We start from the raw sequence: 114172 nt of genomic DNA on the forward strand, positions 1-114172 counted from the left end.
GGCAGCAGCACCCACAGGGTGATGCGGGTCAAATCGACCCAGGCGTTGCCAAGCGTAGTGACATTCTGACGAGCAAAGGCGCGGATCAGGGCGAAGATCACCGCAATGCCGCTCGCCGCTGAGAGGAAGTTTTGTACCGTCAGTCCCACCATCTGGCTGAAATAGCTCAGGGTGGTTTCACCGGCATAAGACTGCCAGTTGGTATTGCTGACAAAGCTGACGGCGGTATTGAGCGCCAGATGCCAGGAGAGCCCCGGAAGCTGCTGCGGATTGAGCGGCAGCCAGCCCTGAAGCATCAGCATGGCGAAAAGCACCACCAGGCCCACCCCGTTCAGCAGCAGGATAGCGAGCAGATAGTGCCGCCAGCCCATTTCATCGGCACCTATTCCGAGCAGGCTCAATAAACCTGCGTCAATGGCCTGCACGCCGGGCAGCGGCAGGCCGTTAATCATCCGTGCCAGCCACATCCCCAGCGGTCGGGCGAGCGCCAACAGCACCAGCAGGAAGCTGGCAATAAGCAGAAATCCCTGAGCGGCCATCAGAATGCCTCCGCATTAAGCAGGGCATAGATCAGATACCCCAGTAACAGAAACACCAGCACGATGCCCGCAATGATACCTGCACTCACAATTCACCTCCGGGTGACATTAGTTGTGGTGCAAACGGTAAATTTTCTGGCGCAAAGATTTCGCAAAAATCAGGCGGGGAGGTGTAAAAAAAGTATAAAAATGGCTAAGACCATAATTTAACTAATGGTTAGTATTAATTTAACTTTTATGTAACTAAATTACGGTGTGAATTGTAAATATTCACTAAATGGATGAAAAAGAGTGGTCGGATGAGTAGTAAAATTACAGCCAAAGCGTTACTATTTTCATCAGTTAATCAGTTTTACTTTTCCGGAGAAGGTTTCCGGCCAGAGAAAGGGGAGAAAATGATGGAATTTTACAAAGCGTATCCGGCACATATCGTTTTTATTCGCCGCACTTTCGCTGTGTTAGCGGGTGTTCTGGCGTTACCAGTTATGCTTTTCTGGAAAGATCGTGCCCGTTTTTACAGCTATCTGCATCGCGTCTGGGCTAAAACCAGCGATAAGCCGGTGTGGATGGATCAGGCTGAAAAAGCCGTTTGTGACTTTTACTAAGAAAGACTACACACAGCAATTGCAGTAATAAAAAAACCGCCACAGCAATGTGGCGGTTTTTTTTATCCCTCGGGATTCGCGGTCCGTAGGGAGGATTCAAACAAGCACTACCAGAGAAGTTAATCTTAACCTTAACCGCCCTCAGGCGAAATTTGCGTTATCTAAATGAATTCTGAAAGGGCTGCCACAGCCGGTCCATAGTCTCGTTAAGGCCGCCATCAGGGCGGCCTTTTTTATGTGCGCCCAGCATGGGCGCAATCTTGTGGGTGAAAGTCCCGCCGTAAGCTGACCACAGCGAACGAAGTGAAGCGCAACTGCATGAGGGCGACCGAGTGTGGGGAGGAAGCGTGAATCGAAACCGCGAGCCGATGTACAAGAACCGGATACAAGGCGAAGCCGACCAGGGCGAGCGGGCATAAAACCGCGAAGCTCTTGTGGTCAAGGGTCAGGCAGCGTAAATCCGGCGGTTGTGCGGTGAAGGATTGCGTTCTTACCTGGGGAGATCTCGCCTTGTGCCTGAAAGGGCGACGGCGCGAGTCGGAGCGAGAAGTCAGCAGAGGCCGTAGTAGTCTTTTTTTTTTGACGAAGGGCCGAACGAGAGAAAGCGTCATAGGCCATGTTGATGCGAAAGACCGGAAGTCAGATGCCTGCCAAACGCGGGGCGGACGGAGATAACGAGCGGTGAAACCGTGAGAAATCCTGTCAGCGACGAGGTCAATCGCCCGCAAAATGAACCCGATAACGCAGGACAAGGGCTGCTGGAACGGGCCTTTGCGAGAGAAAACCTGAAACGGGCGTGGAAACGGGTCAAGGCCAACAAAGGTGCAGCGGGAGTCGACGGTCTGGATATTGATCAGACGGCCGAGTACCTGCTGACCCAATGGGCGGGGATTCGTGAACAGCTTCTTTCAGGAGTCTACCGGCCCAGTCCGGTACGGCGTGTGGTCATTCCCAAACCTGACGGCGGTCAACGCGAGTTGGGTATCCCAACGGTCACCGACCGTTTGATCCAACAAGCGTTGCTGCAAGCCTTGCAGCCATTACTCGATCCGACCTTCAGTGAACACAGCTACGGCTTCCGTCCGGGACGCTGTGCGCAGGACGCCGTTTTAGCGGCTCAGCGCTATGCCTCTTCAGGACGTAAAGTGGTGGTGGATGTTGATCTGGAGAAGTTCTTCGACCGGGTCGATCACGACATCTTGATGGATCGTTTGCGCAAACGGATTACGGATCAGGCGGTTATCCGGCTGATTCGCGCCTATCTGGATGCGGGAACGCTGATCAATGGCGTGGTCGAGAAAAGCCGCTGCGGGGCGCCGCAAGGCGGCCCACTGTCGCCGTTGTTGGCGAACGTGCTGCTGGACGAAGTGGATCGGGAGCTTGAACGCCGAGGCCATTGTTTCGTGCGCTATGCCGACGATGCGAACGTGTATGTGCGCAGTCAGAAGGCGGGGCAGCGGGTAATGGCCCTGCTGAGGCGGCTGTACGAAAAGCTGCACTTGAGCGTCAACGAGAGCAAGAGTGCAGTGACGAGCGCGTTTGGTCGCAAGTTTCTGGGCTATGAGTTGTGGTCAGCCCGAAGTGAAGTCAAGCGCGCGGTCTCTTATAAGGCGCAGAAACAGTTCAAGCAGCGTATCCGCTGGCTTACCCGGCGCTCCTGCGGGCGTAGCTTGCAACAGGTCGCAGATAATCTTCGGCCTTATCTTTTGGGCTGGAAAGCCTACTTCACGTTGTCGCAAACACCGGCAGTCTGGCGCAAGCTGGACGAATGGATACGACATCGACTGAGAGCGATCCAGCTCAGGCAGTGGAAGCGTGGCCCTACGATCTATCGAGAGCTGCGGACACTGGGGGCGAGCCAGCAGGTGGCGCAGAGGGTGGCCAGTAACTCTCATCGCTGGTGGCGTAATAGCCGTTTTGAGTTGAATCGTGTGCTGAATATTGCGTGGTTCGACAGGCTGGGATTGGCGCGCCTCTCATAACCTCAATCTCTCGAACCGCCCGGTGCGGACCCGCATGCCGGGTGGTGTGGCAGGGGAGCGGCCTATGAAGGCCGTCCCCTATGCCGATTTCAGTATGGCTACACTTGTTAAAGGGAAGTATCCTCGGTGACTTGTAGATGTTACAGACGATAATACTGGAGTGTTATGGCCACCCATCTGGTCTGGTTTCGCGCCGATCTGCGCATCCACGATAACCTGGCGCTTGCCGCCGCCTGTCGCGACAAAAAAGCCCGCGTGCTGGCGCTATTTATCGCCACGCCACAACAGTGGCAGCAGCACGCCATGGCCCCACGTCAGGCCGCGTTTCTTCATGCCCATCTCAAGGGTTTGCAACGGCAACTGGCCGACAAAGGCATTCCGCTGCTGTATGAGGAGGTTGCTGATTTCGCTGCCCAGGGCGAAAAAGTCGCCCAGCTTTGCGACAAGCATGATGTCACCCATCTTTTTTATAACTACCAGTATGAACTCAACGAGCAGCAGCGCGACCTCCAGCTGGAGCGCGCATTGCAGGACGTCACCTGTCAGGGATTTGATGACAGCGTGATCCTGCCGCCGGGCAGCGTGATGACCGGCAATCACGAGATGTACAAGGTCTTTACGCCGTTCAAAAATGCCTGGCTACGGCGGCTGAAAGAGGGGCTGCCCGAGTGTGCGGCGGCGCCTGCCGCCCGTGAAGGTGAAAAGGTTACTCCGGCAGAGCTGGATTTCGACTATCCAAAACAGCCATTCGATACCGACCTCTTTCCGGCGAGCGAGAAAGAGGCGATTGCCCGCCTGCGTCAGTTCTGCCAGCAAGGGGCAGGGGAGTATGAGGCGCAGCGTGATTTCCCGGCCATCGAAGGCACCAGCCGACTCTCAGCCTGTCTGGCGCTGGGGGTACTTTCTCCCCGTCAGTGCCTGCACCGATTGCTGGCAGAACAGCCGCAGGCGCTGGAGGGCGGGCCGGGTTCCGTATGGCTTAACGAGCTCATCTGGCGAGAGTTTTACCGTCACCTGATGACGTATCACCCTGATTTATGTAAATATCGGCCATTCATCCGCTGGACGGATAACGTCAAATGGCAGTCTGAGGACGCCCAGCTGAAGGCGTGGCAATATGGACAGACCGGCTATCCCATCGTCGATGCCGCCATGCGCCAGCTGAATGAAACCGGCTGGATGCACAACCGCCTGCGCATGATCACCGCCAGCTTTCTGGTCAAAGATCTGCTTATCGACTGGCGCGCCGGGGAACGGTACTTTATTTCGCAGCTGATCGATGGCGACCTGGCCGCCAACAACGGCGGCTGGCAGTGGGCGGCGTCGACCGGAACCGATGCGGCCCCCTATTTTCGTATTTTTAACCCGACAACCCAGGGGCAGAAGTTTGATGCCGACGGCGTGTTTATCCGCCGCTGGCTGCCGGAACTGGCTACCGTACCGGACAAGGCCATCCACGATCCCTGGACCTGGGCGGACAAGCAGGGCGTCACCCTCGATTATCCGCGCCCGGTTGTCGACCATAAACAGGCGCGCGTTGCCACGCTGGCCGCGTATGAAGCCGCCCGTAAAGCATAAGGGAGTAATAATGAAAAACAGTGAACTGGAACGCCTGATTAACGACAAACTCAACAGCACCAGCTTCAGCGACTACGCGCCGAACGGCCTGCAGGTGGAAGGGCGTGAGCAGGTGCAGAAAATTGTCACCGGCGTAACGGCAAGCCAGGCGCTGATCGATGAAGCGGTGCGTCAGAATGCCGATGCGGTAATTGTTCACCACGGCTATTTCTGGAAAGGTGAATCGCCGGTTATCCGCGGCATGAAGCGTAATCGCCTGAAGACCCTGCTGGAAAACGACATCAACCTCTACGGCTGGCATCTGCCGCTGGACGCGCACCCGGAACTGGGGAATAACGCCCAGCTGGCGGCGCTGCTCGGCATTACCATCATGGGTGAAATTGAGCCGCTGGTGCCCTGGGGTGAACTCTCCATGCCGGTACCGGGTCTGGAGCTGGCGTCGTGGATCGAAGCCCGGCTGGGGCGTCGTCCGCTGTGGAGCGGCGACACCGGGCCCGATACCGTACAGCGCGTCGCCTGGTGTACCGGCGGCGGGCAGGGCTTTATTGACAGCGCGGCGCGTTTTGGCGTCGATGCGTTCATTACGGGCGAAGTGTCGGAGCAAACCATTCACTCCGCCCGCGAGCAGGGGCTCCATTTTTATGCAGCAGGCCACCACGCCACGGAACGCGGCGGTATTCGCGCCCTCAGCGAATGGCTGACAGAAAATACCGACCTGGATGTCACCTTTGTGGATATCCCTAATCCAGCCTGATGAGAGGTATATAAGTGCAGCGAGCACGTTGTTATCTGCTAGGCGAAACCGCCGTGGTACTGGAGCTGGAACCGCCAGTGACCCTGGCGACGCAAAAACGGATCTGGCGCTTGACCCAGCGGCTGGGTGAACTCCCTGAAGTGGTGGAAGCCATTCCGGGGATGAATAACATTACCGTGGTGCTGCGCAATCCCCACTCGGTGGCGCTGGATGCGATTGAGCGTCTGCAGCGCTGGTGGGAAGAGAGCGAGGCGCTGGAGCCGGATTCCCGCGCCATCGAAATCCCCGTGGTGTACGGCACCGCCGCGGGCCCTGACCTTGGCGAAGTGGCCCGGCATGCCGGGCTTTCGGAGAAACAGGTCGTGGAGCTCCATTCATCCGTTGACTATGTAGTCTGGTTCTTAGGTTTTCAGCCGGGGTTCCCTTATCTGGGCGGGCTGCCCGAGCAGCTGGCTACCCCACGTCGCGCCGAACCCCGCTTGCAGGTGCCGGCGGGTTCAGTGGGGATTGGCGGGGCGCAAACCGGGATTTACCCCTTAGCCACACCCGGCGGCTGGCAGCTGATAGGACACACCTCTCTGCCGCTGTTCGATCCCAGCCGTGACGAGCCGGTGCTGCTGCGCCCGGGCGATACCGTGCGGTTTATCCCGCAGAAGGAGGGGGTATGCTAAAAATAGTTCGTGCCGGGCTCTATACCTCGGTGCAGGACGGCGGGCGCATCGGTTTTCGCCAGTCGGGGATCAGCTACTGTGGTGCGCTGGATAAACCAGCATTGCAGATTGGTAATCTGCTGGTGGGCAATGACCCGGATGATGCCGCGCTGGAGATCACGCTCGGGCAATGTACCTTCGAGTTTGAACAAGACGGCTGGTTTGCCCTGACCGGGGCAGGCTGTGATGCCCGGCTTGACGGCGCGGCGGTCTGGACCGGCTGGCGTCTGCCGATAAAAGCCGGGCAGCAGCTCACCCTTAATCGTCCCCGTCGCGGCATGCGTAGCTATCTGGCGATCGCGGGCGGCATTGAGGTGCCGTCGGTCATGGACTCCCTGAGTACCGATCTGAAAGTGGGCCTGGGCGGACACGAAGGGCGTCTGCTGAAAGATGGCGATCGCCTGAAGATCCGTGCCGGTGGACGCGAATTCCGCGAAGCGCAGGGCGTGAAACAGCTGCTATGGGATAACCGCGTGCGCGCCCTGCCGGGGCCGGAATACCATGAGTTTGATCAGGCTTCGCAGGATGCGCTCTGGCGTCTGCCCTGGCAGCTCAGCCCGCAAAGTAACCGCATGGGCTATCGCCTGCAGGGACAAAAACTGCAGCGCACCACCGAGCGCGAACTGCTCTCCCACGGCCTGCTGCCGGGCGTTATTCAGGTGCCGCATAACGGGCAGCCGATTATTCTGATGAACGATGCCCAGACCACCGGGGGCTATCCGCGGATCGCCTGCATCATTGAAGCCGATATGTACCACCTGGCCCAGGCGCCGCTCGGACAGCCGATCCACTTTGTCCCCTGTACCCTGGAAGAGGCTCTGGAAGCACGACGCATCCAGAAGCAATACATCGAACAGCTGGCGTGGAGGTTGCATGATCGCGGTTGATTTAAATGCAGATTTGGGTGAAGGGTGCGGCAGCGATGCCGCGCTGCTACAGCTGGTGTCGTCAGCCAACATCGCCTGCGGTTTTCATGCCGGTGATGCCGAAACCATGCTGGCCTGCGTGCGCGAGGCGCTGAAAAACGGGGTGGCCATCGGGGCGCACCCCAGCTTCCCGGATCGGGAGAACTTAGGCCGCACGGCCATGACCCTGCCGCCGGAGACGGTGTATGCGCAAATGCTGTATCAGATTGGGGCCCTGGCGGCGATCGTTCGCGCCGAAGGCGGGCAGCTGCGTCACGTGAAACCCCACGGCATGCTCTATAACCAGGCGGCAAAGGATCGCAATCTTGCCGATGCGATCGCCCGCGCTGTGGCGACCGTCGACCCGGATCTGATCCTGGTTGGGCTGGCCGGGAGCGAGCTGATCCGCGCCGGAATGCGCTATGGCCTGATCACCCGGGAAGAGGTGTTTGCCGATCGCGGGTATCAGCCGGATGGTAGCCTGGTGCCGCGGACTCAGGCCGGGGCATTGATTGCCGATGAAGAGCAGTCCCTGGCGCAAACCCTGGAGATGATCCAGCGCGGCCGGGTGAAAAGTATTACCGGTGAATGGGCAACCGTACACGCACAGACGGTCTGCATTCACGGTGACGGTGAACACGCCCTGGCCTTTGCCCGTCGCCTGCGTCAGGAATTTGAAGCAAATAATATAAAAATCAGTGCATAACGCACATTTGCAAACACAACAACAGGAAAGAGAACATGGCAGAGACGCTGTCCCTCTGGCCACTCATCGGTATCGCGGTGATTGTGGTCGGGTTTCTTTTACGCTTTAACCCGGTGCTGGTGGTCATTGTCGCCGGGATCGTCACCGGCCTGGCGGCGCATATGCCGGTCGCCACCATTCTGGAAAAACTGGGTGAAGGGTTCCTGAACACCCGCAACCTGCCCTATATCCTCCTGATCCCGCTGGCGGTTATCGGCCTGCTGGAGCGCCACGGCCTGAAAGAGCGGGCTCAGGCGTGGATCGCGAAGATCCACAGCGCCACCGCCGGTCGTCTGCTGATCGTCTACCTGTTCGTTCGTGAAGCTTCGGCAGCGATGGGGCTGACCAGCCTCGGCGGGCATCCGCAGATGGTGCGTCCGCTGCTGGCACCGATGGCAGAAGGGGCGGCAGAGAAGAAGTATGGCGAGCTGCCGGGGGCGGTGCGCTATCGCCTGCGGGCCATGTCGGCGGCCACCGACAACGTCGGGCTGTTCTTTGGCGAAGACATCTTCGTTGCCTTTGGCGCCATCATCTTTATGCATAATTTCATGCTGGAATCCGGCGGCATCCAGACCGAGCCGCTGCATATTGCCCTGTGGGGGATCCCGACCGCGCTCTGCGCCTTTGCGATCCACGCCACCCGACTGTACCGCCTGGATAAGCATCTGGAGCGCGAACTGGCGAAAGTGCAGGGAGAGGTGAAATGAATTTCCAGCAAAGCTATCTCTACTGGCTGGCAGGCCTGATCCTGCTGATCGTGGCGCTGATGTCGTTTCGCGATAAAGCCAACCCACGACGCATCACCACCGGTCTGTTCTGGGGCATTTACGGCCTGCTGTTCCTGCTCGGCAACTGGACCTACGATCTGGTGGGCGACAAGCGCACCGTCCATATCGCGGTGGGTCTGGCGGTGGTCGTCCTGGCGCTGATCGCCGGTTTTGGCGGCGTGCGCCTCGGCAGCTATCACCAGCGCACGGCAGAAGAGCGCGAGGGCAGCGCGAAGCGACTGGGCAATCGCCTCTTCTTACCGGCGCTGGCCATTCCGGTGGTGACGGTGGTGGGCGTGCTGATGTTTAACCACATCCCGGGCCTGCAGGAGACGCTGTTCGGGCCGGGCAACCACTCGACGCTGGTCACGCTGTTCTCGATGACCATCGGCTCGCTCATTGGCCTGGCGATGGCGGTCAAAATGACCCATGAGAAAGTGCATCAGCCTCTGCAGGAGGCGCGCCGACTGCTCGACTCCATCGGCTGGGCCTTTATTCTGCCGCAAATACTTGCCACCCTTGGCCTGCTGTTTACCGCCGCTGGCGTCGGGGAGGGGATTTCTTACCTAACCCAGACGTATCTGGCGGTGGACAGCCGGTTTATCGCGGTGGCGGTTTATGCCGTGGGCATGGCGCTGCTGACGATGGTGATGGGCAACGCCTTCGCTGCCTTCCCGATTGTCACTGCGGGGATCGGCATCCCGATCCTGGTCCTGCAACACGGCGGCAACCCGGCGGTGATGGCGGCGATTGGCATGTTCTCCGGCTACTGTGGCACGTTGATGACGCCGATGGCGGCCAACTTCAACATCGTGCCCGCCGCGCTGCTGGAGCTGCCCGATAAAAATGCGGTCATCAAAGCGCAGGTGCCTACCGGGGTGCTGCTGCTGATCGCCAACGTATTCCTGCTCTACTTCCTGATGTTCCTGTAAGGAGAAATGATGCGAACAGTTTTAATCACCGGTTTTGAGCCTTTTGGCGGCGAGCGCGTTAACCCGTCGTGGGAAGTGGTGAAACAGCTTGATGGCGCGATTATTGACGACTGTCGCGTGGTAGCGCGGCAGTTGCCCTGCGTGTTTGGCGAGTCGTTATCGGTGCTGAACGCGGCCATTGACGCGCTGCAGCCCTCCGTCGTGCTGGCGATAGGCCAGGCCGGGGGCCGGGTGGATGTGACCGTTGAGCGGGTGGCGATCAACGTCGATGACGCCCGCATTCCCGATAACCGGGGGCAACAGCCGGTGGATGTCGCCATTGTCGACGGCGGTCCGGCCGCCTGGTTCAGCACCCTGCCGATTAAAGCGATGGTGGCGGCCCTGCGGGAGTCAGGCATTCCTGCTTCTGTTTCCCAGACGGCTGGCACATTCGTCTGCAACCACGTGATGTACGGCGTGCTGCACAAGCTGGCCCACAGCCCGGACGTGAAGGGCGGGTTCATCCATATTCCTTACCTCCCCGAGCAGGCGGCAGCGCACCCCGGTGCCCCGAGCATGGCGACGCACACCGTGAAGCAGGCCCTGGAGATCGCCATTGCGGTGGCGCTGCGTCAGGAGCACGACATCAAAGTGGTGGGCGGTGCGACGCACTAGAAAGGAGACATCATGCCAGAAGGACCAGAGATCCGCCGCGCGGCGGATAGCCTGGAGGCGGAGATAAAAGGCAAACCGCTCACCGACGTGTGGTTTGCTTTTCCTCAGTTAAAAACCTTTGAATCCCGGCTTATCGGCGAGACGGTCACGCATCTGGAGACGCGCGGCAAAGCGCTGCTCACCCACTTCTCCAACCAGCTTACGCTCTACAGCCATAACCAGCTGTATGGCGTCTGGCGGGTGGTGGATACTGGTAAACTGCCGGAGACGACCCGGGTGCTGCGCGTCAAACTGGAGACGGCGGACAAAACCATTCTGCTCTACAGCGCCTCGGATATTGAGATGCTGCTGCCGGAGCAGCTTACCACCCATCCCTTCCTGCAGCGGGTGGGGCCGGATGTGCTGGATTTACGCCTGACGGCAGAGGATGTGAAAGCGCGGCTATTGTCGGCAAAATTCCGCAATCGCCAGTTTTCCGGGCTGCTGCTGGACCAGTCGTTTCTTGCCGGTCTGGGCAACTATCTGCGGGTAGAAATTCTGTGGGAGGTGGGGCTGGCGGCGAGCCACAAAGCCTCGCAGCTCAGCGACGCGCAGCTGGATGCGTTATCCCACGCGGTGCTGGATATCCCGCGTCTGTCGTATAACACGCGCGGAGTGGTGAATGAGAAGAAGCATCACGGGGCGTTGTTCCGGTTTAAGGTGTTTCATCGCGCGGGGAAAAAGTGTGAGCGCTGCGGTGGGGTGATTGAGAAAACGACGCTCTCTTCGCGACCGTTTTACTGGTGTCCACATTGTCAGACATAAAAAAACGCCGGGTGGCGCTGACGCTTACCCGGCCTACGTAGGCCCGGCAAGCGTAGCGCCGCCGGGCATCGCTGTTAGCGTTTGGTCACGTCAGACTCGAAATTACGCTGCTCGTAGCCGGTATACAGCTGGCGAGGACGCGCAATTTTCATGCCTTCGGTGTGCATTTCGTTCCAGTGTGCAATCCAGCCCACGGTACGCGCCATCGCGAAGATAACGGTAAACATGGAAGACGGAATGCCCATCGCTTTCAGGATGATACCGGAGTAGAAATCGACGTTCGGATAGAGTTTCTTCTCGATGAAGTACGGGTCGTTCAGCGCGATGTGTTCCAGCTCCATCGCCACCTGCAGCAGGTCATCTTTGGTGCCCAGCTCTTTCAGAACTTCATGGCAGGTTTCACGCATTACGGTTGCGCGCGGATCGTAGTTTTTGTAAACACGATGACCGAAGCCCATCAGACGGAAGGAGTCATTCTTGTCCTTCGCACGACGTACGAATTCAGGAATGTGCTCAACGGAGCTGATCTCTTCCAGCATCTTCAGTGCCGCTTCGTTCGCGCCGCCGTGTGCCGGTCCCCACAGGGAGGCAATACCTGCTGCGATACAGGCGAACGGGTTCGCGCCGGAGGAGCCAGCGGTACGCACGGTAGAGGTAGATGCGTTCTGCTCGTGGTCAGCGTGCAGGATCAGGATACGATCCATTGCGCGTTCCAGCACCGGGTTCACTTCATACTCTTCGCACGGCGTGGCGAACATCATACGCAGGAAGTTACCTGAGTAGGAGAGGTCGTTGCGTGGATAAACAAACGGCTGTCCGATGGAATATTTGTAGCACATCGCTGCCATGGTTGGCATTTTGGACAGCAGACGGAACGCGGCGATATCACGGTGACGCTGGTTATTCACGTCCAGCGAGTCATGGTAGAACGCAGCCAGCGCGCCGGTGATCCCGCACATGACCGCCATTGGATGTGAATCGCGGCGGAATGCATGGAACAGACGGGTAATCTGCTCGTGGATCATGGTGTGACGGGTGACGGTGGTTTTGAACTCATCGTACTGTTCCTGCGTCGGCTTTTCGCCGTTCAGCAGGATGTAGCACACTTCCAGGTAATTGGAGTGGGTCGCTAACTGGTCGATGGGGAAACCGCGGTGCAGCAGGATACCTTCGTCACCGTCGATGTAGGTGATTTTGGACTCGCAAGATGCGGTGGAGGTAAAACCAGGGTCAAAGGTAAACATACCTTTAGAACCAAGACTACGGATATCAATAACATCCTGACCGAGCGTGCCTTTTAGCACATCCAGTTCGATAGCAGCGTCACCATTTAGGGTGAGTTTTGCCTTAGTATCAGCCATTTACGGTCTCCTTAGCGCCTTATTGCTTAAGACTGCCCATAACCGGATTTGCATTCAGCTGATTTATCATTGTTACCAGTTTGTTATTTGGCTCGCCGCTCAGCTCACGAGGAGAAACCAGGGTACAGAGCAATGGCGCTAGCAGGTAAACAAATGAGAAATCAGAGAAATAACAGCAAATCAGTGTTTGTGCAGTCCGAATTATTCAAACCTGTATATCACTAATAACTGTCCTGATAACTTCGGTCAATACCATCACACTGTTACATAACTTATTCTCAGGTGAAAGAGAGACCTCATAACTTTTGCGCATTATATGCCTTTTCTGGTGATGTTTGTAACAATAATGTTTAACATTTGTCAAATCAGATGATTAAAAATTAAAAAGATGTTGTTATCGTGACCCTGATCACTGTTCCGTATAAAACCCGACAAACTGTATGTAGGTTAATTGTAATGATTTTGTGAACGGCCTATACTGCCGCCAGGTCTCCGGAAAACCCTGCAATCCCGAGCCAACCAGCGTTGTAACGTGTCATTTGAGCATCTGGAAGCAATGTTTTGCATGACGCACAGTTATATAAAAGGCACGCTGTCTGACCCGCATCGCAGTCCGGAGGAAGGAAACTATAAGAACAGCATGTGGGCGTTATTCATGATAAGAAATGTGAAAAAACAAAGACCTGTCAATCTGGATCTAAAAACGATCCGATTCCCCGTAACGGCAATAGCGTCCATCCTTCATCGTGTATCCGGTGTGATCACGTTTGTCGCGGTGGGTATCCTGTTATGGTTGCTGGGTACCAGTCTCTCGTCTCCGGAAGGATTCCAGCAGGCCTCTGACATCATGAACGGTTTCTTCGTGAAATTTATCATGTGGGGCATCCTGACCGCGCTGGCTTATCACGTTGTCGGCGGCGTTCGTCATATGCTGATGGACTTCGGCTATCTGGAAGAGACCTTCGAAACCGGCAAGCGTACCGCTAACATCTCCTTTGTTATCACTGTCGTGCTTTCACTTCTCGCAGGAGTTCTCGTATGGTAAGCAACGCCTCCGCATTAGGACGCAACGGCGTACATGACTTCATTCTGGTCCGTGCTACCGCTATCGTTCTCACCCTCTACATCATCTACATGATCGGTTTCTTTGCCACCAGCGGCGACCTGACGTGGGAAATCTGGACCGGCTTCTTCGGTTCTGCTTTCACCAAAGTGTTTACCCTGCTGGCGCTGTTCTCCATTCTGATCCACGCGTGGATTGGCATGTGGCAGGTACTGACCGACTACGTTAAACCGATGGCAATTCGTCTCGCGTTGCAGCTGGCAATCGTCGTTGCCCTGGTGGTTTACGTCATTTATGGATTTGTTGTGGTGTGGGGGGTGTGATGAAACTTCCAGTCAGAGAATTTGACGCTGTAGTGATTGGAGCCGGCGGCGCAGGTATGCGCGCGGCGCTGCAAATTTCCCAGAGCGGCCAGACTTGTGCGCTGCTCTCTAAAGTCTTCCCGACCCGTTCCCATACCGTATCCGCGCAGGGTGGCATCACCGTCGCGCTCGGTAATACCCATGATGATAACTGGGAATGGCATATGTACGACACGGTGAAAGGCTCCGATTACATCGGTGACCAGGACGCCATTGAATATATGTGCAAGACCGGCCCGGAAGCGATTCTGGAGCTGGACCATATGGGTCTGCCATTCTCCCGCCTGGAGAACGGCACCATTTATCAACGTCCGTTTGGCGGCCAGTCGAAAGACTTCGGCGGCGAGCAGGCGGCACGTACCGCCGCAGCGGCAGACCGTACCGGTCACGCCCTGCTGCACACGCTGTACCAGCAGAACCTGAAGAACAAAACCACCATCTTCTCCGAGTGGTATGCGCTGGATCTGGTGAAAAACGAAGATGGCGCAGTAGTGGGTTGTACCGCCCTGTGCATCGAAACCGGTGAAGTGGTCTACTTCAAAGCCCGCGCAACCGTGCTGGCGACCGGTGGCGCAGGCCGTATTTACCAGTCCACGACGAACGCCCATATCAACACCGGTGACGGCGTCGGTATGGCGATCCGCGCTGGCGTGCCGGTGCAGGATATGGAGATGTGGCAGTTTCACCCAACCGGTATCGCCGGTGCGGGCGTTCTGGTCACAGAAGGCTGCCGTGGTGAAGGCGGTTATCTGCTGAACAAACACGGCGAGCGCTTCATGGAGCGTTATGCCCCGAATGCGAAAGACCTGGCGGGTCGTGACGTGGTGGCGCGTTCCATCATGATCGAAATCCGTGAAGGTCGCGGCTGTGACGGCCCGTGGGGTCCACACGCCAAGCTGAAGCTTGACCATCTGGGTAAAGAGGTTCTGGAATCCCGTCTGCCGGGTATCCTGGAGCTGTCCCGCACCTTCGCGCACGTCGACCCGGTTAAAGAGCCGATCCCGGTAATCCCAACCTGTCACTACATGATGGGCGGTATTCCGACCAAAGTGACCGGCCAGGCGCTGACCGTGAACGAGCAGGGCGAAGACGTGGTGATCCCGGGCCTGTTCGCAGTAGGCGAAATCGCTTGCGTATCCGTACACGGCGCCAACCGTCTGGGCGGCAACTCTCTGCTCGACCTGGTGGTGTTTGGTCGTGCGGTGGGTCTGCATCTGCAGGAGTCCATTGCTGAGCAAGGTCCACTGCGTGATGCCACCGAAGCCAATATCGACGCCTCTCTTGAACGTCTCAACCGCTGGAACGGTAACCGCAACGGCGAAGATCCGGTGGAAATCCGTAAGGCGCTGCAGGAGTGCATGCAGCACAACTTCTCGGTGTTCCGTGAAGGCGACGCGATGGCGAAAGGTCTTGAGCAGCTGAAAGCGATCCGCGAGCGTCTGAAAAATGCCCGTCTGGACGATACTTCCAGCGAGTTCAACACCCAGCGCGTCGAGTGTCTGGAGCTGGATAACCTGATGGAAACCGCGTACGCGACGGCGGTCTCTGCAAACTTCCGTACCGAAAGCCGTGGCGCCCATAGCCGCTTCGACTTCCCGGATCGTGACGACGAAAACTGGCTGTGCCATTCCCTGTACCTGCCAGAGTCGGAATCCATGACACGTCGTAGCGTCAATATGGAACCGAAACTGCGTCCGGCGTTCCCGCCGAAGATTCGTACTTATTAATGCGGAGACAGGACAATGAAACTCGAATTCTCAGTTTATCGTTATAACCCGGATGTAGATGACGCTCCGCATATGCAGGATTACACCCTGGAAGCGGAAGAAGGCCGTGACATGATGCTGCTGGATGCTTTAATGCAGCTGAAAGAAAAGGATCCGACACTGTCATTCCGTCGTTCCTGCCGTGAAGGGGTGTGTGGCTCTGACGGTCTGAACATGAATGGCAAAAACGGTCTGGCCTGTATCACCCCGATTTCGGCGCTTAACCGTCCGGGACAGAAGATTGTTATCCGTCCTCTGCCAGGCCTGCCGGTCGTGCGCGATTTGGTGGTGGACATGGGGCAATTCTATGCACAATATGAGAAGATTAAGCCTTACTTGTTGAATAATGGGCAAAATCCACCCGCTCGCGAGCATTTGCAGTCGCCAGAGCAGCGTGAAAAACTCGATGGCCTGTATGAGTGTATCCTTTGTGCATGTTGTTCGACCTCTTGCCCGTCGTTCTGGTGGAACCCGGACAAGTTTATCGGCCCGGCTGGCCTGCTGGCAGCGTATCGCTTCCTGATTGACAGCCGCGATACCGAAACCGACAACCGCCTGGAAGGGCTGAGTGATGCTTTCAGCGTATTCCGCTGCCACAGCATCATGAACTGCGTCAGTGTATGTCCTAAGGGGCTGAACCCGACGCGCGCTATCGGCCACATTAAGTCGATGTTGTTGCAGCGCAGTGCGTAAGTAACACGAGGGGGCGCTGTTCCCCTCACCCTAACCCTCTCCCCAAAGGGGAGAGGGGATGGAATGCAGAAACCTTTAAAAACTGCCCTGAAGTTTAGACAGTTTCTAAAGGTTCCTTCGCGAGCCGCTATATAGAGAAGAGCTCGCAGGTGAACCCCGGCACGTACACGTGGTGTGCGTGGTAGTTTCTACGGCGAAATAAGCATAAAAATGCTTAAGGGATCACGATGCAGAACGGCGCAATGAAAGCCTGGCTGGACTCTTCATTCCTCTCTGGTGCAAACCAAAGCTGGATTGAACAGCTCTATGAAGACTTCTTAACCGACCCTGACTCAGTGGACGCTAACTGGCGTTCCATGTTCCAGGAGTTACCTGGAACGGGTGTCAAACCGGATCAATTTCATTCCAAAACACGTGATTATTTCCGTCGTCTGGCGAAGGATGCCTCACGTTACTCTTCCGCTATCTCCGACCCTGACACCAATGCAAAGCAGGTTAAAGTCCTGCAGCTGATTAACGCCTATCGTTTCCGTGGCCACCAGCATGCGAATCTGGATCCGCTGGGACTGTGGCAGCAAGAGCGTGTGGCCGATCTCGACCCGGCTTATCACGACCTTACCGAAGCAGATTTCCAGGAAACCTTCAACGTCGGCTCTTTCGCTATCGGCAAAGACACGATGAAGCTGGGCGATCTGCTGGAAGCGCTGAAGCAAACTTACTGCGGCTCCATCGGCGCAGAATACATGCACATCACTTCGACCGAAGAGAAACGCTGGATCCAGCAGCGTATTGAATCCGTTGCCGGTAAATCCACCTTCAATGCCGAAGAGAAAAAACGCTTCCTGAGCGAACTGACCGCAGCAGAAGGCCTGGAGCGCTACCTCGGTGCTAAATTCCCGGGTGCAAAACGCTTCTCGCTGGAAGGCGGTGATGCACTGGTGCCGATGCTGAAAGAGCTGATCCGCCACGCGGGCAACAGCGGTACCCGTGAAGTGGTACTGGGCATGGCGCACCGTGGTCGTCTGAACGTGCTGATCAACGTGCTGGGCAAAAAGCCGCAGGATCTGTTCGACGAATTCGCGGGCAAACATAAAGAACACCTCGGTACCGGTGACGTGAAGTACCACATGGGCTTCTCATCGGATATCGAAACCCAGGGCGGCCTGGTGCACATGGCGCTGGCGTTTAACCCGTCGCACCTTGAGATCGTCAGCCCGGTGGTTATCGGCTCCGTACGTGCGCGTCTGGATCGTCTGGACGAGCCAAGCAGCAATAAAGTTCTGCCAATCACCATTCATGGCGATGCGGCGATCACCGGTCAGGGCGTGGTTCAGGAAACCCTGAACATGTCCAAAGCGCGTGGTTACGAAGTGGGCGGTACCGTTCGCATCGTGATCAACAACCAGGTAGGCTTCACCACCTCTAACCCGCTGGACGCGCGTTCTACGCCATACTGCACCGACATCGGTAAAATGGTACAGGCGCCGATCTTCCACGTTAACGCGGATGACCCGGAAGCCGTTGCTTTCGTTACCCGTCTGGCGCTGGACTTCCGTAACACCTTCAAGCGTGACGTGCTGATCGACCTGTTCTGCTACCGTCGTCATGGCCACAACGAAGCGGACGAGCCAAGTGCAACCCAGCCGCTGATGTACCAGAAAATCAAAAAACATCCGACCCCGCGCAAAATCTACGCTGACAAGCTGGAAGCGGAGAAGATTGTTGCCCTGGAAGATGCTACCGAGATGGTTAATCTTTACCGCGACGCGCTGGATGCCGGCGAATGCGTGGTGAAAGAACTGCGTCCGATGAACATGCACTCCTTTACCTGGTCGCCGTACCTCAACCACGAGTGGGATGAGAGCTACCCGAACAAGGTCGAGATGAAGCGTCTGCAGGAGCTGGCAAAACGCATCAGCACCGTACCAGAAGCAATCGAGATGCAGTCCCGCGTACAGAAAATCTACTCTGACCGTCAGGCGATGGCGGCAGGCGAGAAGCTGTTCGACTGGGGCGGCGCAGAAAACCTGGCGTACGCAACGCTGGTTGATGAAGGCATTCCGGTACGTCTGTCCGGTGAAGATGCCGGTCGTGGCACCTTCTTCCACCGTCATGCGGTGATTCATAACCAGACCAACGGTTCTACCTACACCCCGCTGCAGCACGTGCATAACGGCCAGGGCCAGTTCAAGGTCTGGGACTCCGTGCTGTCAGAAGAAGCGGTCCTGGCGTTTGAATACGGTTACGCCACGGCAGAACCACGCACCCTGACCATCTGGGAAGCGCAGTTCGGCGACTTCGCCAACGGTGCGCAGGTTGTTATCGACCAGTTCATCTCCTCTGGCGAGCAGAAGTGGGGCCGTATGTGTGGCCTGGTGATGCTGCTGCCACACGGTTACGAAGGGCAGGGCCCGGAGCACTCCTCCGCGCGTCTGGAGCGTTATCTGCAACTCTGCGCCGAGCAGAACATGCAGGTTTGCGTCCCGTCTACCCCGGCTCAGGTTTATCACATGCTGCGTCGTCAGGCGCTGCGCGGGATGCGCCGTCCACTGGTGGTGATGTCACCGAAATCGCTGCTGCGTCACCCGCTGGCAGTCTCCACCCTGGATGAGCTGGCGAACGGCACCTTCCTGCCGGCGATTGGCGAAATTGACGAGCTGGATCCACAGGCGGTTAAACGCGTGGTGATGTGTTCTGGTAAGGTTTACTACGACCTGCTGGAACAGCGCCGTAAGAACGATCAGAAAGATGTCGCCATCGTGCGTATCGAACAGCTTTATCCATTCCCGCATCAGGCGATGCAGGAAGTGCTGAAACAATATGCTCACGTACATGATTTTGTCTGGTGCCAGGAAGAGCCGCTCAACCAGGGCGCATGGTACTGCAGCCAGCATCATTTCCGTGAAGTGATTCCATTTGGGTCTGCCCTGCGTTACGCAGGTCGCCCGGCCTCCGCCTCTCCGGCGGTAGGGTATATGTCCGTTCACCAGAAGCAGCAACAAGATCTGGTCAATGACGCGCTGAACGTCGATTAATTAAAGGATACATAATGAGTAGCGTAGATATTCTTGTTCCCGACCTGCCTGAGTCTGTAGCAGATGCGACCGTCGCCACCTGGCACAAAAAACCGGGCGATGCCGTTAAGCGCGACGAAGTGCTGGTAGAAATCGAAACTGACAAAGTGGTACTGGAAGTACCGGCTTCGGCGGATGGTGTTCTTGATGCCGTACTGGAAGATGAAGGGACAACCGTCACTTCTCGCCAGATCCTGGGTCGCCTGCGTGAAGGCAACAGCGCAGGTAAAGAGTCCAGCGCGAAATCTGAAGAGAAAGCCTCTACTCCAGCGCAGCGCCAGCAGGCCTCCCTGGAAGAGCAGTCTAACGACGCGCTCAGCCCGGCGATCCGTCGCCTGCTGGCTGAACACAACCTCGACGCGGCTGCCATTAAAGGCACCGGCGTTGGCGGTCGTCTGACCCGTGAAGACGTTGAAAAACATCTGGCCAAAGCGCCAGCTGCGCCAGAAGCAAAAGCCCCGGCAGCCGCACCAGCAGCACAGCCTGCTCTGGGCGCCCGTAGCGAAAAACGCGTGCCGATGACCCGCCTGCGTAAGCGTGTGGCCGAGCGTCTGCTGGAAGCGAAAAACTCCACCGCGATGCTGACCACCTTCAACGAAGTGAACATGAAGCCAATCATGGACCTGCGTAAGCAGTACGGTGACGCGTTTGAAAAACGTCACGGTATCCGTCTGGGCTTTATGTCCTTCTACGTGAAAGCGGTTGTTGAAGCGCTGAAACGCTACCCGGAAGTGAACGCGTCCATCGATGGCGATGACGTGGTTTATCACAACTACTTCGACGTGAGCATGGCCGTTTCTACCCCACGCGGCCTGGTGACCCCGGTTCTGCGTGATGTGGACACCCTGGGCATGGCTGACATCGAGAAGAACATTAAAGAGCTGGCAGTGAAAGGCCGCGACGGCAAGCTGACCGTCGACGACCTGACCGGCGGTAACTTCACCATTACCAACGGCGGCGTATTCGGTTCCCTGATGTCTACCCCGATCATCAACCCACCGCAGAGCGCGATCCTTGGCATGCACGCTATCAAAGATCGCCCTATGGCGGTTGACGGTAAAGTTGAGATCCTGCCGATGATGTATCTGGCGCTCTCCTACGATCACCGTCTGATCGACGGCCGCGAGTCCGTGGGCTTCCTGGTCGCCATTAAAGAGCTGCTGGAAGATCCAACTCGTCTGCTGCTGGACGTTTAGTTTTTAGCCGTACTGCCCGGCGGCGCTTTGCCTGCCGGGCCTACAAAAGCATGACCTAACGATTACCCTGAAGGATGGATAGAACACATGAACTTACATGAATATCAGGCAAAACAGCTGTTTGCCCGGTATGGCTTACCGGCTCCGGTGGGTTATGCCTGCAATACCCCTCGTGAAGCAGAAGAAGCCGCCTCTAAAATCGGTGCGGGTCCTTGGGTAGTAAAATGTCAGGTTCACGCTGGCGGCCGCGGTAAAGCGGGCGGTGTGAAGGTTGTTAACAGCAAAGAAGAGATCCGCGCCTTTGCTGAACATTGGCTTGGCAAACGTCTGGTGACCTATCAAACAGACGCGGGCGGCCAGCCGGTTAACCAGATCCTGGTTGAAGCGGCAACCGATATTGCAAAAGAACTGTACCTCGGCGCAGTCGTAGACCGTAGCTCCCGTCGCGTGGTGTTTATGGCCTCTACCGAAGGCGGCGTGGAAATCGAAAAAGTGGCGGAAGAGACCCCGCACCTGATCCACAAAGTCGCTATCGATCCGCTGGCGGGCCCAATGCCTTACCAGGGTCGTGAGCTGGCATTCAAACTGGGTCTGGAAGGCAAACTGGTGCAGCAATTCACCAAGATCTTCATGGGCCTGGCAACTATCTTCCTGGAGCGCGACCTGGCGCTGATCGAAATCAACCCGCTGGTCATCACTAAGCAGGGCGATCTGATCTGCCTCGACGGCAAACTGGGCGCTGACGGCAACGCGCTGTTCCGCCAGGCTGACCTGCGCGAAATGCGCGACCAGTCTCAGGAAGATCCACGTGAAGCGCAGGCTGCACAGTGGGAACTGAACTACGTAGCACTCGATGGCAACATCGGCTGCATGGTTAACGGTGCGGGCCTGGCAATGGGCACCATGGACATCGTTAAACTGCACGGCGGCGAGCCGGCAAACTTCCTGGATGTGGGCGGCGGTGCAACCAAAGAGCGCGTGACCGAAGCATTCAAAATCATCCTCTCCGATGACAATGTGAAAGCCGTTCTGGTTAACATCTTCGGCGGTATCGTACGTTGCGACCTGATCGCTGACGGTATCATCGGCGCGGTAGAAGAAGTGGGCGTGAACGTCCCGGTTGTTGTCCGTCTGGAAGGTAACAACGCTGAACTCGGCGCGAAAAAACTGGCTGACAGCGGCCTGAATATTATTGCAGCGAAAAGTCTGACGGATGCAGCTCAGCAGGTTGTTGCCGCAGTGGAGGGGAAATAATGTCCGTTTTAATTAATAAAGATACCAAGGTTATCTGCCAGGGCTTCACCGGTAGCCAGGGTTCATTCCACTCTGAGCAGGCGATTGCTTACGGTACGCAGATGGTTGGCGGCGTAACCCCAGGTAAAGGCGGCACCACGCACCTGGGCCTGCCAGTGTTCAACACCGTGCGTGAAGCGGTAGAAGCGACTGGCGCAACTGCCACCGTGATCTACGTTCCGGCTCCGTTCTGCAAAGACTCCATCCTGGAAGCGATCGACGCAGGCATCAAACTGATCATCACCATCACCGAAGGTATCCCGACGCTGGATATGCTGACCGTGAAGGTGAAGCTGGACGAAGCGGGCGTGCGCATGATCGGGCCAAACTGCCCGGGCGTGATCACCCCAGGCGAATGCAAAATCGGCATCATGCCGGGCCACATTCATAAGCCGGGCAAAGTGGGTATCGTCTCCCGTTCCGGTACGCTGACCTATGAAGCGGTTAAGCAGACCACCGACTACGGTTTCGGCCAGTCCACCTGTGTGGGCATCGGCGGCGACCCAATCCCGGGCTCTAACTTCATCGACATCCTGAAGCTGTTCCAGGAAGACCCGCAGACTGAAGCGATCGTCATGATCGGTGAAATCGGCGGTAGCGCGGAAGAAGAAGCGGCTGCTTACATCAAAGATCACGTGACCAAGCCAGTGGTTGGCTACATCGCGGGTGTCACCGCGCCGAAAGGCAAGCGTATGGGCCACGCAGGCGCCATCATCGCGGGCGGCAAAGGTACTGCGGACGAGAAATTCGCAGCGCTGGAAGCAGCAGGCGTGAAAACCGTTCGCAGCCTGGCTGACATCGGTGAAGCACTGAAATCCATCATTAAGTAAATCCTCTCTGCTCCCCGTGCGGGGAGCTTTGACATAATAAATGTCCGTTTCGACATGGTTGGCCATCGTAAGATGGCCTTTTTTTATTGCCTGCGCCGGGCGACCAGCGTGAATTTGTAGTCGTCAGTGTTAAATACGTTGCGGCTGTATTCGAACACCCGACCATCTTTCAAAAATCCACGAGATATTTTCTCCAGGATCGGTTTTGCCGGATCGAGCCCCAGCGTGGAGATCGCCTCCTGTGATGGCATGATCGGCACCAGCTCCTGCTCGCTGCGATCGATAACCATCTTTTTGATCTGCTCAATATAGTGATATTTGGAGTTCTCCATCACTTCCCAGGTGAGGTCAGGGAACATGGTGAGAGGCATCCATGTCTCTTCGAGGTTGACCGGTTTTAGCTTAATGAAGCGCACGCGCTTGACGTGCCAGACCTTGTCATCCGGACTAAGGGCTAATTTCGCGGCCAGTTTCGCGTCCGCCTTCACCACTTCGAAGATGGTGACATCGCTGTGCGTATCGACGTTGCGATCCGCCAGTTTTTCGTAAAAGCCGGTGAGCTGGTAAATGTCGTAATTGACGCGCTCTTCTTTTACATAGGAGCCGCTGCCCTGAATGCTTTCGATGATCTGCTCATCGGCGAGCAGTTTTAAAGCCTGCCGCACGGTGACCCGGCTAACGTTAAACGCCTCCTGAAGGCTGGATTCCGTCGGCAATGCGTCGCCAGGTTTCAACTCTCCGGCGCTAACTTTCTCGCGGAACGCATCGGCTATCTGCCGGTACATCGGTTTATTACCCATTTTGTTATGCCTGTTTAATACCATTACCGGGAATTATGCCTTTAGCGGACAAGTTGTAAATAATACAAATAAAATACAAATTGTGATTGTTATTGAAAGTGATCACATAAATGTATTGTTCGTTCTGCCAGAATTCACGTCAGACAATAACAACGTAAGGGTAAGGATCTTTATGAACCTGACGACTCTGACTGATTACCGTGCTGTCTGCGTGCAGGCACAGTTTACTGACCGCGATCGCGCCATCCGCGAGCTCGCGATGCGACTGGTGGATCTGGGTAAAATTAGTGACGCGGATGCTTTTCTGGCGGAGGTTATCCATCGGGAATCACTTGGCCCGACCGCGCTGGGAGAAGGGCTGGCTGTGCCACATGGCAAATCGGCAGCCGTGAAAGAAGCAGCCTTTGCCGTGGCAACCCTCAGCGAACCGCTGGAATGGGAAGGGGTGGACGGTCCGGAGAATGTGGAGCTGATTTTTCTGCTCGCCATTCCTCCTGCTGAAGCCGGGTCAACGCATATTGAGATACTGACGGAGCTGACGTCTCGTCTGGCGAATGATGCCCTGCGGGCACGCATGATGGCGTCCACGACGGCAGAAGAGTTGCTGGCCGCGCTGGACGATACGCCGCAGGCTGAGGAGAGCGCAATATCGTCCAGCGCAGCGACCATCGTCTGCGTGACGGCTTGTCCCGCTGGGATCGCCCATACCTATATGGCAGCAGAATATCTCGAAAAAGCCGGGCGTAAGCTGGGCGTAAACCTGGTGGTTGAAAAGCAGGGCGCGAACGGCATCGAAGGGCGTATTACTGCTCAGCAGTTGCAGGATGCAAAAGCCTGCATCTTTGCCGCAGAGGTGGCAATTAAAGAGAGCGAGCGCTTCGAAGGTCTCCCCACCATTTCCGTTCCCGTTGCGGAACCCCTGCGCCACGCTGAAGCCTTAATTGAGCGTGCGCTGGCATTAAAGCCTGCTTCCGCTGCGCGCCAGGTACAGGTTGAAACCGAAGCTAAAAAGAGGATCAAAACAGAACTCAAGCAGGCGCTCCTCAGCGGTATCTCCTTTGCGGTACCGCTGATTGTCGCGGGAGGCACAGTGCTGGCCGTGTCGGTTCTGCTGGCACAAACTCTCGGTCTGCAGCACCTGTTTGATCAGGAAAACTCATGGCTGTGGATGTACCGCAAACTGGGCGGCGGCATGCTGGGCATATTGATGGTGCCCGTCCTTGCGGCCTATACCGCCTACTCGCTGGCGGATAAACCGGCTCTGGCACCCGGCTTTGCTGCGGGTCTTGCCGCCAATATGATCGGCTCTGGTTTTCTGGGGGCGATCGCAGGGGGGCTTATCGCGGGCTACCTGATGCGCTGGGTGAAGCATCACATCCGTCTGAGTAACCGCTACAACGGCTTTTTAACCTTCTATCTCTATCCGGTGCTCGGCGTGCTGGGTGCCGGTAGCCTGATGCTGTTTGTGATCGGTGAACCGGTGGCCTGGCTCAATAACTCGCTTACCGCCTGGCTGAATGGTCTGTCCGGTGCGAATGCGTTGTTGCTGGGGGCTATTCTCGGCTTTATGTGCTCGTTCGATTTGGGCGGACCGGTTAACAAAGCCTCTTATGCGTTCTGCCTGGGGGCGATGGCCAACGGAGTCTATGGTCCCTATGCGATCTTTGCCTCAGTCAAAATGGTCTCGGCCTTCACCGTGACGGCCTCAACAATGCTGGCACCGAAACTGTTTAAACAGTTCGAAATTGAAACCGGTAAATCAACCTGGCTGCTGGGGCTGGCGGGCATCACCGAAGGGGCCATTCCGATGGCGATTGAAGACCCTTTCCGGGTGATAGGCTCGTTTGTTCTGGGCTCAATGGTGACAGGGGCGACGATCGGTGCGATGGGTATCGGATTGTCCACGCCGGGCGCAGGCATTTTTTCCCTCTTTTTACTCCACGATGCCGGGCTTGGCGGTGTCATAGCCGCCGCGGGCTGGCTTGGTGCGGCACTATTGGGTACTGCAATCTCCACGCTCATTTTACTGCTCTGGCGGCGTCAGGCGGTGAAGAGCGGCCAGTATGTGACTCAGGACATCGCATCTTAAACACTCACTAACAGGAAACGAAGATGAAAGCTGTATCTCGCGTTCATATCACGCCACATATGCACTGGGACCGTGAGTGGTACTTCACCACCGAAGAGTCGCGTATTCTTCTGGTCAATAATATGGAGGAAATCCTCACGCGTCTTGAACAGGATGCGGAGTATAAATTCTACGTACTCGACGGTCAGACGGCGGTGCTGGAAGATTATTTTGCGGTTAAACCGGAAAACAGATCCCGCGTGAAAGCGCTGGTTAAAGCCGGAAAACTCATTATCGGACCTTGGTATACCCAGACGGATACCACTCTTGTTTCCGGCGAATCTATCGTTCGTAATCTGATGTACGGCATCCGTGACTGCATGGCTTTTGGCGAGCCAATGAAAATTGGTTATCTGCCAGACTCCTTCGGCATGTCCTCCCAACTGCCGCACATTTATAACGGCTTTGGCATTACCCGCACCCTGTTCTGGCGTGGCTGTTCCGAACGTCACGGCACCGATAAAACGGAGTTTCTGTGGCAAAGCCAGGACGGCAGTGAGGTCACGGCGCAGGTGCTACCGCTGGGCTACGCGATTGGTAAGTACTTACCGGAGGATGAGAACGGGCTGCGTAAACGCCTCGACGCTTACTTTGATGTACTGGAAAAAGCCTCCGTGACGAAAGAGATTTTACTGCCTAACGGTCACGATCAAATGCCGCTGCAGCAGAACATTTTTGCGGTGATGGATAAACTGCGTGAAATCTACCCGCAGCGTAAATTTGTCATGAGTCGGTTTGAGGAGGTGTTTGACCATATCGACGCACACCGTGATGAACTGGCGACGCTGAAAGGGGAGTTTATTGACGGTAAGTACATGCGCGTACACCGGACCATCGGCTCCACGCGAATGGATATCAAAATTGCCCACGCCCGTATAGAGAATAAAATCGTCAACATCCTTGAGCCGCTGGCGACGCTTGCCTGGACGTTGGGGTTTGAGTACCACCACGGTTTGCTGGAAAAGATGTGGAAAGAGATCCTCAAAAATCACGCTCACGACAGTATTGGCTGCTGCTGTAGTGACAAAGTGCATCGTGAGATTATGTCTCGTTTTGAGCTGGCCGAGGATATGGCCGACAACCTGACTCGCTTTTACATGCGCAAGATTGTCGACAACATGCCGAAAACGGAAGAAGACAAGCTGGTGATGTTCAACCTGACGCCCTGGCCGCGTGAGGAAGTGATTAACACCACGATACGTCTGCGCGCCAGCCAGTTCCGCCTGCTCGATGACAAAGGCAATGAGATCCCCTATTTCCTCCGCTGCGCGCGTGAAATCGACCCCGGGCTGATCGACCGCCAGATTGTGCATTACGGAAATTACGATCCCTTCATGGAATTTGACATCCAGATCAGCCAGATCCTGCCCTCCATGGGCTACCGAACGCTCTACATTGAAGCGCATGCAGCCGGTAAGGTGCTTGCGCCTGGTAAACTCCCCGAGGCGTTACTGGAAAATGCGTTCTGGCAAATAACCTTAAATGACGATGGTACACTGCGACTGCTCGACAAAGAGTCCGGGCTAATTTATGACCGTGCGCTGGAAATTGAAGAGAGTTCTGATGATGGAGACGAGTACGATTACTCGCCGTCACGCGAGGAGTGGAGGCTCACTTCAGCTCACGCAGAGCATAATGTCGAGGTGATCCATGAAGCCTGGCAGAGCAGGGCGGTGCTCCACTATCGTATGGCCATTCCAGCGAATCTGAAGGAACGATCCGCGCGCCAGCAAACGGGCTCTCTCAGCGCTCAAATGACCATTACGCTGAGCCACAACAGCCGACGTATCGACGTTGAGGTGCATCTGGACAATCAGGCGGATGACCATCGCATTCGGGTTCTGATCCCAACGCCATTCGTGACGGACGAAGTCTTAGCCGATACCCAGTTTGGTTCTCTGACGCGTCCCGTACAGGACGAAGCGATGGCTAACTGGCAGGAAGAGGGGTGGAAGGAAGCGCCGGTGCCGGTGTGGAATCTGCTCAATTATGCGGTGCTTCATGAAAGACGTAACGGCATAGCGCTTTTCACCGAGGGACTTCGCGAATTCGAAATAACGGGGGAGCGTCAAAAAACCTTTGCCCTGACGTTGCTGCGTGGCGTGGGGGTGCTTGGAAAAGAGGATTTACTTCTTCGTCCAGGCAGACCGTCAGGGATCAAAATGCCGGTCCCTGATTCCCAGATGCGCGGTCGGTTAATCTGTCGCTTTAGCCTGATGAGTTTTAATGGTACGCCCGTAAGTGCAGGCATCGCCCAGCAGGCGAAGGCATGGCTTACTCCCGTGCACTGTTATAACAAGATCCCCTGGGACGCAATGAAACTCAACAGCGCAACCTTTACGACGCCGGGTAGCTATAGCCTGTTAACGCTGGCGCCGAATGAGTGTGTGCTCAGCGCGCTTAAAAAGGCTGAAGATCGTGACGAAATGATTATTCGTCTGTACAACCCGTCGGAGACCCACTCCTGCAATGTTGCTTTATCCTTGAATCGCGCGATTAATACGTGTTTTGAGACGGACATGAATGAGCGAATCAATGCACTGAATCAGGAGGGACGGGGCATTGTCGGGGCGTTCAGACCAGGACAGTCGCGAACATTTAGCGTTAAGATAGAGAAATAACGCGCAACATACTGGAAGGCTGCAGACACTGTGGCCTTTATTCATCAAATAGTCACACAGTGGTGTTAATTTAAAGTTTCTTAAAGTGAAGGAAGTGTAATTTCGCGAATAACAGAGTAATAAAAAATACTGTGAGGCGGATAACACTCTATACTTATTTGCCTCCAAACCTTCTTTTCTCTTTCTGCGTTAATAAAAATCACATCTGCTTATATTATCCCCTGTCTTTTATAACTAATAACACCCCCTTATATACATATTTTTAACATGGATTTTACTATCGCTCTCACAAGTACACATCTTTAACAGCTGTGTTTGTTTGTTGATTTAAATCAATGTTTAATCCTTGGAAAAAGGCTCCAAAAAGCGTTAAATTGTTCCGGATCAAAATGGCCGAAAAGTGGTAGTTTTGCTATAAATTGATCACCGTCGAAAAACGTAAATCTGATTGAATAAAAACCTGTTTATTGTAAGGGTTTTGCAGCGTATTATATTTACGGGATCAATTTGGGTTTTTTTAACGTATTTGTAACCTTACGTCATCAGTTTATCCTCTCTCGGGGTAAAGCGACGATAAAGTTGCGAATAATTTGTATTGGGGCATGCGTGTGAATCCTTATTTAAGGTTTCACTCTCGGAGTCTTCATGCGATGAGCAAGGAGTCATAATGTTAGACGTAGTCGAACTGTCGCGCTTACAGTTTGCCTTGACCGCGATGTACCACTTCCTGTTTGTGCCACTGACGCTCGGTATGGCGTTCCTGCTGGCAATCATGGAAACGGTTTACGTCCTTTCCGGCAAACAGATTTATAAAGATATGACCAAGTTCTGGGGCAAGTTGTTTGGTATCAACTTTGCGCTGGGCGTGGCAACCGGTCTGACCATGGAGTTCCAGTTCGGGACTAACTGGTCTTACTATTCCCACTATGTAGGGGATATCTTCGGTGCGCCGCTGGCCATTGAAGGTCTGATGGCCTTCTTCCTCGAATCCACCTTTGTAGGTCTGTTCTTCTTCGGTTGGGACCGTCTGGGTAAAGTCCAGCATATGGCTGTGACCTGGCTGGTGGCATTAGGCTCTAACCTGTCCGCGCTGTGGATCCTTGTGGCTAACGGCTGGATGCAGAACCCAATCGCGTCTGATTTCAACTTCGAAACCATGCGTATGGAGATGGTCAGCTTCTCCGAGCTGGTGCTGAACCCGGTTGCACAGGTGAAATTCGTTCACACTGTAGCATCCGGCTATGTCTGCGGCGCGATGTTCGTGCTGGGCATCAGCGCCTACTACATGCTGCGTGGTCGTGACTTCGCCTTTGCCAAGCGCTCTTTCGCCATCGCGGCGAGCTTCGGTATGGCAGCAATCCTCTCCGTTATCGTGCTGGGTGATGAATCCGGTTACGAGATGGGCGACGTGCAGAAAACCAAACTGGCAGCGATCGAAGCAGAGTGGGAAACCCAGCCTGCACCGGCCGCCTTCACCCTGTTTGGTATTCCCGATCAGGATGCGCAGGAAAACCACTTTGCTATTCAGATCCCTTATGCGCTCGGCATCATTGCCACCCGCTCTGTGGATACGCCGGTTATCGGCCTGAAAGACCTGCTGGTGCAGCATGAAGAGCGTATCCGTAACGGGATGAAAGCTTACACCCTGCTGGAGGAGCTGCGTGCCGGTTCCACCGATCAGTCCGTTCGCGATCAGTTTAACGACGTGAAAAAAGACCTCGGCTATGGCCTGCTGCTGAAGCGCTATACCCCGAACGTCTCTGACGCGACGGAAGAGCAGATCCAGCTGGCGACCAAAGACTCCATTCCACGCGTAGCGCCGCTGTACTTCGCGTTCCGTATCATGGTTGGCTGCGGCATCATCATGCTGTTGATCATCGGCGCCTCCTTCTGGTCGGTCATTCGTAACCGTATCGGTCAGCGTAAATGGCTGCTGCGTGCTGCGCTGTACGGCATCCCACTGCCGTGGATCGCCATCGAATCCGGCTGGTTTGTTGCCGAGTACGGCCGTCAGCCGTGGGCAATCGGTGAGGTACTGCCAACCGCCGTGGCGAACTCATCCCTGACCGCAGGGGATCTGATCTTCTCCATGCTGCTGATTTGTGGCCTGTACACGCTGTTCCTGGTGGCTGAACTGTTCCTGATGTTCAAGTTTGCGCGCCTTGGCCCAAGCAGCCTGAAAACCGGTCGCTACCACTACGAGCAGTCCACCGTGGCTTCTCAGCCGGCACGCTAAGACAGGAGTCGTCAAATGATCGATTATGAAGTATTGCGTTTTATCTGGTGGCTGCTGGTCGGGATCTTACTGATTGGTTTTGCGGTCACTGACGGTTTCGACATGGGGGTGGGCATGCTCACCCGCTTCCTCGGTCGTAATGATACCGAGCGTCGAATTATGATTAACTCCATCGCCCCGCACTGGGACGGTAACCAGGTGTGGCTCATCACCGCAGGCGGCGCGCTGTTCGCTGCCTGGCCGATGGTCTACGCGGCTGCGTTCTCCGGCTTCTATGTGGCGATGATCCTGGTGCTGGCGTCCTTGTTCTTCCGTCCGGTTGGTTTTGACTACCGCTCGAAGATCGAAGACACCCGCTGGCGCAACATGTGGGACTGGGGCATCTTCATCGGGAGCTTCGTGCCGCCGCTGGTAATCGGCGTGGCGTTCGGCAACCTGCTGCAGGGCGTGCCGTTCCACCTCGATGAATACATGCGCCTGTACTACACCGGCAACTTCTTCCAGCTGCTGAATCCGTTCGGTCTACTGGCGGGCGTGGTCAGCGTGGCGATGATCCTCACTCAGGGTGCAACCTATCTGCAGATGCGTACCGTGGGTGAACTGCACCTGCGCTCCCGCGCGGTATCACAGATTGCGGCTCTGGTGACGCTGGTTGGCTTCGCGCTGGCAGGTGTTTGGGTCATGTTTGGTATCGACGGTTACGTGGTGACCTCAGCGATTAACCATACTGCGCCATCGAACCCGCTGACTAAAGAAGTGGCTCGTCAGGCAGGCGCCTGGCTGGTGAACTTCAACAACACCCCAATTCTGTGGGCCATTCCGGCGCTGGGCGTGGTGCTGCCGCTGCTGACTCTGCTGACGTCTCGCATGGAAAAAGGCGCACTGGCATTCATCTTCTCTTCACTGACGCTGGCGTGCATTATCCTGACCGCCGGTATCGCGATGTTCCCGTTCGTGATGCCATCCAGCACCATGATGAACGCCAGTCTGACGATGTGGGATGCCACCTCCAGTCAGATGACGCTGAATCTGATGACGTTTGTGGCGGCCGTGTTCGTACCGATCATTCTGGCTTACACCGCATGGTGTTACTGGAAAATGTACGGTCGTATCACGAAAGAACATATCGAAAGCAACACTCACTCTATGTATTAAGGAAGGAGCTGAATATGTGGTATTTCGCATGGATTTTAGGAACGCTTCTGGCCTGTGCATTTGGTGTGATTACCGCCCTGGCGCTTGAGCACGTTGAAGCGTCCAAAGCCGGTGAAGAAAAACACTGATGATCGCTTATCTCTACGCGATCATGGACAAGCGCCCGTTAAGGGCGCTTTCCTTAGTGATGGCTTTACTGCTGGCGGGCTGTATTTTCTGGGATCCGTCGCGCTTCGCGGCGAAGACCAGCGAGCTCGAGATCTGGCACGGTTTTCTTATCATGTGGGCAGTATGCGCTGGGGTGATCCACGGCGTTGGCTTTCGTCCTAAAGCCGTACACTGGCAGGGCATCTTTTGCCCGCTGATCGCTGATGTGTTCCTGCTGATTGGACTTATTTTCTTTTTCAGCTGAATAAGAATTATCCGTTAAAATTATGGGTCTACCCAGGCCCATAAAAATTTACTCTCCGTTTACTTTCCCCCATTCCAAACCACCATTCCCGCGCGTATAGTAGCGAAGTTCAAAAGCTCTAAACTTTTTTGCATTACCGGGATGTAAAGTGAATACAACGCTATTTCGATGGCCGGTTCGTGTCTACTACGAAGACACTGACGCCGGTGGTGTGGTTTACCACGCCAGCTACGTTGCCTTTTATGAACGAGCACGCACTGAAATGCTGCGCCATCACCACTTTAGCCAGCAGGTTCTGTTGGCGGAGCGAGTTGCCTTCGTGGTACGCAAGATGACGCTGGAGTATTTTGCGCCTGCCAGACTCGACGATATGCTCGAAGTCCAAACGGAAATAACATCAATGCGCGGAACCTCACTGGTTTTCACGCAGCGGATCGTCAACGCAGAGAACACAGTACTGAACGAAGCTGAAGTCCTGATTGTCTGTGTTGATCCACTCATCATGAAGCCTCGTGCGCTTCCTAAGTCTATTGTCGCGGAGTTTAAGCAGTGACTGACATGAATATCCTTGATTTGTTCCTGAAGGCAAGCCTTCTGGTTAAACTTATCATGTTGATTTTGATTGGTTTTTCAATCGCATCCTGGGCCATCATTATCCAGAGAACCCGTATCCTCAACGCCGCAGGCCGCGAAGCGGAAGCCTTTGAAGACAAGTTCTGGTCTGGTATCGAACTTTCCCGTTTGTATCAGGAAAGCCAGGGCCGTCGTGAAAACCTCTCCGGCTCCGAGCAAATCTTCTATAGCGGATTCAAAGAGTTCGCGCGCCTGCACCGGGCTAACAACCATGCGCCGGAAGCGGTCGTTGAAGGGGCATCCCGTGCGATGCGCATTTCGATGAACCGCGAGCTGGAAACGCTGGAAACGCATATTCCTTTCCTGGGCACCGTCGGCTCCATCAGCCCGTATATCGGTCTGTTTGGTACGGTCTGGGGGATCATGCACGCCTTTATCGCCCTGGGTGCGGTAAAACAGGCGACGCTGCAAATGGTTGCACCGGGTATCGCAGAAGCGCTGATCGCGACCGCTATCGGTCTGTTCGCGGCGATCCCAGCGGTTATGGCCTATAACCGTCTGAACCAGCGTGTGAACAAACTGGAACTGAACTACGACAACTTCATGGAAGAGTTCACTGCGATTCTGCACCGCCAGGCGTTTACCAGCACCGAGAGCAACAAGGGGTAAACCATGGCCAGACAGCGTGGACGGGGTCGTCGCGAACTAAAGTCCGAAATCAACATTGTACCGCTGCTGGACGTGCTGCTGGTGCTGCTGCTGATCTTTATGGCGACAGCACCCATCATTACCCAGAGCGTTGAGGTTGATCTGCCGGACGCGACAGAATCTCAGGCTGTAAGCACCAATGACGATCCACCGGTCATCATTGAGGTATCCGGGGTTGGACAGTACAGCGTGGTGGTGGAAAAAGATCGTATGGATCAGCTGCCGCCGGAGCAGGTCATTGCTGAAGCGCAACGACGTCTGCAGTCCAATCCGAAAACAGTCTTCTTAATCGGTGGTGCGAAAGACGTGCCTTACGATGAAATAATTAAAGCGCTGAACCTGTTGCATAGCGCGGGCGTTAAGTCAGTCGGCTTGATGACGCAGCCTATTTGATCATCTGCGTACACAACAGAGTTTTTGGGAACCAATAGTGTCAAAGGCAACCGAACAAAACGATAAGCTTAAACGGGCGATAATTATCTCGGCGGTGCTGCATGTCATTCTTTTTGCAGCACTGATCTGGAGTTCGTTCGATGAGCATCTGGATGCCGCTGCCGGCGGGGGTGGAGGTTCATCCATCGATGCTGTGATGGTCGATCCCGGCGCGGTGGTGCAGAACTATAACCGCCAGCAACAGCAGCAGGCGAGTGCGAAACGTGCTGAAGAACAACGCGAAAAGCAGGCGCAACAGCAGGCGGAGGAGCTGCGTGAAAAGCAGGCCGCCGAGCAGGAACGTCTGAAGCAGCTTGAGAAAGAACGTTTGCAGGCGCAGGAAGCGGCGAAAGAGCAGGCGGAGCAGCAGAAACAGGCTGAAGCCGCAGCGAAGAAAGCGCAGGAGCAGCAGAAGCAGGCTGAAGAGGCGGCAGCAAAAGCCGCAGCAGATGCCAAAGCGCAGGCGGAAGCTCAGGCCAAACAGGCTGCTGAAGCGGCAAAACAAGCCGCTGATGCCGCTGCGTTAGCCGCGAAAAAAGCCGCTGCCGATGCCCAGAAACAGGCTGAAGCCGAAGCAGCAAAAGCGGCTGCTGACGCGAAGAAAAAGGTAGAAGCAGAAGCGGCTAAGAAGGCCGCGGCAGAAGCCCAGAAAAAAGCCGAAGCAGAAGCCGCTAAGCAAGCTGCTCAGGAAGCCGAGAAGAAAGCGGCTGCCGAAGCAGCTAAAAAAGCCGCCGCAGCAGAAAAAGCCGCAGCCGCTGAAAAGGCCGCAGCAGAAAAAGCAGCAGCTGATAAGAAAGCCGCTGCTGCAGAAAAAGCAGCCGCAGATAAAAAAGCGGCTGCAGAGAAGAAAGCGGCTGCCGATAAAGCTGCTGCTGACAAAGCTGCCGCCGCGAAAGCCGCTGCTGCGAAGAAAGCTGCAGCAGAAAAAGCGGCTGCATCTGACGTAGACGACCTGTTCGGTGATTTGAGCTCAGGTAAGAATGCGCCGAAAGGCAGCAACAGCGGTAGCGCAGGTGGTGCTTCTCCTGCTAAAGGAAGTAAGCCGGGGCAAGGCGGTGCATCTCAGGCTGAGATCGCGTCGTACATTGCGCAGGTACAGGCGGCCATTCGTGGGCATCTGTACGACTGGGATAGCTTCAAAGGTAAAACCTGTACGCTTCGGGTAAATCTGGCCGCGGACGGGACAATCCTCAGCGTGAAGAAAGAGGGTGGGGACGAGGCCTTCTGCCAGCAGATGTTATCTGCAACCAGCAGGATGACGAAATTCCCGAAACCGCCTTCACAGGCTGTGTTTGAAACGTTCAAAAATGCACCACTGGACTTCAAACCTTAAGTTGAATTTTCCCTGTGCAAACGGGGAAAAACAGGCCAGGTTTAGTCTTAGCGTTCTGGTAGTTTTGTTTATTTGGGTTTGTTAACATTCTGCTAAATTATGCGGGTAAGGTTACCCGGAAATGGGAGATATGATGAAGCAGGCATTACGTGTTGCAATGAGTTTTTTAATGCTGTGGGCAGCGGTGCTGCACGCAGAAGTGCGTATCGAAATCACCCAGGGGGTGGATTCGGCACGTCCAATTGGTGTGGTTCCGTTCCAGTGGAAAGGGCCAGGTGCTGCGCCGGAAGATGTGGGTGGCATTGTTGCTGCTGACCTGCGCAACAGCGGTAAATTCAACCCGTTAGATCGTTCTCGACTGCCACAGCAGCCGGGCACTGCTGCAGAACTGCAACCGGCGGCCTGGTCTGCGCTGGGTATTGATGCGGTCGTTGTGGGGCAGGTTACGCCTAACCCGGACGGCGGTTATACCGTTGCCTATCAGCTGGTGGATACCGGTGGCGCTCCGGGTACCGTGCTGGCACAGAACACCTACAAAGTGAACAAGCAGTACCTGCGCTATGCAGCTCATACTGCGAGTGATGAAGTCTTTGAGAAGCTGACCAGCATCAAAGGCGCATTCCGCACCCGTATCGCTTACGTTGTGCAGACCAACGGCGGCCAGTTCCCGTATGAGCTGCGCGTCTCTGACTACGATGGCTACAACCAGTTCACCGTTCACCGTTCACCGCAGCCGCTGATGTCACCGGCCTGGTCACCGGACGGTTCTAAGCTGGCCTACGTAACCTTCGAAAGCGGTCGTTCAGCGCTGGTTATCCAGACGCTGGCTAACGGCGCGGTACGTCAGGTTGCCTCTTTCCCACGTCACAACGGCGCACCAGCGTTCTCGCCTGACGGTTCTAAACTGGCGTTTGCCCTGTCTAAAACCGGTAGCCTGAACCTGTACGTGATGGATATCGGCTCTGGCCAGATCCGTCAGGTGACCGACGGTCGCAGCAACAACACCGAACCAACCTGGTTCCCGGACAGCCAGAACCTGGCCTTTACCTCTGACCAGGCAGGTCGTCCACAGGTTTATAAAGTCAATGTTAACGGCGGTGCACCGCAGCGTATCACCTGGGAAGGTTCTCAGAACCAGGACGCAGACGTGAGCGCTGATGGTAAGTTCATGGTAATGGTTAGCTCGGCCGGTGGTCAGCAGCACATTGCTAAACAAGATCTGGGCGGGGGCGGCGTACAAGTTCTGTCGTCGACTTTCCTGGATGAAACGCCAAGTCTGGCACCTAACGGCACTATGGTTATCTACAGCTCTTCTCAGGGGATGGGATCCGTGCTGAATCTGGTTTCTACCGATGGGCGTTTCAAAGCGCGTATTCCGGCAACTGATGGACAGGTAAAATCACCTGCCTGGTCGCCGTACCTGTAATAATAATTAATTGAATAATAAAGGAATCATAGAAATGCAACTGAACAAAGTGCTGAAAGGGCTGATGATCGCTCTGCCTGTTATGGCAATCGCAGCGTGTTCTTCTAACAAGAACGCCAGCAACGACCAGAGCGGCGAAGGCATGATGGGTGCCGGCACCGGTATGGACGCAAACGGCAACGGCAATATGTCTTCTGAAGAGCAGGCGCGTCTTCAGATGCAACAGCTGCAGCAGAACAACATTGTTTACTTCGATCTGGACAAGTTCGACATCCGTTCTGACTTCGCTGCGATGCTGGATGCGCACGCTAACTTCCTGCGTAGCAACCCGTCTTACAAAGTCACCGTAGAAGGTCACGCGGACGAACGTGGTACTCCTGAGTACAACATCTCCCTGGGTGAGCGTCGTGCTAACGCCGTTAAAATGTACCTGCAGGGTAAAGGCGTTTCTGCTGACCAGATCTCCATCGTTTCTTACGGTAAAGAAAAACCTGCAGTACTGGGCCACGACGAAGCGGCTTACTCCAAAAACCGTCGTGCCGTACTGGTTTACTAAGAGAATTGCATGAGCAGTAACTTCAGACATCATCTATTGAGTCTGTCGTTACTGGTTGGTATAGCGGCCCCCTGGGCCGCTTTTGCTCAGGCACCAATCAGTAGTGTCGGCTCAGGCTCGGTAGAAGACCGGGTCACCCAACTCGAGCGTATTTCTAATGCTCACAGCCAGCTTTTAACCCAACTTCAGCAGCAGCTCTCTGACAACCAGACCGATATTGACTCACTGCGCGGACAGATTCAGGAAAGCCAGTACCAGCTCAATCAGGTTGTGGAGCGTCAGAAGCAGATCATGCTGCAGATTGATAACCTGAATAACGGCGGCGCAGCAGCGCAACCGGCAGCAGGGGATCAGGGGGCAGCCGGTGCGCAGGCAACACCTCAGGCTGATACGTCAGCCTCGACAGCGGCGCCTGTACAGAGCGGTGATGCGAATACTGACTACAATGCGGCAATCGCCCTGGTGCAGGATAACTCGCGTCAGGACGAGGCTATGGCGGCGTTTCAGAACTTCGTCAAGAAATACCCCGATTCAACCTATCAGCCAAACGCTAACTACTGGCTGGGGCAGTTGAATTACAACAAGGGTAAAAAAGACGACGCGGCATTCTATTTTGCCTCTGTCGTTAAAAATTATCCGAAATCACCGAAAGCACCTGACGCGATGTACAAGGTCGGGGTGATCATGCAGGACAAAGGCGACACCGCAAAAGCGAAAGCCGTTTTCCAGCAGGTGGTCACTAAGTTTCCGGGCACCGAAGGTGCAAAACAAGCGCAAAAACGCCTTGCTGCGATGGGTTGATTGCCGCATGACCAGAAATCGCTTTTTTTCTGGTCTTGCAGCATAATTCGTAAGCAGTTAAGTGATATTCATCAAAATTTTAGTTGCGCAGAATTCTTAAATCAGTAATATATGCCGCCGTTGCCAAGGGATATCAAACACCCCGGAAGCAGCCAAAATAGTGGGTCGTTAGCTCAGTTGGTAGAGCAGTTGACTTTTAATCAATTGGTCGCAGGTTCGAATCCTGCACGACCCACCACTAACTCAGTAGTAAGTAGTATCCAGCGTAGTATCGGGTGATTAGCTCAGCTGGGAGAGCACCTCCCTTACAAGGAGGGGGTCGGCGGTTCGATCCCGTCATCACCCACCACTCGGGTCGTTAGCTCAGTTGGTAGAGCAGTTGACTTTTAATCAATTGGTCGCAGGTTCGAATCCTGCACGACCCACCAATTTTTATTGGTTCCGAGTAAAAATTTCAGGCGTACCCAAACGGGTCGTTAGCTCAGTTGGTAGAGCAGTTGACTTTTAATCAATTGGTCGCAGGTTCGAATCCTGCACGACCCACCAGCCTGAAAAAAGTAGTACATCCCGCAAGGGGTCGTTAGCTCAGTTGGTAGAGCAGTTGACTTTTAATCAATTGGTCGCAGGTTCGAATCCTGCACGACCCACCAATTTTAACATGCTGTTCTGATGTTAAACGTGAAGGATAACGTTGCTTTAGCAACGGCCCGAAGGGCGAGGCGAAGCCGAGTCATCCTGCACGACCCACCAATGTAAAAAGGCGCCCTAAAGGCGCCTTTTTGCTATCTGTTATTCCTGCGCCTGGAACACATGCCTGATGGCACTGCGCTTATCAGGCCTACGTAAATATCATTCATTCATCAAATGCTACTGTCACGCTTTTGATGTGACTTTTCACATCAAATTCGCTATCTTGTTTAGTATATAAAACACAATTGCCGTCACTTTGGTCATCATCGCTAAAGCATGGCAAATTTGTTAAGCCAGTAAAACGAGAAGCCAAAATGAGTGTGATGTTTGATCCTGAAGCCGCTATCTATCCCTTCCCGCTAAAGCCTGTTCCGCTGAGCCTGGACGAAAAGCAGTTTTACCGTGAAAAAATTAAGCGCCTTCTAAAAGAGCGAGACGCGGTCATGGTGGCGCATTATTACACCGACCCTGAAATTCAGCAGCTGGCAGAAGAGACGGGCGGTTGTATTTCAGACTCCCTTGAAATGGCGCGCTTTGGCGCAAAACATCCTGCTTCAACGTTGCTGGTGGCCGGGGTCCGTTTCATGGGTGAGACGGCAAAAATCCTCAGCCCGGAAAAAACCATCCTGATGCCGACCCTGAATGCGGAATGTTCCCTCGATCTGGGCTGTCCGATCGATCAATTCACCGCCTTCTGCGATGCGCATCCGGACAGAACGGTCGTGGTCTACGCCAACACCTCTGCGGCGGTCAAGGCGCGTGCCGACTGGGTTGTTACTTCAAGCATAGCCGTCGAACTCATTGAGCATCTCGACAGCCTTGGCGAGAAAATTATCTGGGCACCGGACAAACACCTGGGTAACTACGTCCAGAAACAGACCGGGGCGGATATTCTGTGCTGGCAGGGCGCCTGTATCGTGCATGACGAATTCAAAACCCAGGCCCTGGCGCGCATGAAAGGTCTTTATCCGGATGCGGCTATTCTGGTGCATCCAGAATCACCGCAGGCCATCGTCGATATGGCGGATGCCGTTGGCTCAACCAGCCAGCTGATCACCGCCGCGAAGACGCTGCCGCACAGCCAGCTGATTGTGGCGACCGATCGCGGTATCTTCTACAAAATGCAGCAGGCGGTGCCTGGCAAAGAGCTGCTGGAAGCGCCGACCGCAGGCGAAGGGGCAACCTGTCGCAGCTGCGCGCACTGTCCGTGGATGGCCATGAACGGGCTGAAGGCGATTGCGGACGGTCTGGAGTCGGGCGGGGTAGCCCATGAGATCCATGTCGATGCGGCGTTGCGGGAAGGGGCATTAATTCCGCTTAACCGCATGCTCGATTTTGCGGCTACACTACGTCCTTAAACTACGTAAACGTAACGCTCAGGGGAAAAGATGGATTTTTTTAGCACGCAAAACATTCTGGTACATATACCGATTGGCGCTGGCGGCTATGACTTGTCATGGATTGAAGCCGTAGGGACGATTGCAGGTCTGCTCTGTATCTGGCTCGCCAGTCTGGAGAAGATCGTCAACTACGCGTTTGGCCTGGTGAACGTCACGCTTTTTGCCATTATCTTCTTTCAGATCCAGCTGTACGCCAGCCTGCTGCTGCAGCTGTTCTTCTTCGCCGCCAATATCTACGGCTGGTACGCATGGTCGCGGCAGAACAGCCAGCAGGAGGCGGAACTGCAGATCCGCTGGCTGCCACTGCCAAAGGCCATCGGCTGGCTGGCCGCCTGCGTGGTGGCGATTGGCCTGATGACGATCTATATCGACCCGGTGTTCGCCTTCCTCACCCGCGTGGCGGTCTCGGCGATGAATGCCCTCGGAATGAACGTCACCATGCCGGAGCTACAGCCTGACGCCTTCCCGTTCTGGGATTCGTGCATGATGGTGCTCTCCATTGCCGCCATGATCCTGATGACCCGTAAATATGTCGAAAACTGGCTGCTGTGGGTGATCATCAACGTCATCAGCGTGGCCATCTTTGCCCTGCAGGGTGTCTATGCCATGTCGCTGGAGTATCTGATCCTCACCTTCATCGCCCTGAACGGCAGCAGGATGTGGATTAACAGCGCGCGTGAACGGGGTTCTCACGCGCTGTCGCGTTAATGGTGGTGATGATGAGCGTGGCCGGGCTCAATCTCGTTGAGGTGGCAGTCCGGTCCGTTACAGGGGGTGTATTCCATCTGGATGGTGCTGTGCGCGATGGCGTAGTGGTGCTCCAAAAAGTGCTGGATACGCCCCAGTAATGCATCATGATCGTGGGGAGGGATAACCTGAACGTGCAGCGTCATCAACGGTTTTTCGCCCACCATCCAGACATGAATATGATGAACATCGCGCACTTCCGGTATGGAGCGCGTTAAGTTTCGTTTCAGCGCCGGAATATCCAGCGTCTTCGGTGCCCCTTCCAGCAGCTCATTCACACTCTCCTGCAACAGACGCCAGGCGCTGCGTAGCACCAGACACGACACTAAAATTGAGAGGATCGGGTCGACCGGCGTCCAGCCTGTCCAGAGGATCACCAGCGCCGCGACGATGGCACCCACCGAGCCCAGCAGATCCCCCAGCACGTGCAGCGCTGCGGCGCGTACGTTGAGATTTTTCTCTTCGCTGCCGCGATGCAAAAGCCAGAATGCCAGAATATTGGCCACCAGCCCGGCGACGGCAACCACCATCATTGTCACACCTGCGACAGGCTGAGGATACCGGAAGCGCTGAATGGCTTCCCAGACGATCAGGACAGTGATCAACACCAGCGCCAGAGCATTGACGAAAGCGGCAAGCGTCGTGAGGCGCAGCCAGCCAAAGGTGCGTCCACTGCTGGGAGGACGACGGGCGAACACCACCGCCAGCAGGGCAAACAGCAGGGCTGCCGCGTCCGTCAGCATGTGGCCCGCATCGGCCAGCAGCGCCAGCGAGCCTGAAACCAGCCCGCCGATCACTTCGATGACCATAAAGGTCGCGGTTACGGCAAACGCCAGCATTAAGCGTTTAGCATTTTCATCCTTTGAAGAAGGGGCATGCGTGTGGGTGTGCGCCATGAAAAATTTCCCGGTTAATTATTATGTTAAGTGTAGAGTTTTTAACATTTTGCACAAAAAATAAAGGAGAGCCTGAGCTCTCCTTCATCATATCCGCATTAGCGTTAATTACTGGGTAGTACCGTCAGTTTTTTGTTCTTGCGGGGTTCGTTCGCTATCGACTTTGCCGGATTGATCCGGACATTTACCGTCTTTACACATCGAGTTCTTGTGCTGATCGTCCTTGGTCATGCCGTCATTACCCATTTTGCTCGGGTCGTCGTTACCCATGACGGAGTTAGTGCCGCCAGTGGTTGAGCTGTTGCCGGTGCCGTTGGTCACTCCGGTGCTGCTGGAGTTTGTCCCATCAGGGTTCAGCATGGTGCCGCCTGTACCCGTGGTGCCGGTTGTACCGGATCCGGTATTAATCTGGCTGTTGCCGGTATTATTTGGCGCAATATTCTGACGTGCATCAGGTGCAACTGCCCCTGCGTCAGCCGCGGCATTTGCCTGGCCATTGTTGCTGCCAGAGCCGGCGGCGGAATCAGCGGCCAGCGCAGCACCACTTGCCATGGTAAGGGAAGCGGTCAGGAAAAGGGTTGCGAGTTTAGTCATTTTCATCATGCTGCTCCTGTTCTGGTCGTTATGTTCTGGATAACTTCTTTCCACAGTGCATATGCGAAATCGATATACCGCTCAGTGGTTAAAGATGCCATGATTCAAACTTAGGTCAGTATGGAATCGCGATAAAATAAATAAATGCAGTGCATACAGTTAAAAAGTTTAGGGTGTATCTCGTTTTTCGCTACTTTGTGGCGTTTTTTAAGCGAATTCCAGGATTTATCTGTGCGTAGTGTAAAAGCGAGTTTACACTTCCTGACTGACAAGATAGATTGGAGGGATTGCATTCATTTATAAAAGTATGGCAACGCTGGAACGAACATGAATTATCAGAATGACGATTTACGTATTAAAGAGATCAACGAGTTATTACCTCCTGTAGCGCTCCTTGAGAAGTTTCCTGCCACCGAAAACGCCGCCAACACCGTTTCTCATGCCCGTAAAGCGATCCACAAGATCCTGAAAGGCAATGACGATCGTCTTCTGGTGGTGATCGGTCCGTGTTCCATTCACGATCCTGCGGCGGCAAAAGAGTACGCGGCACGTCTGTTGACGCTGCGCGAAGCGCTGAAGGATGAGCTGGAAATTGTCATGCGCGTCTATTTTGAGAAGCCGCGTACCACCGTGGGCTGGAAAGGGCTGATCAACGATCCGCATATGGATGGCAGCTTCCAGATCAACGACGGCCTGCGCATCGCCCGTAAGCTGCTGCTGGACATCAACGACAGCGGTCTGCCGGCGGCGGGTGAATTTCTTGATATGATCACCCCGCAGTACCTTGCCGACCTGATGAGCTGGGGTGCTATTGGCGCGCGTACCACCGAATCTCAGGTTCACCGCGAGCTGGCGTCAGGGCTCTCCTGCCCGGTTGGCTTCAAAAACGGCACCGATGGCACCATCAAAGTGGCTATCGACGCCATTAACGCTGCCGGTGCGCCGCACTGCTTCCTCTCCGTCACCAAGTGGGGCCACTCCGCCATTGTGAATACCAGCGGGAATGGCGATTGCCATATCATCCTGCGTGGCGGTAAAGAGCCTAACTACAGTGCGGTACACGTTGCCGAAGTGAAAGCGGGCCTGGATAAAGCCGGTCTGGCCGCGCAGGTGATGATCGACTTCAGCCATGCCAACTCCAGCAAGCAGTTCAAGAAGCAGATGGACGTAGGCACCGACGTCTGCCAGCAGATTGCCGGCGGTGAGAAGGCGATTATCGGGGTGATGATTGAAAGCCACCTGGTGGAAGGCAATCAGAATCTGGAAGGCAGCGAGCCGCTGGTTTACGGTAAGAGCGTCACCGATGCCTGCATCGGCTGGGACGATACCGAAACCGTGCTGCGCCAGCTGGCGAACGCGGTGAAAGCCCGTCGCGGATAAAAAAATGCCGGATAGTTATCCGGCATGCACTCTTTAAGGCCCGGTCATCACAACCGGGCTTTTTTATTACTTCGCTTTACCCTGGTTCGCGACCGCAGCGGCTTTTGCCGCGATCTCGTCAGCGTTACCCAGATAGTAGTGCTTAACAGGTTTGAAGTTCTCGTCGAACTCGTAAACCAGCGGCACGCCAGTTGGGATGTTCAGTTCGAGGATCTCGTCTTCGCCCATGTTGTCCAGGTATTTCACCAGCGCACGCAGGGAGTTACCGTGAGCAGCGATGATCACGCGCTCACCGCTTTTCAGGCGTGGCAGAATGGTTTCGTTCCAGTAAGGCACAACGCGATCGATGGTCAGCGCCAGGCTTTCGGTGGTTGGCAGCTCAGCGTCGGTCAGGGATGCATAACGCGGATCGTGGCCCGGGAAACGCTCGTCATCTTTGGTCAGCTCTGGTGGAGTGATAGCAAAACCGCGACGCCACTGTTTAACCTGCTCGTCACCGTATTTTTCTGCGGTTTCGGCTTTGTTCAGACCCTGCAGCGCACCGTAGTGACGCTCGTTCAGTTTCCAGGATTTCTCAACCGGCAGCCAGGCCTGATCCAGTTCGTCCAGCACGTTCCACAGAGTGTGGATGGCACGTTTCAGCACGGAGGTGTAAGCAAAATCGAAGGTGAAGCCTTCCTCTTTCAGCAGTTTGCCTGCTGCTTTCGCTTCGCCAACGCCTTTCTCGGACAGGTCAACATCATACCAACCGGTAAAACGGTTTTCGTTGTTCCACTGGCTTTCGCCATGACGTACCAGAACCAGCTTAGTTACAGCCATATTATACTCCTCCAGAACAAGCATTATTTGAATGATAACAATTCTCATTATATTGCCGCGGTTATCCCGCGGGCAACGCTTAACCCTAACCATAGCGAAAATAGCGTCGGAGTGTAAGATGCTTGTGAATGAGGGGTTGTGATTTTGTCGGCGACTGGCGCTATTTTCAGCAAGATGGGTAAAAAAAAGCCCTCCTGCAGGAGGGCTCCGTTTTATCGTGCGATAAAGTGATATTCCGTGACGCTGATATACTCTTCGCCCGGGCGCAGCACGCAGTCGGGCTGCGGCCAATCCGCGTGGTTCGGGCTGTCGGGTAAGAACTCGCTTTCCAGCGCCAGACCTTGCCAGACACGGTATTCCCCGTCTTCGCGCGCCGGGGTGCCCTCGAGGAAATTGCCGGAATAGAATTGCAGGGCAGGGGCGGTGGTGTAGACCGTCATCTGCAGCTTTTCATCGGCAGACCAGAGCTGTGCCGCAGGCTTGCTCAGGTCGCCCTCTGCATCCAGCAGGAAAGCATGATCGTAACCGTTCACTTTGCGCTGATCGTCATCCGCCAGGAAGTCCTGAGCGATGGCTTTGGTGGTGCGGAAATCAAAGCTGGTTCCGTCTACCGCTTTTAACCCCTCGTGCGGGATCCCCATCTCATCCACAGGCAGATAGCTTTGCGCCAGCAGTTGCAGGCGGTGCTGGCGCACGTCGCTGCAGTTACCGTCGAGGTTGAAATACGCGTGGTTGGTCAGGTTGACCGGGCAGGGCTTATCGACGGTGGCGCGGTACTCAATGGCGATACGGTTATCAGCCGTTAAGCGGTAATGCACGGTCGCCGCGCAGTTGCCCGGAAAACCCTGATCGCCGTCCGGCGAGTCGAGGGCCAGCAGCGCTTCGCCGTCGTTCTGCTGCAGGATGCGCCAGCGACGTTTATCAAATCCGTCCGGGCCGCCGTGCAGCTGGTTTTCGCCCTGGCTTGGCAGCAGGTCAAAGCGTACGCCGTCCAGCTCAAAGCGGCTTTTAGCGATACGGTTGGCATATCGGCCCACTGAGGCGCCAAGGAAGGCCGTTTGCTCAACGTACTGCTCAGGCGACGCGCAGCCGAGCAGGGTTTCACGCACGCTGCCGTCGGTCATCGGGACACGGGCGGAGAGCAGCGTCGCGCCCCAGTCCATCAGGGTAACGACCATCCCTGCCTCGTTGCGCAGGGTGATCAGGCGATACGGCAGGCCGTCAGGGGCAAGAACAGGGGTTTCGTTTAGCACTGGCCAGCTCCTTGTGAGGCATTGCAGACGTAGAAGGTCTCTTTGATACCGGTTTTGGCTTCATACTGTTGTTCAACGGCTTGCTGAACCACCGGCACCAGCTCTTCTGGCACCAGCGCCACCACGCAGCCGCCGAAGCCGCCGCCGGTCATACGCACGCCGCCCTGTTCGCCAATAGCCGCTTTCACAATCTCCACCAGGGTGTCGATCTGCGGCACGGTGATTTCGAAGTCATCGCGCATGGAGGCGTGCGACTGCGCCATCAACTCACCCATCCGCAGCAGATCGCCTTTCTCCAGCGCCGACGCCGCTTCGACGGTGCGGGCGTTTTCGGTCAGGACGTGACGAACGCGTTTTGCCACCACCGGATCCAGTTCGTGCGCCACTTTATTGAACTCGGTCAGCGAGACATCGCGCAGGGCGGACTGCTGGAAGAAACGCGCCCCGGTTTCGCACTGCTCGCGGCGGGTGTTGTACTCGCTGCCGACCAGGGTGCGTTTGAAGTTACTGTTGATAATGATCACCGCCACGCCTTTCGGCAGGGTGACCGCTTTGGTGCCCAGCGAGCGGCAGTCGATCAGCAGCGCGTGGCCTTTTTTGCCCAGCGCCGAAATCAGCTGATCCATGATCCCGCAGTTACAGCCGACGAACTGGTTCTCTGCTTCCTGGCCGTTAAGGGCGATCTGCGCGCCGTCCAGCGGCAGATGATACAGCTGCTGGAAGACGGTGCCGACGGCCACTTCCAGCGACGCGGACGAACTCAGACCCGCACCCTGGGGAACGTTGCCGCTGATCACCAGATCCGCACCGCCGAAGTTTTTGTTGCGCTTCTGCAGATGCTTCACCACGCCGCGAACGTAGTTAGACCACTGCTGGCTGTCATGCTCAACAATCGGCGCATCGAGGGAGAATTCGTCGATCTGGTTGTCGTAGTCGGCGGCCATCACGCGCACCTTGCGGTCGTCGCGTTTCGCGCAGCTGATCACCGTCTGGTAATCAATGGCGCAGGGAAGGACAAAACCGTCGTTGTAATCGGTGTGTTCGCCGATCAGGTTAACGCGGCCTGGCGCCTGAATGGCGTGAGTGGCGGAATAACCAAATTTTTCAGCAAACAGGGCGTGGGTTTTATCTTTCAGACTCATTGTTATTCTCCGGATTCGCGAAAATGGACATCACTCACTGCACGCAGACGCTCTGCGGCCTGTTCAGCCGTCAGGTCACGCTGGGTTTCTGCCAGCATTTCGTAGCCGACCATAAACTTACGCACGGTGGCGGAACGCAGCAGCGGCGGATAGAAGTGGGCGTGCAGCTGCCAGTGCTGATTCTCTTCGCCGTTAAACGGCGCGCCGTGCCAGCCCATGGAGTAGGGGAAGGAGCACTGGAACAGATTGTCATAGCGGCTGGTCAGCTTTTTCAGCGCCAGCGCCAGATCGCTGCGCTGGGCTTCGCTCAGATCGGTGATGCGCAGAACGTGCGCTTTCGGCAGCAGCAGGGTCTCGAACGGCCAGGCTGCCCAGTAAGGCACCACCGCCAGCCAGTGCTCGGTCTCCACCACGGTGCGGCTGCCATCAGCCAGCTCGCGCTGGACATAGTCCAGCAGCATCGGCGACTGCTGCTCGGCGAAATAGCTTTTTTGCAGGCGATCTTCCCGCTCCACTTCGTTCGGCATGAAGCTGTTGGCCCACACCTGACCGTGAGGATGCGGGTTGGAGCAGCCCATCGCCGCGCCTTTATTCTCAAAGACCTGTACCCACGGATAGCGCTGTCCCAGCTCGGCGGTCTGCTCCTGCCAGGTTTTTACCACCTCGGTCAGGGCTTCTACGCTCAACTCCGGCAGGGTTTTGCTGTGATCCGGCGAGAAGCAGATCACCCGGCTGGTGCCGCGCGCGCTTTCGCAGCGCAGCAGCGGGTCGTCGCTCTGCGGGGCGTCCGGCGTATCGGTCATCAGGGCGGCGAAGTCGTTGGTAAAGACGAAGGTGCCTTTGTAGTCAGGATTAATATCGCCCGTGACGCGGGTGTTGCCCGGACAGAGGAAGCAGTCCGGGTCGTGCTGAGGCAGCGTCTCCTGGGACGGCGTCTCCTGCGCCCCCTGCCAGGGGCGCTTGGCGCGATGCGGGGAGACCAGGATCCACTGCCCGGTTAACGGATTGAAGCGACGATGCGGGTGATCGACGGGGTTAAATTGGGTCATGACAGATCCTTAGTCCGGATAACCCTGCGGGTGGCGAGACTGCCAGCGCCAGGTATCCTGTGCCATTTCGTCAAGCGTGCGGGTGACACGCCAGTTAAGCTCTTTATCAGCCTTCGATGCATCAGCCCAGTAGGCCGGCAGATCGCCGTCGCGACGCGGGGCGAAGTGATAGCTCACAGGCTTGCCGCAGGCCGCGCTGAAGGCATTGACCACATCCAGCACGCTGCTGCCGACGCCTGCGCCGAGGTTGTAGATATGGACGCCCGGTTTATCCGCCAGCTGCTGCATGGCGGCGACGTGGCCGTCGGCAAGATCCATCACGTGAATGTAGTCGCGAACGCCGGTGCCGTCCGGGGTAGGGTAGTCGTTGCCGAACACCGCCAGTGAGTCACGACGACCTACCGCCACCTGGGCGATATACGGCATCAGATTGTTCGGAATACCCTGCGGATCTTCACCCATATCGCCTGACGGATGCGCGCCAACCGGGTTGAAATAACGCAGCAGGGCGATGCTCCACTCCGGCTGGGCTTTTTGCAGGTCGGCCAGGATCTGTTCCACCATCAGCTTGCTTTTGCCATACGGGCTTTGCGGGGTGCCGGTCGGGAAGCTTTCGGCGTATGGGATTTGCGGCTGGTCGCCATAAACGGTGGCGGAGGAGCTGAAGATCAGGTTTTTGACGCCCGCCGCGCGCATGGCGGAGACCAGACGCAGCGTGCCGTTGACGTTGTTATCGTAGTATTCCAGCGGCTTCGCCACGGATTCGCCCACGGCTTTTAGCCCGGCAAAGTGGATCACCGTATCAATGGCGTGATCGTGGAGGATCTCGGTCATCAGCGCTTCGTTACGAATATCGCCTTCGACAAAGGCAGGCTGTTTACCGGCCAGGCGTTCCATGACCGGCAGCACGCTGCGTTTACTGTTGCACAGGTTATCAAGGATGATGACGTCGTGGCCATTTTGCAGCAGTTGTACACAGGTATGACTTCCTATGTAACCGCTACCACCTGTTACCAGAACTCGCATATTTCGCTCCATTAGGCTTATGGTATGAGATAATCCTAGCATAACAGAGAGCAGTAAACTGTGACATGGGATAAAATAGTGGAATCGTTTACACTGCCCGTCACGCTGCCACTGTTGCGCTAAAAAAAGATTGTAAATCAAAGAGGCAGGTGAGGGGTGTTGCGGGTTGTCCGAAAAAGAGTGGGGGCGTGGCCCCCGGCACGCTATCAGACAGGTCCAGTCTGGTAACGATAGCTGTCGCCCTCGGCGACAAACTCCAGTCGATGGGTGATACAGGCGGGGGCGTCTTCCGCATGGTGAGAGACGAACAGCAGCTGCGTTTCACCTTCACTGATAAGGACATCAACAAAGCGGCGAATCAATTGGCGGTTCAGCGGATCCAGCCCCTGCAACGGCTCGTCAAGGATCAGCAGCGTCGGGTGTTTCACCAGCGCACGCACAATCAGCGCCAGCCGCTGCTGGCCCCACGAAAGACTGCTGAACGGCGCGTCAGCCACCCGGTTATCCATTCCGAGAATATCCAGCCACTGCTGCGCCAGCTTGTGCTGCCGGTCAGACACCGCCTGGTAAATACCGATAGAGTCGAAATAGCCGGAGAGGATCACGTTGCGAACCGTGGTGCTCACGCGGTAGTCGAGATGCAGGCTGCTGCTGACATAACCAATATGTTTTTTGATATCCCAGATGGTTTCGCCGCTGCCGCGACGGCGGCCAAAGAGGGTTAAATCGTTGCTGTAACCCTGCGGGTGATCCCCGGTAATGAGGCTCAGCAGGGTGGATTTACCCGCACCGTTGGGGCCGACAATCTGCCAGTGTTCGCCGGGATTCACCGTCCAGCTTAAATGGTTGAGGATCGGACGATCGTTATACGACACCACGCCGTCATTAAGCACAATCCGCGCTTCACCTTCGGGTAAACCGTGGCGCGCCGACGGGGCATCCGGTTCGGGCAGGGTGACGCCGTTGAGTTTTTCACTGTGCGCCAGCTGGGCAATCAGGGCCTGGTTCAGCAGGGCGGCTTTTTCACCTGACGCCGTCAGGGTGCAGTCGGCCAGCACGCCGGCGTTCTGGACAAAATCGGGGATCTCGTCAAAACGGTTGAGCACCAGCACCAGGGTATATCCCTGCTGATTGAGCGAGGCCAGCAGATCCGCCAGCTGCCCCCGGGACTTCACGTCGAGGCCATCAAAAGGTTCATCGAGGATCAGCAGGTCAGGCTCGGCCATCAGCGCCTGGCACAGCAGCGTTTTGCGGGTTTCGCCGGTGGAGAGGTATTTAAAGCGGCGGTCCAGCAGGTGGGTGATGGCGAACTGTTCCGCCAGCTGGCGGCAGCGGGCATCATCTTTCACCTCATCCTGGATGATTTCGGCGGCCGTTCGGCCGGTATCCTCTTCATCGGGGCTGAGCATATCGGTGTTGTTACGCTGCCACTCGTCGCTGACCAGTTTCTGCAGCTGCTCGAAGGAGAGGCGGGTCACGCGGGTGAACGCGCTCTGGCGTTCGCCTTTCAGCAGCGTCAGTTCCCCGGCCAATGCCCGGGCGAGGGCCGATTTGCCGCTGCCGTTACTGCCCACGAACGCCCAGCTTTCACCGGCATTCAACGTAAAATCAGCGAGGGTAAGCGTACGCGTGTCGCTAAGACGAAACGTGCCTTGCGAAATTTGCAATGATGACATGATTTATCCCGTTTTTTGCAGCAATATGCATCAGGGATAACTCAGTGTCGGCACGAATGTCAATGCGCTTAGCACAACGTGGCGATAATCACCCGGTCGGCATTAAAATATGCGGTCGCCTCAGCACCTTCTTCTAAATCCCGGCTCTCGGCCAGCGGCACGGTGGCGCAGAGGGTCTGGCCGTCCGGCAGGGTCATCAGCACTTCACACTGCTCGTCGCCGCGATCGATATGGTTGATAACCCCCTGAAGCTGGTTATCCGCCTCTTTTGCAGCCTCAGGATCCAGAGTAATGTTCACCCACGGCGCTTTCAGCAGGACCAGCACCTCTTTGCCCTCGTCCAGCCCCAGACGCTTGCCGCTCTGGGCGGTGATGGCCACTTTCAGGCGGGTAGAGCCATCGGCGAGCAGGATGTCCACATGCTGCTGCACCTGGTCGTTATCCCGGGCGGTGACCGTGCCAAACCACTGGTTACGGGCGCTGGTTTGCAGAGAGAAACGCGAGATGGCGCCGAGCAGGCTGTCCAGCGGCAGGGCGTCGTCGTCGCTTAAGACATTGAAGGCTTTCTGCTGGATCTGCGCCAGCAGATCATAGAGCTGGATCAGGCGTTGCCCGTAGCGCGTCAGGATCGCACCGCCGCCGCCTTTGCCGCCGGTGGCACGATCGACCAGAGTCTGTTCGCTCAGGGTGTTCATCTCGTTGATGGCATCCCACGCGCTTTTATAGCTGATACCGGCATTCTTTGCCCCCTGGCTGATGGAGCCGGTTTGCTCAATCTGTTTGAGCAGGGCAATGCGGCGGGGATCGGCGAACAGCTTTTGCGAAAGGCGTAGGGTGAGGAGAATTTCGGCCTGCATAACAATGTCCTGGCAAAAGGGATATTGTGACGTAATTCGTTACATGCGCAAACTGTACCGCACAAAAGGGGATGTAATTCTCGCTTTTCCGGTTAGAATAAGGCATTCACATTGTCTGGAGAAAGCCATGTTAGAGTTGCTGAAAAGTCTGGTATTCGCCGTGATCATGGTCCCAGTGGTGATGGCTATCATCCTCGGTGCCATCTACGGCCTGGGTGAGGTGTTTAACATCTTTTCCAATATCGGCCACAGAAAACAGCCGAAAAAGCAGCATTAATTTTCTTTAAAAACGCCCGGTTCTACCGGGCGTTTTGCTCTCAAGTTTCCCCCTTCTTCGCCGATATTATTTTCGGTGCAAAATTGATTTACTCCCTGATCGGTAGGATTTAACGCTGGGAAAACCCTACGGTTATCGTTATATTTCAATTTATATAACGACACTCAAAGGAGTTAACGATGACACGTACAGGCTTACGCTTTATTGCCGGGGCAACACTGACCCTCTCCCTGACCGGGCATGCGCTGGCAGATGAAGGCAAAATCACGGTATTTGCGGCAGCGTCTTTGACCAACGCGATGCAGGATATTGCCACAGCGTATAAAAAGGAGAAAAACGTCGACGTCGTGTCGTCATTTGCCTCTTCCTCTACGCTGGCACGTCAGATTGAAGCGGGTGCCCCTGCCGACCTGTTTATCTCTGCCGATCAGAAGTGGATGGATTATGCGGCAGAGAAGAAAGCGATTGATACGGCCAGCCGTGAAACCCTGCTGGGCAACAGCCTGGTGGTGGTAGCGCCAAAATCCAGCGTGCAGGGCGACATCACCATCAACAAAGAGACCAACTGGACCAGCCTGCTGAAAGAGGGACGTCTGGCGGTGGGCGACCCCGATCACGTTCCGGCGGGCATTTATGCTAAAGAAGCGCTGCAGAAGCTGGGGGCCTGGGAGACGCTGTCGCTAAAACTGGCGCCGGCAGAAGATGTGCGCGGCGCGCTGGCGCTGGTTGAGCGCAATGAAGCGCCGCTGGGAATTGTTTACGGCTCTGATGCCGTTGCCGGTAAAGGCGTGAAGGTCGTGGGTACCTTCCCTGAAGACTCGCATAAGAAAGTGGAATATCCTGTGGCCATCATTGATGGACATAAAAACGCAACCGTCAGCGCCTTTTACGATTATCTGAAAGGGCCGCAGGCGTCTGCCATCTTTAAACGTTACGGATTTACGACTCACGAATGATATTGACCGATCCCGAATGGCAGGCCGTGCTGCTGAGCCTGAAAGTCTCTTCCCTCGCGGTTGCATTTAGTTTGCCCTTTGGGATCTTCTTCGCCTGGTTACTGGTTCGCTGTAAGTTTCCAGGCAAAGCGCTCCTCGACAGTATTTTGCACCTGCCGCTGGTGCTGCCGCCGGTGGTGGTCGGTTATTTACTGCTGATTGCCATGGGGCGACGCGGGTTTATCGGCGAGCGGCTCTATGAGTGGTTTGGCCTGAGCTTTGCCTTCAGCTGGCGCGGCGCGGTGCTGGCGGCGGCGGTGATGTCGTTCCCGCTGATGGTGCGGGCGATCCGCCTGGCGCTGGAAGGGGTCGATCTTAAACTCGAGCAGGCGGCCCGCACGCTGGGGGCCGGGCGCTGGCGCGTCTTTTTCACCATCACGCTTCCCCTGACGCTGCCGGGCATTATTGTTGGCACGGTGCTGGCGTTTGCCCGCTCGCTGGGCGAGTTCGGCGCCACCATCACCTTTGTTTCCAATATTCCGGGCGAAACCCGCACCATCCCGTCGGCCATGTACACCCTGATCCAGACTCCGGGTGGCGAAGGGGCCGCTGCGCGTCTGTGCATTATCTCCATCGTGCTGGCGCTGGTCTCGCTGCTGGTGTCGGAATGGCTGGCTCGTCTTAGCCGCGAACGGATGGGGAAATAATCATGCTGGAACTCAATTTTACCCAGACGCTGGGCGAACACTGCCTGACCCTCAACGAAACCCTGCCTGCCAGCGGCATTACCGCTATTTTTGGCGTCTCCGGCGCGGGCAAAACCTCGCTGATCAATGCGATTAGCGGCCTGACCCGGCCCCAGTCAGGGCGGATCGTACTTAACGACCGGGTGCTGAACGACGTTGAAAAACGCATTTATCTGGCGCCGGAAAAGCGCCGGATTGGCTACGTCTTCCAGGATGCGCGGCTCTTCCCGCACTACAAAGTGCTGGGCAACCTGCGTTACGGCATGGCAAAAAGCATGGCCGGACAGTTTGATAAGCTGGTGGCCCTGCTGGGTATTGAACACCTGCTTGACCGGCTGCCGTCGTCGCTCTCGGGCGGGGAAAAACAGCGCGTGGCGATAGGCCGGGCGTTACTCACGGCCCCGGAACTGCTGCTGCTGGACGAGCCGCTGGCCTCCCTCGACATTCCCCGCAAGCGAGAGCTGCTGCCGTACCTGCAGCGTCTGGCGCGCGAAATCAATATTCCGATGCTCTACGTCAGCCATTCGCTGGATGAGATCCTGCATCTGGCCGATAAGGTGCTGGTGCTGGAAAACGGCAGCGTGAAGGCGTTTGGTAATCTGGAAGAGGTGTGGGGCAGCAGCGTGATGCATCCGTGGCTGCCGCAGGAGCAGCAGAGCAGCATTCTGAAGGTGAGCGTGCTGGAGCACCATCCGCACTACGCCATGACCGCGCTGGCCATTGGCGATCAGCATGTCTGGGTCAACAAGCTGGATAAACCGCTCCAGACCAGTCTGCGCATTCGCATTCAGGCATCCGATGTTTCGCTGGTACTGCAGCCGCCGTTGCAGAGCAGTATCCGTAATATCCTGCGGGCGAAAGTGGCCCAGTGCTTCGACGATAACGGCCAGGTGGAGGTGCAGCTGGAAATTGGCAGCCGCACGCTGTGGGCCCGCATCAGCCCGTGGGCCAGGGATGAACTGGGGATCAAACCTGGCCTCTGGCTCTACGCGCAGATTAAGAGCGTGTCGATCACCACCTGATCACAGCAGATGGGTATAGATGAATTCGGCGATGCTGTTCGTGGTGTTATCGCCGATTACCACGTTGGCGCGCGCTTTGACGGCGTCGTCGGCATTACCCATCGCCACCCCGGTGCCTGCCGCTTCCAGCATGCTGATGTCGTTGTAGTTATCGCCAAATGCAATAACGTCCTTCATTGACCCGCCGATGGATTCCACATACTGCGTGAGGCGTTTGCCCTTGCTGTTGCCTTTGCGGGCAATATCCACCTGATCGTGCCAGGACCATTCGCACTCCAGCCCCAGGGTCTGCTCGACATGCTTTGCAAAGTCGTTCAGTTTTACGGTGTCCTCGTCGGTCAGGGCAAATTTCCAGATAGCCTCAACCTCCCGGGCCGCCTGCGCCAGCGAAGGCACCTGAGTGAATACCGGACGCTGGGCTTCCGGCAGCGACTGCGCCCAGTTGCTGGTGCGGATGACGTGGCCGGTAGGGCGCTCATAAACCATCGCGTTGTCGACATACATCAGGCCGTGAATGGCGTGTTCATCGAGCAGGTCAATCAGTTGCAGCGCCTGCGGGACCGGCAGCGGATCGGCTTGCAGAACCTTTTTTGCTTGATAATCATACAAATAGGTTCCATTACAACAAATTGCAGGTGTATCCAGCGCCAGTGCCTGATAAAAAGGATGAATAGCAACGTGATGACGACCCGTTACGATGAGGAGCTGGTATCCCACCTCCTGGGCACGTTTCAGTGCTTCAAGCGAAGAGGGGAGCAGGGTTTTTTGCGGGGTTAACAGCGTACCGTCTAAATCCAGTGCAATCACACGCGAGGTCATTTGATATTCCGGGTTAATGTTGAAAGTCAGGGATGTGCAGATGGTACACCGCGCAACTATCGCTGCAAAATTCCTGGTTAAAATTCAGCATTCGCCGTTAAAAAAGACTATCCTGGTACATTACTTTTACGCGCAGTGAGGAAAGGAGCATTCATGAAACAAACCGTTTATACCGCCAGTCCTGAAAGCCAGCAGATCCATGTCTGGCGTCTGAATCCCGAAGGTACGCTCACCCTGGTTCAGGTTGTCGATGTTCCCGGCCAGGTTCAGCCGATGGTGATCAGCCCGGATAAACGTTTCCTGTATGTGGGTGTTCGCCCGGAGTTCCGCGTACTTGCGTACCGTATCTCTCCTGAAGATGGCGCCCTGACGTACACTGCCGAAGCCGCGCTGCCGGGCAGTCCGACGCATATCTCTACCGATCTGCAGGGACGCTTTATCTTTAGCGGCTCCTACAATGCCGGTTGCGTCAGCGTGACCCGCCTTGACGACGGTATTCCTGCTGAGACCCTTGAGGTGGTTGAAGGGCTGGAAGGTTGCCACTCGGCCAACATCTCTCCGGATAACCGTACCCTGTGGGTACCGGCGCTGAAGCAGGATCGCATCTGCCTGTTTACCCTGGGCGATGACGGCAAACTGACCGCGCAAAACCCGGCGGAAGTGACCACCGTTGAAGGTGCGGGCCCGCGTCACATGGCCTTCCATCCGAATCAGAAGTACGCCTACGTGGTGAATGAGCTGAACTGCTCGGTAGACGTCTGGGCGCTGAGCGATCCGCACGGTAAGATTGAGTGTGTGCAGACCCTGGATATGATGCCGGCAGATTTCACCGATACCCGCTGGGGCGCAGACATTCACATCACCCCTGACGGACGTCACCTCTATACCTGCGATCGTACCTCCAGCCTGATCACCATCTTTAGCGTTTCTGAAGATGGCAGCGTGCTGGCTATCGAAGGCTTCCAGCCGACCGAAACGCAGCCGCGCGGCTTTAATGTCGATCACAGCGGTAAGTTCCTGATTGCGGCAGGGCAGAAATCGCACCATATCGCGCTGTATGAAATTCAGGGCGAGCAGGGACTGCTGGAAGAGAAGGGACGTTACGCCGTCGGCCAGGGGCCAATGTGGGTGGTCGTTAACGCTTACTAAGACGGATGAAATAAAAAACCTCGCAGATGCGAGGTTTTTTTATGCCCGGTGGTAGCCGGGTGAGCACATCGGAAACACCAACCTCTGTATCTTAATTCCGGCCCGACCCTATGTAAAATCAACTAACGTCGGCTTGAGAGCATACACTTGCAGCATTAATGTTATTTAATTGAAATATATTAAATTTTGCTGAAATCTAAATGAAATCTTAATCTCCATAAAACTGTTTTTATATACAGTTCCCGAAGACTACAATACCGCCGTTGGTTCGATATGAGCAGTTCCGCAAATCAGGTTTCTTAAAGTCCTGGCTGGCGGGTGGTGCCGTCAGTACCTTAACTGTGGAGCATATCGGAAACACCAACAACCACTGGCGACAGGCAGCGGAAAGGTAAGTCAGTGGAAGTGCTCCTGACCAAAGGAGTGGCGTATGAGCAGTATGGGATGGATGATTCTGTTCCTGCAACTCATGGTTGCAGTTCTGCAACTGCTGGATGCGTATCTTAAAACCGGTGCCTGACGCGTTCAGCCGCAGCATCAAGGGGGAGTTGCTCCCCCTTTTTGCTAATCAGATTACTGCTTCGGCTCTGCAATCACCTTGCTGCCCACACCGCGGTTGTTGTATTCCCACATGCGGTTGAAGTTAGCGTCGTTGAGGTTACGCTGCACGTTGCCTTTATCATCTACCGCACCGGTGTTACCCGCATACGGACGCTGAGAGATGGCGGCGTTGCCCCAGGGTTTTGCCATGTTGAAGCCTTCGTTGATCACGCTGTCGCGGATCACCACCTGACCGTTAGTGCCTGAATCGATATCCAGCGAACGGCCCAGCTGCGCTACGCCATCGCCCATTGCGGTAAAGCGGCTGTTTACCGCCAGGAAGCCGTAGAACAGGTTGGACTGCGTCGCCGGCGCGAAGACGTAGCCTTCCTGCTGGGTACGGGTATTCATGACGCGGAAATCGGTGTTATCAAACACCACGGCACCGCGACCGGAGACAATATCCACATCCCCTTCGATGTAGCTGTTGGTCACCAGCGTACGGGTGATGCGGTTATTTTTCAGGGTGTTCTCAACGCCGCTGTTGGTGACGAAGAAGGTGTTCTGGCGACCCAGGATATTCACCTTGTCGATTTGCACCTGATCGCCATCGCTGCGCAGAGCCACCGCCTGGTGGTTACCGGCATCGACGCTGTCGCCCAGATTGTTTTCGATGGTCAGGTTCTGCAGCTGCAGGCCGTTGTTCTGCGACCAGAAGACCGCAGAACACATCAGGCCAACGGTGGCGCTGTGCTTGCTCTGGCAACGGTCGAACATATACCAGGCGGGTTTACCCGGCATGTATTTACCACCTGGATTGACCAGATGACGCCAGGTCGTGGTGTCCATCTCAGAGTCGATTGCCAGACCAATTTTGACATCAATTGGCTTCTCACCCGTACCGTACAGCGTCACGCTGCCCGGTGCGGCAGGCACATACACGGTACCTTCGTACTCGCCCGGTAAAATAGCGATGTACTGGCGGGAGCTGCTGTGCTTAGCAATGGCTGCATCAACTGCCGCCTGAATGGTGGTATGGGTAACGCCCTGGGTTCCCGCCGGGCCAACCACAAAGTTGGGTTGCGCAGGCAGGCGGATGGCATAAGGACTCCACGGCGCTGCGTTCGGATCCATGTCCGTAAAGTAACGCGCCTGCTGGAAGTTTTTCGCTTCATCAGCGGAGAGGATCGGACGGGAAGCCGTGCCCGGCGCGGCCTGCTCTGATGGCAGCTGATCCGGCGGGGTAGAGCTGCACGCTGACAGCGTCACGCCAAATGCGAGTGCCAGCGCCAGACGAGAAATCCTGGAAATGTTCAAGGGAAGCTCCTGCAAAGCATATCAATAGGGGGATAACCGAAATAGCCTGCTTTTTTATACTAAGTTGAGCGAAACGGGAAGATTAAAAGGCAGAAAAGTTACTTTTTATTCCCATGCTTAGCGGGAAAGTTGTCACAAATAAATAACAATTTCCGTAAAGGCGATTGACAGGGCGGCAGGAATGAAAATAAATGTCTATACAACCCATGACAAGTGGAAGCCCGATGCTGCAACTTCATCCCGACGATCTAATCTGGCGTAACCTGCGCCTCGCGACCCTGGATCCTGACCACGGCACGCCTTATGGCCTGCTGGAGAACAGGGCGTTAATCGTGCGTGCAGAGACCATTCTGGCGATTGTCCCCGAATCTGATTTGCCCCTGGATCTGCCCAACGCCGTCGATTTAGAGGGGCGGCTGGTCACGCCGGGGCTGATCGACTGCCACACGCACCTGGTGTTTGGCGGCGATCGCGCCGCCGAGTGGGAGCAGCGGCTGAACGGCGTCTCCTATCAGACCATCAGCGCCCAGGGCGGCGGGATTAACGCCACGGTGACCGCCACCCGGGAGAGCTCAGTTGAGCACCTCGAACAGCTGGCGCAGCAGCGCTTAAACCGGCTGATGCGCGAAGGGGTCACCACCGTTGAAATTAAGTCGGGTTACGGCCTCAACGACGAAGCCGAAGAGAAGATGCTGCGCGTGGCCCAACACCTTGCCCGAACCAATCCCGTGGAGATCAGCCCGACGCTGCTGGCGGCGCACGCCGTGCCGAAGGAGTATCGCCAGGATCCGGATGCCTGGGTCGACCATGTTTGTCGGCACACGCTGCCCGCGCTGTGGGAAAAAGGGCTATTCGAAGCCGTGGATGTGTTCTGCGAGAACGTCGGGTTTACGCCAGAGCAGAGCGAACGGGTGTTTCAGGCGGCACAGATGCGGGGGATCCCCATTAAAGGCCATGTGGAACAGCTCTCTAACCTCGGCGGCACCGCGCTGGTCAGCCGTTATCACGGGCTGTCAGCCGATCATATTGAATACCTCGATGAGGCCGGCGTCGACGCGATGGCGCAGAGCGGCACCGTAGCGGTATTACTCCCCGGCGCCTTTTACTTTTTACAGGAGCGCCAGCGCCCGCCGGTTGCGCTGCTGCGCCAGCGGGGCGTACCGATGGCGGTTGCCACGGATTACAACCCCGGCACCAGTCCGTTTGCCAGCCTGCATCTGGCGATGAACATGGCCTGCGTCCAGTTTGGCTTAACCCCGGAAGAGGCGTGGGCAGGGGTAACGCGCCACGCCGCTAAAGCGCTGAGCCGCGGCGAAACCCACGGCCAGCTCAAGGCCGGGTTCGTCGCCGACCTGGCGATCTGGGATGCGAAAAACCCGGTGGAGATGGTTTATGAGCCGGGACGTAACCCGCTTTATCAGCGCGTATTCAGAGGAAAAACAGCATGAGTCTTTGGCAGCCGGTTTCACCTGACGTCTGGCAGGGGCGCGACGACAGCAGCGAGGCCAGCAACGCGCTGCGCCTGTTTCAGACCGTCAGGCAAAGCGACACGCCGCACCCGTCCGGGGAAGGCATTGCACTGCTGGGCTTCGCCTGCGACGAAGGGGTCAGACGCAATCAGGGCCGCCCCGGTGCCGCGCAGGCGCCGGATGTCCTGCGCCGCGCCCTGGCGAATATGGCGAGCCATCAGGGGCACGATCGATTGATCGACATGGGCACTATCGGCGTTGATGGCGACGCGCTGGAGGCGGCCCAGCAGGCGCTGAGCGAGACGGTCACCGCCTGTCAGCGGGCGGGCATGCGCACCCTGGTGTTTGGCGGCGGACATGAAACCGCCTGGGCCCATGGTCGCGGGGTGCTGGATGCGTTTCCCGGCGAGCGGGTGGTGATTATCAATCTCGACGCCCATCTCGATCTGCGTCATGCCAGCCAGGCCACCTCTGGTACCCCGTTCCGCCAGCTGGCCCTGTACTGTGCGGAACAGCAGCGTGAATTTCACTATGCCTGCCTGGGCGTCAGCCTGGCGGCGAATACCCTGGCGCTGTGGGATGAGGCTGCGCGCCTTAACGTCACCCTGGTGGAAGATCTCGATTTTCAGCAGCAGGCGCTGACCGCTCTCACACCGCTCCTTGAACAGGCGGACCGGGTTTATCTGACTATCGATCTCGACGTCATGCCTGCCGGGGAAATGCCCGCCGTGTCGGCCCCTGCCGCGCTGGGGGTTCCGGCCCGGGATCTGCTCCCGGTCATTGAAAAGATCTGCCGCAGCGGCAAACTGCAGGCGGCGGATCTGGTGGAGTTCAGCCCCGGCTTCGATCGCGACGGCCAGGGGGCGAAGCTCGCCGCACGGCTGGCGTGGCAAATCGCTCACTGGTGGGCTTAAAGCGTGTATATACTCGACTTTTTATGACGGCTTAAGGAATTGCTATGTTCTCTCGCGCTCCGCAGCAGGCCAGTGCGCCAGCCCCTTTCTATGAAAAGGTAAAACAGGCGATCAGTCATCAGATCGCCACCGGCGTATGGCGCCCGCACGATCGCATCCCGTCCGAGGCCGAGCTGGTTGCCCAGTTCGGCTTTAGCCGGATGACCATTAACCGCGCGCTGCGGGAGCTGACCGACGAAGGGCTGCTGGTGCGCCTGCAGGGGGTTGGGACCTTCGTGGCCGAGCCTAAGGGGCAGTCGGCGCTGTTTGAAATTCGCAGCATTGCCGACGAAATTTCCTCCCGCAACCATCAGCACCGGTGTGAGGTGCTGTTCCTCGAGGAGACGCAGGCCAGCGCCGCCCAGGCCACGGCGCTTAACGTCAAAGAGGGGACGCGCATTTTTCACTCCCTGATGCTGCATTACGAAAACGACATCCCGGTGCAGATTGAGGATCGCAGCGTTAACGCTGCCCTGGTGCCGGAGTATCTGCAGCAGGATTACACCACCACCACGCCTCATGCTTATCTGTCGCTGATCGCCCCGCTGACCGAAGGGGAGCACATCGTTGAGGCGGTGCGCGCCACGCCGAAGGAGTGCGAGCTGCTGCGCATCAAAGAGCACGATCCCTGCCTGCTGATCCACCGTCGGACCTGGTCAACGTCGCACATCGTCTCCCATGCCCGGCTGCTGTTCCCCGGCAACCGCTACCGGCTGCAGGGCCATTTCATGTCATAAGCCGAAAAGCGTGATTGCTGACGCAATATAATAAAAATGTATCGTAATTGTTAAAACCGGCCTTGTGCGCACTTGTCTATACAAGTATATCTTAGTGTATATTCTGTCCCCAACGAGGAGCACACAATGTCGTCAGGTAAGTATCGCCAGCAAGAGATCCGCGCCCCACGTGGCACCCGGCTGAATGCCAAAAGCTGGCTCACCGAAGCCCCGCTGCGCATGTTAATGAACAATCTCGATCCTGAGGTGGCGGAGAATCCTCACGAGCTGGTGGTGTACGGCGGTATTGGCCGCGCCGCGCGCAACTGGGAGTGTTACGACGCCATTGTCGCCGCGCTCACCGAACTGGAAAACGACGAAACCCTGCTGGTGCAATCCGGCAAACCGGTCGGCGTATTCAAAACCCACAAAAACGCCCCGCGCGTGCTGATCGCCAACTCCAACCTGGTGCCGCACTGGGCCACCTGGGAACACTTCAACGAGCTGGATGCGAAAGGGCTGGCGATGTATGGCCAGATGACCGCCGGGAGCTGGATCTACATCGGCAGCCAGGGCATTGTCCAGGGCACCTACGAGACCTTCGTTGAAGCGGGTCGTCAGCACTATAACGGCTCCCTGAAAGGGCGCTGGGTACTGACCGCAGGCTTAGGCGGCATGGGCGGTGCACAGCCGCTGGCGGCGACCCTCGCCGGTGCCTGCTCCCTGAACATCGAGTGCCAGCAAAGCCGCATCGATTTCCGGCTGCGCACCCGCTACGTTGACGAGCAGGCCGAGTCGCTGGATGACGCCCTGGCGCGGATCAAAAAATACACCGACGAAGGTCGGGCAGTTTCCATCGCCCTGTGCGGCAACGCCGCCGATATCGTGCCGGAACTGGTGGCGCGCGGCGTGCGTCCGGACCTGGTCACCGACCAGACCAGCGCTCACGATCCCCTCCACGGCTACCTGCCAAAAGGCTGGAGCTGGGAAGAGTATCAGCAGAAAGCGCAGCAGGATCCCGAAGGCACCGTGCTGGCGGCGAAGCGCTCCATGGCCGACCACGTCAACGCGATGCTGGCCTTCAGCCAGCAGGGCGTGCCGACGTTCGACTACGGCAACAACATTCGCCAGATGGCGAAAGAGATGGGCGTGACCAACGCCTTTGACTTCCCGGGCTTCGTCCCGGCCTACATCCGCCCGCTGTTTTGCCGCGGCATCGGCCCGTTCCGCTGGGTGGCCCTCTCCGGCGACCCGGAAGACATCTACAAAACCGACGCCAAAGTGAAAGAGATCGTCGCTGACGATGAGCACCTTCATCACTGGCTGGATATGGCCCGGGAGCGCATTAACTTCCAGGGCCTGCCGGCGCGTATCTGCTGGGTAGGGCTGGAGTGGCGTCAGAAGCTGGGCCTGGCCTTTAACGAAATGGTCCGCAGCGGAGAAGTCTCTGCGCCCATCGTCATTGGCCGCGACCATCTCGACTCCGGCTCGGTCGCCAGCCCGAACCGCGAAACCGAAGCGATGCAGGACGGCTCCGACGCGGTCTCCGACTGGCCGCTGCTGAACGCGCTGCTCAATACCGCCAGCGGCGCGACCTGGGTCTCGCTGCACCACGGCGGCGGCGTGGGCATGGGCTTCTCCCAGCATGCCGGGATGGTCATCGTCTGCGACGGCACCGATGAAGCCGCGGCGCGTATTGCCCGCGTCCTGCACAACGACCCGGCAACCGGCGTTATGCGCCATGCGGATGCCGGATATGACATTGCCATTGCCTGTGCGAAAGAGCAGGGGCTGAACCTGCCGATGATCGCTGCTAACCAAGGAAAGCACTGATGAATGCCTTAACACTGACGCCCGGCACTCTGACTCTGGCGCAGCTTCGCCAGGTCTGGCAGCAGCCGCTCCAGCTGACTCTCGACGACGCCGCCCATCAGGCGATTAACGACAGCGTCGCCTGCGTGGAAGCCATTGTCGCCGAAGGGCGCACCGCCTACGGCATTAATACCGGCTTTGGCCTGCTGGCCCAGACGCGCATCGCCACGCACGATCTGGAAAACCTGCAGCGTTCGCTGGTGCTCTCCCACGCTGCGGGCGTCGGCGAGCCGCTGGACGACGACATTGTGCGTCTGATGATGGTGCTGAAAATCAACAGCCTGGCGCGCGGTTTTTCCGGCATCCGCCTGAGCGTGATCCAGGCGCTGATTGCGCTGGTCAATGCGGGTGTGTATCCGTGGATCCCGGCTAAAGGTTCCGTGGGGGCATCCGGGGATTTAGCCCCGCTGGCGCACATGTCACTGACCCTGCTTGGCGAGGGTAAAGCCCGCTACCGTGGCGAGTGGTTACCGGCCGCAACCGCCCTGCAAAAAGCGGGGCTGGCCCCGGTGACGCTGGCGGCAAAAGAGGGGCTGGCGCTGCTGAACGGCACCCAGGCCTCCACCGCCTTTGCCCTGCGCGGCCTGTTTGAAGCTGAAGATCTGTTTGCCTCGGCGGTGGTCTGCGGAGCGCTGACCACCGAAGCGGTGCTTGGCTCCCGTCGTCCGTTCGATGCCCGTATCCACGAGGTACGAGGCCAGCGCGGGCAGATCGACGCCGCCGCGCTGTTCCGCCACGTTCTCACCGACACCAGCGCCATTGCCGATTCGCATCACAACTGCGAGAAGGTGCAGGATCCGTACTCCCTGCGCTGTCAGCCGCAGGTGATGGGGGCCTGCCTGACCCAGCTGCGCCAGGCGGCCGAGGTGCTGCTGGTGGAATCCAACGCCGTTTCCGATAACCCGCTGGTCTTCGCAGCGGAAAACGAGGTGGTCTCTGGCGGTAACTTCCACGCCGAACCGGTGGCGATGGCGGCAGATAATCTGGCGCTGGCGATTGCCGAGATCGGCGCGCTCTCTGAGCGCCGCATCGCCCTGATGATGGATAAACACATGTCCCAGCTGCCGCCGTTCCTGGTGCGTAACGGTGGGGTGAACTCCGGGTTTATGATTGCTCAGGTGACCGCCGCCGCGCTGGCGAGCGAGAACAAGGCGCTGTCGCACCCGCACAGCGTTGACAGCCTGCCGACCTCGGCCAACCAGGAAGACCATGTTTCGATGGCGCCAGCGGCAGGTCGTCGTCTGTGGGAGATGACCGGCAATACCCGTGGCGTGCTGGCGGTGGAGTGGCTGGCGGCCGCTCAGGGTTGCGATCTGCGTGATGGCCTCACCTCCAGCCCGCTGCTGGAGCAGGCGCGTCATATTCTGCGGGAGAAGGTTGCGCACTATGATGATGACCGCTTCTTTGCCCCGGATATTGATGCGGCGATTGAATTGCTGAGCAAAGGGAGCCTGGTGGGGTTGTTGCCGGGATTCCTGTAAAAACACCTATGCAAAACCGTAGGCCGGGTTAGGCGAAGCCGCCACCCGGCAAATGCCCGGCGGCGCTGCGCTTGCACGGGCCTACGGTTTCACCCGGCTATTTTTACGAATACATCGCCGTAATCGACGCACTACCCAGGCTGTGGAAATGGACGTTAAAGCCCACCATTGCACCGCTCGCCTCTTCATTCACCTCGATTTTTTCCACGTTCAGGGCATGCACCGTAAAGATATAGCGGTGGGTTTCGCCTTTTGGCGGTGCCGCGCCGCCGTAGCCCGCTTTGCCAAAATCGGTGCGGGTCTGCACCGCGCCGTCCGGCAGGGCGACCAGCGAAGAGCCGGAACCCTGCGGCAGCACGCGGGTGTCGGCCGGGAGATTGGCGACAACCCAGTGCCACCAGCCGGAGCCGGTCGGGGCGTCCGGGTCATAACAGGTGACGACAAAGCTTTTGGTGCCCGACGGCACCTCGTCCCAGGCCAGATGCGGAGAGATATTATCCCCCTCATAACCCATGCCGTTAAACACGTGGCGCAGGGGGAGTTTATCCCCGTCGCGCAGATCCTGACTGATAAGTTTCATGTTGTTCCTCCGTATTAAGCTCTGCCAGAAGTGTAACGCATAAACTAAACAGTAAAGTGCGCAGGCTCCTGAACGGCATCCACCACGGCGCGGGTCAGCTTGCTGAGTTGGGCGCGGCTTATCACATACGGCGGCATCAGATAGATCAATTTCCCGAACGGGCGCACCCAGACCCCGCGCGCCACAAAGAAGCGCTGCAGCGCCGCCATATTCACCGGATGGGTGGTTTCGACGACGCCAATCGCCCCTAATACCCGCACGTCGGCCACATACTCAGACTCCCGCGCTGCCTCCAGCTCCTCGTTGAGCTGGGTTTCGATGGCGGCGACCTGGGTCTGCCACTCGCCGCTCTCCAGCAGGGCCAGGCTTTCGCTGGCGACGGCGCAGGCCAGCGGGTTACCCATAAAGGTCGGGCCGTGCATAAAGCAGCCCGCTTCGCCGTTGCTGATGGTCTCGGCCACCTGGCGGGTGGTGAGGGTGGCGGAGAGGGTCATGGTGCCCCCGGTCAGGGCTTTGCCGAGGCACAGGATGTCCGGGGTAATGCCCGCGTGCTCGCAGGCAAACAGCTTGCCGGTACGCCCGAAGCCGGTGGCGATCTCATCGGCAATCAGCAGAATGCCTTCCCGGTCGCACATCCTGCGAATGCGCTTCAGCCACTCGGGATGGTACATGCGCATTCCGCCCGCGCCCTGCACGATGGGCTCGAGGATCACCGCCGCAATCTCGTGGCGATGGGCGGCCATCAGGCGGGCGAAGCTGACCATATCCATTTCATCCCACTCGCCGTCGAAGCGGCTCTGGGGTGCCGGGGCAAACAGGTTTTCCGGCAGATAGCCCTTCCACAGGCTGTGCATCGAGTTGTCCGGGTCGCAGGCCGACATCGCCCCGAAGGTATCGCCGTGGTAGCCGTTGCGGAAGGTGAGGAACCGCTGGCGGGATTCGCCCTTAGCGTGCCAGTACTGCAACGCCATCTTCATCGCCACTTCCACCGCCACCGAGCCTGAATCGGCAAGGAACACGCACTCCAGCGCGTCGGGGGTCATCGCCACCAGTCGACGACAGAGGTCCACCGCGGGCGGATGGGTGATCCCGCCGAACATCACGTGCGACATGCGGTCAATCTGCGCCTTCATCGCCGCATTCAGCCGGGGGTGGTTGTAGCCGTGAATGGCCGCCCACCAGGAGGACATCCCGTCTACCAGCTGCTCGCCGCTGGCCAGGGTCAGCTCGCAGCCGTGGGCTTCCGTCACCGGATAAACTGGCAGGGGCTGGGTCATGGAGGTGTAGGGATGCCAGATGTGGCGCTGATCGAATGCGAGATCGTCCGTTGTCATAATCGACTTGTAAACCATTTTGAAAACATTTAGGTTTACAAGCATAAACCGAAACCATCCTGAACTAAACCCCTTTGGAGATGCCCCATGGCTCACCAGACTCGCTGGACAATGTCGCAAGTCACTGCTTTATTTGAAAAACCCCTTCTTGAACTGCTGTTTGAAGCGCAGCAGATCCACCGTCAGCACTTCGATCCGCAGCAGGTTCAGGTGAGCACGCTGCTGTCGATCAAAACCGGTGCCTGCCCGGAAGACTGCAAATACTGCCCGCAAAGTGCGCGCTACAAAACCGGCCTCGAATCCGAGCGGCTGATGGAGGTGGAGCAGGTGCTGGAGTCTGCCCGCCAGGCGAAAAATGCCGGTTCAACCCGTTTCTGCATGGGCGCGGCGTGGAAAAATCCCCACGAGCGTGACATGCCGTACCTTGAGCAGATGGTGCAGGGCGTGAAGGCGATGGGCCTCGAAGCCTGTATGACGCTCGGCACCCTGGACGACACCCAGGCGCAGCGCCTGGCCTCGGCGAGGCTGGATTACTACAACCACAACCTCGACACCTCCCCGGAGTTCTACGGCAATATCATCACCACCCGTACCTACCAGGAGCGCCTGGACACCCTGGACAAAGTGCGCGATGCGGGCATTAAGGTCTGCTCGGGCGGGATCGTGGGCCTGGGTGAAACGGTGACCGACCGTGCCGGTCTGCTGCTGCAGCTGGCTAATCTCCCGACCCCGCCGGAGAGCGTGCCGATCAACATGCTGGTGAAGGTGAAAGGCACCCCGCTGGCGGATAACGACGACGTCGACGCCTTTGACTTCATCCGCACCATTGCGGTGGCGCGCGTGATGATGCCAACCTCGTACGTGCGTCTCTCTGCCGGTCGCGAGCAGATGAACGAGCAGACCCAGGCGATGTGCTTTATGGCCGGGGCCAACTCCATTTTCTACGGCTGCAAGCTGCTGACCACGCCGAACCCGGAAGAGGACAAAGACGTCCAGCTGTTCCGCAAGCTGGGGCTGAACCCGCAGCAGACCGCCGTTCTTACAGGCGATAACGAGCAGCAGCACCAGCTGGAACAGCAGCTTTTCAACGCCGATACCGACCAGTTCTACAACGCGGCGACGGTATGACCTGGCAACAACGTATTGATGCCGCCCTCGATGCCCGTCGGGCGGCAGACGCGCTGCGCGTGCGCACAACGGTGGAGAACGGCGCAGGCCGTTTTCTCACCCGCGACCAGCGGCGCTACTGCAATTTTTCCAGCAACGACTATCTCGGTCTGAGCCAGCACCCGGCCATTATCCGCGCCTGGCAGCAGGGGGCGGAGCAGTACGGGGTAGGCAGCGGCGGCTCCGGCCACGTCAGCGGCTATACCACCGCGCATCAGGCGCTGGAGGAGCATCTTGCCGACTGGCTTGGCTATCCCCGCGCGCTGCTGTTTATCTCCGGCTTTGCCGCCAATCAGGCGCTGATTGCTGCCCTCACCGATAAAACCGACCGTATTGTCGCCGACCGCCTGAGCCATGCCTCCCTGCTGGAGGCGGCCAGCCACAGCCCGGCGCAGCTTCGCCGTTTTGCCCATAACGATGTCGCCCAGCTGGCCTCCCTGCTGGATAAACCCTGCGACGGCCAGCAGCTGGTGGTGACCGAAGGGATTTTCAGTATGGACGGCGACAGCGCTCCGCTGGCCGATATCCATGCTGCGGCCCGGCGTCACGGCAGCTGGCTGCTGGTGGACGATGCCCACGGGATTGGCGTCACAGGCCCGCAAGGGCGGGGCAGTGCGGCCAGCCAGGGCGTCAAACCCGAGCTGCTGGTGGTGACCTTTGGCAAAGGCGTCGGGGTGAGCGGCGCGGCGGTGCTGTGCAGCGATTCTGTCGCCAACTATCTGCTGCAGTTTGCCCGGCATCTGATCTACAGCACCAGCATGCCGCCTGCCCAGGCGGTGGCGCTGCGGGCGGCGTTTGACCTTATTCGCAGCGACGAAGGGGAGGCGCGTCGGCAGCGACTGGCGGCCCATATCCACCAGTTCCGCGCAGGCGTGCGTGACCTCCCGGTGGAGGTCACCGCTTCCCAAAGCGCCATTCAGCCGCTGATTGTGGGTGAAAATGACCGCGCCCTGCACCTGGCGCAGACCCTCAGGGAACAGGGGATCTGGGTGACGGCTATCCGTCCGCCCACCGTCCCGACGGGAACCGCGCGCCTGCGCCTGACCCTGACGGCGGCGCATGAAGCGTCCGACATCACCGCGTTACTGGAGGCGCTGCATGGCGCAAGTGAATAAACAGGCGATTGCCGCTGCTTTTGGCCGGGCGGCGCAGAGCTACTCCCGTCATGACGCGCTCCAGCGGCAAAGCGCTGACGGACTGCGGGCGCTGCTGGCAGACACCACCTTTGCCAGCGTGCTGGACGCTGGCTGCGGGCCGGGCAGCAACAGCCTGGCCTGGCGCAGTGCCGGAAGCCTGGTGACGGCGATGGATCTCAGCGCCCCGATGCTGGACGAAGCGCGGCGCAACCAGGCGGCCGACCACTATCTGCAGGCCGATATCGAAGCCATCCCCCTGGCGGACGGGCAGTTTAGCCTTGTCTGGAGCCATCTGGCGGTGCAGTGGTGCACCAGCCTGCCGCAGGCGCTGGCCGAGCTCTGGCGGGTGGCGAAACCCGGGGGCAAGGTGGCCTTTACCACCCTGCTGAAGGACTCTCTGCCGGAGCTGAATCAGGCCTGGCTTGCGGTGGACACGCAGCCGCACGCCAACCGTTTTCTGACCGGGGAACAGGTCGCCGGGGCGTTATCCGGCTGGCGGCACCGCTCTGCGATCCAGACCGTCACCCTGCTGTTTGACGATGCCCTCAGCGCCATGCAATCCCTGAAGGGGATCGGCGCCACCCATCTGCATGCCGGGCGGGCCGGGAAGCCGTTAACCCGCGGGCAATTGCAGACGCTGGCGCAGGCGTGGCCGCAGCGTGAAGGCAAATTCCCGCTCTCTTATCAACTTTTTCATGGAATTATCGAACGTGACTGAACGCTATTTCGTTACCGGCACCGACACCGAGGTCGGTAAAACCGTGGCCAGCACCGCACTGCTGCAGGCGGCGCGGGCGCTGGGCCGCAATACCGCAGGATACAAGCCGGTCGCCTCGGGGAGCGAGATGACCCCCGAGGGGCTGCGTAACAGCGACGCGCTGGCGCTGCAGCACAACAGCAGCGTGGCGCTCAGCTATCAGGCGGTAAACCCTTACACCTTCGCGGAGCCCACCTCGCCGCATATCATCAGCGCCGACGAGCAGCGCCCCATCGAATTCAGCGCGCTCACTGCCGGGCTACGTGCGCTGGAGAGCCAGGCCGACTGGGTGCTGGTGGAAGGGGCTGGCGGCTGGTTTACGCCGCTTTCAGACGAGCAGACCTTTGCCGACTGGGCGATTGCCGAGCGGCTGCCGGTGATCCTGGTGGTGGGGGTGAAGCTGGGCTGCATCAACCACGCGATGCTCACCGCCCAGGCGATCCGCCAGGCGGGGCTGCATTTTGCGGGCTGGGTGGCCAACGTGGTGGTGGCCCCCGGCAAACGCCACGGGGAATACATGGCGACGCTTAAACGCGTGCTGCCCGCACCGCTGCTGGGGGAGATCTCCTGGCTTGGCGACGAGGCCGACACCGCGGACATCGGGCGTTATCTCTCTCTTAACGCGCTGACGCCGTCGGCCCCATCCAGTGGGCGATAAGCGGGGCATCCAGCTCGCTGACCCGGCCCTGGGCCACGTTGCGCCCGCGATACAGCAGGCAAAAGCGATCTGCCACCCGGCGGATCAGCGACAGGTGCTGCTCGGCCAGCAGCACCGATAATCCCAGCTCGCGGCTAAGCCTGAGCAGCAGCTGCGCCAGCTTGACGCTAAACTGCTGGCTGGCGCCACGGCTGGGCTCGTCGAGGATCAGCAGGCGAGGGCGGGTCACCAGCGCGTTCGCCAGCGCCAGCTGATACTGCTGGTCGTCGTTAAGCCCTGACGCCCGCAGCTGGCGTAGCGGGTAAAGCTCCGGGAAGAACTCAAAAATATCGCTGCTCACCGGCCCACCTTCGTTCCCTTTCGCCATCCGCGCGATATGCAGATTCTCCTCTACCGTCAGCTGCGAAAAGATCCGCCGTTCCTGCGGCACAAAGCTAATGCCCGCGCCCGGGCTTAATTCGCAGGGGGAGGCCCCGGCGTCATGCCAGACCATCGAGCCGCTGGCGATGGGCAGCAGGCCAGCGATACAGCTTACAAGGGTTGTTTTCCCCATTCCGGGCAGCCCGACCACCCCGGTACAGACGCCGGGGGGCAGGTCGAGATCAACGTTCCACAGGGTGTGGCGATCCCCGTAATACTGATTCACGGCACGCAGGCTCAACATGGTGTTTCTCCTTAACAGACGTTGATGACCTCAGAAACACTGCAAGACTCTTGCCACCGCCCGTAAAAAGGCGATTAAACATCTCTTTTTCGGAATCCACTCAGAAAGCAGCCTCAGCGGGGAGGGAACCTGCACTACGTCGGTGCCACGAAGGGTGCGACTGGTGCAGCCACCATTTGAACGAAATGTGAGCAATCTCTCATCAATTCGTTATCTGATTTTCGGCATCAGATCGCCAAAATTGGGCGATAAAAATTTTTTACCGTCGCGCTGTGGGCAAAAACCGGGAATTAGCTGAGTCACGCTCCGTATGGCCTGGAAGCAGTTATCCACTATTCCTGTGGATAACCATGTGCATTAGAGTTAGAAAACACAAGGTAAGCGAGAGAATACGCGGCCTGCGCCTGAATTGATGCGAAACGCGTCTTTTTGAAAATTTGAAATTGAATCAAAGCGTTAAATAAAATCAATCTCTGTCATTAAACTGTCAACGTAATGCGCTAAAGTCCGGCGTCTCGCCTTGACAAATGTTAAAAATTAAAAAGTTCTGGGGATAACCCTGCATTGATGGAATTTTATCCCGTCTCAGCCTAAATTTTGTTCAACTTTGTTTGATTCCTGACCTGAGTGGCACAAAACAACGTGGTTGCCACTGGCTTTATATCCAGTATAATTTACTGGCAAAAATAGCCATCCAGAGTAAAATTACTCACCTGCCGTATCAACCATCATCAGGTCGCCGTTCATGAGTAAACCGTTCAAACTGAATTCCGCTTTCCGTCCTTCCGGCGATCAGCCTGAAGCGATTCGCCGTCTGAAAGAGGGGCTGGAGGATGGGCTTGCGCACCAGACGCTGCTGGGGGTGACCGGGTCGGGTAAAACCTTCACCGTCGCCAACGTGATCGCCGATCTGCAGCGCCCGACCATGGTGCTGGCCCCTAACAAAACCCTGGCGGCGCAGCTCTACGGCGAGATGAAGGAGTTCTTCCCCGATAATGCGGTGGAGTACTTCGTCTCTTACTACGACTATTACCAGCCGGAAGCCTACGTTCCGAGCTCCGATACCTTTATCGAAAAAGATGCCTCGGTGAACGAACACATCGAGCAGATGCGTCTCTCCGCCACCAAAGCGCTGCTTGAGCGCCGTGACGTGGTGGTCGTTGCCTCGGTGTCGGCGATCTACGGCCTGGGCGATCCGGATCTCTATCTGAAGATGATGCTGCACCTGACCGTGGGGATGATCATCGATCAGCGCGCCATCCTGCGCCGCCTGGCCGAGCTGCAGTACACCCGTAACGATCAGGCGTTCCAGCGCGGTACCTTCCGGGTGCGCGGCGAAGTGATCGACATCTTCCCGGCGGAGTCGGACGACTTTGCGCTGCGCGTGGAACTTTTCGATGAAGAGGTGGAGCGGCTGTCGCTGTTTGACCCGCTAACCGGGCATGTTGAATCTACCATTCAGCGCTTCACCGTCTACCCGAAAACCCACTACGTCACCCCGCGCGAGCGCATCGTGCAGGCGATGGAGGACATCAAGGTTGAGCTGGCGGATCGCCGTAAAACGCTGCTGGAGAACAATAAGCTGCTGGAAGAGCAGCGTATCAGCCAGCGTACCCAGTTCGATCTCGAGATGATGAACGAGCTGGGCTACTGCTCCGGTATCGAAAACTACTCCCGCTATCTCTCCGGTCGCGGGCCGGGCGAAGCGCCGCCAACCCTGTTTGATTACCTGCCGGCGGATGGTCTGCTGGTGGTGGACGAATCCCACGTCACCATTCCGCAGATTGGCGGGATGTATCGCGGCGACCGGGCGCGTAAAGAGACGCTGGTGGAGTACGGCTTCCGCCTGCCGTCTGCGCTGGATAACCGCCCAATGAAGTTTGAAGAGTTCGAGGCGCTGGCCCCGCAAACCATCTACGTGTCGGCAACGCCGGGCAACTACGAGCTGGAGAAATCGGGCGACGAAGTGGTGGATCAGGTGGTGCGTCCGACCGGCCTGCTGGATCCGATTATCGAAGTGCGTCCGGTTGCTACCCAGGTGGACGATCTGCTGTCTGAGATCCGCGCCAGGGCGGCCATCAACGAGCGCGTGCTGGTCACCACCCTGACCAAGCGCATGGCAGAAGACCTGACCGAATACCTCGAAGAGCACGGCGAGAAGGTGCGCTATCTGCACTCGGATATCGACACCGTGGAGCGTATGGAGATCATCCGCGATCTGCGCCTGGGCGAGTTCGACGTGCTGGTAGGGATCAACCTGCTGCGTGAGGGGCTGGATATGCCGGAAGTGTCGCTGGTGGCGATTCTGGACGCCGATAAAGAGGGCTTCCTGCGCTCCGAGCGATCGCTGATCCAGACCATCGGCCGTGCGGCGCGAAACGTCAACGGCAAAGCGATTCTGTACGGGGATAAGATCACCCCGTCGATGGCCAAAGCGATTAGTGAAACCGAACGCCGTCGCGAGAAGCAGCAGCGCTACAACGAAGAGCACGGCATCACCCCGCAGGGGCTGAACAAGAAGGTGGTGGATATCCTGCAGCTCGGCCAGAACATTGCTAAGACCAAAACCAAGGGCCGCGGCAAGTCGCGCTCACCGGTTGAGGCCGATACCGTGGCGCTGACGCCGAAAGCGCTGCAGCAGAAAATTCACGAGCTGGAAGGGCAGATGATGCAGCACGCCCAGAACCTCGAGTTCGAGGAGGCCGCGCAGATCCGCGACCAGCTGCATCAGCTGCGGGATCTGTTTATTGCGGCGTCGTAGGTAAAAGCAAAATGGCAGCCGAAGGCTGCCATTTTTAGGGTTTGCACCTTATCTCTGTGGGATGAGGAATCCCCAGTAATTTTCGTATGTTTACCGCGATGAAATAATTTCAGGATAATAAGGGATTTACAGCGACTACCTCGTCCGGCTGAAAATCGACGAAGCGTTGACCGCAGGCCGGGGCGAGGCGCAGGGATGCGCCGAGAGGGGGCGACCTACATGGATGTAGGATCGCCCCCGACCCTAAGCCTGCGGGAATAAGCTGAGTGCACCGCGAAGCGGCGATTTTCCTGGCCGGGAGCCGGGATTGCTAAGGGGGCGGCGGCGAGCCCACTTAGCACGTTCACGGGTGGCGTGGCTGACAGAGAAGCACAAAACATACAGTGAACGGAACCACCACCACAGTCACATGCTCCCCCTCACCCCAACCCTCTCCCTGAATGGAGAGGGGGCAGATCCTGCCATTATTTTTTGTGGGGATCCCTCACCCCTGTGGGAGAAGGCCGGGATGAGGGCATCAGACCGCACCAGCTTGTAGGTCCGGTAAGCGCAGCAATACAAACCGCACTCAACCCAACGCCTGTACCGCCTTCTCCAGCGCCACGCGCAACAGATGCCGGTCATGGCGATACTTAATGTCGCTGGCCTCAAGCGGCTCCTGCACCACCACCCGGCCTTCCATACCTAAGACATCCTCTTTCGGCCCGACCACCACCGCATCGATAATCTTTTTCCCCACGTACTGCTCCATCAGCGCCAGCTTGTCGGCCAGCGAAAGTCCCGCGGCAGCCGGGCTGAGCTCGCGGCCCAGATTACCGATATAGACCACCGGGGCAGGGGTGCGCCGCATTGCCTGGGCCAGCTCTTTAATCAGCAGCAGCGGCATCAGGCTGGTGTAAAAACTGCCGGGGCCGATAAGGATCAAATCCGCTTCGCCAATTGCCTCCACCGCTTCGCGGGTCGCCGGAACGGAGGGATAAAGCATCAGCTCCTTTGGCGGCGTGGGAAGCTGATCGATATTCACCTCGCCATACACTTCATGGTCGTTGCAGTCGATTGCCATCAGATCGACCGGAAGTTCGGACATTGGGATTAGAAACGCATCCACTTTAAGCAGGTTGCGAATTAAATTGATCGCCTCCAGAGGCCGCACGCTGAGGTGATCCAGCGCCTTTAACATCAGGTTTCCGAGGTTATGCCCGGAAAGTTCGCCATTTCCGCCAAAACGATACTCAAACATCGCCGAAGCCACGCTCTGTTCGGTGATAAGCTGATTCAGACAGTTGCGCATATCCCCCCAGGCGATACCGCCTTCGGAGCGCCGGATGCGTCCGGTTGAGCCGCCGTTATCGGTGGTGGTGACGATCCCGGTCAGGCGGGAGCCAAGCGACGACAACGAGGACATGACCCGGCCCAGTCCGTGGCCTCCGCCGAGAGCGACCACCCGGTCAAGATCCGCAAAAGTGCGATTGCGCATAAAAATTCCTTAATAAGACCAACGCGTAAACAGTAACTCAACTACTCCTAAATGACGATGCTGCGACCGGCTCAAAATGACGTATATCAATGCAAAAGTATGATAATTGAGTATTCTAATTCGAAATTGCACGATTAGCTCGCTATATACAAGTTTATATATCGAAAGCCGACGATAGCGAAACTCTGTTTAACAAGCTAATATCGGCATAACCACGTTTTCATTACTGAAAACATACACTCTAGCCCTGGCACCTGTGTCGACAGATATGGTGCCCTGGCCGTGGCGGTTTCGCCACCAGGGTACAGGAAGAAATGACTGTGCCTCCCGTATCAGGAAAGGTGTACATGGCTTCACAACTTACCGATGCATTCGCGCGTAAGTTTTTTTACCTGCGTTTGTCGATTACCGATGTGTGCAACTTCCGTTGCACCTACTGCCTGCCGGATGGCTACAAACCCGGCGGCGTCACCAATAACGGCTTTCTCTCCGTGGATGAAGTGCGCCGCGTCACGCGCGCGTTTGCCGCCATGGGAACCGAGAAGGTCCGTCTTACCGGCGGCGAACCCTCGCTGCGCCGGGACTTCACCGATATCATCGCGGCGGTGCGTGAAAATGACGCCATCCGCCAGATAGCGGTCACCACCAATGGCTATCGTCTGGCGCGCGATGTCGCGCAGTGGCGCGATGCGGGCCTGACGGCGATTAACGTCAGCGTCGACAGCCTCGATGCCCGTCAGTTTCATGCCATCACCGGCCAGGATAAATTCCACCAGGTGATGGACGGCATCGATGCGGCATTTGCTGCTGGCTTCGAGAAGGTGAAGGTCAACACCGTGCTGATGCGCGATGTGAACCATCATCAGCTGGACACCTTCCTGGCGTGGATCAAACCCCGCCGCATTCAACTGCGCTTTATCGAGCTGATGGAGACGGGTGAGGGCAGCGATCTCTTCTCCCGCCACCACATCTCCGGCATGGTGCTGCGCGATGAACTGCTCAGGCGTGGCTGGATCCACCAGCTTCGCCAGCGCAGCGACGGCCCGGCGCAGGTCTTCTGCCACCCCGACTACGAAGGGGAGATCGGGCTTATCATGCCGTATGAAAAAGACTTCTGCGCCAGCTGTAACCGCCTGCGCGTCTCGTCGGTGGGCAAACTGCACCTGTGCCTGTTTGGCGACGGCGGCGTCGATCTGCGCGATCTGCTGGCCGATGACGCGCAGCAGGCGGCGCTGGAAGGCCGCATTTCTGACGCGCTGATGCACAAAAAGCAGACCCATTTCCTGCATCAGGGCAACACCGGGATCACCCAGAACCTGTCATACATTGGCGGGTAATCGCTACAAGGAACCAGAAGATGAGTCAGGTAAGCGCTGAATTTATCCCGACGCGTATTGCTATTCTTACCGTTTCCGAACGCCGCGGCGAAGAGGATGACACCTCCGGGCACTGGCTGCGCGATGCGGCCCACGAGGCGGGGCATCACATTGTCGACAAGGCGATCGTGAAAGAGAACCGCTACGCCATTCGCGCGGAAGTGTCGCGCTGGGTAGCCAGTGACGACGTCCAGGTAGTGCTGATCACCGGCGGGACCGGTTTTACCCCGGGCGATCAGGCCCCGGAAGCGCTGCTGCCGCTGTTCGATCGCGAAATCGAAGGCTTTGGGGAAGTGTTCCGCATGCTCTCTTTTGAAGAGATCGGCACCTCCACCCTGCAGTCTCGCGCCGTCGCGGGGATCGCCAACAACACGGTGATTTTTGCCATGCCGGGTTCAACCAAAGCGTGCCGCACCGCCTGGGAAAACATCATCGCCCCGCAGCTGGATGCCCGCACGCGTCCCTGTAATTTCCATCCTCATCTGAAGAAGTAAGCTATGTCGCAACTGACCCACATTAACGCCGCTGGCGAAGCGCATATGGTGGATGTCTCCGCCAAGGCCGAGACCGTGCGCGAAGCGCGCGCGGAAGCGTTCGTCACCATGCTCCCGGAAACCCTGGCCATGATCGTTGACGGCAGTCACCACAAAGGGGATGTCTTCGCCACCGCGCGCATCGCCGGGATCCAGGCGGCAAAACGCACCTGGGAACTGATCCCGCTGTGCCATCCGCTGATGCTCAGCAAAGTGGAGGTCAACCTGCGGGCAGAGCAGGAGCATAACCGCGTGCGCATTGAGTCGCAGTGCCGCCTGACCGGGAAAACCGGGGTGGAGATGGAAGCCTTAACCGCGGCCTCCGTGGCGGCGCTGACCATCTACGACATGTGCAAAGCGGTGCAGAAGGATATGGTTATCGGCCCGGTTCGCCTGCTGGCGAAAAGCGGCGGTAAATCGGGTGATTTCAGGGCACAAGAGAATGATTAAAGTACTGTTTTTTGCGCAGGTGCGTGAGCTGGTGAACACCGACAGCCTGACGCTGGATATTCAGGTCGATACCGTAGAAGCGCTGCGGGCGCATCTGGCGGCGCAAAGCGACCGCTGGGCGCTGGCGCTGGACGCAGAAAAACTGCTGGCGGCGGTAAACCAGACGCTGGTGGAGTTCACCCATCCGGTGAAGCCTGGCGATGAGGTGGCCTTCTTTCCGCCGGTTACCGGGGGCTAAGATGGCAGAGACCAAAATTGTTGTCGAACCGGCGCGTTTTAATGTCGGCGCCGAATACAGCTGGCTGGCGGAGCGTGACGAAGACGGGGCGGTGGTCACCTTCACCGGCAAAGTGCGCAACCACAATCTGGGCGACAGCGTGAAGGCGCTGACCCTTGAGCACTATCCCGGCATGACCGAAAAGGCGCTGGCGGAGATCGTCGACCAGGCGCGCGAGCGCTGGCCGCTCGGCCGCGTCACCGTGATCCACCGCATCGGCGAGATGTGGCCGGGCGAAGAGATCGTCTTTGTCGGCGTGACCAGCGCCCATCGCGGCAGCGCCTTTGCGGCGGGCGAGTTCATTATGGATTATCTGAAAACCCGCGCCCCGTTCTGGAAGCGCGAAGCCACCCCAGAGGGCGATCGCTGGGTCGAGTCCCGCGACAGCGACAAGGAAGCCGCCAGCCGCTGGTAGCCGGATTGCCGGGATGTGTTAGGCTTTAACTGTGTGTCCACTTAAAAAGGAGTGCGTTATGGACAGATTTCCCCGTTCCGATTCCATCGTTCAGCAGAGCCGTACCGGGCTGCAAACCTACATGGCCCAGGTCTACGGCTGGATGACCTGCGGTTTGCTGCTCACCGCGTTTGTCGCATGGTTTTCCGCGAACACCCCTGCGGTGATGATGTTTGTCTTCTCCAGCAAGATCACCTTTTTTGGCCTGATTATCGCCCAGCTGGCGCTGGTGTTTGTCCTCTCGGGGCTGGTGCATAAGCTCAGCGCAGGGATGGCCACCACGCTGTTTATGCTCTATTCGGCCCTGACCGGCCTGACGCTCTCCAGTATCTTCATCGTCTACACCTACTCCTCGATTGCCAGCACTTTTGTGGTCGCGGGCGGGATGTTCGGCGCGATGAGTCTTTACGGCTACACCACCAAACGCGACCTGAGCGGGTTTGGCAATATGCTGTTTATGGCGCTGATTGGGATTGTGCTGGCGTCGCTGGTGAATTTCTGGCTGAAGAGTGAAGCGCTGATGTGGGCGGTGACCTATATCGGGGTGATTGTCTTTGTCGGACTGACGGCGTATGACACGCAAAAGCTGAAAAACATCGGTGAGCAGATCGACGTGCGCGACAGTTCAAACCTGCGCAAGTACTCGATTCTTGGAGCGTTAACCCTCTATCTGGACTTCATCAACCTGTTCCTGATGCTGCTGCGTATTTTCGGCAACCGTCGTTGATTGTGGTGCCCGGCGGCGCGTTGCTTGCCGGGCCTACAGAACCCGTAGGCCGGGTAAGCGCAGCGCCACCCGGCATAGCCCGCACTTACTTCACCATCTCTCTCTCGTTTTTGGCGCGTAATTTCTTCGCCCGGCTCTCCAGCACCAGATAACAGACCGTTGCCAGCCCCAGCGGCAGGAAGTAATAGAGCATGCGGTAGGCCAGCAGGGCGGCGATGATGGTGCCGTGAGAAACGTGCTCCCCCGCTAACAGGGCAATAAACACCGCTTCCAGCACGCCGATCCCGGCCGGGATATGAACAATTACCCCGGCGATACTGCTCACCAGCAGCACCCCCAGCACGAAGAAGTAGTTCACGTCTTCGCCCATCAATAGCCAGATAATCGCCCCCATCGCCATCCAGTTGGCGGCGGAAATCCCCATCTGCGCCAGCGCGAAACGCCAGGAGGGAAGCACCAGCTTCTGCCCCTTGATGGTCATATGACGCCGCTTAGCGAAGGCGCAGGCCCACAGGTAGAAAGCGATTACCAGCAGCAGCACGATGCCGAGAATGCGCAGCGTCGACTGATCGATATACCAGTGATCGGGCAACTGCACCACGCCCGCGGTGAAGATCACCCCGCCCAGCAGGATGTAGCCCAGCCAGTTGGTGGTGATACTCAGGGAGAAAATGCGGGTGATGGTGCCGCTGGGCAGCCCCAGGCGGGAGTAGAGCCGGTAGCGCATGCCGATGCCGCCAACCCAGGTACTCAGGGTCAGGTTAAAGGCGTAGCAGATAAACGACACCAGCATGACCTGACGCTTTGCCAGCTTATGCCCGCAGTAGACCCGCCCCAGCAGATCGTAACAGCCATACAGCAGGAAGCTCAGCACCACCAGGGCCACTGCGCCCATCAGCGACAGACGGTCGTAGTCGCGGATAACCTTCCATACTTCGGCCCAGTCGACCTTTTTGGCGTAAACCACCAGCAGCACCGCAACAGCAATGAAGAACACCCAGGTGAGGATCTTCTTTGCCAGATGCCAGCGCGAATGTTTTTTGCTCATCAGGGTTTTACCCCCGTATTGCCTGCCTCGACGCGATCCTGCGTCTCCATCTCAGGCTGTACCGGCGGCGGCACCTGCGCCAGCTTCGGCGTATGGGCCGGCAACCAGCCGACCAGCGCCGGGAAGTGGCGCAGGAAGTGGAACACCACCACGCTCTTGCCCAGATTCCACCAGGTGCGTTTCGGCACCATCGACTCATCCACCCGCACGCAGTCTTCGGCGATGATGGCGGTGAGGTTGTCGCGCAGGGTCTGGTTAAATTCGCGATCGTGAATGATCAGGTTGGCCTCCAGATTCAGCGACAGGCTGAGGGGATCAAGGTTGCTGGAGCCGACGGTCACCCAGTGATCGTCCATCAGCGCCACTTTCCCGTGCAGGGGACGGCGGCGATATTCGTAAATCTCGACGCCTCCTTTCACCAGATAGTTGTAGAGCAGACGCGCGCCCACCGTGACAATCGGCATATCCGGCTCGCCCTGCACAATCAGCCTGACCCGCACGCCACGCCGCGCCGCGTTGCGCATGGCGTGCAGCAGGCGATAGCCCGGGAAGAAGTAGGCGTTGGCGATGATCACTTCGCGCCGGGCATTGGCCAGCATCTTCAGATAGTGGCGCTCAATATCGTCCCGGTGCTCTTCGTTATCGCGCCAGATAAACAGCGCCTGGGCTTCGCCCGGTTTGGTGTTCTCTTCCGCGCGGTGACGCCGTTTCCACCAGCGACGAACCGCCGCTTTGCCGGGGAGATTTTCCACGACAAATTGCAAAATATCCTGCACCACCGGCCCTTCGACCTGGACGGCATAATCCTGCTTGGCCTCCGGGCCATAGTCCGACATATGTTCTGCGGAGTAGTTAATCCCGCCGACAAACGCCACCTGCTCATCCACCACCACAATTTTACGGTGCATGCGACGGAAGACGTTGGTGCGCATACCAAAAAGTGGCGGGCGCGGATCGTAGTAGCGGAATACCACCCCTGCCGAGGTCAGTTCCCCGACGAACTCGTCGCTGAGGTCGGGAGAGCCGTAGCCGTCGAGCAGCACTTCGATATGCACCCCGCGCTGGGCGGCGCGCAGAAGAACCGCATGCAGCTTTCGCCCTACGTTGTCTTCAAACCAGATAAAGGTTTCCAGCAGCACCCGGCTCTGGGCTTGCTCAATGGCGGCAAATACCGCCGGGTAATATTGATCGCCATTCTCCAGCAGCTTTATCCGGTTGCCGCTTTGCCATGAACATTTCATAGATGAATCTCCGCACTTAACGGCGCATGGTCGGAAAGGTGACGCCAGTTGCTCAGGGCCAGCGCGGTGGGGCTGCTGGCATGAGCGTTTTTGACATAGATCCTGTCCAGACGCAGCAGCGGGAACCTCACCGGGAAGGTGCGGGCAGGCCTGCCGTGGGCGAGGGTGAAGATCTCCTCCAGCCCGGCCTCCGCTTTTAGCGGATGGTTGGCGCGCTGGCGCCAGTCGTTAAAATCGCCCGCCACCACCACCGGCTCCCCTTCGGGCAGGCCGTTGACCCACTCGGACATCATCTGCAGCTGCGCCTGGCGATGCGCTTCGCGCAGGCCAAGGTGAACCGAAGCCACGTGCAGCGGCCTGTTCAGCTCCGGTATGCCGATCCGGCAGTAGAGCAGCCCGCGCTTTTCGCTCTCGCCCACCGACACATCATGATTTTCATAGTGTTCGATCGGGTAGCGGGAGAGAACGGCATTGCCGTGATGCCCCTCGGGATAGACGGCGTTGCGCCCGTAGGCATAATCGCTCCACATGGTGTCGGCGAGAAATTCGTAGTGGCTGGTATCGGGCCAGTTTTCCACATGCAGGGGATGCACTTCGTGCGCGCCCATCACTTCCTGCAGGCAGACAATATCCGCGCTGACGGTGCGCACGGCGTCACGCAGTTCGGGCAGAATGAAACGGCGGTTAAACGCCGCGAATCCTTTATGAATGTTGATCGTTAACACTTTAAGCGAAAAATGCCGGGTTTGTTGGGCCATACACTCCTTCCCGCGTCACTATCCTGATGAAAATAAAGTGTAGTCGTCGTCACAAAAAGGTGCTGTGTTACGGAATTTTCCGTAAAGTGCGATAGTCTGAACATGCAGAGTAAAATCCTTCAGGAGAGTGCCATGAAGTGGCAACAACGCATACGCGTCGCAACCGGCCTGAGTTGCTGGCAGATTATGTTGCATTTATTGGTCGTGGCCGTACTGGTAATGGCCTGGATGAGCGGGACCCTGGTGCGGGTCGGCTTAGGATTATGCGTGCTGTACGGCGTGACCGTCCTGTTGATGCTCTTTTTACAGCGTCATCATGAAGAGCGCTGGCGCGAAGTGGCGGATGTGCTCGAAGAGCTCACCACCACCTGGTATTTCGGTGCGGCACTGATTGTGCTGTGGCTGCTCTCCCGCGTGCTGCAAAACAACCTGCTGCTGGCCCTGGCAGGTCTGGCTATCCTCGCAGGACCGGCGGTCGTTTCCCTGTTAGCGAAAGACAAAAAGCTACGCGATATTGCGTCTAAACATCGCGTACGCCACTGAGCCCGTCACGGCCGCTATCACCAGTAGCGGCCACAAACTCCCCCACACAATATCCAGACTCGCATCCTTCAGATAGATCTGCTTGGTGATATCGGTAAAGTGCCGGATCGGGTTCACCCAGGTTAAATTCTGCAGCCACACCGGCATGTTCTCTACCGGCGAGACATAGCCCGAGAGCAAAATGGCGGGCATCATAAAGACGAACACCCCGATAAACGCCTGCTGCTGGGTCGAGCAGAGCGCCGAGATCAGCAGCCCAAACCCCACCAGCGACAGCCCGTAAATCACCATCGTGAAGTAGAAAAGCAGCAGCGATCCGGCAAAGGGAATGTGATAGGCCCAGATGCCAATCGCCAGCACGATGCTGGCCTGGAAGGTGGCGACAATCAGGGCCGGAACCGCCTTGCCGACGAAGATTTGCCAGGTGGACAGCGGGGAGACCAGCAGCTGATCGAAGGTGCCCTGTTCGCGCTCGCGGGCCACCGACAGCGAGGTGACGATCATCACCCCGATGGTGGTGATCATGGCGATCAGCGATGGCACCACAAACCATTTGTAGTCGAGGTTCGGGTTATACCAGTTGCGCACCACCAGCTCGCTGTTGTTCGGTTTCGGTTTGCCCTCCATCAGCTCCTGCTGATAATCCTTCACCACCTGTTGCAGGTAGTTGGCGGCAATCTGCGCGCTGTTGGAGTTACGCCCGTCGAGGATCAGCTGCATCGGCGCCGTCTGCAGGGTGTCGAGATTGCGCGAAAAATCGGCCGGGAAGCGCACCAGCAGCAGCGCCTTTTGCGTGTCGATGGTGGGCTGGATCTCCTGCGGGCTCTTCAGGAGCAGCACATGGGTAAAGGCTTTGGCGCGGGCAAAGCGCTGGGTCAGCTCCACCGAGTGTTTGCCGTTATCTTCGTTATAGATGGCGATGGTGGCGTTCGTCACCTCCAGCGTCGCCGCCCACGGGAACAGCAGCACCTGGATCAGCACCGGCAGAATCAAAATCGCCCGGGTCTGCGGCTCGCGCAGCAGCGACTGCAGCTCTTTGCGGATCAATGTCCATAAACGGTGAAACATAATAGCTCCTCAAAACGCCACAAAATCAACAGGCCCCGTAGGCCCGGTAAGCGCAGCGCCACCGGGCACAACCGGTGCACAACGCCTAATCCAGCCGCCGTTTGGTTTTCATCCACGTCAGCCCAATAAACATCACCGCTGACGCAATCAAAAACAGCAGGTTCACAATCAACACCACCGGGATATTGCCCGCCAGGAACAGGCTTTGCAGGGTGCTGACGAAATAGCGCGCCGGGATGATGTAGGTCACCGCGCGGATCACCGCCGGCATACTGTCGATCTGGAAAATAAAACCGGACAGCATAATCGACGGCAGAAACGCGGCGTTCAGCGCCACCTGGGCGGCATTAAACTGGTTGCGGGTGATGGTGGAGATAAGCAGCCCCATCCCCAGGGTGCTGAGTAAAAACAGGCTGGTGATGACGAACAGTATGAGCAGCGAGCCGCGATAAGGTACGCCGAGAATAAAGACTGACACCAGCATGCAGAGCAGCATCGCCAGCATCCCGAGGAAGTAGTAGGGGATCAGCTTGCACAGCAGCAGCTCCGTGCGCGTCACTTCGGTGGAGAGCAGCGCCTCCATGGTGCCGCGCTCCCACTCGCGGGCGATCACCAGCGAGGTCAGAATAGCGCCGATCACCGTCATGATAATGGTCACCGCGCCGGGGATAATAAAGTGCTGGCTGATGGCCGCCGGGTTAAACCAGTACCGGGTCTGGACGTCGATTAATGGCTCGAATTTTTCGCCGCGATCTTCCGCCCGCTGCATCTGCCACAGCTGCCAGATCCCTTCCGTATAGCCCTGCACAAAGTTGGCGGTGTTGGGCTCGCTGCCGTCGGTGATTACCTGGATGGGGGCGGTGTCGTTCGCCTGCGCCATGCGGGCCGCGAAATCCACCGGGATGACAATCAGGCCGCGAATGCGCCCGGCCTGCATCATCTGGGTTAACTGCTGGCGATCGTCGCTGATGGTGGCGTCGATATAGGGCGAGCCGGTCAGAGTATGGGTAAAGTCGAGCGCCTCTTCGCTGTGCTGCTCCAGCAGAATGCCGACCCGCAGCTTGCTGGAGTCGAGGTTAATCCCGTAGCCAAAGATAAACAGCAGCAGCAGGGGGATCACCACCGCAATCAGCCAGCTGCTGGGGTCGCGGACGATCTGCCGCGTCTCTTTGATGCACAGGGCGCGGACCCGACGCCAGGAGAGGGCGGTATCAGACATGGCCGTGCTCCTTATCCCAGTCGTTGATGAGCGTAATAAACGCCTGTTCCATGGTGGGGTCGGGCTGCTGCTCGTCTGCCACCTGAGCCTTAAGATCGTCCGGCGTGCCGTGGGCAATCAGCTTGCCGCGATAGACCAGCCCAATCCGGTCGCAGTACTCCGCCTCATCCATAAAGTGGGTGGTGACCATCACCGTCACCCCTTTTTCCACCATGCTGTTGATATGCAGCCAGAACTCCCGGCGGGTGAGGGGATCGACGCCGGAGGTGGGTTCGTCGAGAAACAGAATGTCCGGCTCATGCATCAGGGAGCAGGCCAGCGCCAGCCGCTGCTTGAACCCGAGTGGCAGCGCGTCGGTGGCCTGGCCAGCCACCTGGCGCAGGCCAAAGGCCTCGCTCATGCGGGCGATTTTTTCACTCTGCGCCCGCCCGCGCAGCCCGTAGACGCCGGAGAAAAAGCGCAGGTTCTGCTCCACGGTCAGGTTGCCGTAGAGGGAGAATTTTTGCGCCATATAGCCCAGATGCTGGCGCGCCTTGCCGGAGCTGACCTTCAAATCCATGTCCAGCACCAGCGCTTTACCGGCGGTGGGCACCAGCAGGCCGCACATCATTTTAAAGGTGGTGGATTTGCCCGCGCCGTTGGGGCCCAGCAGGCCGAAGATTTCGCCGCGTTTCACCGCAAAGTTCACATCATCGGTGGCGGCAAAATCACCGAACTTTTTGGTCAGGGATTTCGCCTCAATCACCGTCTCGCCGGGCGTGCCCTCCACGGTATGCAGAATGGCCCCCAGCGGCGATTCGGCGGTGCCTGCGCCGCCGAGGAGATCGATAAAGGCATCTTCGAAGCGCGGGGCGGTCTCTTCGATAGCTAGATCCGGCAGATCCGCGTTATGGCGCAGATCGTCAGTGCTGGCCTCTTTTTTGAGGATCACCCGCACCGATTTCCCCTGGATCATGCCGTCGCTCACCTGAGGCAGCTTCAGCACCCGTTGCAGCAGGCGGCGGTTGTTCTCATGGGGAGAGTGCAGCAGCACGCTGCGCCCGGTCATGCTCTGCGTGAGTCTGGTAGGGTCGCCCTGATAGAGCAGCTCCCCTTCGTTCACCAGCAGCACGTCCCGGCACTGCTCCGCTTCGTCGAGATAGGAGGTGCTCCAGAGGATCAACATCCCGTCGCCCGCCAGCTCGTGCACCATCTGCCACAGCTCGCGGCGGGAGATAGGGTCGACGCCGACGCCGGGTTCGTCCAGCAGCAGTACCTTCGGTTCCCCCACCAGGGTGCAGGCCAGCCCCAGCTTCTGCTTCATACCGCCGGAGAGCTTGCCCGCCAGCCGCCCGGTGAAGGGGCCCAGCGAGGTAAACTCAAGCAGGCGCTGAAAGGTTTTCTCCCGCGTTTCACCGGTGACGCTGCGCAGGTCGGCGTAGAGGGTCAGGTTCTCCATCACCGTCAGATCTTCATACAGGCCGAACTTCTGCGGCATATAGCCCAGCATGGCGTGCAGGGCGCGATCGTCCTGGACCGGATCCAGCCCCAGCACGCTGGCGGTACCTTCGTCGGGTTTCAGCAGCCCGGCCAGCATGCGCATCAGGGTGGTTTTGCCCGCGCCGTCCGGGCCGACCAGCCCGGTGACGTAGCCCTTCTGCAGCGTGCAGTCGAGGGGCGCGACGGCGGGTTTGTCCATCCCGGCAAAGCGTTTCACCAGGCCGGTAAGCTGGATCACCGCATCACTCATGGGTTTGCCCGTTGTCGAAGCTGACGGTCACCGGCATCCCCTGGCGCAGGGCGTCGTCGGCATCGGTGACGACAATGCGCAGGCGATAGACCAGGTCGGTGCGCAGGTCCGGGGTTTCAACGGTTTTTGGCGTAAATTCGGCGGTGGGGGAGACAAAGCCGATTTTCCCGCGATACGGCTTGTCCGGGCGACCGTCGGTATAGAGCAGCACCTCGCGCCCCGGTTTAGCCTCTCTGAGGCTGGCTTCGTTCACATAGGCCCGCACCCACACCGGGCGGGTGAGCGACAGGGTCAGCACCGTGCTGCCTGCGTTGAGCATGCTGCCGGGCTCCACGGCGCGGGTCATCAGCGTGCCGTTGGCCGGGGCGACCAGCGTGGTGTCGTGCAGATCCAGCTCGGCCTGTGCCAGCTGGGCCTGAGCCTGTTCGAGGCTGGCTTTGGCCTGGGCGATATCCTGCTCGCGGTTACCGGAGCGATACTGACGCAGCTTGTCCTGAGAAGATTTCAGGGTCGCCAGAGCCTGATCCCGCGAGGAGCGGGCGTTCTCCAGATCGTTGGCCGATACGGTGCGGCTTTTCCACAGCCCCTGCTGGCGATTGAAGAAGTTCTGCGCGTAGTCATAGGCGGCCTGCGCCTGCTTAACGGCGGCGGCGGCCTGGGCCACCTCTTCGTCACGGTAGCCCGCCTGCATTAAGTCGTACTGCGCCTGGGCCACGGCTACGCCCGCTTTGGCCTGCAACAGGGCGTTCTGGTACGGAGCTTTATCCAGCTCGCCGAGCGTCTGCCCGGCGGTGATGGCATCGCCTTCATCCACGCTCAGATCCGCCAGCCGTCCGCCAACCCGGAAGCTCATATTCACGGTGCGGATATCGACGTTCCCGTACAGGGTCAGCGTTTTATCCTGCTGGCTCTGATACCACAGCCAGCCGCCGATACCGGCTGCCAGCACAACCACCACGGCCACAATAATGGCGACAGGTTTCTTCATGACTCCAGGCTCCTTTGCGTTAAGCCCTGCAGGATCAAATCCACATGACAGGTGATGACCTGACTAATCTGCAGCGCTTTATCCTCATCAAATTCGGTCCAGCCGGTGCGTAACAGAATGGTCTCCCGCCCGAGACGAAAGGCGAGCACTTCCCCCAGCAGGGCGTGGGTATGCAAAATGGTCTGCGTATCCTGCGCGTCGCGGCCGGTATAGGCCGCCACCAGCGGGGTCAGGTGGGTGTGCATCGGGGCGATAACCTGAGCGTGCACCAGCTGATAGGCGGCGGAAGGCGAGAGCTGCTCCCGTGAGATAAACTTGCTCAGGTTCAGCGTATCGTCATGGGTCAGCAGCTGGATCATGTTGTTGCAGGCGTTAAGGATCAGCCCGCGAATGGCGGCGCGATCCGGTTCAGGCTCTGCCAACAGCGCGGTGGCTTCCTCCACATGCGGGCGAAAATGGCCGCCAATGAAGTCGGCGATCCACTGGGCGCAGGCGAGGTAAAGATCCTCTTTCGAGCCAAAATAGTAGGTAATGGCGGCGATATTCTGCCCGGCCTGGGCGGCGATATCGCGGGTGGTGGCATGCAGCCCATATTCGCCAAACTGCGCCAGCGCTGCGGCGATTAACTGGCTTTTGGCCTGCTCGCCTTTGGTGGTGGTCGGGATCGGATTCATAGCAGCACACAAAATTAATCAATCGATTGATTAAGATTATGACTGTTTTTTGACCTTGTCCAGTTTTGTTGCCTGGGGAAATCGCCTCCGACGGGATAATTTATGCGCCATGTCACAAAAGCTGCTACACTCCGCTGCTTCGCGACACCGTGGTTTTTGTCCTTCTATTTGTCACTATCTCCCTGAAAACTACACCTGAAAATGGTCGGGGCGGTTCGGAGTTGTTATGTCTTTTGATACCCTTGGCCTGGACCCGGAAATTCTGCGCGCTGTAGAAGAGCAGGGCTACCGCGAACCTACCCCTATTCAGCAGCAGGCCATTCCCGCCGTGCTGGCCGGTCGCGATCTGATGGCCAGCGCCCAGACCGGCACCGGTAAAACCGCCGGCTTTACCCTGCCGCTGCTGCAACGCCTGATCCAGAAAGAGCCGCACGCCAAAGGCCGTCGCCCGGTGCGCGCCCTGATCCTGACCCCGACCCGTGAACTGGCCGCCCAGGTGGGTGAGAACGTGCGTGAGTACAGCCGCTATCTCAACATCCGCTCGCTGGTGGTGTTCGGTGGGGTGAGCATTAACCCACAGATGATGAAACTGCGCAGCGGCGTGGACGTGCTGGTGGCGACCCCGGGCCGTCTGCTCGACCTGGAACACCAGAACGCCGTGAAGCTCGACAGCGTGGAGATCCTGGTCCTCGATGAAGCCGACCGCATGCTCGACATGGGCTTTATCCACGATATTCGTCGCGTGCTGGCAAAACTGCCTGCCCGCCGCCAGAACCTGCTTTTCTCTGCCACCTTCTCCGATGAGATCAAAGGCCTGGCCGAAAAACTGCTGCACAACCCGCTGGAAGTGGAAGTGGCGCGTCGCAACACCGCCTCCGAGCAGGTGACCCAGCATGTGCACATGGTTGACAAAAAGCGCAAGCGCGAGCTGCTTTCCCAGATGATTGGCGAAGGCAACTGGCAGCAGGTGCTGGTCTTCACCCGTACCAAGCACGGTGCTAACCACCTCGCAGAACAGCTGAACAAAGACGGGATCCGCAGCGCGGCCATCCACGGCAACAAGAGCCAGGGGGCACGTACCCGCGCGCTGGCCGACTTTAAATCCGGCGACATCCGCGTGCTGGTGGCAACCGACATCGCCGCCCGCGGCCTGGATATCGAAGAGCTGCCGCACGTGGTGAACTACGAGCTGCCGAACGTCCCGGAAGATTACGTTCACCGTATCGGTCGTACCGGTCGCGCGGCGGCCACGGGCGAAGCGCTGTCGCTGGTCTGTGTCGATGAACTCAAACTGCTGCGCGACATCGAACGCCTGCTGAAAAAAGAGATCCCGCGTATTGCCCTCGACGGCTATGACGTGGACCCGTCGATCAAAGCCGAGCCGATCCAGAACGGACGTCAGGGCGGTCGTGGTCAGGGCGGTGGACGCGGGCAGGGCGGCGGCGGTCGCGGTCAGCAGCCACGCCGTAGCGAAGGCGGCGCGCCGAAAGCGGCCAGCAAGCCACCGCGTCGCGACGGTGATGCGAAACCGGCAGGTGAAGGCCAGCGCCGACGCCGTCCGCGCAAACCTGCCAGCGCGCAGTAATCTGGAAGCCCGGTCGTAAAGCCGGGCTTTTCTTTTGCGGCTCGCTTAAGAAAGTGCCACAATAGTGGCTGTTTATACAGTATTTCAGGTTCATCATGGCTTTAACCGCCGCGCTGAAAGCGCAAATTGCCGCCTGGTATAAGGCGCTGCAACAGCAGATCCCCGACTTTATTCCCCGCGCTCCGCAACGGCAGATGATTGCCGATGTGGCAAAAACACTCGCCGGTGACGAGGGTCGACATCTGGCAATTGAAGCCCCGACCGGGGTCGGTAAAACCCTCTCCTACCTGATCCCCGGCATCGCCATTGCCCGGGAAGAGCAAAAGACGCTGGTGGTGAGCACCGCCAACGTCGCCCTGCAGGATCAGATCTACAGCAAAGACCTGCCCCTGCTGCGCAAAATTATCCCCGAGCTGCGCTTTACCGCGGCCTTCGGGCGCGGGCGCTATGTCTGCCCGCGCAACTTAGCGGCGCTGGCCAGCACCGAACCCACCCAGCAGGATCTGCTGGCGTTTCTCGATGACGAGCTGACCCCCAACAACAAGGCCGAGCAAGAGCAGTGCGCGAAGCTGAAAACCGATCTGGACGGTTACAAATGGGATGGCCTTCGCGATCACACCGATCAGGCCATCAGCGACGATCTGTGGCGCAGGCTCAGCACCGACAAGGCCAGCTGCCTGAACCGCAACTGCCACTATTATCGCGAATGCCCGTTCTTTGTCGCCCGCCGGGAGATCCAGGAGGCCGAAGTGGTGGTCGCCAACCACGCCCTGGTGATGGCGGCGATGGAGAGCGAAGCCGTCCTGCCGGACCCGAAAAACTTGCTGCTGGTGCTGGATGAAGGCCATCACCTGCCGGACGTCGCCCGCGATGCGCTGGAGATGAGCGCCGAAATCACCGCCCCGTGGTTCCGCCTGCAGCTGGATCTGTTCTGCAAGCTGGTGGCGACCTGCATGGATCAGTTCCGCCCGAAGACCATTCCGCCGCTGGCGATCCCGGAGCGCCTCAGCGAGCACTGCGAAACGATATACACCCACATCGCCTCGCTGAATAACATCCTCAATCTCTATCTTCCTGCCGGTCAGGAGGCAGAGCACCGCTTTGAGATGGGTGAACTGCCGGATGAAATCATGTCTCTTTGCCGCGAACTGGCGCAGCTTATCGAAAAACTGCGCGGGCTGGCGGAGCTGTTTTTAAACGATCTGAGTGAAAAAACCGGCACTCACGACGTGGTGCGTGTCCACCGGGTGCTGCTGCAGATGAACCGCGCCCTGGGCATGTTTGAAGGGCAGAGCAAGCTGTGGCGGCTGGCGTCGATGGCTCAGGCCTCCGGCGCCCCGGTCACCAAGTGGGTGACGCGGGAAGTCAGAGAGGGGCAGGTGCACCTCTTCTTCCACTGCGCCGGGATCCGCGTCAGCGATCAGCTGGAAAAGCTGCTCTGGCGCAGCGTCCCGCACGTGGTGGTCACCTCCGCCACGCTGCGCTCCCTGAACAGTTTCTCGCGGTTGCAGGAGATGAGCGGCCTGAAGGAGAAAGCGGGGGATCGCTTTGTGGCGCTTGATTCGCCATTCAACCACTGCGAGCAGGGCAAAATCGTCATTCCGCGCATGCAGTATGAGCCGCTGATCGACAACGAAGAGCAGCACCTGGCCGAGATGGCGGCCTACTTCCGCGAACAGCTGGAGAGCAAAAAGTACCCCGGCATGCTGGTGCTGTTCGCCAGCGCCCGGGCGATGAATCTGTTTTTAACCTTTGTTACCGACCTGCGCCTGCTCCTGCTGGTGCAGGGGGATCAGCCCCGCTACCGGCTGGTGGAGCTGCACCGCAAGCGCATTGAGGCCGGGGAGCGCAGCGTGCTGGTGGGGCTCCAGTCCTTTGCCGAAGGGCTGGATCTGAAAGGGGATTACCTGACCCAGGTCCATATTCACAAGATTGCCTTTCCGCCTATCGACAGCCCGGTGGTGCTCACCGAGGGCGAGTGGCTGAAAAGCCTGAACCGCTTCCCGTTTGAGGTGCAGAGCCTGCCCGCGGCGTCGTTCAACCTGATCCAGCAGGTCGGGCGTCTGATCCGCAGCCACAGCTGCTGGGGCGAAGTGGTGATCTACGATAAACGTCTGCTGACCAAAAACTACGGCAAACGGCTGTTAAACGCTCTGCCAGTCTTCCCTATCGAGCAGCCAGAAGTGCCTGAGGTAAAAAAACGCCCGGCAAAACTGGCCGCCGGGCTGAAGAAAAGCGTCCATGCTAAGAGGCGCGGTCCTACTGGTAAGTGAAGGTAATCAGCACCACGCTGGTAAACTGTCCGGCGGTGACGGGGGTTTGCGAGGTGTAATAGCGCGCCGCCATCGGAAAATCAGCGCTGTGGGTGACCGGGTCGATCACCGCATTAAATCTCGCTTGCGGGGCCAGAATGATGGAGTCGGTGCGATCTGCCAGCTCCAGCGCCAGTCCTGTTGCCGTACCGGTGTTGGCAAACTTGAACGGGTGGTGTTGATCACGCTGCCCGTCGACGCTGATGGTCGCCAGCGCCAGGTTTGGCGGGCAGTTCGACAGGGTAATATCAAAATTCTTCCACTCTCCGACATCACCGATGGCCTTAAAATCACTGGCGATGGCCTGACCCAGGTCAACCACCTTGTTCTGGCTGGTGCTGTCCAACTGACAGGCGGTGTCGTAAATATTGCCCTGGATGCTGAGAGACACATCGGTGGCCTGCGCGCAGGCGCTGGCAAGCAGGACTAAAAGGGCGACGTATTTCATCGGAGTCCTCTTCATCGGTATTCAATGTCGATGGTGGCGACGACGTTGGCTTTGCCTGCCGTCACCGTATCGCTGAGCTGGTAATACTGTGCCTGGAAGGGCAGGCTGAACGGCTGGCCCGGCACCGTCTGGTTGCCAAACGGGACCGGGTAGTCGTAGCGCATCCCCGCGCCGCCCACCAACAGTCTTACGCCCACGCCGGTGGCGCTGTCGCTGCCCGGGACGAGGTTCAGCACATCGTCACCCGGGTCAATGTTTGTCGCCCCGTTGGGGCTGGTGATTTGAGCGGTCATCGTCTCCACGGCGTTACAGGTGGCGTTCAGGCTGAACGTTTTCCAGCCGGTGTAACTTCCTACCCGGGTGAACTGGGTTACGGGGAAATCCCCCAGATTAACGATCAGGCTGGATTGATCCACCGAGCAGGTTGTCGCCTTCAGCGCCAGATTACCGCCATAGCGCACGGCATTCAGATGCCCCAGCTGTTCATCGGGATAGATCCCAAGCGACCAGATGCCGTTGCGTATGGTCATCGTCTGCTGGCTGCTGGTGTTCGCCGTTTTAACCAGTTGCAGGGTCAGAGGCACATTAAAGCTGCCGGAGCCATCATTGCTGACGTATCCCAGCGGTGTACTTCTGCTGTCGCAGTGGGCGGCGCGGCCGCGCACCGGCTGCCCGGCGCTGTTCAGCAGTTCAATACCAATCCCCTCCACGCCGGTGCGGTACACCCCCGGCATGCCCGGCACCTCTTCCCCTTCACCGAGATGGCAGGCGGTAATGGGTTTTCCGCTGTCGGCAGCGTCGCAACTGCCTTTCACCGTATGCGAGCGGGCAGAGCCGGGAATGACGCTACCGACGGTCAGGGTGTCAGACACCGTCAGCGTGCCCGGCGTACCGTTCCAGGGCAGATCCGCCGTGGTACAGGCCGCTTTCGCCTGGGGCATAAACAGCCACAGGGCGGCAAACAGGGCCAGCACGCCGCTAAATCGCAGTGGTTTCATCTTCTCTCCTCGCCGTTCAGACGCATTGCGCGGTGGCGTTGATCACCGGATCGCTTGAGTGGGACGGCAACTGATAGTGGGCGGAGCAGTGGGCGCTGGCGCCTCTGCCCCAGCTGACGTTGACCGTGCCGCGCTCACGCATCCCGGTCAGGTAGACCTGTCCGCCGTCGCCGACAATAAACTCGCCATTCTCATGGGCCGGGGCGGCGGTGGCGCCAAACGGCACCGGATGCCCGTCGGACCGGGTGAGGGTCAGCAGCACCCGGCTGCCAACGCGAGTATCAAAGCTGGCGCGCACCACCGCCCCCCGGGTCGGGGTAACCACTTTCGTTGCCTGACCGACGTCCGCCCCTGAAGGCAGGCTTTCGGTATCCAGGGTGACGGTGTTGTGATGGTAGGGCGTAACGTAGGGCACGATGGCGTAGCCGCGATAGTCGGTTTTGACCCCGGTCTGGTTGTCGACCCCGGTTCCGCTGGCACCCGGCGCCTCGACCAGCGCCACGGTATCGCCCATCGGCTGGCCGAAGGTGACGCCGTGAGCATGGGCAATCACGCTGCCCTGCACGGCGACATTAAGCTGGTGCTGCTGGTTATCCTGGGAATACCCGGCCGTCATCTCGCCGTAGGTCGCTTTGTAATCGGTATTCAGGTTGCTGCTGTAACCCGAGTTGTGGCTGTGGCCCTGCTGCACGCCCCAGCTGAGATTGTTGCCGGCAAGGGCGGTGCCGCTCAGGCCGACGCTCTGGGTAGTGTCATGTTTGCTGTTGTTGAGGGTGTAGTTAACCCAGGTATTTTTCAGCCAGTGATCCAGCGGCACCGAGACGTTCAGGCCGATGGTCTGTTCGTTTTTCTGCTCATCATCGTCCTCGTTATCCTGGGTATTTTTGCTCAGGCCGTAGTTGAGGCCGTAGCTGATGCCGTTCCAGCTGCCGTTATAGCCCACGCTAAGCGAGGTCATGCTCTGGTCGCTGTGCCAGTAGTTTTCTTTCACCAGACTCAGGGTCAGCGAGCCCAGCGAACCGCCCAGCGACTGATCGACAGTAGCCTCCTGACGGTCGCGGCGCCCGTCGGGCGGCGTCCAGTCGTCATCTTTGGTGTAAGAGTTCATCACATCCGACATCGTGGCGTATCCGTCGCTGTTGTAGCGATAACCGGCCAGCGAAAAGTGGGTGCCGGTGGTGGCGAAGTCTTTGCTGTAACGCACCCGCCAGGCGCGGCCCTGGGTGGACTTTTCCCCCTGCATGCGCAATTTCGCTGCGGTCACATCCACCGAAAACGCCCCGAGGTCGCCGATGTTTTTCCCGGTGCCGAGCGCCAGGGCATCGTAATACTGACTGGTCTGCATGCCGCCATAGAGGGTGATATCGTACGGCAGGCCGTAGATCCCGGTGCCCTGCAGGAACGGCGTTTTCTCCACGCTGTCGTCATAGCTGCGATAGCGTCCGCCGGTCAGGCTGTATTTGAATCGTCCTTCACGCTGCAACACCGGCACCGAGGCGTAAGGCACCACAAAGTGCTGCTCGCTGCCGTCGGTCTCTTTCACGGTGACGTTCAGATCCCCGCTGCCCCCGGTGGGGTAGAGATCGTTAATCTCGAACGCCCCCGGGGCGACATAGTTCTGATAGATCACATACCCGTTCTGGCGAACCACCACCTGGGCATTGCTGTGCGCCACGCCACGAATGCGCGGCGCGAAGCCTTTCATGCTGTCCGGCAGCATATCGTCATCCGAGGCGATCTGCGCCCAGGTGAACGACAGGCTGTCAAACACGTCCGACGGGGTCGAGCTTTGCCCGAAGGTGACGACGCTGCCCAGCGACAGGATGTTGCGCTGGGCATAGCTGTACACCGAGGACAGATCGCGCTGCGTCGAGTCATCGTCCCGGGTCTGGCTCCAGGTGGTGTAGTTGCGAAAACGCCAGGCACCCAGATTCACCCCCGGACGCAGGTTCAGGTATTCGTTGCGCTGATGACTTCCGTCATCACCCCGGCTATGGGTATCCCCGGCGGAGTAGCTGTAGTTCAGCAGAAACGCGTTGATGCCGTTGTCCATCTCTTCCGGGGGCACATACCCGTGCGGAACCGGGATGATGGCCGCCTGCGGGATGCTCAGCAGCAGCTGCTGCTGGCCGGGTCGGAAGGTGGCGCTGGCGTCTGGTAACCCAGAGAGATCGACACAGTCATCACCCTTTGTGACGCTGAATTTATCGCTCTGGATACCCAGGCTTTTGAGGGTCTCCACGGACAGGCAGGGCTGGAGGATGCTCTCTCCTTTTACCGACTTTTGCAGCTCAAAGGTGATTTTCTTGTTGGCGATTTTGTTGTTATTCACATACACATCCACCTGGTACTCCCCCGGCGCGATACCCGGGCCCGACTCGTACAGCGAGAGGTCGGGTTTGCCCTGGTCGGGGGCGTCGATATCAAGCATTGCCGGGTTGAAGTAGTCCTCCGCCAGCACCTGCTGCACGCCAAGGCCCAGCGCCGCACAGCCCAGCGCAATGCGCAGGGTGCGGGCATGGTTACGTGGCGCTTTGGTTGTATAGTCCCAGGGCATGGCGGTTCCGGCAGTTACTGGAGGCTGGCAGACCAGGCGTGGCTCACCGCGCCATAGTCGTTGATGATTTTCCAGCTGACGCGGGTAGCGCTGATCCCACCCGGCACGGCGAAATGCGCGTCGCTGTCGGGGGCGACCCAGCTGATATTGTCGACTTTTTTGCCGCCCAGCGTGATCTCCTGGAAATTCATGTAAAACGGCGTCGGGTTGCTGACGATGAGATTGTTGCCCTGTTTATGCCAACGCAGTTTATCCGCCACCTCGTCCGGTTTACCGGCGATCCCCTCCGGGCGGTAGATCAGCTTAATGCGCGTTTTGATGGCAATTTGCAGGGTGTTGGTGTTCTCGTGATGCGCGGTGGACGGAATCGATTTGATGTTAAGCCAGTAGAGCGATTCGCGATCGGTGGGCAGATTGCCGCCGGTATGCACCACGCGCAGGACATTGTCCTGGTGGCCATCCAGACGGAACAGCGGCGGTGTGATCAGGAACGGCGCTTTTTCCCGGGCGTGATCCTGGCTCTCTACCCAGGATTGCACCAGGTAGTCGAGGTTATCGGGGTTAGAAATTCCCAGCGACGCTTCTTTTTTATCTCCCTGATAAATTAAGCGGGTCCCTTCAATAATGACCCCGGCGTGCGCGGCGGTTGTCATTAATAACAGGGAGGCGATCAAAACAGATTTACGCATGACGGGACTCTGAATCAAAAAGAACGGCGCCCGGTCGCATAACCAGGCGCCGCCTTATTAGTTGTACATAACGGTAAAGGTGGAGACGGCATTAGCCGGGCCGGCGGTGATGGTGCTGCCGGTCTGGATATAGCGTGCGCCAAAGACCAGATCGTTGGTGGTAGTGCCCGACTGCAGCGTATAGCTGGTGGACGGGCTGTATAAGCTCAGTGGATTCTCGGTTTTGTCCAGCAGCTGGATACCGACACCGGTCGCCGCGCCGGTACCCGGCGTGACGGCCAGTACGTTGGCATTGGTGCTGTCAGCAGAGCCGCCGAAGGTGATGGCGGCGCTGGTGATGGTTTCCGGGCAGTCTTTCAGCTGAATGTCGAAACGGGTGGCCGACGTGGTGGAGCCCGAGCCGGTAAAGGCCGTTTGCGACACTTTGCCCAGGGAAACATCCAGCGGGCTGCTGACGCCGTTGACCACCTGACAGGCGGAATCGATGATTTCGCCGGTGAAGTTAATTTGCCCCTCGCCGCTGTTTGCAGCCCAGGCAGAGACAGAACAACATAACGCAGTGGCAATAAAAGTGCCGGTAACGATTTTACGCATAATAATTCCTGAATAAATGCCGGTGTTAATAACATCCGTTGTGATTAATTGATAAATAAAGGGGCGAAACTTTATTGGCGCTAATTTACGTAAGTTTTGGTTGGCTATTAACTACTGCCCTGGCCACTAATGATTTGAATTGGGGTTGTATTATTATTTTTTCTTTAATTACAGAATGATGGCTTGAGATGGAGGGGAAAGGCGGCGCAAAATCGATAAGAGAAATGTCTGTCCGCCGTCACCTTATCGACGCTATAGTGTTAATAAGATGTCGCAAGGAGAGTTGTCGTGGATTATCGCAAAATTATCAAAGAGGTTGGGCGAGGCAAAAATCACGCCCGCGACCTGGATCAGGATACCGCCCGGGGTCTTTACACCCGGATGCTGAACGGCGACGTGCCGGACCTGGAGATGGGCGGCATTTTGATTGCGCTGCGCATTAAGGGCGAAGGCGAAGCCGAGATGCGCGGCTTTTATGAAGCCATGCAGGCGCAAACCCTGCGCCTGACGCCCCCGGTTGCTAAGCCGATGCCGGTGGTGATCCCCAGCTACAACGGCGCGCGCAAGCAGGCCAACCTGACGCCGCTGCTGGCGATCCTGCTGCACAAGCTCGGGTTCCCGGTGGTGGTGCACGGCGTGAGCGAAGATCCGACCCGCGTGCTAAGCGAAACCATTTTCACCCTGCTGGGCATTGAGCCGACCCGTCACGGCGGCCAGGCGCAGGCGAAGCTGGACGGGCATCACCCGGTCTATATTCCGGTGAGCACCCTCTGTCCGCCGCTGGAAAAACAGCTGGCGATGCGCTGGCGAATGGGGGTGCGTAACAGTGCCCACACCCTGGCGAAGCTGGCGACGCCCTTTGCCGAAGATGCCGCGCTGCGCCTTTCCAGCGTCTCGCACCCGGAATATGTCACCCGCGTGGCGACCTTCTTTGCCGATATCGGTGGCAGAGGGCTGCTGATGCACGGCACGGAAGGCGAAGTGTATGCCAACCCGCAGCGCTGCCCGCAGCAAACGCTGATTGATGCGGCGGGTACCCGGGTGGTGCTGGAGCGTGGGGATGAGAACAGCAATGTCTCTCTGCCGCAGGCGAAAGATGCCGAAACCACGGCGCGCTGGATAGAAAGCTGCCTTGCCGGGCGCGAAGCGGTACCGCACTCCCTGAAGCTGCAGATGGCCTGCTGCCTGCTGGCCAGCGGCCAGGTGGAGACGGTCGATGCCGGGCTGGCGCGGGTTAACCAGAGTTTTTAAATAAAAAAAGCCCGTCCAGCGATGGACGGGCCAAAAAAACAACAAAGGGTCAATGAGGGTTGGAGCAGCCCGCCAGCGGACCGGCGAGCGGGGCAGAGATAAGGGTCAGGTTATTTGTAGATAACCGCAGTGCCGCTCAGTTTGTTGTTAGTGTTAGCGGAGGTAATGGTGTAACCAGTCGCGCCAGCTGCTTCTGCTTTCGCCGCCAGGCGTGCTTCCAGACCGTCCAGGGTGGTCGCGCCTTCCGCACTGACCACACCGATTTTGTTCATGCCGCTTGCCTGGGCCGCAGTCACAGATTCCGCAGCGAAAGCACCGAAAGACAGCGTGGTCAGGGCAAGAGCAGCAACAGCATATTTGATGGTTTTCATGGTTAATATCTCGCAGGTTATTCTGTTAAGGGGACGTTGTTCCGTCGATGTGATAAGTATCACGCTTTTTTGCGAGAGATAAAATCGAAGAGAATTGACGTCATCCTTCGAAAAATTTGAATGACAAATAAGTTATTGAATATTAATAAATTCAATGAATGGATTTACGTTTCTTGCCGTTGCGCTTTACAGAAGAGGCGATGAGGGCACGTTTCGACAAACCAGGGGCTAAAATTCGTGCGCAAGCAAGTAATCGCTTGCGTGGCCCCGCAGCCGTCATGCCAGTCATCGCAGCTGGCTGTCTTTGGATCCTCTGCGATTATATCCTGCGTGGGATGCATTATGTGAATCTTTCTCCTGCTGACAGGCGATGCACAGCCGCACGCCGGGCACGGCTTTACGCCGCGCTTCGGGGATCGGCTCCTCACACTCTTCGCAGAATTTCAGGCTCTCGCCTCGCGGAATTTCGCCCCGCGCCCGGGCCACTGCGTCTTCAATGGTACTGTTGATCTGTTCGTTAACGGCGTCATCATTCGCCCAACCGGAAGCCATAAACCCCTCCTGACAGGTTATTGCGCTGTACAGTAACTATGGGGTCAAAAAACGTACAATCAAGGCAGGTGACTAGATTTCAGACCATTCGCGCAGCAGGTTGTGATAGAGATTCAGCAGGGAGAGCACTTCGTCACTTTCGCCGTGGCGGGCGCGCAGGGTCTGGATGTTGCGGTCGAGGTCGAACAGCATGGCGCGCTTTTTATCGTCGCGGATCATCGACTGGATCCACATAAAAGAAGCCACACGCACGCCTGCGGTCACCGGGGTCACGCAGTGCAGGCTGCTGGAGGGATAGAGCACCAGATCCCCCGCCGGGAGCTTCACGCTGTGCTGGCCGTAGGTGTCGTTCACCACCAGTTCGCCGCCTTCGTAGCTGTCGGGGTCGCTTAAAAAGAGGGTGGCGGAGAGATCGGTCCGCATCCAGCCGCTTTGCGGGTGGCTACGCACGGCACCGTCAACATGAAAGCCGTAGGTCTCCTGCTGCTGGTAGCGGTTAAACAGCGGACTGGAGATCTGGCGCGGCAGGGCGGCGGCAAAAAAGAGCGGATGCTGATTCACCGCCTGCAACACGCTGGCCTGCAAGGTGGCGTACAGCGGGCTTTGGGTGTCAACCTGCTGGTTGTTTTTTACCTGTGCGCCCTGGTTGCCCACCGTGGCGCGCCCGTCGATCCACGGGGCTTGCTCCAGCTGGGCGCGGAACTGCGCCACCTCATCGGCGTTCAGCACGCCCGGAATGTGATACATCATAAAGATTCTCCGTAGCGTGGGGCTAACGCCCCACGCGCTAACAGAAGTGCACTGAAACGTGGGGGCCGACCCCCCCCACGAATGATCAGAAGTGCATGTTCGCCGTTAACATAAAGGTGCGTGGTTCGCCCGGATGGTAGCGGTAGCCGCTCTTGTTGATGGAGGCAACATAGTCCTCATCAAACAGGTTGTAGACGTTGAGCTGCATATCGAGGTTGCGGTTGACGCGATAGCCCAGTTTGGCATCGGCCACCCAGTAACCTTCGGTAAACGACGGGGTACCCACCGCGCCGTCAGAGCCGCGGTGCATGCTGCCAATATAGCGGGCGCCTGCGCCAACGGAGATGTCATCCGTTGCCTGGTACTGGCTCCACAGCGTGAAGGCGTGTTCCGGGGTATACGGCAGGGAAGAGGTGCCATCCTGCGCCACGTTGTTGCCGGTGCGCACGCTGGCGCGCTGCTGGGTATAACCGCCGATCACCTGCCAGGCCGGGGTGATGTTACCCGCTGCCGACAGTTCATAACCCTCGACGCGCTTTTTACCGTACTGCGAGTAAGTGCCGTCATCGTTCTGCTCAACTTCGTTTTCGATGTCGGTGCGGAACACCGCCGCGGTCAGCAGGAGACGTTTATCCAGCACTTCCCACTTGGTGCCCAGCTCGCTGGTTTTGGCCTTCTGCGGCTTAAAGTCGGTGCGGTTGGCGCTGCTGCCGGTGCCACCCTGCGCCAGGGCGAAGTTATTACCACCCGGCGGCTGCTGAGAGATGGCGTAGTTCACGTAGATGTTGCCGTGCTCGGTCAGATGATAAAGCGCCCCGGCTTTCCAGTTCACCAGATTGCCCGAGGTGGCCGTATCCACGGTAGTCACCGGGGAACCTTTCGGGGTCCCGGCCGGGCAGGCGACCGCCCCGCGACCGGTGCCGCCGCAGACGCTGGCGCTGTCATATTCGGTGTGGTACGTATCGAGACGAATGCCGCCGTTGAGCTCAACATCACGGGTGATCTGCAGCGTATCAAAGGCGTAAATCCCGAAGGTATCGGTCTGGCCATTGGCATTGGCGCCGTTGTTGTTCAGGCCGCCAATATCGACGTTGCTGTTCGGGTGATAGATATTGACCGGCGGCGGGGTGATGGCATCCACGCCGTAGTTGGTCTGGTTTTCACGGGTGAACTCCACCCCGGTGCTGATATCGTGGCCGACGCTGCCGGTATAGAATTTGGTCGTCAGGTTGGTCTGGTTGGTCAGGATCTTGTTGCTGACATCTTTGGTGTTGGCGAGACGCGACCAGGTCCAGGTGTCCACGTTGTTGCGGTCAGGCTGGGTGATGTTGGTCGCACCACCCATCACGGCGGTCATCAGATAATCCTGCTTCACCCGGGACCAGCGCGTGGTGTTACGCAGGGTGGTGTTGTCGTTGAAGTCGTGCTCAAAGCGCATCGTGGCGGTGTCGGACGTGGAATCGTCGTAATCGGAATCGGTGCCGTAAAAGTTGCTGGTGTCCACCTTGCCTGAGTGATTCAGCGCCGCAGTGCCCGCAGAGGGTGCAGAGTAGCCCGGCAGCCCGATGGTCGGAATGCCGCCGTCCGGGGTGTTGTGCTGGGTCACATGCAGGTAGTTCAGATAGAGACGGTTTTCCGTTCCCAGGCCAAAGGCGAGGGAAGGGGCCACGCCGTAGCGTTCGTTTTTGACGTTATCGCGCCCTTCATCGTGGGTCTTTTCACCCATCAGGTTCAGACGAAACGCCGAGGTATCACCCATCACCTGGTTGATATCGACCGTACCGCGGCGCATCCAGGCGCTGCCGATGCTGGCGGAGGCGTCAATGCCTGAATCCAGACGCGGCTGTTTGCTGATCATATTGATCGAGCCGCTCGGGGCGCTACGTCCGTAATCGCTGCCGGATGGCCCTTTAATCACTTCCACCTGTTCGGTGTTGAAGGTGTCGCGCGTCGTGGTGCTGATATCGCGAATACCATCAACGTAGATGCTGTTCGAGGTGTCCACGCCACGCATGTAAACCGCATCGCCGGTGGTGGAGTTGCCGTTTTCACCGGCGAAGAACGCGCCCACGCCCGGGACGTTTTTCAGGGCATCGGTCAGGTTAGTGGTGCCCTGATCTTTGAGCACCTGCTCGGAGATTACGGTCATGGTGCGGGTGGTATCGGCCACCGGACGGCTGAATTTGGCGTCGGCGGACTTCTGCGGGGCATACAGCGAAGGCTGTGCCGCTTCGACTATCAGGGTGTCGTCAGCTTTATCGTTATTCTCCGCCGCAACTGCAGAAGCCACGGGAGTAAGACCGATACACAGACCCGCGAAAAAGGTCAGCGAGTTAAAGCTGTTCGGAACGTTGCGATTTTTATCCATATTGTTTAGCGACTTATAATTTTTAGTATTGAGTTTTCATTACGCTGTCAGGCAGGTCTGGGCCTGTTCCTGTGCCACGTGAATAACCGTAATGAACCTACAAATGATAATAATTGTGATAAACATTATCATTTGGCGTGACTTTTTATCACTGTCGCCAACAAAAGGAAATACGTAAATTTACATTGGCTACTAAAAATCTTCACAAAGTGGAGTTTGGGCAAAAAATGAACTGCACCCCGGGGGATGCAGTATGCAGTGCAGAGAGGGGAACTATTTGTAGATGGTGGCGGTACCAAACATGGTGTTGTCGCCGCTGGCAGAGTTCACAACATAGCCTTTAGCACCCTGTTCACGCGCTTTTTCAGCCAGTTTATCCTGCAGGTCATCGAGATTTCTTGCGCCAGAAGCCTGCACGGTTCCGGCGGGTCTTAGTTGACTGGTATCGCCGCTGCTGAGTGATTCGATCGACCATGCAGCAAACGACGCACCTGCCAGTGAAGCGGCAGCCAGCATTACCAGGTATTTTTTCATAATCACTTCCTCTGATTGACAACGGGTGATGCACACTAAGTGTAGAACGGGTCAGAGTGTGATTTAGTGCAAAAAATTGATGATGATCTGCTTATTTTTTGAACAACATATTTTGACAATTCCATGACAAATCAGATACATACAGGTGACTGATTTTTGGTGGTTTATTCTGTCGCGCAGAGAAATATTTACCGTTGCGCCCGCAACGGGTATCTTACGCCGCTGTTTACAGGAGAACGCCATGACACCCGAAAAGCCGGGGTTGCACCCACGCAACCGCCACCGTAGCCGTTACGACATGAATGCCTTATGCGAAAGCTGTCCGGCGCTGCGCGAATTTATCACCCGGACGCCAGCAGGGGAGCCGACGGTGAACTTCGCCGATCCGCAGGCGGTAAAGACGCTGAACAAAGCGCTGCTGATGCATTTCTACGGTGTGGCCCAGTGGGATATTCCGGACGGCTATCTCTGCCCGCCGGTGCCGGGGCGTGCCGACTACATTCACCATCTCGCCGATCTGTTGGCGGAAGGCAATAACGGTGAGGTGCCGGCTCAGGCGACGATCCTCGATATCGGCACCGGCTCGAATCTGATCTATCCGCTGATTGGCGCGCATGAGTACGGCTGGCGCTTTACCGGCAGCGAAGTGGACACTCAGGCCTTCGCCAACGCCACCGCCATCATTAACGCGAATCCCGGCATGAGCCGCGCCATTCGTCTGCGTCGTCAGAAAGAGGCTTCGGCGATCTTCACGGGCGTGATCCATAAAAACGAACAGTACGATGCCACCCTGTGCAACCCGCCGTTCCATGATTCGGCGGAAACCGCCCGGGCAGGCAGCGAGCGCAAGCGCCGCAATCTCGGCCAGGCGGCCGACGGCGCGCTGAACTTCGGCGGCCAGCAGCAGGAGCTGTGGTGCGAGGGCGGCGAAGTGGCCTTTATCACGAAGATGATTGCCGAGAGCGCCCAGTTTGCCCGCCAGGTGAAGTGGTTTACCACTCTTGTCTCCCGCAGCGAGAACCTGCCGCCGCTCTACCGCGCCCTGACCGACGTCGGCGCGGTTAAAGTGGTGAAAAAAGAGATGGCCCAGGGTCAGAAGCAGAGCCGCTTTATCGCCTGGACCTTTATGGATAACGCCAAACGCCGCCAGCGTTAAGCGTCTTTCCCCTCACCCTAACCCTCTCCCCACAGGGGAGAGGGAACAGTCAGGTGCGGTTCTGGATCTGGGTGTTCTCCCCCGTCGGCGACGGCAGGAGCTGATACATCTGCACCGGCATCCGCACGTTAGCCAGGTCGAAGTGCTTTTTCACCATGCTGTCGAGGGCGAAGCGCACCGTCCACTGCTTCAGCGGCTGGGTGGTAAAGGACACGCGCAGGGTAAAGGCGGTGCTGGTCAGGCCGACAATCCCGGCAAATGAGGGCTCACCGATAATCAGCCCGCGAATATCCTCTCTTTCCAGCAGCTCATCCACCGCCGCTTTCAGCGCGCCCTGCGCTTTTTCGGCATCTTCATGCCTGTCCACATCGTAGTTCGCCACCACCGACCCGATGCCGCGCACGAAGTTGGCGAAGGTGGTGATCGAGGACCACGGGATGATGTGGTACGCCCCGGTATCCTGCCGCACCCCCACCGAACGAATCGACATCCGTTCCACCGTGCCGGTGAGCGGCCCGATGGTTACCAGATCCCCGGTATTCATCCCGTTTTCAAACTGAATAAAGATCCCGGTGATGATGTCTTTCACCAGCGTCTGGGAGCCAAAGGAGATCGCCAGCCCCAGGGCCCCGGCACCCGCCAGCAGCGGGGCGATATTGACGCCAATTTCCGACAGCACAATCATGATGGTAATGGTGCTGATGATCACCGCCAGCGCGTTGCGAAACAGCGTCAGCAGCGTGCGGGCGCGGGCGCTCGGCAGCGGGCGGCCATGAATATCCGAGGAGAGCCGGTTCTCGATCAGGCTCGCCAGGATGGTCCAGCCGATGGCGGAGAAGAAGAGGATCAGCGCGATGCGGATCAGAATATCCACCGTCTTTTCACCCGCGCCGTTGTGCAGCCAGTTCCAGAAGTCGAACAGTCCCCAGGCGCTGAGCAGCAGCATTATGGCGACGCAGACCGTCAGGATCCGCGCCACCTTCAGCGAGACGCCGATCCAACCGTTAAGCCGCTTCTGCAGCTCGGGGTAACTGCGCTGCACGTGCGGCGACAGGGTGATGGTTTTCGCCAGCCAGCGCGAAAGCAGCCCCGAGACGAACGCGGCAACGCCGACGATTGCCAGGCTGCGGAAGGTAGCTCCCATCATAAACTTCAGGCTGTTGCCCGGATCGAACAGGGAGAAGAAACAGAGCACGATAAAATAGGCGCTCGCCAGCCAGTGCCACACCAGGGCGAAGGCGCGAATAAACAGGCTGAAGAAGGCGAGAGAGCGGTCGGCAAGATGAAGCAACCCCTCGGTAATGGCGCGCTTGTTGTGAAAAATCAGGTACAGCGCCCAGACGGTGATGCAGAGCATAATCAGCACGTTTGCAAGGGCGCCAATCTGTACGTTGACCTGATTGGAGATAATCGGCACCGCCACCAGCAGGCCATAGCCGATGATGCCGCTCAGAAGGCTGAGGCGCAGGGACCAGTAATGCGCGGCGCTGTCGTTAATGGCGAAGGGACGCAGGTCGGGCACGCGGGGGCAAAATATCAGGCGCAGGATCGCCTTAAAGAACTCAATCAGCGCGAAGGCATTGAGGAACAGCGCCTGCTGGAAGGCAATGGTGGGATTGCCGGTGTTGAGGGACTCGCTCAGGATCTGGCCGATAAACAGGGTCAGGGCCAGCAGCAGCAGATCGATAATAAAGGCCCCGGCGATGGTCAGCGGCAGGTGAATCCAGCTGCTGGTTTCCCGGTTCTTTTTGCGCCCCCAGCTGCCCATTCTGCGGTACAGCGGCCAGGCGCAGAGCCTCACCAGCCAGTAAAAAGCAAAGACCAACCCGGCCAGGATCAGGAACTGCTGTGCGGCGGCGGTGAAGGTTTGCGGGTTAAAGGCTTTATGCGGGGAGCCAATCAGGTTGCGGTAGAGCTGGGCGAAGCGGGTGGCGAGGGCGTCGCCATAATGGCGGCTGATATCGGTGACGTTCTCCAGCACCGTTTTCTCGTCGGCTATCTCCGGCGGGGTGATTTTGGGCACAGGCTCCTGAGGCGGCGTGGCGGCGACGCTGCGCAACTGGTTTATCAGCTCCTGGCGTGAGGTGTCGTTTTCCAGCACGTCGGCAAGCGCAGAGTAAGCCGCCTTTTTCTGCTCAACGTCCGGCTCTGCCGGTGGGGGTGTTTGCGCCGTTGCGGCAGGCATGCCCGGCAGGCTGACGGCCTGGGCAGGCAGGCAAAACAGGCTTATCAAAAGCAGCAGGATCCAGGGCACGGTGTCCTCCGGTGACAAAATTGTGCAAAGTGATAAGTATAGAAGGCGGGCGGAAGCGGGGGGCTTTTGGGAGAATTCCGGGGGAAATCGTTGGAACCGTAGGCCGGGCAAGCGTCAGCGCCGCCCGGCGTAACATTACGAAACGTGCTGCAGGAAATCCTGCAAACGCTGGCTCGGTGGGTTCTCAATCAACGTCTGCGGATTGCCATCTTCGGCAATACGCCCTTTGTCGATAAAGATCAGACGCGAGGCCACTTTCTCGGCAAAGCCGATTTCGTGGGTCACAATCACCATCGTCATGCCTTCTTCTGCCAGGTCCTGCATAACCTTCAGCACTTCGTGGCGCAGTTCCGGGTCGAGGGCAGAAGTTGGTTCATCGAACAACATCATTTTCGGCTTAACCGCCAGCGCACGGGCAATCGCCACGCGCTGCTGCTGACCGCCGGAGAGCTCGGACGGGTAATGGTGCCCGCGCTCCGCCAGACCGACCTTCGCCAGCAGCTCTTTTGCAAGCCGCTCGGCTGCTGCTTTGTCGGCGCCGCGCACGCGTAGGGGGCCAAACATCACATTTTCCAGCGCCGTCAGGTGCGGGAAGAGGTAAAACTGCTGGAACACCATGCCCGCTTCCTGACGGATCAGGCGCTCGTCCACTTTCGGGTCGTTAACCTTCAGGCCATCGACAATCAGATCGCCGCTGGTGATCTCTTCCAGCTTGTTGATGCAGCGCAGCAGGGTGGATTTACCGGAGCCGGACGGCCCGATAATCACCACCACTTCCCCGGTCTGGATAGTCAGGTCGATATTGTGCAGCACCTGGGTCTGACCGAAGTGCTTGGAGACGTTTTTAAATTCAATCACAGGATTTTCATCCTTCTTTCAAGACGACGCAGCACGAAGCTCAGCGCCAGCGTAATAATCAGATAAACCACGGCCACGGCGCTCCAGATCTCCAGCGCGCGGAAGTTACCGGCAATGATCTCCTGGCCCTGACGGGTCAGCTCAGCCACGCCGATAACGATGAACAGCGAGGTGTCTTTGATACTGATGATCCACTGGTTACCCAGCGGTGGCAGCATGCGGCGCAGGGCCAGGGGCAGGATCACGTGGCGGATGGTTTCGCGACGGGAGAGACCCAGCGCCAGACCGGCCTCGCTGAAGCCTTTGTGGATCGACAGTACCGCACCGCGGGTGATCTCGGCGATATAGGCGCCGGAGTTGATCATGATGGTGACCACCGCCGCGCTGAACGGATCGATGCGCAGGTCGGTAAAGGCCATCGGCAGGGCGAAGTAGATAAACATCACCTGCACCACAATCGGCGTGCCGCGAATAACTTCGATGAAGACCAGTGCTACGTGGTTGGCTATCCAGCCGCCGTAGGTGCGGGCAAAACCGGCGACGAGGCCGATAATCAACCCGCCAACCAGACCGAGGACCGAAATCCACAGGGTCATTTTGGCGCCTTCAAGCAAGAGAGGAATGGCAGGCCAGATGGCGCTCCAGTCAAACTGCATGATGTATTCCTGTATACCGTGGTGAAAACAAAAAATGAGTCAGGGAGTTGACTCAAATTGTAGGCCCGGTAAGCGCAAGCGCCACCGGGCGGTACAGTTCCTGTTTAACAGGCTGTTTTATTTAGGTTCAGTGCCGAACCATTTTTTATAGATTTCGTTGTAAGTGCCGTTCTCTTTCAGGGTTTTCAGCGCGCCGTTAACCTTAGTACGCAGCTCGTCGCTGCCTTTCGGGAAGGCGATACCGTATTCCTGAGCTTCCAAAGACTCACCGACCGCTTTGAACTTGCCGTTACCTGCGGTTTTGATGAAGTAGAGGATGTTTGGCGTGTCGTGCAGAACCGCGTCAGCACGGTTGGTGCCCAGTTCCATATAAGCGTTGTCGATGTTCGGGAACTGGCGCAGGTCTTTGGTTTTGATGTTTGCTTTCGCGTAATCAACAGAACCGGTACCGCTCTTCACCGCGACCACTTTGCCGTCGAGATCTTTCGCGCTCTTCACGTCGTTGTTGTCGGCTTTAACCATCACCAGCAGGCCGCTTTTGTAGTAGCCGTCAGAGAAGTCGATGGCTTTTTTACGTGCGTCAGTAATGGTGATACCGGCCAGCGCCAGGTCAACGTTTTTGGTTTGCAGTGCCGGAACGATACCGCTGAAGTCCATTGGCTTCAGGGTGTAATCCAGTTTCAGCTCTTTGGCGATAGCCGCCCACAGATCCACGTCAAAACCAACGTACTGGTCGCCCTGTTTAAATTCGAACGGTACGAAGGCGGTGTCGGTAGCAACAATCAGTTTCTTATCAGCAGCCTGCGAAGAGACCGCAAAAGCCAGGGTAAGTGCAGCCAGTGAAACTTTTAATACAGACTTCATAGCATTTCCTTTTATATCCACGGGGCGATCCCCTGCGAGAACGAACGGCTCTATGAAAAAATCGTGCCAACTTTACAAGGTGTTGTTTTTGCAAGGACGGTACGGATTTCATTGCACAAAAAAGGTAGCAAAGGCAGCAAATTGCACCATAACGAAGCACTGTTTTGGTGCATCGAAATGCCATCACTAACGGTTATGCTATTTAGCGCAAATATTGACGAGAAAACAATCTTTCGTTAACGATTGTGTGAGGTGATTATTACAAACACTTTACTTTTGCGGTGGGGGAGGAGAAATGTCTGCACCATGAAAGTGCAAAACCCCCGCCGAAGGCGAGGGTCTGATAGCAAAATGCTATGGATTACTCGATGTTAGACTCGATGAACCACAGGAACTGATCCAGGTCGCGGGAGGCCGCGGTCAGGATATCGGCAGTATCTTCGTCTTTAGCGTCGCCAATGGCTTTACGCACGTCGTTCGCGACCACGGCATAACGATCCGCCAGCTCTTTCAGGTGATCCTGAACGCTGTGGATATCCAGCGGGTAGCTTTTCAGTGGGGTTTTGCTGTTAATAACCTGGGTGGTACCCAGCGCCACGCCGCCCAGCTGTACGGCACGCTCAGCCATGGTGTCCAGGTGAGTAGTCAGTGCGGTGCGGAAGCCATCCAGCATCTCATGCACAGCAATAAAGTTGGCACCGCGCATATTCCAGTGGGCCTGTTTAGTAATCAGGGACAGGTCAATAAACTGGATCACCTGGCGATTCAGCAACTCAATCGTCGCTTTCTTCTCGCTGTCTGACACATCGTTACGGGTATACAGCAGATTAGGTGCTTTTGTTTTTACCAGTTTAGCGGTAGGCATAATCTCATTTCCTCTTGATGTTGGCGTCCAAAGTTATTTCGAAATCAAGTATAGCACCGGCTATAGATAGCGCGACCGGGTGCTGCCTATCGGTTTAATAGTGAAAGCGTGGTTGTGATATGTAACTCATTGAAAAATAGAAAATAGTTATATTTATGCGTAAATTAATCTTATTTTTTAACGAGCTGGCGGGGAGTAAGACGATATTTCAGAATAATGACGGCCATTGCGAATAAGAATATTTCGCCGGAAACCGTTTCCCGGCGAAATAACACCTGCTAGCGGATATCCACCTCTTCGACTTTACTCTCCCGACGCAGGGTGAGGGTCGAACCCATCGAGGCGGCAATGATGGAGCAGAGCGCCAGCGTCTGGGTAAAGGTCAGGGATTCGCCGAGGAACACCATCCCGGACATCGCCGCCAGGGCAGGCTCCATGCTCATCAGCGTGCCGAAAATGCGCGTTGGCAGACGCGTCAGGGCAATCATCTCCAGCGAGTAGGGGAGGGCGGTGGAGAGCACCGCTACCGCCAGCCCCACCGGCAGGATCGACCACTGCCAGATGGATTCGGTGGCCTGGGCCATGCCCAGCGGAACGAAGATGATGGCGGCAATGAGCGAACCCAGCGCCACGGTGGCCGGGCCATGCTCCTCGCCGGCACGCTGTCCGGTGAGAATATAGATAGCCCAGCAGGCACCGGCCCCCAGCGCCAGCGCCGCGCCGGTGAGATCAACGTGCGAGACGTCCTGGCCCAGCGGCAGCAGAAACCACAGGCCAAGTACCGCCAGCACCACCCAGATAAAGTCCACCGGACGGCGGGAGGAGAACAGGGCCACTGCCAGCGGACCGGTAAACTCCAGCGCCACGGCGATCCCCAGCGGCACCGTTTGAATCGACAGGTAGAAGAGGTAGTTCATCGCCCCCAGCGACAGCCCGTAAAACAGCAGGGGCAGGCGCTGCTCTTTTTTGAAGCGCAACCGCCAGGGTTTAAAAATCACAACCAGGATCAGGGTGCCGAGCGCAATACGCAGCGCCGTCACGCCAGGGGCGCCTACCACCGGGAAGAGCGATTTTGCCAGCGAAGCGCCGCTCTGTATGGAGAGCATGGCGATGAGAATGACGATTACGGGCAACCAGACTGGCGCCCTGCGAGACAACCCAGGCATCCTTTCTCCTGTCAATTTCTGTCAAAGGAAGTAAAGAGAGGGAGTGTAAAGGAAATAACGCCGTGCGGTTGAGACTTCGTTGAAAAAAAGTCGTCGTAAATCCGTAAAATGGCGGTCATACGACAGGCTGATTTCTGTAACAGATTAGGAATTGTCTGGATGAATGTATTGTGACTGGCGCGCACTATTAGTGAAATGAAACACAAATGTGGTGTTTTTTGAATAAGATAGCTGCTGGTGGAAATGTTTAGTTACATGAAAACCCGCGTTAGACATCACGAATCACAAAGAGTTTCACAAGTTTTTTTGATATATTTAAAACTTACGGATTTACTTGAAGCACATTTGAGGTGGTTATGAAAAAAATTGCATGTCTTTCAGCACTGGCAGCTGTTCTGGCTGTTTCCGCAGGTTCCGCAGTCGCAGCGACCTCTACCGTAACTGGCGGTTACGCTCAGAGCGATATGCAGGGCGTGATGAATAAAACCAACGGTTTCAACCTGAAATATCGCTACGAGCAAGATAACGACCCACTGGGTGTTATCGGTTCCTTCACCTACACTGAGAAAGATCGTAACGATAACGGTGCTTACAATAAAGCTCAGTACTACGGCATCACTGCAGGTCCAGCTTTACGTCTGAACGACTGGGCAAGCATCTACGGTGTTGTGGGTGTTGGCTACGGTAAATTCCAGCAGACTGAAAACCAGGGCTTCAACCGCTCTGCAACCAACAGCGACTACGGCTTCTCCTATGGCGCAGGTATGCAGTTCAACCCAATGGAAAACGTTGCACTGGATGTCTCCTATGAGCAGAGCCGCATCCGTAACGTTGACGTTGGCACCTGGATCGCGGGCGTCGGTTACCGCTTCTAATCACTTCGGTGAGCCAGTAAAAAAACCCGCTTCGGCGGGTTTTTTGTTTTTATCCCTCTCCCTGTGGGCTGAGGGATCCCCACAAAAAAAGTGGCACGATGTGCTCCCTCTCCATTCAGGGAGAGGGCTGGGGTGAGGGGGAATATGCGACTGTGGTGGTGGTTCCGTTCACTGTATGTTTTGCGCTCCTCTGTCAGCCGCGTCACCTGTGAACGTGCTAAGTGGGCTCGCCGCCGCCCCCTTAGCAATCCCGGCTCCCGGCAAAGAAAATCGCCGCTTCGCGGTTCCCTCAGCTTATTCCTTTCGGCTATCGGGTCGGGCGTGATCCTACATCCCTGTAGGTCACGCCCTCTCGGCGCGTCCCTGCGCCTCGCCCCGGCCTGCGGTCAACGCTTCGGCGATTTTCAGCCGGACCAGGGAGTCGCTGTAAGTCGTTTATTATTCTGTGGTTATGTTATTGCTTTGAGAGCAAAAATTTATCGGCTCTTCGTCTCAAACACATCCGTCCCCAGATGGTTGTAATCCACTTTCTGCAGCTTAAAGTTGGTCACATACACCGGCGGTGCCTTGTCGTTCGACAGGAAGCGGTACTTGTTGTCGATCTCTTTGGCGCTGATCCCCGTCCACTGCGAGAAGAAGCTTAAGAAATCATTCGCCGAGCGGCGCGCTTTGATAATGCGATGGGCCTTATCATCACTCGACAGCACCATAAACGGCACCTGGAAGTTCTGCTGGAATGCGTCGTCGTGCGCCAGATACTGCACCTCTTTTCCGCGCTCTTTGAACGCCAGCCCGTGATCGGAGAAATAGACCATCGAGAAACTCTCACCGGTATTTTGCAGCTGGGCATAAAGCTTGCTGAGCAGGTCGTCGGTTTGCGTCATGGTGTAGAGGTAGCACGAGGTCTCTTTCGACTGCACGAAATCGGCATATTTCCCCTGGGTTCGATCGCAGGCCTGCGGGTGCGAACCCATCAGATGCAGCACGATCAGCTGCGGCTGGGTACGATGGCTGCTGAAGACCTGTTCGGTCATCTTCAGTAACGCCTCATCCCGGGTGTTTTTATCCGCCTCAAAATCCCCGCTTTTCAGGAAATGCACTTCGTCCGCGCGTTTGGCGATGCTGGCGATGGCCGTATCGTACTCGCCAATCTGCCCCTGGTTGGAGAACCACCAGCTCTGGAAGCCCGCGCGGTTCGCCAGGGTGACGAAGTTATCCTGATACTGCGGCTTATTGTCCACCACCCGGTTAAGGGTCAGCCCGAGCGACTTCTGCGTGGAACCGCTGGCGGCGATGTAGTCGGTAAACAGGGTGCCGTTAACCTTGCTGGCAAACGGGGTGTTATCCCAGTGGCCGCCAAAGGCACCCAGCGCGTCGCGGCGGGCGCTTTCACCGATCACCACCATATAGATGTGATACTTCGGCTTCACCGCCAGCACGTTCCAGGTGTCCTTCATCTGCGACAGCTCGGCCATCCGGGTCTGCTCTTCAACCACTTCCTGGTTGTTCACTACCACATCTTTGACAAAGCGAAACACCGGATAGCCGGTATCTTTCAGCTTGAACACCCCGCCCCAGGCCAGGTTCTGCACCGGGGCGACAAAAAAGGCCACCACGCTGAACACCAGGCACAGGCTGTCGATCTTGCCCCACGCGTTTTTAGGCTGCGGTTTACGCCGCACGGCAATCACGCCCAGCGCAAAAATAAACAGGGCGACGATATAGCTGTACCACGGGAAGATGGTGAGGATCTCCGTCGACTCTTCCATGTTGGTGGAGTGCATCGCCAGCAGAGTATTAAAGTTTGGCGCGCCGTAGGCCTGACCAAAGGGGAAATACATTGCCGCCACCAGGGAGCAGATCCCGACCACGCCTTTTTGCAGGCGCGGGGCGCCGAGCCACAGCAGATGCAGGACACAGGTGAAGGCGACGGCATACAGCAGGCTGAATTCGTAGCCCAGGGCAAAGTTAATCAGCAGCGACTGTAAAAAATAGAATCCCGTCCACGGGCTTAAGGCCCGGCTGCGGGTAATGAGCGTGTCTTTCAGGGTTAAATTCATAGGTCACTATCGTGAAAACGCCATGTGCTCACCCTGGCGCCAAGGGTCAAAACCTGCCTGAGAATGCGTAGAAGGGGGATTGAGGTCCGCATCTGCGAGCCGCAAAAAGTGCAGGGCTGCAAGAAGATAGAGCCAGCGAGGTATAACGTCAACAGATATAAAGGGGATGTT

General features: G+C 57.6%; 108 protein-coding genes, 5 tRNA genes and 1 riboswitch (1 of these 114 running past the window's edge). Of the genes, 68 read left to right on the forward strand and 45 right to left on the reverse strand.

Annotated features, from left to right (window positions below; genetic code table 11):
* Both kdpA and kdpF read right to left on the reverse strand, forming a co-directional pair.
* Positions 1 to 539, reverse strand: the 5' end (the start) of a protein-coding gene (gene kdpA, locus FHN83_RS18220) for a potassium-transporting ATPase subunit KdpA (RefSeq protein ID WP_139564563.1). The gene continues 1141 nt to the left of window position 1, outside the view; the window shows 539 of its 1680 coding nt (coding positions 1-539); it begins with the start codon at positions 537 to 539; its stop codon lies off the left edge, out of view.
* Positions 539 to 628: a K(+)-transporting ATPase subunit F gene (gene kdpF / locus FHN83_RS18225; RefSeq protein WP_072036638.1), complete on the reverse strand. Its 90-nt coding sequence runs from the start codon at positions 626 to 628 to the stop codon at positions 539 to 541. Before kdpF ends, kdpA begins: the two co-directional genes overlap by 1 nt.
* 309 nt (positions 629 to 937) lie before the next feature.
* Here kdpF and FHN83_RS18230 point away from each other — a divergent pair, with 309 nt between their 5' ends.
* The 11 genes from FHN83_RS18230 (at position 938) to nei (ending at position 10975) form a co-directional block, all read left to right on the forward strand.
* Positions 938 to 1144, forward strand: a complete 207-nt coding sequence (locus FHN83_RS18230; RefSeq protein WP_039029414.1) for a YbfA family protein — start codon at positions 938 to 940, stop codon at positions 1142 to 1144.
* A 689-nt stretch (positions 1145 to 1833) separates the two neighbouring features.
* Positions 1834 to 3126: a group II intron reverse transcriptase/maturase gene (ltrA, locus tag FHN83_RS18240; RefSeq protein ID WP_017341082.1), complete on the forward strand. Its 1293-nt coding sequence runs from the start codon at positions 1834 to 1836 to the stop codon at positions 3124 to 3126.
* Between the two features lie 165 nt (positions 3127 to 3291).
* Positions 3292 to 4704 carry a deoxyribodipyrimidine photo-lyase gene (gene phrB, locus FHN83_RS18245; RefSeq protein ID WP_139564564.1) on the forward strand — a complete coding sequence of 471 codons (1413 nt, stop codon included), beginning with the start codon at positions 3292 to 3294 and terminating at the stop codon, positions 4702 to 4704.
* Positions 4705 to 4714: 10 nt separating this feature from the next.
* The gene (locus tag FHN83_RS18250; RefSeq protein WP_039029323.1) at positions 4715 to 5458 is read left to right on the forward strand and encodes a type 2 GTP cyclohydrolase I; all 744 of its coding nucleotides are present in this window, start codon (positions 4715 to 4717) and stop codon (positions 5456 to 5458) included.
* Between the two features lie 14 nt (positions 5459 to 5472).
* Complete coding sequence (pxpB, locus tag FHN83_RS18255) at positions 5473 to 6129, forward strand: 5-oxoprolinase subunit PxpB (RefSeq protein ID WP_039029324.1); 657 nt, start codon at positions 5473 to 5475, stop codon at positions 6127 to 6129.
* Positions 6123 to 7055 carry a 5-oxoprolinase subunit PxpC gene (gene pxpC / locus FHN83_RS18260; protein ID WP_139564565.1) on the forward strand — a complete coding sequence of 311 codons (933 nt, stop codon included), beginning with the start codon at positions 6123 to 6125 and terminating at the stop codon, positions 7053 to 7055. The genes pxpB and pxpC overlap by 7 nt, the downstream gene beginning before the upstream one ends.
* The gene (pxpA, locus tag FHN83_RS18265; RefSeq protein ID WP_139565458.1) at positions 7045 to 7779 is read left to right on the forward strand and encodes a 5-oxoprolinase subunit PxpA; all 735 of its coding nucleotides are present in this window, start codon (positions 7045 to 7047) and stop codon (positions 7777 to 7779) included. Before pxpC ends, pxpA begins: the two co-directional genes overlap by 11 nt.
* Positions 7780 to 7814: 35 nt before the next feature.
* Positions 7815 to 8525: a DUF969 domain-containing protein gene (locus tag FHN83_RS18270; RefSeq protein WP_039029326.1), complete on the forward strand. Its 711-nt coding sequence runs from the start codon at positions 7815 to 7817 to the stop codon at positions 8523 to 8525.
* Positions 8522 to 9517, forward strand: a complete 996-nt coding sequence (locus FHN83_RS18275; protein ID WP_139564566.1) for a DUF979 domain-containing protein — start codon at positions 8522 to 8524, stop codon at positions 9515 to 9517. The genes FHN83_RS18270 and FHN83_RS18275 overlap by 4 nt, the downstream gene beginning before the upstream one ends.
* Before the next feature lie 9 nt (positions 9518 to 9526).
* Positions 9527 to 10171 carry a pyroglutamyl-peptidase I gene (pcp, locus tag FHN83_RS18280; RefSeq protein WP_139564567.1) on the forward strand — a complete coding sequence of 215 codons (645 nt, stop codon included), beginning with the start codon at positions 9527 to 9529 and terminating at the stop codon, positions 10169 to 10171.
* Positions 10172 to 10183: 12 nt separating this feature from the next.
* Positions 10184 to 10975, forward strand: coding sequence for an endonuclease VIII (gene nei / locus FHN83_RS18285; RefSeq protein WP_139564568.1), 792 nt, complete (start codon positions 10184 to 10186; stop codon positions 10973 to 10975).
* A gap of 74 nt (positions 10976 to 11049) precedes the next feature.
* On the opposite strand, the gene FHN83_RS18290 is transcribed toward nei, so the two are convergent.
* Together FHN83_RS18290 and FHN83_RS28995 are read right to left on the reverse strand one after the other, a co-directional pair.
* The gene (locus tag FHN83_RS18290; protein WP_039029330.1) at positions 11050 to 12336 is read right to left on the reverse strand and encodes a citrate synthase; all 1287 of its coding nucleotides are present in this window, start codon (positions 12334 to 12336) and stop codon (positions 11050 to 11052) included.
* Between the two features lie 205 nt (positions 12337 to 12541).
* Positions 12542 to 12649 (reverse strand): hypothetical protein, encoded by a 108-nt coding sequence (locus tag FHN83_RS28995; protein WP_418936630.1) that lies wholly within the window; start codon positions 12647 to 12649, stop codon positions 12542 to 12544.
* Positions 12650 to 12976: 327 nt separating this feature from the next.
* On the opposite strand from FHN83_RS28995, the gene sdhC reads away from it, so the two are divergent.
* The 8 genes from sdhC (at position 12977) to sucD (ending at position 22613) form a co-directional block, all read left to right on the forward strand.
* Positions 12977 to 13381 carry a succinate dehydrogenase cytochrome b556 subunit gene (gene sdhC / locus FHN83_RS18295; protein WP_039029416.1) on the forward strand — a complete coding sequence of 135 codons (405 nt, stop codon included), beginning with the start codon at positions 12977 to 12979 and terminating at the stop codon, positions 13379 to 13381.
* Positions 13375 to 13722: a succinate dehydrogenase membrane anchor subunit gene (gene sdhD / locus FHN83_RS18300; protein WP_039029331.1), complete on the forward strand. Its 348-nt coding sequence runs from the start codon at positions 13375 to 13377 to the stop codon at positions 13720 to 13722. The genes sdhC and sdhD overlap by 7 nt, the downstream gene beginning before the upstream one ends.
* Complete coding sequence (gene sdhA, locus FHN83_RS18305; RefSeq protein ID WP_039029332.1) at positions 13722 to 15488, forward strand: succinate dehydrogenase flavoprotein subunit; 1767 nt, start codon at positions 13722 to 13724, stop codon at positions 15486 to 15488. Before sdhD ends, sdhA begins: the two co-directional genes overlap by 1 nt.
* Positions 15489 to 15503: 15 nt before the next feature.
* The gene (sdhB, locus tag FHN83_RS18310) at positions 15504 to 16220 is read left to right on the forward strand and encodes a succinate dehydrogenase iron-sulfur subunit SdhB (RefSeq protein WP_039029333.1); all 717 of its coding nucleotides are present in this window, start codon (positions 15504 to 15506) and stop codon (positions 16218 to 16220) included.
* Between the two features lie 227 nt (positions 16221 to 16447).
* Positions 16448 to 19255 (forward strand): 2-oxoglutarate dehydrogenase E1 component, encoded by a 2808-nt coding sequence (gene sucA / locus FHN83_RS18315; RefSeq protein WP_039029334.1) that lies wholly within the window; start codon positions 16448 to 16450, stop codon positions 19253 to 19255.
* Between the two features lie 14 nt (positions 19256 to 19269).
* On the forward strand, positions 19270 to 20490 hold the full coding sequence (gene odhB, locus FHN83_RS18320; RefSeq protein ID WP_039029335.1) for a 2-oxoglutarate dehydrogenase complex dihydrolipoyllysine-residue succinyltransferase: 1221 nt from the start codon (positions 19270 to 19272) through the stop codon (positions 20488 to 20490).
* Positions 20491 to 20577: 87 nt separating this feature from the next.
* Positions 20578 to 21744 (forward strand): ADP-forming succinate--CoA ligase subunit beta, encoded by a 1167-nt coding sequence (gene sucC / locus FHN83_RS18325; RefSeq protein ID WP_032617084.1) that lies wholly within the window; start codon positions 20578 to 20580, stop codon positions 21742 to 21744.
* Entirely contained in the window at positions 21744 to 22613 is an 870-nt protein-coding gene (gene sucD, locus FHN83_RS18330) for a succinate--CoA ligase subunit alpha (RefSeq protein ID WP_032617085.1), read from the forward strand. The genes sucC and sucD overlap by 1 nt, the downstream gene beginning before the upstream one ends.
* A gap of 83 nt (positions 22614 to 22696) precedes the next feature.
* Here sucD and FHN83_RS18335 read toward each other — a convergent pair whose 3' ends face one another.
* Positions 22697 to 23413 (reverse strand): GntR family transcriptional regulator, encoded by a 717-nt coding sequence (locus FHN83_RS18335; protein WP_139564569.1) that lies wholly within the window; start codon positions 23411 to 23413, stop codon positions 22697 to 22699.
* A gap of 172 nt (positions 23414 to 23585) precedes the next feature.
* On the opposite strand from FHN83_RS18335, the gene mngA reads away from it, so the two are divergent.
* The 20 genes from mngA (at position 23586) to pnuC (ending at position 40592) form a co-directional block, all read left to right on the forward strand.
* A complete protein-coding gene (gene mngA, locus FHN83_RS18340) occupies positions 23586 to 25502 on the forward strand; it encodes a PTS 2-O-a-mannosyl-D-glycerate transporter subunit IIABC (protein ID WP_139564570.1) in 1917 nt (638 codons plus the stop codon).
* 23 nt (positions 25503 to 25525) lie between these two features.
* A complete protein-coding gene (mngB, locus tag FHN83_RS18345; RefSeq protein ID WP_139564571.1) occupies positions 25526 to 28162 on the forward strand; it encodes a mannosylglycerate hydrolase in 2637 nt (878 codons plus the stop codon).
* Between the two features lie 667 nt (positions 28163 to 28829).
* The gene (gene cydA / locus FHN83_RS18350; protein ID WP_039029339.1) at positions 28830 to 30398 is read left to right on the forward strand and encodes a cytochrome ubiquinol oxidase subunit I; all 1569 of its coding nucleotides are present in this window, start codon (positions 28830 to 28832) and stop codon (positions 30396 to 30398) included.
* Between the two features lie 15 nt (positions 30399 to 30413).
* On the forward strand, positions 30414 to 31553 hold the full coding sequence (gene cydB, locus FHN83_RS18355) for a cytochrome d ubiquinol oxidase subunit II (RefSeq protein ID WP_039029340.1): 1140 nt from the start codon (positions 30414 to 30416) through the stop codon (positions 31551 to 31553).
* Positions 31554 to 31567: 14 nt separating this feature from the next.
* Positions 31568 to 31681, forward strand: a complete 114-nt coding sequence (gene cydX, locus FHN83_RS18360; RefSeq protein ID WP_006177208.1) for a cytochrome bd-I oxidase subunit CydX — start codon at positions 31568 to 31570, stop codon at positions 31679 to 31681.
* Positions 31681 to 31965 (forward strand): cyd operon protein YbgE, encoded by a 285-nt coding sequence (ybgE, locus tag FHN83_RS18365; RefSeq protein WP_139564572.1) that lies wholly within the window; start codon positions 31681 to 31683, stop codon positions 31963 to 31965. The genes cydX and ybgE overlap by 1 nt, the downstream gene beginning before the upstream one ends.
* 148 nt (positions 31966 to 32113) lie before the next feature.
* Entirely contained in the window at positions 32114 to 32518 is a 405-nt protein-coding gene (gene ybgC / locus FHN83_RS18370) for a tol-pal system-associated acyl-CoA thioesterase (protein ID WP_032617092.1), read from the forward strand.
* The gene (gene tolQ / locus FHN83_RS18375) at positions 32515 to 33207 is read left to right on the forward strand and encodes a Tol-Pal system protein TolQ (protein ID WP_072036639.1); all 693 of its coding nucleotides are present in this window, start codon (positions 32515 to 32517) and stop codon (positions 33205 to 33207) included. Before ybgC ends, tolQ begins: the two co-directional genes overlap by 4 nt.
* A gap of 3 nt (positions 33208 to 33210) precedes the next feature.
* Complete coding sequence (gene tolR / locus FHN83_RS18380; protein ID WP_039029343.1) at positions 33211 to 33639, forward strand: colicin uptake protein TolR; 429 nt, start codon at positions 33211 to 33213, stop codon at positions 33637 to 33639.
* A 37-nt stretch (positions 33640 to 33676) separates the two neighbouring features.
* Positions 33677 to 35011, forward strand: coding sequence for a cell envelope integrity protein TolA (gene tolA / locus FHN83_RS18385; RefSeq protein WP_039029344.1), 1335 nt, complete (start codon positions 33677 to 33679; stop codon positions 35009 to 35011).
* A 133-nt stretch (positions 35012 to 35144) separates the two neighbouring features.
* Positions 35145 to 36437, forward strand: a complete 1293-nt coding sequence (gene tolB, locus FHN83_RS18390; protein ID WP_039029417.1) for a Tol-Pal system beta propeller repeat protein TolB — start codon at positions 35145 to 35147, stop codon at positions 36435 to 36437.
* Between the two features lie 34 nt (positions 36438 to 36471).
* Entirely contained in the window at positions 36472 to 36993 is a 522-nt protein-coding gene (gene pal / locus FHN83_RS18395) for a peptidoglycan-associated lipoprotein Pal (RefSeq protein WP_032617096.1), read from the forward strand.
* Between the two features lie 9 nt (positions 36994 to 37002).
* Positions 37003 to 37794 carry a cell division protein CpoB gene (cpoB, locus tag FHN83_RS18400; RefSeq protein WP_039029345.1) on the forward strand — a complete coding sequence of 264 codons (792 nt, stop codon included), beginning with the start codon at positions 37003 to 37005 and terminating at the stop codon, positions 37792 to 37794.
* Positions 37795 to 37956: 162 nt separating this feature from the next.
* Positions 37957 to 38032, forward strand: a tRNA-Lys gene (locus FHN83_RS18405).
* Positions 38033 to 38067: 35 nt separating this feature from the next.
* Positions 38068 to 38143, forward strand: a tRNA-Val gene (locus FHN83_RS18410).
* 3 nt (positions 38144 to 38146) lie between these two features.
* Positions 38147 to 38222 (forward strand) — tRNA-Lys (locus tag FHN83_RS18415).
* 42 nt (positions 38223 to 38264) lie between these two features.
* Positions 38265 to 38340: transfer RNA gene (locus FHN83_RS18420), tRNA-Lys, on the forward strand.
* A gap of 28 nt (positions 38341 to 38368) precedes the next feature.
* Positions 38369 to 38444, forward strand: a tRNA-Lys gene (locus FHN83_RS18425).
* 354 nt (positions 38445 to 38798) lie between these two features.
* Positions 38799 to 39842, forward strand: a complete 1044-nt coding sequence (nadA, locus tag FHN83_RS18430) for a quinolinate synthase NadA (protein WP_139564573.1) — start codon at positions 38799 to 38801, stop codon at positions 39840 to 39842.
* A 30-nt stretch (positions 39843 to 39872) separates the two neighbouring features.
* The gene (gene pnuC, locus FHN83_RS18435; RefSeq protein ID WP_039029347.1) at positions 39873 to 40592 is read left to right on the forward strand and encodes a nicotinamide riboside transporter PnuC; all 720 of its coding nucleotides are present in this window, start codon (positions 39873 to 39875) and stop codon (positions 40590 to 40592) included.
* Here pnuC and zitB read toward each other — a convergent pair.
* Both zitB and FHN83_RS18445 read right to left on the reverse strand, forming a co-directional pair.
* A complete protein-coding gene (gene zitB, locus FHN83_RS18440) occupies positions 40589 to 41527 on the reverse strand; it encodes a CDF family zinc transporter ZitB (RefSeq protein WP_139564574.1) in 939 nt (312 codons plus the stop codon). The genes pnuC and zitB overlap by 4 nt on opposite strands.
* Before the next feature lie 108 nt (positions 41528 to 41635).
* The gene (locus FHN83_RS18445) at positions 41636 to 42127 is read right to left on the reverse strand and encodes a protein YbgS (RefSeq protein WP_039029349.1); all 492 of its coding nucleotides are present in this window, start codon (positions 42125 to 42127) and stop codon (positions 41636 to 41638) included.
* A 321-nt stretch (positions 42128 to 42448) separates the two neighbouring features.
* On the opposite strand from FHN83_RS18445, the gene aroG reads away from it, so the two are divergent.
* A complete protein-coding gene (aroG, locus tag FHN83_RS18450) occupies positions 42449 to 43501 on the forward strand; it encodes a 3-deoxy-7-phosphoheptulonate synthase AroG (RefSeq protein WP_138369569.1) in 1053 nt (350 codons plus the stop codon).
* Between the two features lie 66 nt (positions 43502 to 43567).
* Here the strand turns inward: aroG and gpmA are convergent, their stop codons facing one another.
* The 7 genes from gpmA to modE all read right to left on the reverse strand — a co-directional run bounded on the left by gpmA (position 43568) and on the right by modE (position 51323).
* Positions 43568 to 44320, reverse strand: a complete 753-nt coding sequence (gpmA, locus tag FHN83_RS18455) for a 2,3-diphosphoglycerate-dependent phosphoglycerate mutase (protein ID WP_138369568.1) — start codon at positions 44318 to 44320, stop codon at positions 43568 to 43570.
* 212 nt (positions 44321 to 44532) lie between these two features.
* Positions 44533 to 45573, reverse strand: coding sequence for a galactose-1-epimerase (gene galM / locus FHN83_RS18460; protein ID WP_138369567.1), 1041 nt, complete (start codon positions 45571 to 45573; stop codon positions 44533 to 44535).
* Complete coding sequence (galK, locus tag FHN83_RS18465) at positions 45567 to 46715, reverse strand: galactokinase (protein WP_039029353.1); 1149 nt, start codon at positions 46713 to 46715, stop codon at positions 45567 to 45569. The genes galM and galK overlap by 7 nt, the downstream gene beginning before the upstream one ends.
* Positions 46716 to 46717: 2 nt before the next feature.
* A complete protein-coding gene (gene galT / locus FHN83_RS18470) occupies positions 46718 to 47764 on the reverse strand; it encodes a galactose-1-phosphate uridylyltransferase (protein ID WP_139564575.1) in 1047 nt (348 codons plus the stop codon).
* Positions 47765 to 47773: 9 nt separating this feature from the next.
* Positions 47774 to 48790: a UDP-glucose 4-epimerase GalE gene (galE, locus tag FHN83_RS18475; RefSeq protein WP_072036640.1), complete on the reverse strand. Its 1017-nt coding sequence runs from the start codon at positions 48788 to 48790 to the stop codon at positions 47774 to 47776.
* Between the two features lie 206 nt (positions 48791 to 48996).
* On the reverse strand, positions 48997 to 50466 hold the full coding sequence (modF, locus tag FHN83_RS18480; protein WP_139564576.1) for a molybdate ABC transporter ATP-binding protein ModF: 1470 nt from the start codon (positions 50464 to 50466) through the stop codon (positions 48997 to 48999).
* 68 nt (positions 50467 to 50534) lie between these two features.
* Positions 50535 to 51323 carry a molybdenum-dependent transcriptional regulator gene (gene modE / locus FHN83_RS18485; protein WP_139564577.1) on the reverse strand — a complete coding sequence of 263 codons (789 nt, stop codon included), beginning with the start codon at positions 51321 to 51323 and terminating at the stop codon, positions 50535 to 50537.
* Positions 51324 to 51450: 127 nt separating this feature from the next.
* Between modE and FHN83_RS18490 the strand changes: the two genes are divergently transcribed.
* The 4 genes from FHN83_RS18490 to modC all read left to right on the forward strand — a co-directional run bounded on the left by FHN83_RS18490 (position 51451) and on the right by modC (position 54303).
* Positions 51451 to 51600, forward strand: coding sequence for an AcrZ family multidrug efflux pump-associated protein (locus FHN83_RS18490; protein ID WP_039029358.1), 150 nt, complete (start codon positions 51451 to 51453; stop codon positions 51598 to 51600).
* A gap of 179 nt (positions 51601 to 51779) precedes the next feature.
* Complete coding sequence (gene modA, locus FHN83_RS18495; RefSeq protein WP_139564578.1) at positions 51780 to 52556, forward strand: molybdate ABC transporter substrate-binding protein; 777 nt, start codon at positions 51780 to 51782, stop codon at positions 52554 to 52556.
* Positions 52553 to 53242: a molybdate ABC transporter permease subunit gene (modB, locus tag FHN83_RS18500; RefSeq protein WP_138369561.1), complete on the forward strand. Its 690-nt coding sequence runs from the start codon at positions 52553 to 52555 to the stop codon at positions 53240 to 53242. The genes modA and modB overlap by 4 nt, the downstream gene beginning before the upstream one ends.
* 2 nt (positions 53243 to 53244) lie before the next feature.
* Positions 53245 to 54303 (forward strand): molybdenum ABC transporter ATP-binding protein ModC, encoded by a 1059-nt coding sequence (gene modC / locus FHN83_RS18505; RefSeq protein WP_039029361.1) that lies wholly within the window; start codon positions 53245 to 53247, stop codon positions 54301 to 54303.
* Here the strand turns inward: modC and FHN83_RS18510 are convergent, their stop codons facing one another.
* Entirely contained in the window at positions 54304 to 55122 is an 819-nt protein-coding gene (locus FHN83_RS18510) for a pyridoxal phosphatase (RefSeq protein ID WP_039029362.1), read from the reverse strand.
* A gap of 153 nt (positions 55123 to 55275) precedes the next feature.
* On the opposite strand from FHN83_RS18510, the gene pgl reads away from it, so the two are divergent.
* On the forward strand, positions 55276 to 56271 hold the full coding sequence (gene pgl, locus FHN83_RS18515; protein ID WP_139564579.1) for a 6-phosphogluconolactonase: 996 nt from the start codon (positions 55276 to 55278) through the stop codon (positions 56269 to 56271).
* Positions 56272 to 56701: 430 nt separating this feature from the next.
* Positions 56702 to 56791, forward strand: coding sequence for a type I toxin-antitoxin system toxin TisB (tisB, locus tag FHN83_RS18520; protein ID WP_072036641.1), 90 nt, complete (start codon positions 56702 to 56704; stop codon positions 56789 to 56791).
* A 53-nt stretch (positions 56792 to 56844) separates the two neighbouring features.
* Here tisB and FHN83_RS18525 read toward each other — a convergent pair whose 3' ends face one another.
* Positions 56845 to 58128, reverse strand: coding sequence for a putative acyl-CoA thioester hydrolase (locus tag FHN83_RS18525; RefSeq protein ID WP_139564580.1), 1284 nt, complete (start codon positions 58126 to 58128; stop codon positions 56845 to 56847).
* A 224-nt stretch (positions 58129 to 58352) separates the two neighbouring features.
* Here FHN83_RS18525 and hutI point away from each other — a divergent pair, with 224 nt between their 5' ends.
* The 5 genes from hutI (at position 58353) to hutH (ending at position 64619) form a co-directional block, all read left to right on the forward strand.
* The gene (gene hutI / locus FHN83_RS18530) at positions 58353 to 59576 is read left to right on the forward strand and encodes an imidazolonepropionase (protein WP_139565459.1); all 1224 of its coding nucleotides are present in this window, start codon (positions 58353 to 58355) and stop codon (positions 59574 to 59576) included.
* Positions 59573 to 60511: a formimidoylglutamase gene (gene hutG / locus FHN83_RS18535; RefSeq protein ID WP_139564581.1), complete on the forward strand. Its 939-nt coding sequence runs from the start codon at positions 59573 to 59575 to the stop codon at positions 60509 to 60511. The genes hutI and hutG overlap by 4 nt, the downstream gene beginning before the upstream one ends.
* A 44-nt stretch (positions 60512 to 60555) precedes the next feature.
* Positions 60556 to 61287: a histidine utilization repressor gene (locus tag FHN83_RS18540; RefSeq protein WP_139564582.1), complete on the forward strand. Its 732-nt coding sequence runs from the start codon at positions 60556 to 60558 to the stop codon at positions 61285 to 61287.
* A gap of 126 nt (positions 61288 to 61413) precedes the next feature.
* On the forward strand, positions 61414 to 63099 hold the full coding sequence (gene hutU / locus FHN83_RS18545) for a urocanate hydratase (protein ID WP_039029368.1): 1686 nt from the start codon (positions 61414 to 61416) through the stop codon (positions 63097 to 63099).
* Positions 63099 to 64619, forward strand: coding sequence for a histidine ammonia-lyase (gene hutH, locus FHN83_RS18550; RefSeq protein WP_139564583.1), 1521 nt, complete (start codon positions 63099 to 63101; stop codon positions 64617 to 64619). The genes hutU and hutH overlap by 1 nt, the downstream gene beginning before the upstream one ends.
* A gap of 103 nt (positions 64620 to 64722) precedes the next feature.
* Here the strand turns inward: hutH and FHN83_RS18555 are convergent, their stop codons facing one another.
* Entirely contained in the window at positions 64723 to 65199 is a 477-nt protein-coding gene (locus FHN83_RS18555) for a kinase inhibitor (RefSeq protein WP_138369553.1), read from the reverse strand.
* A 44-nt stretch (positions 65200 to 65243) separates the two neighbouring features.
* On the reverse strand, positions 65244 to 66551 hold the full coding sequence (bioA, locus tag FHN83_RS18560) for an adenosylmethionine--8-amino-7-oxononanoate transaminase (protein ID WP_139565460.1): 1308 nt from the start codon (positions 66549 to 66551) through the stop codon (positions 65244 to 65246).
* Between the two features lie 69 nt (positions 66552 to 66620).
* Between bioA and bioB the strand changes: the two genes are divergently transcribed.
* The 4 genes from bioB to bioD are packed head-to-tail and all read left to right on the forward strand — an operon-like array spanning position 66621 to position 70251.
* The gene (gene bioB / locus FHN83_RS18565) at positions 66621 to 67661 is read left to right on the forward strand and encodes a biotin synthase BioB (protein ID WP_139564584.1); all 1041 of its coding nucleotides are present in this window, start codon (positions 66621 to 66623) and stop codon (positions 67659 to 67661) included.
* Entirely contained in the window at positions 67658 to 68815 is a 1158-nt protein-coding gene (bioF, locus tag FHN83_RS18570; RefSeq protein ID WP_138369551.1) for an 8-amino-7-oxononanoate synthase, read from the forward strand. The genes bioB and bioF overlap by 4 nt, the downstream gene beginning before the upstream one ends.
* On the forward strand, positions 68799 to 69554 hold the full coding sequence (gene bioC / locus FHN83_RS18575) for a malonyl-ACP O-methyltransferase BioC (RefSeq protein ID WP_039029373.1): 756 nt from the start codon (positions 68799 to 68801) through the stop codon (positions 69552 to 69554). The genes bioF and bioC overlap by 17 nt, the downstream gene beginning before the upstream one ends.
* Entirely contained in the window at positions 69547 to 70251 is a 705-nt protein-coding gene (gene bioD, locus FHN83_RS18580) for a dethiobiotin synthase (protein WP_176556504.1), read from the forward strand. The genes bioC and bioD overlap by 8 nt, the downstream gene beginning before the upstream one ends.
* Here bioD and FHN83_RS18585 read toward each other — a convergent pair.
* Positions 70211 to 70915, reverse strand: coding sequence for an ABC transporter ATP-binding protein (locus FHN83_RS18585; protein WP_039029375.1), 705 nt, complete (start codon positions 70913 to 70915; stop codon positions 70211 to 70213). The genes bioD and FHN83_RS18585 overlap by 41 nt on opposite strands.
* 745 nt (positions 70916 to 71660) lie before the next feature.
* On the opposite strand from FHN83_RS18585, the gene uvrB reads away from it, so the two are divergent.
* Positions 71661 to 73676 carry an excinuclease ABC subunit UvrB gene (gene uvrB / locus FHN83_RS18590; protein WP_039029376.1) on the forward strand — a complete coding sequence of 672 codons (2016 nt, stop codon included), beginning with the start codon at positions 71661 to 71663 and terminating at the stop codon, positions 73674 to 73676.
* 568 nt (positions 73677 to 74244) lie between these two features.
* On the opposite strand, the gene yvcK is transcribed toward uvrB, so the two are convergent.
* Entirely contained in the window at positions 74245 to 75153 is a 909-nt protein-coding gene (gene yvcK, locus FHN83_RS18600) for a uridine diphosphate-N-acetylglucosamine-binding protein YvcK (protein ID WP_139564586.1), read from the reverse strand.
* A gap of 225 nt (positions 75154 to 75378) precedes the next feature.
* Positions 75379 to 75513: riboswitch (molybdenum cofactor riboswitch) on the forward strand.
* Between yvcK and moaA the strand changes: the two genes are divergently transcribed.
* The 6 genes from moaA (at position 75501) to FHN83_RS18630 (ending at position 78970) form a co-directional block, all read left to right on the forward strand.
* On the forward strand, positions 75501 to 76490 hold the full coding sequence (gene moaA, locus FHN83_RS18605) for a GTP 3',8-cyclase MoaA (protein ID WP_139564587.1): 990 nt from the start codon (positions 75501 to 75503) through the stop codon (positions 76488 to 76490). (Overlaps the previous riboswitch by 13 nt.)
* A gap of 20 nt (positions 76491 to 76510) precedes the next feature.
* Positions 76511 to 77023, forward strand: a complete 513-nt coding sequence (gene moaB / locus FHN83_RS18610; RefSeq protein WP_039029379.1) for a molybdenum cofactor biosynthesis protein B — start codon at positions 76511 to 76513, stop codon at positions 77021 to 77023.
* A 3-nt stretch (positions 77024 to 77026) separates the two neighbouring features.
* Positions 77027 to 77512, forward strand: a complete 486-nt coding sequence (gene moaC / locus FHN83_RS18615) for a cyclic pyranopterin monophosphate synthase MoaC (RefSeq protein WP_139564588.1) — start codon at positions 77027 to 77029, stop codon at positions 77510 to 77512.
* The gene (moaD, locus tag FHN83_RS18620; protein ID WP_039029381.1) at positions 77505 to 77750 is read left to right on the forward strand and encodes a molybdopterin synthase sulfur carrier subunit; all 246 of its coding nucleotides are present in this window, start codon (positions 77505 to 77507) and stop codon (positions 77748 to 77750) included. Before moaC ends, moaD begins: the two co-directional genes overlap by 8 nt.
* A 1-nt stretch (position 77751) precedes the next feature.
* Entirely contained in the window at positions 77752 to 78204 is a 453-nt protein-coding gene (moaE, locus tag FHN83_RS18625) for a molybdopterin synthase catalytic subunit MoaE (RefSeq protein ID WP_139564589.1), read from the forward strand.
* A gap of 58 nt (positions 78205 to 78262) precedes the next feature.
* A complete protein-coding gene (locus FHN83_RS18630; protein ID WP_039029383.1) occupies positions 78263 to 78970 on the forward strand; it encodes a Bax inhibitor-1 family protein in 708 nt (235 codons plus the stop codon).
* A gap of 85 nt (positions 78971 to 79055) precedes the next feature.
* Here FHN83_RS18630 and FHN83_RS18635 read toward each other — a convergent pair whose 3' ends face one another.
* From FHN83_RS18635 to FHN83_RS18645, 3 genes are read right to left on the reverse strand one after another with little or no spacing between them, the layout of a single operon-like run.
* Positions 79056 to 80018, reverse strand: coding sequence for a lysylphosphatidylglycerol synthase domain-containing protein (locus tag FHN83_RS18635; protein WP_039029384.1), 963 nt, complete (start codon positions 80016 to 80018; stop codon positions 79056 to 79058).
* A complete protein-coding gene (clsB, locus tag FHN83_RS18640) occupies positions 80018 to 81259 on the reverse strand; it encodes a cardiolipin synthase ClsB (protein WP_039029385.1) in 1242 nt (413 codons plus the stop codon). The genes FHN83_RS18635 and clsB overlap by 1 nt, the downstream gene beginning before the upstream one ends.
* Positions 81256 to 82017: an endonuclease/exonuclease/phosphatase family protein gene (locus FHN83_RS18645; protein WP_039029386.1), complete on the reverse strand. Its 762-nt coding sequence runs from the start codon at positions 82015 to 82017 to the stop codon at positions 81256 to 81258. Before FHN83_RS18645 ends, clsB begins: the two co-directional genes overlap by 4 nt.
* Before the next feature lie 132 nt (positions 82018 to 82149).
* Here FHN83_RS18645 and FHN83_RS18650 point away from each other — a divergent pair, with 132 nt between their 5' ends.
* Complete coding sequence (locus tag FHN83_RS18650) at positions 82150 to 82560, forward strand: YbhQ family protein (RefSeq protein WP_138369543.1); 411 nt, start codon at positions 82150 to 82152, stop codon at positions 82558 to 82560.
* Here FHN83_RS18650 and FHN83_RS18655 read toward each other — a convergent pair.
* The 5 genes from FHN83_RS18655 to cecR form a co-directional block, all read right to left on the reverse strand.
* The gene (locus FHN83_RS18655) at positions 82522 to 83628 is read right to left on the reverse strand and encodes an ABC transporter permease (RefSeq protein WP_138369542.1); all 1107 of its coding nucleotides are present in this window, start codon (positions 83626 to 83628) and stop codon (positions 82522 to 82524) included. The two genes, FHN83_RS18650 and FHN83_RS18655, sit on opposite strands and share 39 nt — an antisense overlap.
* An 85-nt stretch (positions 83629 to 83713) precedes the next feature.
* A complete protein-coding gene (locus FHN83_RS18660) occupies positions 83714 to 84847 on the reverse strand; it encodes an ABC transporter permease (RefSeq protein ID WP_138369541.1) in 1134 nt (377 codons plus the stop codon).
* Complete coding sequence (locus FHN83_RS18665; RefSeq protein ID WP_139564590.1) at positions 84840 to 86576, reverse strand: ATP-binding cassette domain-containing protein; 1737 nt, start codon at positions 86574 to 86576, stop codon at positions 84840 to 84842. Before FHN83_RS18665 ends, FHN83_RS18660 begins: the two co-directional genes overlap by 8 nt.
* Positions 86569 to 87564: a secretion protein HlyD gene (gene hlyD / locus FHN83_RS18670; protein ID WP_139564591.1), complete on the reverse strand. Its 996-nt coding sequence runs from the start codon at positions 87562 to 87564 to the stop codon at positions 86569 to 86571. Before hlyD ends, FHN83_RS18665 begins: the two co-directional genes overlap by 8 nt.
* Positions 87561 to 88238, reverse strand: a complete 678-nt coding sequence (gene cecR / locus FHN83_RS18675; protein WP_139564592.1) for a transcriptional regulator CecR — start codon at positions 88236 to 88238, stop codon at positions 87561 to 87563. Before cecR ends, hlyD begins: the two co-directional genes overlap by 4 nt.
* Positions 88239 to 88464: 226 nt before the next feature.
* On the opposite strand from cecR, the gene rhlE reads away from it, so the two are divergent.
* On the forward strand, positions 88465 to 89823 hold the full coding sequence (rhlE, locus tag FHN83_RS18680) for an ATP-dependent RNA helicase RhlE (protein ID WP_039029393.1): 1359 nt from the start codon (positions 88465 to 88467) through the stop codon (positions 89821 to 89823).
* Between the two features lie 95 nt (positions 89824 to 89918).
* Positions 89919 to 92096, forward strand: a complete 2178-nt coding sequence (dinG, locus tag FHN83_RS18685) for an ATP-dependent DNA helicase DinG (RefSeq protein ID WP_139564593.1) — start codon at positions 89919 to 89921, stop codon at positions 92094 to 92096.
* Here the strand turns inward: dinG and FHN83_RS18690 are convergent.
* Genes FHN83_RS18690 through FHN83_RS18710 form a run of 5 tightly spaced genes read right to left on the reverse strand, consistent with a single transcriptional unit; the run spans position 92083 to position 97421 of the window.
* Complete coding sequence (locus FHN83_RS18690) at positions 92083 to 92583, reverse strand: fimbrial protein (protein ID WP_039029395.1); 501 nt, start codon at positions 92581 to 92583, stop codon at positions 92083 to 92085. The genes dinG and FHN83_RS18690 overlap by 14 nt on opposite strands.
* 11 nt (positions 92584 to 92594) lie before the next feature.
* Positions 92595 to 93581, reverse strand: a complete 987-nt coding sequence (locus tag FHN83_RS18695) for a fimbrial protein (protein ID WP_139564594.1) — start codon at positions 93579 to 93581, stop codon at positions 92595 to 92597.
* Between the two features lie 16 nt (positions 93582 to 93597).
* Entirely contained in the window at positions 93598 to 96138 is a 2541-nt protein-coding gene (locus tag FHN83_RS18700; protein ID WP_139564595.1) for a fimbria/pilus outer membrane usher protein, read from the reverse strand.
* A 14-nt stretch (positions 96139 to 96152) separates the two neighbouring features.
* Positions 96153 to 96827, reverse strand: coding sequence for a molecular chaperone (locus FHN83_RS18705; RefSeq protein ID WP_139564596.1), 675 nt, complete (start codon positions 96825 to 96827; stop codon positions 96153 to 96155).
* Between the two features lie 57 nt (positions 96828 to 96884).
* Positions 96885 to 97421 (reverse strand): fimbrial protein, encoded by a 537-nt coding sequence (locus FHN83_RS18710; RefSeq protein WP_039029398.1) that lies wholly within the window; start codon positions 97419 to 97421, stop codon positions 96885 to 96887.
* 288 nt (positions 97422 to 97709) lie between these two features.
* Between FHN83_RS18710 and ybiB the strand changes: the two genes are divergently transcribed.
* Positions 97710 to 98672 (forward strand): DNA-binding protein YbiB, encoded by a 963-nt coding sequence (gene ybiB / locus FHN83_RS18715; RefSeq protein ID WP_139564597.1) that lies wholly within the window; start codon positions 97710 to 97712, stop codon positions 98670 to 98672.
* A 110-nt stretch (positions 98673 to 98782) separates the two neighbouring features.
* On the opposite strand, the gene ybiJ is transcribed toward ybiB, so the two are convergent.
* The 5 genes from ybiJ to mcbA form a co-directional block, all read right to left on the reverse strand.
* Positions 98783 to 99043, reverse strand: a complete 261-nt coding sequence (gene ybiJ, locus FHN83_RS18720) for a DUF1471 family protein YbiJ (RefSeq protein WP_039029400.1) — start codon at positions 99041 to 99043, stop codon at positions 98783 to 98785.
* 285 nt (positions 99044 to 99328) lie between these two features.
* Complete coding sequence (locus tag FHN83_RS18725; RefSeq protein WP_039029401.1) at positions 99329 to 99595, reverse strand: DksA/TraR family C4-type zinc finger protein; 267 nt, start codon at positions 99593 to 99595, stop codon at positions 99329 to 99331.
* A gap of 72 nt (positions 99596 to 99667) precedes the next feature.
* Positions 99668 to 100345, reverse strand: coding sequence for a PKHD-type hydroxylase YbiX (gene ybiX / locus FHN83_RS18730; protein WP_139564598.1), 678 nt, complete (start codon positions 100343 to 100345; stop codon positions 99668 to 99670).
* A gap of 85 nt (positions 100346 to 100430) precedes the next feature.
* Positions 100431 to 102713, reverse strand: a complete 2283-nt coding sequence (locus tag FHN83_RS18735; RefSeq protein WP_039029403.1) for a catecholate siderophore receptor Fiu — start codon at positions 102711 to 102713, stop codon at positions 100431 to 100433.
* A gap of 273 nt (positions 102714 to 102986) precedes the next feature.
* A complete protein-coding gene (gene mcbA, locus FHN83_RS18740) occupies positions 102987 to 103247 on the reverse strand; it encodes a DUF1471 family periplasmic protein McbA (protein ID WP_039029404.1) in 261 nt (86 codons plus the stop codon).
* A 241-nt stretch (positions 103248 to 103488) separates the two neighbouring features.
* On the opposite strand from mcbA, the gene rlmF reads away from it, so the two are divergent.
* The gene (gene rlmF / locus FHN83_RS18750; RefSeq protein ID WP_176556505.1) at positions 103489 to 104403 is read left to right on the forward strand and encodes a 23S rRNA (adenine(1618)-N(6))-methyltransferase RlmF; all 915 of its coding nucleotides are present in this window, start codon (positions 103489 to 103491) and stop codon (positions 104401 to 104403) included.
* Positions 104404 to 104452: 49 nt separating this feature from the next.
* Here the strand turns inward: rlmF and ybiO are convergent, their stop codons facing one another.
* From ybiO to rhtA, 6 genes are all read right to left on the reverse strand, one after another.
* Positions 104453 to 106657 carry a mechanosensitive channel protein gene (gene ybiO, locus FHN83_RS18755; RefSeq protein ID WP_139564599.1) on the reverse strand — a complete coding sequence of 735 codons (2205 nt, stop codon included), beginning with the start codon at positions 106655 to 106657 and terminating at the stop codon, positions 104453 to 104455.
* Between the two features lie 135 nt (positions 106658 to 106792).
* Positions 106793 to 107515: a glutamine ABC transporter ATP-binding protein GlnQ gene (glnQ, locus tag FHN83_RS18760; RefSeq protein ID WP_139564600.1), complete on the reverse strand. Its 723-nt coding sequence runs from the start codon at positions 107513 to 107515 to the stop codon at positions 106793 to 106795.
* Entirely contained in the window at positions 107512 to 108171 is a 660-nt protein-coding gene (glnP, locus tag FHN83_RS18765; RefSeq protein ID WP_039029408.1) for a glutamine ABC transporter permease GlnP, read from the reverse strand. The genes glnQ and glnP overlap by 4 nt, the downstream gene beginning before the upstream one ends.
* 117 nt (positions 108172 to 108288) lie before the next feature.
* Complete coding sequence (gene glnH, locus FHN83_RS18770) at positions 108289 to 109035, reverse strand: glutamine ABC transporter substrate-binding protein GlnH (RefSeq protein WP_039029409.1); 747 nt, start codon at positions 109033 to 109035, stop codon at positions 108289 to 108291.
* Positions 109036 to 109396: 361 nt separating this feature from the next.
* Entirely contained in the window at positions 109397 to 109900 is a 504-nt protein-coding gene (gene dps / locus FHN83_RS18775) for a DNA starvation/stationary phase protection protein Dps (RefSeq protein WP_039029410.1), read from the reverse strand.
* A 278-nt stretch (positions 109901 to 110178) separates the two neighbouring features.
* Positions 110179 to 111066, reverse strand: a complete 888-nt coding sequence (rhtA, locus tag FHN83_RS18780) for a threonine/homoserine exporter RhtA (protein WP_138369532.1) — start codon at positions 111064 to 111066, stop codon at positions 110179 to 110181.
* A gap of 356 nt (positions 111067 to 111422) precedes the next feature.
* Here rhtA and ompX point away from each other — a divergent pair, with 356 nt between their 5' ends.
* Complete coding sequence (gene ompX / locus FHN83_RS18785; RefSeq protein ID WP_039029412.1) at positions 111423 to 111941, forward strand: outer membrane protein OmpX; 519 nt, start codon at positions 111423 to 111425, stop codon at positions 111939 to 111941.
* Positions 111942 to 112417: 476 nt separating this feature from the next.
* Here ompX and FHN83_RS18795 read toward each other — a convergent pair whose 3' ends face one another.
* Positions 112418 to 114001: a phosphoethanolamine transferase gene (locus tag FHN83_RS18795; RefSeq protein ID WP_139564601.1), complete on the reverse strand. Its 1584-nt coding sequence runs from the start codon at positions 113999 to 114001 to the stop codon at positions 112418 to 112420.
* Between the last annotated feature and the right edge of the window lie 171 nt (positions 114002 to 114172).

The sequence above is a fragment of the Leclercia adecarboxylata genome (assembly GCF_006171285.1).
GTDB lineage: Bacteria > Pseudomonadota > Gammaproteobacteria > Enterobacterales > Enterobacteriaceae > Enterobacter > Enterobacter barmai.

Excerpts from the sequence above, each read along its gene's own strand:
- FHN83_RS18230 (WP_039029414.1), top strand. The coding sequence starts at position 938 with ATGGAATTTTACAAAGCGTATCCGGCACATATCGTTTTTATTCGCCGC.
- phrB (WP_139564564.1), top strand. The coding sequence starts at position 3,292 with ATGGCCACCCATCTGGTCTGGTTTCGCGCCGATCTGCGCATCCACGAT.
- FHN83_RS18250 (WP_039029323.1), top strand. The coding sequence starts at position 4,715 with ATGAAAAACAGTGAACTGGAACGCCTGATTAACGACAAACTCAACAGC.
- pxpC (WP_139564565.1), top strand. The coding sequence starts at position 6,123 with ATGCTAAAAATAGTTCGTGCCGGGCTCTATACCTCGGTGCAGGACGGC.
- FHN83_RS18270 (WP_039029326.1), top strand. The coding sequence starts at position 7,815 with ATGGCAGAGACGCTGTCCCTCTGGCCACTCATCGGTATCGCGGTGATT.
- FHN83_RS18275 (WP_139564566.1), top strand. The coding sequence starts at position 8,522 with ATGAATTTCCAGCAAAGCTATCTCTACTGGCTGGCAGGCCTGATCCTG.
- pcp (WP_139564567.1), top strand. The coding sequence starts at position 9,527 with ATGCGAACAGTTTTAATCACCGGTTTTGAGCCTTTTGGCGGCGAGCGC.
- nei (WP_139564568.1), top strand. The coding sequence starts at position 10,184 with ATGCCAGAAGGACCAGAGATCCGCCGCGCGGCGGATAGCCTGGAGGCG.
- FHN83_RS18290 (WP_039029330.1), bottom strand. The coding sequence starts at position 12,336 with ATGGCTGATACTAAGGCAAAACTCACCCTAAATGGTGACGCTGCTATC.
- FHN83_RS28995 (WP_418936630.1), bottom strand. The coding sequence starts at position 12,649 with ATGCGCAAAAGTTATGAGGTCTCTCTTTCACCTGAGAATAAGTTATGT.
- sdhC (WP_039029416.1), top strand. The coding sequence starts at position 12,977 with ATGTGGGCGTTATTCATGATAAGAAATGTGAAAAAACAAAGACCTGTC.
- sdhD (WP_039029331.1), top strand. The coding sequence starts at position 13,375 with ATGGTAAGCAACGCCTCCGCATTAGGACGCAACGGCGTACATGACTTC.
- sdhA (WP_039029332.1), top strand. The coding sequence starts at position 13,722 with ATGAAACTTCCAGTCAGAGAATTTGACGCTGTAGTGATTGGAGCCGGC.
- sdhB (WP_039029333.1), top strand. The coding sequence starts at position 15,504 with ATGAAACTCGAATTCTCAGTTTATCGTTATAACCCGGATGTAGATGAC.
- sucA (WP_039029334.1), top strand. The coding sequence starts at position 16,448 with ATGCAGAACGGCGCAATGAAAGCCTGGCTGGACTCTTCATTCCTCTCT.
- odhB (WP_039029335.1), top strand. The coding sequence starts at position 19,270 with ATGAGTAGCGTAGATATTCTTGTTCCCGACCTGCCTGAGTCTGTAGCA.
- sucC (WP_032617084.1), top strand. The coding sequence starts at position 20,578 with ATGAACTTACATGAATATCAGGCAAAACAGCTGTTTGCCCGGTATGGC.
- sucD (WP_032617085.1), top strand. The coding sequence starts at position 21,744 with ATGTCCGTTTTAATTAATAAAGATACCAAGGTTATCTGCCAGGGCTTC.
- FHN83_RS18335 (WP_139564569.1), bottom strand. The coding sequence starts at position 23,413 with ATGGGTAATAAACCGATGTACCGGCAGATAGCCGATGCGTTCCGCGAG.
- mngA (WP_139564570.1), top strand. The coding sequence starts at position 23,586 with ATGAACCTGACGACTCTGACTGATTACCGTGCTGTCTGCGTGCAGGCA.
- mngB (WP_139564571.1), top strand. The coding sequence starts at position 25,526 with ATGAAAGCTGTATCTCGCGTTCATATCACGCCACATATGCACTGGGAC.
- cydA (WP_039029339.1), top strand. The coding sequence starts at position 28,830 with ATGTTAGACGTAGTCGAACTGTCGCGCTTACAGTTTGCCTTGACCGCG.
- cydB (WP_039029340.1), top strand. The coding sequence starts at position 30,414 with ATGATCGATTATGAAGTATTGCGTTTTATCTGGTGGCTGCTGGTCGGG.
- cydX (WP_006177208.1), top strand. The coding sequence starts at position 31,568 with ATGTGGTATTTCGCATGGATTTTAGGAACGCTTCTGGCCTGTGCATTT.
- ybgE (WP_139564572.1), top strand. The coding sequence starts at position 31,681 with ATGATCGCTTATCTCTACGCGATCATGGACAAGCGCCCGTTAAGGGCG.
- tolR (WP_039029343.1), top strand. The coding sequence starts at position 33,211 with ATGGCCAGACAGCGTGGACGGGGTCGTCGCGAACTAAAGTCCGAAATC.
- tolB (WP_039029417.1), top strand. The coding sequence starts at position 35,145 with ATGAAGCAGGCATTACGTGTTGCAATGAGTTTTTTAATGCTGTGGGCA.
- pal (WP_032617096.1), top strand. The coding sequence starts at position 36,472 with ATGCAACTGAACAAAGTGCTGAAAGGGCTGATGATCGCTCTGCCTGTT.
- cpoB (WP_039029345.1), top strand. The coding sequence starts at position 37,003 with ATGAGCAGTAACTTCAGACATCATCTATTGAGTCTGTCGTTACTGGTT.
- nadA (WP_139564573.1), top strand. The coding sequence starts at position 38,799 with ATGAGTGTGATGTTTGATCCTGAAGCCGCTATCTATCCCTTCCCGCTA.
- pnuC (WP_039029347.1), top strand. The coding sequence starts at position 39,873 with ATGGATTTTTTTAGCACGCAAAACATTCTGGTACATATACCGATTGGC.
- zitB (WP_139564574.1), bottom strand. The coding sequence starts at position 41,527 with ATGGCGCACACCCACACGCATGCCCCTTCTTCAAAGGATGAAAATGCT.
- FHN83_RS18445 (WP_039029349.1), bottom strand. The coding sequence starts at position 42,127 with ATGAAAATGACTAAACTCGCAACCCTTTTCCTGACCGCTTCCCTTACC.
- aroG (WP_138369569.1), top strand. The coding sequence starts at position 42,449 with ATGAATTATCAGAATGACGATTTACGTATTAAAGAGATCAACGAGTTA.
- gpmA (WP_138369568.1), bottom strand. The coding sequence starts at position 44,320 with ATGGCTGTAACTAAGCTGGTTCTGGTACGTCATGGCGAAAGCCAGTGG.
- galK (WP_039029353.1), bottom strand. The coding sequence starts at position 46,715 with ATGAGTCTGAAAGATAAAACCCACGCCCTGTTTGCTGAAAAATTTGGT.
- galT (WP_139564575.1), bottom strand. The coding sequence starts at position 47,764 with ATGACCCAATTTAACCCCGTCGATCACCCGCATCGTCGCTTCAATCCG.
- galE (WP_072036640.1), bottom strand. The coding sequence starts at position 48,790 with ATGCGAGTTCTGGTAACAGGTGGTAGCGGTTACATAGGAAGTCATACC.
- modF (WP_139564576.1), bottom strand. The coding sequence starts at position 50,466 with ATGTCATCATTGCAAATTTCGCAAGGCACGTTTCGTCTTAGCGACACG.
- modE (WP_139564577.1), bottom strand. The coding sequence starts at position 51,323 with ATGCAGGCCGAAATTCTCCTCACCCTACGCCTTTCGCAAAAGCTGTTC.
- FHN83_RS18490 (WP_039029358.1), top strand. The coding sequence starts at position 51,451 with ATGTTAGAGTTGCTGAAAAGTCTGGTATTCGCCGTGATCATGGTCCCA.
- modA (WP_139564578.1), top strand. The coding sequence starts at position 51,780 with ATGACACGTACAGGCTTACGCTTTATTGCCGGGGCAACACTGACCCTC.
- modB (WP_138369561.1), top strand. The coding sequence starts at position 52,553 with ATGATATTGACCGATCCCGAATGGCAGGCCGTGCTGCTGAGCCTGAAA.
- modC (WP_039029361.1), top strand. The coding sequence starts at position 53,245 with ATGCTGGAACTCAATTTTACCCAGACGCTGGGCGAACACTGCCTGACC.
- FHN83_RS18510 (WP_039029362.1), bottom strand. The coding sequence starts at position 55,122 with ATGACCTCGCGTGTGATTGCACTGGATTTAGACGGTACGCTGTTAACC.
- pgl (WP_139564579.1), top strand. The coding sequence starts at position 55,276 with ATGAAACAAACCGTTTATACCGCCAGTCCTGAAAGCCAGCAGATCCAT.
- tisB (WP_072036641.1), top strand. The coding sequence starts at position 56,702 with ATGAGCAGTATGGGATGGATGATTCTGTTCCTGCAACTCATGGTTGCA.
- hutI (WP_139565459.1), top strand. The coding sequence starts at position 58,353 with ATGCTGCAACTTCATCCCGACGATCTAATCTGGCGTAACCTGCGCCTC.
- hutG (WP_139564581.1), top strand. The coding sequence starts at position 59,573 with ATGAGTCTTTGGCAGCCGGTTTCACCTGACGTCTGGCAGGGGCGCGAC.
- FHN83_RS18540 (WP_139564582.1), top strand. The coding sequence starts at position 60,556 with ATGTTCTCTCGCGCTCCGCAGCAGGCCAGTGCGCCAGCCCCTTTCTAT.
- hutU (WP_039029368.1), top strand. The coding sequence starts at position 61,414 with ATGTCGTCAGGTAAGTATCGCCAGCAAGAGATCCGCGCCCCACGTGGC.
- hutH (WP_139564583.1), top strand. The coding sequence starts at position 63,099 with ATGAATGCCTTAACACTGACGCCCGGCACTCTGACTCTGGCGCAGCTT.
- FHN83_RS18555 (WP_138369553.1), bottom strand. The coding sequence starts at position 65,199 with ATGAAACTTATCAGTCAGGATCTGCGCGACGGGGATAAACTCCCCCTG.
- bioA (WP_139565460.1), bottom strand. The coding sequence starts at position 66,551 with ATGGTTTACAAGTCGATTATGACAACGGACGATCTCGCATTCGATCAG.
- bioB (WP_139564584.1), top strand. The coding sequence starts at position 66,621 with ATGGCTCACCAGACTCGCTGGACAATGTCGCAAGTCACTGCTTTATTT.
- bioF (WP_138369551.1), top strand. The coding sequence starts at position 67,658 with ATGACCTGGCAACAACGTATTGATGCCGCCCTCGATGCCCGTCGGGCG.
- bioC (WP_039029373.1), top strand. The coding sequence starts at position 68,799 with ATGGCGCAAGTGAATAAACAGGCGATTGCCGCTGCTTTTGGCCGGGCG.
- FHN83_RS18585 (WP_039029375.1), bottom strand. The coding sequence starts at position 70,915 with ATGTTGAGCCTGCGTGCCGTGAATCAGTATTACGGGGATCGCCACACC.
- uvrB (WP_039029376.1), top strand. The coding sequence starts at position 71,661 with ATGAGTAAACCGTTCAAACTGAATTCCGCTTTCCGTCCTTCCGGCGAT.
- yvcK (WP_139564586.1), bottom strand. The coding sequence starts at position 75,153 with ATGCGCAATCGCACTTTTGCGGATCTTGACCGGGTGGTCGCTCTCGGC.
- moaA (WP_139564587.1), top strand. The coding sequence starts at position 75,501 with ATGGCTTCACAACTTACCGATGCATTCGCGCGTAAGTTTTTTTACCTG.
- moaB (WP_039029379.1), top strand. The coding sequence starts at position 76,511 with ATGAGTCAGGTAAGCGCTGAATTTATCCCGACGCGTATTGCTATTCTT.
- moaC (WP_139564588.1), top strand. The coding sequence starts at position 77,027 with ATGTCGCAACTGACCCACATTAACGCCGCTGGCGAAGCGCATATGGTG.
- moaD (WP_039029381.1), top strand. The coding sequence starts at position 77,505 with ATGATTAAAGTACTGTTTTTTGCGCAGGTGCGTGAGCTGGTGAACACC.
- moaE (WP_139564589.1), top strand. The coding sequence starts at position 77,752 with ATGGCAGAGACCAAAATTGTTGTCGAACCGGCGCGTTTTAATGTCGGC.
- FHN83_RS18630 (WP_039029383.1), top strand. The coding sequence starts at position 78,263 with ATGGACAGATTTCCCCGTTCCGATTCCATCGTTCAGCAGAGCCGTACC.
- FHN83_RS18635 (WP_039029384.1), bottom strand. The coding sequence starts at position 80,018 with ATGAGCAAAAAACATTCGCGCTGGCATCTGGCAAAGAAGATCCTCACC.
- clsB (WP_039029385.1), bottom strand. The coding sequence starts at position 81,259 with ATGAAATGTTCATGGCAAAGCGGCAACCGGATAAAGCTGCTGGAGAAT.
- FHN83_RS18645 (WP_039029386.1), bottom strand. The coding sequence starts at position 82,017 with ATGGCCCAACAAACCCGGCATTTTTCGCTTAAAGTGTTAACGATCAAC.
- FHN83_RS18650 (WP_138369543.1), top strand. The coding sequence starts at position 82,150 with ATGAAGTGGCAACAACGCATACGCGTCGCAACCGGCCTGAGTTGCTGG.
- FHN83_RS18655 (WP_138369542.1), bottom strand. The coding sequence starts at position 83,628 with ATGTTTCACCGTTTATGGACATTGATCCGCAAAGAGCTGCAGTCGCTG.
- FHN83_RS18660 (WP_138369541.1), bottom strand. The coding sequence starts at position 84,847 with ATGTCTGATACCGCCCTCTCCTGGCGTCGGGTCCGCGCCCTGTGCATC.
- FHN83_RS18665 (WP_139564590.1), bottom strand. The coding sequence starts at position 86,576 with ATGAGTGATGCGGTGATCCAGCTTACCGGCCTGGTGAAACGCTTTGCC.
- hlyD (WP_139564591.1), bottom strand. The coding sequence starts at position 87,564 with ATGAAGAAACCTGTCGCCATTATTGTGGCCGTGGTGGTTGTGCTGGCA.
- cecR (WP_139564592.1), bottom strand. The coding sequence starts at position 88,238 with ATGAATCCGATCCCGACCACCACCAAAGGCGAGCAGGCCAAAAGCCAG.
- rhlE (WP_039029393.1), top strand. The coding sequence starts at position 88,465 with ATGTCTTTTGATACCCTTGGCCTGGACCCGGAAATTCTGCGCGCTGTA.
- dinG (WP_139564593.1), top strand. The coding sequence starts at position 89,919 with ATGGCTTTAACCGCCGCGCTGAAAGCGCAAATTGCCGCCTGGTATAAG.
- FHN83_RS18690 (WP_039029395.1), bottom strand. The coding sequence starts at position 92,583 with ATGAAATACGTCGCCCTTTTAGTCCTGCTTGCCAGCGCCTGCGCGCAG.
- FHN83_RS18695 (WP_139564594.1), bottom strand. The coding sequence starts at position 93,581 with ATGAAACCACTGCGATTTAGCGGCGTGCTGGCCCTGTTTGCCGCCCTG.
- FHN83_RS18700 (WP_139564595.1), bottom strand. The coding sequence starts at position 96,138 with ATGCCCTGGGACTATACAACCAAAGCGCCACGTAACCATGCCCGCACC.
- FHN83_RS18705 (WP_139564596.1), bottom strand. The coding sequence starts at position 96,827 with ATGCGTAAATCTGTTTTGATCGCCTCCCTGTTATTAATGACAACCGCC.
- FHN83_RS18710 (WP_039029398.1), bottom strand. The coding sequence starts at position 97,421 with ATGCGTAAAATCGTTACCGGCACTTTTATTGCCACTGCGTTATGTTGT.
- ybiJ (WP_039029400.1), bottom strand. The coding sequence starts at position 99,043 with ATGAAAACCATCAAATATGCTGTTGCTGCTCTTGCCCTGACCACGCTG.
- FHN83_RS18725 (WP_039029401.1), bottom strand. The coding sequence starts at position 99,595 with ATGGCTTCCGGTTGGGCGAATGATGACGCCGTTAACGAACAGATCAAC.
- ybiX (WP_139564598.1), bottom strand. The coding sequence starts at position 100,345 with ATGATGTATCACATTCCGGGCGTGCTGAACGCCGATGAGGTGGCGCAG.
- FHN83_RS18735 (WP_039029403.1), bottom strand. The coding sequence starts at position 102,713 with ATGGATAAAAATCGCAACGTTCCGAACAGCTTTAACTCGCTGACCTTT.
- mcbA (WP_039029404.1), bottom strand. The coding sequence starts at position 103,247 with ATGAAAAAATACCTGGTAATGCTGGCTGCCGCTTCACTGGCAGGTGCG.
- rlmF (WP_176556505.1), top strand. The coding sequence starts at position 103,489 with ATGACACCCGAAAAGCCGGGGTTGCACCCACGCAACCGCCACCGTAGC.
- glnP (WP_039029408.1), bottom strand. The coding sequence starts at position 108,171 with ATGCAGTTTGACTGGAGCGCCATCTGGCCTGCCATTCCTCTCTTGCTT.
- glnH (WP_039029409.1), bottom strand. The coding sequence starts at position 109,035 with ATGAAGTCTGTATTAAAAGTTTCACTGGCTGCACTTACCCTGGCTTTT.
- dps (WP_039029410.1), bottom strand. The coding sequence starts at position 109,900 with ATGCCTACCGCTAAACTGGTAAAAACAAAAGCACCTAATCTGCTGTAT.
- rhtA (WP_138369532.1), bottom strand. The coding sequence starts at position 111,066 with ATGCCTGGGTTGTCTCGCAGGGCGCCAGTCTGGTTGCCCGTAATCGTC.
- ompX (WP_039029412.1), top strand. The coding sequence starts at position 111,423 with ATGAAAAAAATTGCATGTCTTTCAGCACTGGCAGCTGTTCTGGCTGTT.
- FHN83_RS18795 (WP_139564601.1), bottom strand. The coding sequence starts at position 114,001 with ATGAATTTAACCCTGAAAGACACGCTCATTACCCGCAGCCGGGCCTTA.